Source organism: Sphingobium yanoikuyae, assembly GCF_013001025.1.
GTDB classification, from domain to species: Bacteria; Pseudomonadota; Alphaproteobacteria; order Sphingomonadales; family Sphingomonadaceae; genus Sphingobium; species Sphingobium yanoikuyae_A.
This window is the reverse complement of the sequence record NZ_CP053021.1, coordinates 1-110,011: the sequence shown is the minus strand read 5'-3', so window position 1 is coordinate 110,011 and position 110,011 is coordinate 1. Positions and strand designations below refer to the sequence as shown.

115 protein-coding genes, 1 other RNA gene, 1 pseudogene and 1 riboswitch (1 of these 118 cut by a window edge) are annotated in these 110,011 nt (G+C 65.6%); of the genes and pseudogenes, 49 read left to right on the top strand and 68 right to left on the bottom strand.

The window, feature by feature from the left end; genetic code table 11:
* From metH to HH800_RS00570, 4 genes are all read right to left on the bottom strand, one after another.
* Positions 1-1,292, bottom strand: partial view of a methionine synthase gene (metH, locus tag HH800_RS00585; protein WP_169859835.1) — the start only. 1,312 nt of this gene lie to the left of the window's left edge; the window shows 1,292 of its 2,604 coding nt (coding positions 1-1,292); its start codon is at positions 1,290-1,292; its stop codon lies beyond the left edge, outside the window.
* A gap of 83 nt (positions 1,293-1,375) precedes the next feature.
* Positions 1,376-2,422 carry a homocysteine S-methyltransferase family protein gene (locus HH800_RS00580; RefSeq protein ID WP_097385483.1) on the bottom strand — a complete coding sequence of 349 codons (1,047 nt, stop codon included), beginning with the start codon at positions 2,420-2,422 and terminating at the stop codon, positions 1,376-1,378.
* Positions 2,423-2,520: 98 nt separating this feature from the next.
* The gene (gene metF, locus HH800_RS00575; RefSeq protein ID WP_169859834.1) at positions 2,521-3,465 is read right to left on the bottom strand and encodes a methylenetetrahydrofolate reductase; all 945 of its coding nucleotides are present in this window, start codon (positions 3,463-3,465) and stop codon (positions 2,521-2,523) included.
* Complete coding sequence (locus HH800_RS00570; RefSeq protein ID WP_169859832.1) at positions 3,462-4,433, bottom strand: ArsR/SmtB family transcription factor; 972 nt, start codon at positions 4,431-4,433, stop codon at positions 3,462-3,464. Before HH800_RS00570 ends, metF begins: the two co-directional genes overlap by 4 nt.
* A gap of 213 nt (positions 4,434-4,646) precedes the next feature.
* Here HH800_RS00570 and HH800_RS00565 point away from each other — a divergent pair, with 213 nt between their 5' ends.
* Together HH800_RS00565 and HH800_RS00560 are read left to right on the top strand one after the other, a co-directional pair.
* Complete coding sequence (locus HH800_RS00565; protein WP_004210488.1) at positions 4,647-4,865, top strand: hypothetical protein; 219 nt, start codon at positions 4,647-4,649, stop codon at positions 4,863-4,865.
* Between the two features lie 84 nt (positions 4,866-4,949).
* Entirely contained in the window at positions 4,950-5,183 is a 234-nt protein-coding gene (locus HH800_RS00560) for a hypothetical protein (protein WP_169859830.1), read from the top strand.
* Between the two features lie 58 nt (positions 5,184-5,241).
* Here the strand turns inward: HH800_RS00560 and HH800_RS00555 are convergent, their stop codons facing one another.
* Entirely contained in the window at positions 5,242-5,673 is a 432-nt protein-coding gene (locus HH800_RS00555; RefSeq protein ID WP_169859828.1) for a glycine zipper 2TM domain-containing protein, read from the bottom strand.
* Between the two features lie 183 nt (positions 5,674-5,856).
* Between HH800_RS00555 and HH800_RS00550 the strand changes: the two genes are divergently transcribed.
* Complete coding sequence (locus HH800_RS00550) at positions 5,857-6,840, top strand: esterase-like activity of phytase family protein (protein ID WP_169859826.1); 984 nt, start codon at positions 5,857-5,859, stop codon at positions 6,838-6,840.
* Between the two features lie 103 nt (positions 6,841-6,943).
* Here the strand turns inward: HH800_RS00550 and rpmB are convergent, their stop codons facing one another.
* A complete protein-coding gene (gene rpmB / locus HH800_RS00545; protein ID WP_004210484.1) occupies positions 6,944-7,237 on the bottom strand; it encodes a 50S ribosomal protein L28 in 294 nt (97 codons plus the stop codon).
* A gap of 153 nt (positions 7,238-7,390) precedes the next feature.
* On the opposite strand from rpmB, the gene HH800_RS00540 reads away from it, so the two are divergent.
* Both HH800_RS00540 and HH800_RS00535 read left to right on the top strand, forming a co-directional pair.
* Positions 7,391-7,612, top strand: coding sequence for a hypothetical protein (locus HH800_RS00540; protein ID WP_004210483.1), 222 nt, complete (start codon positions 7,391-7,393; stop codon positions 7,610-7,612).
* Positions 7,613-7,786: 174 nt separating this feature from the next.
* Positions 7,787-8,245 (top strand): nucleoside deaminase, encoded by a 459-nt coding sequence (locus HH800_RS00535; protein WP_169859824.1) that lies wholly within the window; start codon positions 7,787-7,789, stop codon positions 8,243-8,245.
* Here the strand turns inward: HH800_RS00535 and HH800_RS00530 are convergent.
* Positions 8,207-10,120 (bottom strand): hypothetical protein, encoded by a 1,914-nt coding sequence (locus tag HH800_RS00530; protein ID WP_169859822.1) that lies wholly within the window; start codon positions 10,118-10,120, stop codon positions 8,207-8,209. The genes HH800_RS00535 and HH800_RS00530 overlap by 39 nt on opposite strands.
* Before the next feature lie 44 nt (positions 10,121-10,164).
* Between HH800_RS00530 and HH800_RS00525 the strand changes: the two genes are divergently transcribed.
* Positions 10,165-10,581, top strand: coding sequence for a GtrA family protein (locus HH800_RS00525; RefSeq protein ID WP_048938366.1), 417 nt, complete (start codon positions 10,165-10,167; stop codon positions 10,579-10,581).
* Between the two features lie 18 nt (positions 10,582-10,599).
* Here HH800_RS00525 and HH800_RS00520 read toward each other — a convergent pair whose 3' ends face one another.
* Entirely contained in the window at positions 10,600-11,496 is an 897-nt protein-coding gene (locus HH800_RS00520; RefSeq protein ID WP_097385482.1) for an AraC family transcriptional regulator, read from the bottom strand.
* A gap of 189 nt (positions 11,497-11,685) precedes the next feature.
* Between HH800_RS00520 and HH800_RS00515 the strand changes: the two genes are divergently transcribed.
* Complete coding sequence (locus HH800_RS00515; protein WP_169859821.1) at positions 11,686-12,417, top strand: SDR family oxidoreductase; 732 nt, start codon at positions 11,686-11,688, stop codon at positions 12,415-12,417.
* 215 nt (positions 12,418-12,632) lie between these two features.
* On the opposite strand, the gene HH800_RS00510 is transcribed toward HH800_RS00515, so the two are convergent.
* Genes HH800_RS00510 through HH800_RS00500 form a run of 3 tightly spaced genes read right to left on the bottom strand, consistent with a single transcriptional unit; the run spans position 12,633 to position 15,077 of the window.
* Positions 12,633-13,436, bottom strand: a complete 804-nt coding sequence (locus tag HH800_RS00510; protein ID WP_004210477.1) for a LytR/AlgR family response regulator transcription factor — start codon at positions 13,434-13,436, stop codon at positions 12,633-12,635.
* Positions 13,433-14,539 carry a sensor histidine kinase gene (locus HH800_RS00505; protein WP_004210476.1) on the bottom strand — a complete coding sequence of 369 codons (1,107 nt, stop codon included), beginning with the start codon at positions 14,537-14,539 and terminating at the stop codon, positions 13,433-13,435. The genes HH800_RS00510 and HH800_RS00505 overlap by 4 nt, the downstream gene beginning before the upstream one ends.
* 55 nt (positions 14,540-14,594) lie before the next feature.
* Positions 14,595-15,077, bottom strand: a complete 483-nt coding sequence (locus HH800_RS00500) for a winged helix-turn-helix transcriptional regulator (RefSeq protein WP_010336740.1) — start codon at positions 15,075-15,077, stop codon at positions 14,595-14,597.
* Between the two features lie 121 nt (positions 15,078-15,198).
* Here HH800_RS00500 and HH800_RS00495 point away from each other — a divergent pair, with 121 nt between their 5' ends.
* The gene (locus tag HH800_RS00495; protein WP_169859819.1) at positions 15,199-17,304 is read left to right on the top strand and encodes a RelA/SpoT family protein; all 2,106 of its coding nucleotides are present in this window, start codon (positions 15,199-15,201) and stop codon (positions 17,302-17,304) included.
* Positions 17,305-17,371: 67 nt separating this feature from the next.
* On the opposite strand, the gene HH800_RS00490 is transcribed toward HH800_RS00495, so the two are convergent.
* A complete protein-coding gene (locus HH800_RS00490; RefSeq protein WP_169859817.1) occupies positions 17,372-17,761 on the bottom strand; it encodes a hypothetical protein in 390 nt (129 codons plus the stop codon).
* 373 nt (positions 17,762-18,134) lie between these two features.
* Here HH800_RS00490 and rplJ point away from each other — a divergent pair, with 373 nt between their 5' ends.
* From rplJ to HH800_RS00475, 3 genes are all read left to right on the top strand, one after another.
* Positions 18,135-18,650, top strand: a complete 516-nt coding sequence (gene rplJ / locus HH800_RS00485) for a 50S ribosomal protein L10 (RefSeq protein ID WP_169859815.1) — start codon at positions 18,135-18,137, stop codon at positions 18,648-18,650.
* A 72-nt stretch (positions 18,651-18,722) separates the two neighbouring features.
* Positions 18,723-19,097 carry a 50S ribosomal protein L7/L12 gene (gene rplL, locus HH800_RS00480; RefSeq protein WP_004210471.1) on the top strand — a complete coding sequence of 125 codons (375 nt, stop codon included), beginning with the start codon at positions 18,723-18,725 and terminating at the stop codon, positions 19,095-19,097.
* 169 nt (positions 19,098-19,266) lie between these two features.
* A complete protein-coding gene (locus tag HH800_RS00475) occupies positions 19,267-20,688 on the top strand; it encodes a carboxylesterase/lipase family protein (protein ID WP_169859813.1) in 1,422 nt (473 codons plus the stop codon).
* Positions 20,689-20,703: 15 nt separating this feature from the next.
* On the opposite strand, the gene HH800_RS00470 is transcribed toward HH800_RS00475, so the two are convergent.
* Complete coding sequence (locus HH800_RS00470) at positions 20,704-22,143, bottom strand: porin (protein WP_169859811.1); 1,440 nt, start codon at positions 22,141-22,143, stop codon at positions 20,704-20,706.
* A gap of 143 nt (positions 22,144-22,286) precedes the next feature.
* On the opposite strand from HH800_RS00470, the gene HH800_RS00465 reads away from it, so the two are divergent.
* Positions 22,287-23,789, top strand: a complete 1,503-nt coding sequence (locus tag HH800_RS00465; RefSeq protein ID WP_125997154.1) for an ABC transporter substrate-binding protein — start codon at positions 22,287-22,289, stop codon at positions 23,787-23,789.
* 65 nt (positions 23,790-23,854) lie between these two features.
* Positions 23,855-24,277 carry a DUF4112 domain-containing protein gene (locus HH800_RS00460; RefSeq protein WP_010336734.1) on the top strand — a complete coding sequence of 141 codons (423 nt, stop codon included), beginning with the start codon at positions 23,855-23,857 and terminating at the stop codon, positions 24,275-24,277.
* Between the two features lie 20 nt (positions 24,278-24,297).
* Here the strand turns inward: HH800_RS00460 and HH800_RS00455 are convergent, their stop codons facing one another.
* The 7 genes from HH800_RS00455 to HH800_RS00425 are packed head-to-tail and all read right to left on the bottom strand — an operon-like array spanning position 24,298 to position 32,042.
* A complete protein-coding gene (locus HH800_RS00455) occupies positions 24,298-25,005 on the bottom strand; it encodes a ribonuclease T2 family protein (protein ID WP_169859810.1) in 708 nt (235 codons plus the stop codon).
* A complete protein-coding gene (gene nadC, locus HH800_RS00450; RefSeq protein ID WP_169859808.1) occupies positions 24,998-25,852 on the bottom strand; it encodes a carboxylating nicotinate-nucleotide diphosphorylase in 855 nt (284 codons plus the stop codon). Before nadC ends, HH800_RS00455 begins: the two co-directional genes overlap by 8 nt.
* Positions 25,849-27,975: a prolyl oligopeptidase family serine peptidase gene (locus HH800_RS00445; RefSeq protein ID WP_169859806.1), complete on the bottom strand. Its 2,127-nt coding sequence runs from the start codon at positions 27,973-27,975 to the stop codon at positions 25,849-25,851. Before HH800_RS00445 ends, nadC begins: the two co-directional genes overlap by 4 nt.
* 32 nt (positions 27,976-28,007) lie before the next feature.
* Positions 28,008-29,423: a cardiolipin synthase gene (gene cls / locus HH800_RS00440; protein WP_169859804.1), complete on the bottom strand. Its 1,416-nt coding sequence runs from the start codon at positions 29,421-29,423 to the stop codon at positions 28,008-28,010.
* Positions 29,424-29,447: 24 nt separating this feature from the next.
* A complete protein-coding gene (nadA, locus tag HH800_RS00435) occupies positions 29,448-30,434 on the bottom strand; it encodes a quinolinate synthase NadA (protein WP_169859802.1) in 987 nt (328 codons plus the stop codon).
* Positions 30,435-30,465: 31 nt separating this feature from the next.
* Positions 30,466-31,179 (bottom strand): DUF4230 domain-containing protein, encoded by a 714-nt coding sequence (locus HH800_RS00430; RefSeq protein ID WP_169859800.1) that lies wholly within the window; start codon positions 31,177-31,179, stop codon positions 30,466-30,468.
* The gene (locus tag HH800_RS00425; protein ID WP_169859799.1) at positions 31,164-32,042 is read right to left on the bottom strand and encodes an MBL fold metallo-hydrolase; all 879 of its coding nucleotides are present in this window, start codon (positions 32,040-32,042) and stop codon (positions 31,164-31,166) included. The genes HH800_RS00430 and HH800_RS00425 overlap by 16 nt, the downstream gene beginning before the upstream one ends.
* Before the next feature lie 162 nt (positions 32,043-32,204).
* Here HH800_RS00425 and HH800_RS00420 point away from each other — a divergent pair, with 162 nt between their 5' ends.
* The 4 genes from HH800_RS00420 (at position 32,205) to HH800_RS00405 (ending at position 34,452) form a co-directional block, all read left to right on the top strand.
* A complete protein-coding gene (locus tag HH800_RS00420; protein ID WP_169859797.1) occupies positions 32,205-32,615 on the top strand; it encodes a hypothetical protein in 411 nt (136 codons plus the stop codon).
* A 180-nt stretch (positions 32,616-32,795) separates the two neighbouring features.
* Positions 32,796-33,182, top strand: a complete 387-nt coding sequence (locus tag HH800_RS00415; RefSeq protein ID WP_169859795.1) for a hypothetical protein — start codon at positions 32,796-32,798, stop codon at positions 33,180-33,182.
* A complete protein-coding gene (locus HH800_RS00410) occupies positions 33,182-34,084 on the top strand; it encodes a tyrosine recombinase XerC (RefSeq protein ID WP_169859793.1) in 903 nt (300 codons plus the stop codon). The genes HH800_RS00415 and HH800_RS00410 overlap by 1 nt, the downstream gene beginning before the upstream one ends.
* Before the next feature lie 74 nt (positions 34,085-34,158).
* Positions 34,159-34,452 carry a hypothetical protein gene (locus HH800_RS00405; RefSeq protein ID WP_169859791.1) on the top strand — a complete coding sequence of 98 codons (294 nt, stop codon included), beginning with the start codon at positions 34,159-34,161 and terminating at the stop codon, positions 34,450-34,452.
* Between the two features lie 139 nt (positions 34,453-34,591).
* On the opposite strand, the gene HH800_RS00400 is transcribed toward HH800_RS00405, so the two are convergent.
* From HH800_RS00400 to rsmI, 4 genes are all read right to left on the bottom strand, one after another.
* Entirely contained in the window at positions 34,592-35,191 is a 600-nt protein-coding gene (locus HH800_RS00400; protein ID WP_004210450.1) for a DedA family protein, read from the bottom strand.
* A 118-nt stretch (positions 35,192-35,309) separates the two neighbouring features.
* The gene (gshB, locus tag HH800_RS00395; protein ID WP_004210448.1) at positions 35,310-36,284 is read right to left on the bottom strand and encodes a glutathione synthase; all 975 of its coding nucleotides are present in this window, start codon (positions 36,282-36,284) and stop codon (positions 35,310-35,312) included.
* Positions 36,285-36,414: 130 nt separating this feature from the next.
* Complete coding sequence (locus tag HH800_RS00390; RefSeq protein WP_004210447.1) at positions 36,415-36,768, bottom strand: YraN family protein; 354 nt, start codon at positions 36,766-36,768, stop codon at positions 36,415-36,417.
* Positions 36,765-37,622 carry a 16S rRNA (cytidine(1402)-2'-O)-methyltransferase gene (gene rsmI, locus HH800_RS00385; protein ID WP_169859790.1) on the bottom strand — a complete coding sequence of 286 codons (858 nt, stop codon included), beginning with the start codon at positions 37,620-37,622 and terminating at the stop codon, positions 36,765-36,767. The genes HH800_RS00390 and rsmI overlap by 4 nt, the downstream gene beginning before the upstream one ends.
* 11 nt (positions 37,623-37,633) lie before the next feature.
* On the opposite strand from rsmI, the gene HH800_RS00380 reads away from it, so the two are divergent.
* Positions 37,634-38,839: a penicillin-binding protein activator gene (locus HH800_RS00380; RefSeq protein ID WP_374552798.1), complete on the top strand. Its 1,206-nt coding sequence runs from the start codon at positions 37,634-37,636 to the stop codon at positions 38,837-38,839.
* Between the two features lie 37 nt (positions 38,840-38,876).
* On the opposite strand, the gene HH800_RS00375 is transcribed toward HH800_RS00380, so the two are convergent.
* From HH800_RS00375 to HH800_RS00365, 3 genes are read right to left on the bottom strand one after another with little or no spacing between them, the layout of a single operon-like run.
* Positions 38,877-39,650 (bottom strand): ABC transporter ATP-binding protein, encoded by a 774-nt coding sequence (locus HH800_RS00375; protein WP_169859788.1) that lies wholly within the window; start codon positions 39,648-39,650, stop codon positions 38,877-38,879.
* Positions 39,644-40,648, bottom strand: coding sequence for a FecCD family ABC transporter permease (locus tag HH800_RS00370; protein WP_235681982.1), 1,005 nt, complete (start codon positions 40,646-40,648; stop codon positions 39,644-39,646). Before HH800_RS00370 ends, HH800_RS00375 begins: the two co-directional genes overlap by 7 nt.
* Positions 40,635-42,491 carry a TonB-dependent receptor plug domain-containing protein gene (locus HH800_RS00365; RefSeq protein WP_169859786.1) on the bottom strand — a complete coding sequence of 619 codons (1,857 nt, stop codon included), beginning with the start codon at positions 42,489-42,491 and terminating at the stop codon, positions 40,635-40,637. The genes HH800_RS00370 and HH800_RS00365 overlap by 14 nt, the downstream gene beginning before the upstream one ends.
* A 170-nt stretch (positions 42,492-42,661) precedes the next feature.
* Positions 42,662-42,904, bottom strand: a riboswitch (cobalamin riboswitch).
* Positions 42,905-43,043: 139 nt separating this feature from the next.
* Between HH800_RS00365 and HH800_RS00360 the strand changes: the two genes are divergently transcribed.
* The 5 genes from HH800_RS00360 to ispZ are packed head-to-tail and all read left to right on the top strand — an operon-like array spanning position 43,044 to position 47,729.
* Positions 43,044-44,036 carry a threonine ammonia-lyase gene (locus HH800_RS00360; protein WP_169859785.1) on the top strand — a complete coding sequence of 331 codons (993 nt, stop codon included), beginning with the start codon at positions 43,044-43,046 and terminating at the stop codon, positions 44,034-44,036.
* 40 nt (positions 44,037-44,076) lie between these two features.
* Positions 44,077-44,889 (top strand): diaminopimelate epimerase, encoded by an 813-nt coding sequence (gene dapF / locus HH800_RS00355; protein ID WP_069335926.1) that lies wholly within the window; start codon positions 44,077-44,079, stop codon positions 44,887-44,889.
* Between the two features lie 2 nt (positions 44,890-44,891).
* Positions 44,892-46,148, top strand: a complete 1,257-nt coding sequence (gene mtaB, locus HH800_RS00350) for a tRNA (N(6)-L-threonylcarbamoyladenosine(37)-C(2))-methylthiotransferase MtaB (RefSeq protein WP_169859783.1) — start codon at positions 44,892-44,894, stop codon at positions 46,146-46,148.
* Entirely contained in the window at positions 46,148-47,086 is a 939-nt protein-coding gene (gene ftsY / locus HH800_RS00345) for a signal recognition particle-docking protein FtsY (protein ID WP_004210433.1), read from the top strand. Before mtaB ends, ftsY begins: the two co-directional genes overlap by 1 nt.
* Positions 47,076-47,729 carry a septation protein IspZ gene (ispZ, locus tag HH800_RS00340; RefSeq protein WP_004210432.1) on the top strand — a complete coding sequence of 218 codons (654 nt, stop codon included), beginning with the start codon at positions 47,076-47,078 and terminating at the stop codon, positions 47,727-47,729. The genes ftsY and ispZ overlap by 11 nt, the downstream gene beginning before the upstream one ends.
* A 21-nt stretch (positions 47,730-47,750) precedes the next feature.
* On the opposite strand, the gene rnk is transcribed toward ispZ, so the two are convergent.
* Positions 47,751-48,161, bottom strand: coding sequence for a nucleoside diphosphate kinase regulator (gene rnk / locus HH800_RS00335; RefSeq protein WP_169859781.1), 411 nt, complete (start codon positions 48,159-48,161; stop codon positions 47,751-47,753).
* Between the two features lie 420 nt (positions 48,162-48,581).
* On the opposite strand from rnk, the gene HH800_RS00330 reads away from it, so the two are divergent.
* A complete protein-coding gene (locus HH800_RS00330; RefSeq protein WP_010336711.1) occupies positions 48,582-49,196 on the top strand; it encodes a superoxide dismutase in 615 nt (204 codons plus the stop codon).
* 170 nt (positions 49,197-49,366) lie between these two features.
* The gene (locus HH800_RS00325; protein ID WP_169859779.1) at positions 49,367-49,813 is read left to right on the top strand and encodes a hemerythrin domain-containing protein; all 447 of its coding nucleotides are present in this window, start codon (positions 49,367-49,369) and stop codon (positions 49,811-49,813) included.
* A gap of 7 nt (positions 49,814-49,820) precedes the next feature.
* Here the strand turns inward: HH800_RS00325 and HH800_RS00320 are convergent, their stop codons facing one another.
* The 14 genes from HH800_RS00320 to mscL form a co-directional block, all read right to left on the bottom strand.
* Positions 49,821-51,350: a methyl-accepting chemotaxis protein gene (locus tag HH800_RS00320; protein WP_169859777.1), complete on the bottom strand. Its 1,530-nt coding sequence runs from the start codon at positions 51,348-51,350 to the stop codon at positions 49,821-49,823.
* Positions 51,350-51,670: a hypothetical protein gene (locus HH800_RS00315; protein WP_004210423.1), complete on the bottom strand. Its 321-nt coding sequence runs from the start codon at positions 51,668-51,670 to the stop codon at positions 51,350-51,352. Before HH800_RS00315 ends, HH800_RS00320 begins: the two co-directional genes overlap by 1 nt.
* A gap of 72 nt (positions 51,671-51,742) precedes the next feature.
* Positions 51,743-52,093 (bottom strand): (2Fe-2S) ferredoxin domain-containing protein, encoded by a 351-nt coding sequence (locus tag HH800_RS00310; protein ID WP_169863154.1) that lies wholly within the window; start codon positions 52,091-52,093, stop codon positions 51,743-51,745.
* Complete coding sequence (locus HH800_RS00305) at positions 52,066-52,614, bottom strand: J domain-containing protein (RefSeq protein WP_004210421.1); 549 nt, start codon at positions 52,612-52,614, stop codon at positions 52,066-52,068. The genes HH800_RS00310 and HH800_RS00305 overlap by 28 nt, the downstream gene beginning before the upstream one ends.
* 49 nt (positions 52,615-52,663) lie before the next feature.
* On the bottom strand, positions 52,664-54,631 hold the full coding sequence (locus tag HH800_RS00300) for a hypothetical protein (RefSeq protein WP_169863153.1): 1,968 nt from the start codon (positions 54,629-54,631) through the stop codon (positions 52,664-52,666).
* Between the two features lie 82 nt (positions 54,632-54,713).
* Positions 54,714-55,099: RNase P RNA component class A (gene rnpB / locus HH800_RS00295), an RNA gene on the bottom strand.
* A 29-nt stretch (positions 55,100-55,128) separates the two neighbouring features.
* Entirely contained in the window at positions 55,129-55,827 is a 699-nt protein-coding gene (locus HH800_RS00290) for an N-acetylmuramoyl-L-alanine amidase (protein WP_004210419.1), read from the bottom strand.
* Positions 55,828-55,964: 137 nt separating this feature from the next.
* Positions 55,965-56,834: a CheR family methyltransferase gene (locus tag HH800_RS00285; protein WP_169859775.1), complete on the bottom strand. Its 870-nt coding sequence runs from the start codon at positions 56,832-56,834 to the stop codon at positions 55,965-55,967.
* Complete coding sequence (locus HH800_RS00280; RefSeq protein WP_169859773.1) at positions 56,834-57,928, bottom strand: chemotaxis protein CheB; 1,095 nt, start codon at positions 57,926-57,928, stop codon at positions 56,834-56,836. The genes HH800_RS00285 and HH800_RS00280 overlap by 1 nt, the downstream gene beginning before the upstream one ends.
* 64 nt (positions 57,929-57,992) lie before the next feature.
* Positions 57,993-58,358: a response regulator gene (locus HH800_RS00275; protein ID WP_004210416.1), complete on the bottom strand. Its 366-nt coding sequence runs from the start codon at positions 58,356-58,358 to the stop codon at positions 57,993-57,995.
* Between the two features lie 84 nt (positions 58,359-58,442).
* A complete protein-coding gene (locus HH800_RS00270) occupies positions 58,443-58,880 on the bottom strand; it encodes a chemotaxis protein CheW (protein ID WP_017500268.1) in 438 nt (145 codons plus the stop codon).
* Positions 58,881-58,891: 11 nt separating this feature from the next.
* Positions 58,892-61,261: a chemotaxis protein CheA gene (locus HH800_RS00265; RefSeq protein WP_169859771.1), complete on the bottom strand. Its 2,370-nt coding sequence runs from the start codon at positions 61,259-61,261 to the stop codon at positions 58,892-58,894.
* Between the two features lie 136 nt (positions 61,262-61,397).
* Positions 61,398-61,670: a hypothetical protein gene (locus HH800_RS00260; protein WP_004210413.1), complete on the bottom strand. Its 273-nt coding sequence runs from the start codon at positions 61,668-61,670 to the stop codon at positions 61,398-61,400.
* 143 nt (positions 61,671-61,813) lie between these two features.
* Positions 61,814-62,248: a large conductance mechanosensitive channel protein MscL gene (gene mscL, locus HH800_RS00255; RefSeq protein WP_004210412.1), complete on the bottom strand. Its 435-nt coding sequence runs from the start codon at positions 62,246-62,248 to the stop codon at positions 61,814-61,816.
* A gap of 101 nt (positions 62,249-62,349) precedes the next feature.
* On the opposite strand from mscL, the gene HH800_RS00250 reads away from it, so the two are divergent.
* The 5 genes from HH800_RS00250 to HH800_RS00230 are packed head-to-tail and all read left to right on the top strand — an operon-like array spanning position 62,350 to position 65,491.
* Positions 62,350-62,952: a LemA family protein gene (locus HH800_RS00250; RefSeq protein WP_004210411.1), complete on the top strand. Its 603-nt coding sequence runs from the start codon at positions 62,350-62,352 to the stop codon at positions 62,950-62,952.
* A 13-nt stretch (positions 62,953-62,965) separates the two neighbouring features.
* Positions 62,966-63,472 (top strand): TPM domain-containing protein, encoded by a 507-nt coding sequence (locus tag HH800_RS00245; RefSeq protein WP_169859769.1) that lies wholly within the window; start codon positions 62,966-62,968, stop codon positions 63,470-63,472.
* Positions 63,473-63,474: 2 nt separating this feature from the next.
* The gene (locus HH800_RS00240) at positions 63,475-64,275 is read left to right on the top strand and encodes a TPM domain-containing protein (RefSeq protein ID WP_169863149.1); all 801 of its coding nucleotides are present in this window, start codon (positions 63,475-63,477) and stop codon (positions 64,273-64,275) included.
* Positions 64,276-64,325: 50 nt separating this feature from the next.
* Positions 64,326-64,952, top strand: coding sequence for a TPM domain-containing protein (locus HH800_RS00235; RefSeq protein ID WP_169863151.1), 627 nt, complete (start codon positions 64,326-64,328; stop codon positions 64,950-64,952).
* Positions 64,949-65,491, top strand: a complete 543-nt coding sequence (locus HH800_RS00230; RefSeq protein WP_169859767.1) for an NUDIX hydrolase — start codon at positions 64,949-64,951, stop codon at positions 65,489-65,491. The genes HH800_RS00235 and HH800_RS00230 overlap by 4 nt, the downstream gene beginning before the upstream one ends.
* Positions 65,492-65,602: 111 nt before the next feature.
* On the opposite strand, the gene HH800_RS00225 is transcribed toward HH800_RS00230, so the two are convergent.
* Positions 65,603-66,061, bottom strand: coding sequence for a DUF6456 domain-containing protein (locus HH800_RS00225; protein WP_169859765.1), 459 nt, complete (start codon positions 66,059-66,061; stop codon positions 65,603-65,605).
* Between the two features lie 100 nt (positions 66,062-66,161).
* Between HH800_RS00225 and HH800_RS00220 the strand changes: the two genes are divergently transcribed.
* Both HH800_RS00220 and HH800_RS00215 read left to right on the top strand, forming a co-directional pair.
* A complete protein-coding gene (locus HH800_RS00220; RefSeq protein ID WP_004210404.1) occupies positions 66,162-66,725 on the top strand; it encodes a helix-turn-helix domain-containing protein in 564 nt (187 codons plus the stop codon).
* A gap of 57 nt (positions 66,726-66,782) precedes the next feature.
* Positions 66,783-67,952, top strand: a complete 1,170-nt coding sequence (locus tag HH800_RS00215; RefSeq protein WP_099233291.1) for a glycosyltransferase — start codon at positions 66,783-66,785, stop codon at positions 67,950-67,952.
* A 487-nt stretch (positions 67,953-68,439) separates the two neighbouring features.
* On the opposite strand, the gene HH800_RS00210 is transcribed toward HH800_RS00215, so the two are convergent.
* On the bottom strand, positions 68,440-70,077 hold the full coding sequence (locus HH800_RS00210) for a molybdopterin oxidoreductase family protein (RefSeq protein ID WP_169859763.1): 1,638 nt from the start codon (positions 70,075-70,077) through the stop codon (positions 68,440-68,442).
* A 143-nt stretch (positions 70,078-70,220) separates the two neighbouring features.
* On the opposite strand from HH800_RS00210, the gene modA reads away from it, so the two are divergent.
* On the top strand, positions 70,221-71,006 hold the full coding sequence (gene modA, locus HH800_RS00205) for a molybdate ABC transporter substrate-binding protein (RefSeq protein WP_169859761.1): 786 nt from the start codon (positions 70,221-70,223) through the stop codon (positions 71,004-71,006).
* A gap of 39 nt (positions 71,007-71,045) precedes the next feature.
* On the opposite strand, the gene HH800_RS00200 is transcribed toward modA, so the two are convergent.
* From HH800_RS00200 to HH800_RS00155, 10 genes are all read right to left on the bottom strand, one after another.
* Positions 71,046-71,693: an ATP-binding cassette domain-containing protein gene (locus HH800_RS00200; protein WP_169859759.1), complete on the bottom strand. Its 648-nt coding sequence runs from the start codon at positions 71,691-71,693 to the stop codon at positions 71,046-71,048.
* A complete protein-coding gene (gene modB / locus HH800_RS00195; protein ID WP_169859758.1) occupies positions 71,683-72,384 on the bottom strand; it encodes a molybdate ABC transporter permease subunit in 702 nt (233 codons plus the stop codon). The genes HH800_RS00200 and modB overlap by 11 nt, the downstream gene beginning before the upstream one ends.
* A 70-nt stretch (positions 72,385-72,454) precedes the next feature.
* Entirely contained in the window at positions 72,455-73,741 is a 1,287-nt protein-coding gene (locus tag HH800_RS00190; RefSeq protein WP_169859756.1) for a capsule biosynthesis protein, read from the bottom strand.
* Positions 73,734-75,377 (bottom strand): beta-3-deoxy-D-manno-oct-2-ulosonic acid transferase, encoded by a 1,644-nt coding sequence (locus HH800_RS00185; RefSeq protein ID WP_169859754.1) that lies wholly within the window; start codon positions 75,375-75,377, stop codon positions 73,734-73,736. Before HH800_RS00185 ends, HH800_RS00190 begins: the two co-directional genes overlap by 8 nt.
* A 131-nt stretch (positions 75,378-75,508) precedes the next feature.
* Positions 75,509-76,804 (bottom strand): glycosyltransferase family 4 protein, encoded by a 1,296-nt coding sequence (locus tag HH800_RS00180; protein WP_169859752.1) that lies wholly within the window; start codon positions 76,802-76,804, stop codon positions 75,509-75,511.
* A 1-nt stretch (position 76,805) separates the two neighbouring features.
* On the bottom strand, positions 76,806-77,246 hold the full coding sequence (locus HH800_RS00175) for an HIT family protein (RefSeq protein ID WP_169859750.1): 441 nt from the start codon (positions 77,244-77,246) through the stop codon (positions 76,806-76,808).
* A gap of 9 nt (positions 77,247-77,255) precedes the next feature.
* Positions 77,256-77,891 (bottom strand): CoA transferase subunit B, encoded by a 636-nt coding sequence (locus tag HH800_RS00170; RefSeq protein ID WP_169859748.1) that lies wholly within the window; start codon positions 77,889-77,891, stop codon positions 77,256-77,258.
* On the bottom strand, positions 77,891-78,208 hold the full coding sequence (locus HH800_RS00165; protein ID WP_169859746.1) for a DUF5076 domain-containing protein: 318 nt from the start codon (positions 78,206-78,208) through the stop codon (positions 77,891-77,893). Before HH800_RS00165 ends, HH800_RS00170 begins: the two co-directional genes overlap by 1 nt.
* Positions 78,205-79,098, bottom strand: coding sequence for an HAD family acid phosphatase (locus HH800_RS00160; RefSeq protein ID WP_169859744.1), 894 nt, complete (start codon positions 79,096-79,098; stop codon positions 78,205-78,207). Before HH800_RS00160 ends, HH800_RS00165 begins: the two co-directional genes overlap by 4 nt.
* Entirely contained in the window at positions 79,098-79,808 is a 711-nt protein-coding gene (locus HH800_RS00155) for a CoA transferase subunit A (protein WP_169859742.1), read from the bottom strand. The genes HH800_RS00160 and HH800_RS00155 overlap by 1 nt, the downstream gene beginning before the upstream one ends.
* An 89-nt stretch (positions 79,809-79,897) precedes the next feature.
* On the opposite strand from HH800_RS00155, the gene HH800_RS00150 reads away from it, so the two are divergent.
* Positions 79,898-80,782 (top strand): LysR family transcriptional regulator, encoded by an 885-nt coding sequence (locus tag HH800_RS00150; RefSeq protein WP_169859740.1) that lies wholly within the window; start codon positions 79,898-79,900, stop codon positions 80,780-80,782.
* 22 nt (positions 80,783-80,804) lie between these two features.
* Here HH800_RS00150 and HH800_RS00145 read toward each other — a convergent pair whose 3' ends face one another.
* Both HH800_RS00145 and thiS read right to left on the bottom strand, forming a co-directional pair.
* Complete coding sequence (locus HH800_RS00145) at positions 80,805-81,122, bottom strand: hypothetical protein (RefSeq protein ID WP_169859738.1); 318 nt, start codon at positions 81,120-81,122, stop codon at positions 80,805-80,807.
* Between the two features lie 337 nt (positions 81,123-81,459).
* Entirely contained in the window at positions 81,460-82,461 is a 1,002-nt protein-coding gene (gene thiS / locus HH800_RS00140) for a sulfur carrier protein ThiS (protein WP_004210358.1), read from the bottom strand.
* Between the two features lie 131 nt (positions 82,462-82,592).
* On the opposite strand from thiS, the gene aroQ reads away from it, so the two are divergent.
* The 5 genes from aroQ (at position 82,593) to HH800_RS00115 (ending at position 86,145) form a co-directional block, all read left to right on the top strand.
* A complete protein-coding gene (gene aroQ, locus HH800_RS00135) occupies positions 82,593-83,033 on the top strand; it encodes a type II 3-dehydroquinate dehydratase (protein WP_004210356.1) in 441 nt (146 codons plus the stop codon).
* A gap of 83 nt (positions 83,034-83,116) precedes the next feature.
* The gene (gene accB / locus HH800_RS00130) at positions 83,117-83,605 is read left to right on the top strand and encodes an acetyl-CoA carboxylase biotin carboxyl carrier protein (protein ID WP_004210355.1); all 489 of its coding nucleotides are present in this window, start codon (positions 83,117-83,119) and stop codon (positions 83,603-83,605) included.
* 12 nt (positions 83,606-83,617) lie between these two features.
* Positions 83,618-84,970: an acetyl-CoA carboxylase biotin carboxylase subunit gene (accC, locus tag HH800_RS00125; protein ID WP_004210354.1), complete on the top strand. Its 1,353-nt coding sequence runs from the start codon at positions 83,618-83,620 to the stop codon at positions 84,968-84,970.
* Positions 84,967-85,311: an arsenate reductase family protein gene (locus HH800_RS00120; RefSeq protein ID WP_004210353.1), complete on the top strand. Its 345-nt coding sequence runs from the start codon at positions 84,967-84,969 to the stop codon at positions 85,309-85,311. The genes accC and HH800_RS00120 overlap by 4 nt, the downstream gene beginning before the upstream one ends.
* Positions 85,312-85,395: 84 nt before the next feature.
* Positions 85,396-86,145, top strand: coding sequence for a ParA family protein (locus tag HH800_RS00115; RefSeq protein WP_017500882.1), 750 nt, complete (start codon positions 85,396-85,398; stop codon positions 86,143-86,145).
* A gap of 9 nt (positions 86,146-86,154) precedes the next feature.
* Here the strand turns inward: HH800_RS00115 and HH800_RS00110 are convergent, their stop codons facing one another.
* Together HH800_RS00110 and HH800_RS00105 are read right to left on the bottom strand one after the other, a co-directional pair.
* The gene (locus HH800_RS00110) at positions 86,155-88,458 is read right to left on the bottom strand and encodes a putative bifunctional diguanylate cyclase/phosphodiesterase (protein WP_037490941.1); all 2,304 of its coding nucleotides are present in this window, start codon (positions 88,456-88,458) and stop codon (positions 86,155-86,157) included.
* Between the two features lie 108 nt (positions 88,459-88,566).
* Positions 88,567-90,327, bottom strand: coding sequence for a fatty acyl-AMP ligase (locus tag HH800_RS00105; protein WP_169863148.1), 1,761 nt, complete (start codon positions 90,325-90,327; stop codon positions 88,567-88,569).
* A gap of 163 nt (positions 90,328-90,490) precedes the next feature.
* On the opposite strand from HH800_RS00105, the gene HH800_RS00100 reads away from it, so the two are divergent.
* The 4 genes and pseudogenes from HH800_RS00100 to HH800_RS29435 form a co-directional block, all read left to right on the top strand.
* Positions 90,491-91,015, top strand: a complete 525-nt coding sequence (locus HH800_RS00100; RefSeq protein ID WP_169859736.1) for a regulatory protein RecX — start codon at positions 90,491-90,493, stop codon at positions 91,013-91,015.
* 48 nt (positions 91,016-91,063) lie between these two features.
* On the top strand, positions 91,064-91,621 hold the full coding sequence (locus HH800_RS00095; protein WP_010335653.1) for a DUF192 domain-containing protein: 558 nt from the start codon (positions 91,064-91,066) through the stop codon (positions 91,619-91,621).
* Positions 91,622-91,671: 50 nt separating this feature from the next.
* Positions 91,672-92,070 (top strand): NADH:ubiquinone oxidoreductase subunit NDUFA12, encoded by a 399-nt coding sequence (locus HH800_RS00090; protein WP_004210347.1) that lies wholly within the window; start codon positions 91,672-91,674, stop codon positions 92,068-92,070.
* Positions 92,049-92,483: pseudogene (locus HH800_RS29435) on the top strand (DUF2155 domain-containing protein); the annotation flags it as partial. The gene HH800_RS00090 and the pseudogene HH800_RS29435, both read left to right, overlap by 22 nt.
* Before the next feature lie 35 nt (positions 92,484-92,518).
* Here HH800_RS29435 and aat read toward each other — a convergent pair.
* A complete protein-coding gene (gene aat, locus HH800_RS28945) occupies positions 92,519-93,271 on the bottom strand; it encodes a leucyl/phenylalanyl-tRNA--protein transferase (protein ID WP_169859734.1) in 753 nt (250 codons plus the stop codon).
* Between the two features lie 81 nt (positions 93,272-93,352).
* Here aat and HH800_RS00075 point away from each other — a divergent pair, with 81 nt between their 5' ends.
* Positions 93,353-94,654 (top strand): dipeptidase, encoded by a 1,302-nt coding sequence (locus HH800_RS00075; protein ID WP_169859733.1) that lies wholly within the window; start codon positions 93,353-93,355, stop codon positions 94,652-94,654.
* A 58-nt stretch (positions 94,655-94,712) separates the two neighbouring features.
* Here HH800_RS00075 and HH800_RS00070 read toward each other — a convergent pair whose 3' ends face one another.
* Entirely contained in the window at positions 94,713-95,750 is a 1,038-nt protein-coding gene (locus tag HH800_RS00070) for a S66 peptidase family protein (protein WP_004210342.1), read from the bottom strand.
* The gene (locus HH800_RS00065) at positions 95,747-96,193 is read right to left on the bottom strand and encodes a cupin domain-containing protein (RefSeq protein WP_010335647.1); all 447 of its coding nucleotides are present in this window, start codon (positions 96,191-96,193) and stop codon (positions 95,747-95,749) included. Before HH800_RS00065 ends, HH800_RS00070 begins: the two co-directional genes overlap by 4 nt.
* A gap of 53 nt (positions 96,194-96,246) precedes the next feature.
* Between HH800_RS00065 and dapE the strand changes: the two genes are divergently transcribed.
* Positions 96,247-97,389 (top strand): succinyl-diaminopimelate desuccinylase, encoded by a 1,143-nt coding sequence (gene dapE, locus HH800_RS00060; protein WP_169859731.1) that lies wholly within the window; start codon positions 96,247-96,249, stop codon positions 97,387-97,389.
* 484 nt (positions 97,390-97,873) lie between these two features.
* Here the strand turns inward: dapE and HH800_RS00055 are convergent, their stop codons facing one another.
* The 5 genes from HH800_RS00055 to secB form a co-directional block, all read right to left on the bottom strand.
* Positions 97,874-99,148 carry a dicarboxylate/amino acid:cation symporter gene (locus HH800_RS00055; RefSeq protein WP_169859730.1) on the bottom strand — a complete coding sequence of 425 codons (1,275 nt, stop codon included), beginning with the start codon at positions 99,146-99,148 and terminating at the stop codon, positions 97,874-97,876.
* Positions 99,149-99,286: 138 nt separating this feature from the next.
* Positions 99,287-99,934, bottom strand: a complete 648-nt coding sequence (locus HH800_RS00050) for a DUF4136 domain-containing protein (protein WP_004210337.1) — start codon at positions 99,932-99,934, stop codon at positions 99,287-99,289.
* Positions 99,935-100,144: 210 nt separating this feature from the next.
* Complete coding sequence (gene trpS / locus HH800_RS00045) at positions 100,145-101,149, bottom strand: tryptophan--tRNA ligase (RefSeq protein WP_037506191.1); 1,005 nt, start codon at positions 101,147-101,149, stop codon at positions 100,145-100,147.
* A gap of 20 nt (positions 101,150-101,169) precedes the next feature.
* Positions 101,170-102,744, bottom strand: a complete 1,575-nt coding sequence (murJ, locus tag HH800_RS00040; protein ID WP_169859728.1) for a murein biosynthesis integral membrane protein MurJ — start codon at positions 102,742-102,744, stop codon at positions 101,170-101,172.
* A 69-nt stretch (positions 102,745-102,813) separates the two neighbouring features.
* Positions 102,814-103,317: a protein-export chaperone SecB gene (gene secB / locus HH800_RS00035; RefSeq protein WP_004210332.1), complete on the bottom strand. Its 504-nt coding sequence runs from the start codon at positions 103,315-103,317 to the stop codon at positions 102,814-102,816.
* A gap of 221 nt (positions 103,318-103,538) precedes the next feature.
* Between secB and HH800_RS00030 the strand changes: the two genes are divergently transcribed.
* The 4 genes from HH800_RS00030 to HH800_RS00015 all read left to right on the top strand — a co-directional run bounded on the left by HH800_RS00030 (position 103,539) and on the right by HH800_RS00015 (position 107,797).
* Positions 103,539-104,195, top strand: a complete 657-nt coding sequence (locus HH800_RS00030; protein WP_026109117.1) for a Tim44/TimA family putative adaptor protein — start codon at positions 103,539-103,541, stop codon at positions 104,193-104,195.
* The gene (locus HH800_RS00025; protein WP_169859727.1) at positions 104,192-105,457 is read left to right on the top strand and encodes a murein transglycosylase A; all 1,266 of its coding nucleotides are present in this window, start codon (positions 104,192-104,194) and stop codon (positions 105,455-105,457) included. Before HH800_RS00030 ends, HH800_RS00025 begins: the two co-directional genes overlap by 4 nt.
* A gap of 9 nt (positions 105,458-105,466) precedes the next feature.
* Positions 105,467-106,000: a Smr/MutS family protein gene (locus tag HH800_RS00020; protein WP_169859726.1), complete on the top strand. Its 534-nt coding sequence runs from the start codon at positions 105,467-105,469 to the stop codon at positions 105,998-106,000.
* Between the two features lie 102 nt (positions 106,001-106,102).
* Positions 106,103-107,797 (top strand): putative bifunctional diguanylate cyclase/phosphodiesterase, encoded by a 1,695-nt coding sequence (locus tag HH800_RS00015; protein ID WP_169859725.1) that lies wholly within the window; start codon positions 106,103-106,105, stop codon positions 107,795-107,797.
* A 10-nt stretch (positions 107,798-107,807) separates the two neighbouring features.
* On the opposite strand, the gene HH800_RS00010 is transcribed toward HH800_RS00015, so the two are convergent.
* Positions 107,808-108,425 carry a peptidylprolyl isomerase gene (locus HH800_RS00010; RefSeq protein WP_169859724.1) on the bottom strand — a complete coding sequence of 206 codons (618 nt, stop codon included), beginning with the start codon at positions 108,423-108,425 and terminating at the stop codon, positions 107,808-107,810.
* A 67-nt stretch (positions 108,426-108,492) separates the two neighbouring features.
* Complete coding sequence (gene dnaA / locus HH800_RS00005; protein ID WP_169859723.1) at positions 108,493-109,911, bottom strand: chromosomal replication initiator protein DnaA; 1,419 nt, start codon at positions 109,909-109,911, stop codon at positions 108,493-108,495.
* Positions 109,912-110,011 lie beyond the last annotated feature (100 nt).

Genomic DNA, 110,011 nt, shown 5'->3' with positions numbered 1-110,011 from the left:
TCGATCACCTCGAACCCGTTGCACTGGAGCACGACGCCGACGATATTCTTGCCGATATCATGGACGTCGCCCTTCACGGTGGCCATGATGATCTTGCCCTTGCCCTTGGCGCCGGGTTCCTTCGCCGCCTCGATATAGGGCAGCAGATGGGCCACCGCCTTCTTCATGACGCGGGCGGACTTCACCACCTGGGGCAGGAACATCTTGCCCGCGCCGAACAGGTCGCCGACGACGTTCATGCCGTCCATCAGCGGGCCTTCGATCACCTGGATCGGCTTTTCGGCGGCGAGGCGGCATTCCTCGGTGTCTTCCACGACATACATGTCGATGCCCTTGACCAGCGCATGTTCGAGGCGCTTGGCGACCGGCCAGCCGCGCCATTCCTGCGCGGCCTTTTCCGATGCGGCATCCTTGCCCTTGAAGGATTCCGCGAGAGCAACAAGGCGGTCTCCGGCTTCGGGATCGCTGTTGAGCAGCACATCCTCGCACGCCTGGCGCAGCGCCGGGTCGATTGCGTCATAGACGTCGAGCTGCCCGGCATTGACGATCGCCATGTCGAGGCCGGCGGGGATGGCATGATAGAGGAAGACCGAGTGCATCGCCCGGCGCACCGGTTCGTTGCCGCGGAAGGAGAAGGAGAAGTTCGACAGGCCGCCCGAGATATGGACGTGCGGGCAGCGCTTCTTGATCTCGCGGCAGGCTTCGATGAAGTCGACGCCGTAATTATTATGCTCCTCGATTCCCGTCGCCACAGCGAAGATATTGGGATCGAAGATGATGTCTTCCGGCGGGAAGCCGATGGTCATCAGCAGCTTGTAGGCGCGCTCGCAAATCTCGACCTTGCGGGCCTGGGTGTCGGCCTGGCCGGTCTCGTCGAAGGCCATGACCACCACGGCGGCGCCATAGGCCATGCAGAGTTTCGCATGATGCAGGAAGGCTTCCTCGCCCTCCTTCATGCTGATCGAATTGACCACCGGCTTGCCGGAGACGCACTTCAAGCCCGCTTCGATGACTTCCCATTTGGAACTGTCGATCATCACCGGCACGCGGCTGATGTCCGGTTCCGACGTCATGAGCTTGAGGAAAGTGGTCATCGCCTCGACCGCGTCGAGCAGGCCTTCGTCCATGTTCACGTCGACGATCTGCGCGCCATTTTCGACCTGCTCGCGGGCGATGTCGATCGCTGCGGCATAGTCGCCGGCCATGATCAGCTTCTTGAACTTGGCGGAGCCGGTGACGTTGGTGCGCTCGCCGATATTGACGAAGGTGGCGGTGGAGGTCTGCGTGGTCATTCTATCAATCCGTTCGCTTCGAGCCTGTCGAGAAGCGTTGCGCGCCCGGTTCTCGACAAGCTCGAACCGAACGGAGGGTGCTTTTACGCCGCGATATGCATCGGTTCGAGGCCGGCGAGCCGGGTCACGACCGTCAGTTCAGGCACCTGGCGCGGCTTGTGGCCGTCGAGCGCCTTCGCCACCGCGCCGATATGCGCGGGCGTCGTGCCGCAGCAGCCGCCGACCATGTTGACCAGCCCTTCGTCCACCCACTGACGGATCAGCTTCGCGGTGGTTTCCGGCAGCTCGTCATATTGGCCCAGTTCATTGGGCAGGCCGGCATTGGGATAGGCCAGGATCAGCGTGTCGGCATTCTTCGACAGTTCGGCCAGATAAGGCCGCAGCAGGTCGGCGCCGAAGGCGCAGTTCACGCCGATGGTGAGCGGCTTCAGGTGGCGCAGCGAATACCAGAAGGCGTTGATCGTGTGGCCCGACAGGTTCCGGCCCGACATGTCGGTGATGGTGAAGCTGAGCATCACCGGCACCGAGCGACCTGCCGCTTCCTCCGCCTCGCGCGCGGCCATGCCGGCGGCCTTGGCGTTCAACGTATCGAAGCAGGTTTCGATCAGCAGGAAGTCGACGCCGCCAGCGATCAGCGCGTCGCACTGTTCGCGATAATCGGCCTTGAGCGTATCATAATCGACCTCGCGATAGGCGGGATCGTTGACGTCGGGCGAGATCGACAGCGTCTTGTTGGTCGGGCCGATCGAGCCGCAGACGAAGCGGGGCTTGCCGTCCTTGGCCGTCGCCTTCTCGCAGGCGGCACGGGCGATCTTGGCGGCCGCGACATTGATGTCCCACACCAGATGCTCACAGCCATAATCGGCCATCGCGATCTTGGTCGAGCTGAACGTGTTGGTCTCGATCATGTCGGCGCCATTGTCGAGATAGGCGGTATGGATGCCCTCTACGATGTCCGGCCGGGTCAGGCAGAGCAGGTCGTTATTGCCCTTCTGGTCCTTGGCGAGATCCAGAGACCCACGATAATCGGCTTCGGTCAGGCCGTGCTTCTGGATCGACGTGCCATAGCCACCGTCGAAGATCAGGATCTTTTCCGCCGCCAGGGCGCGCAATTTCTGTTCAGCGTTCATCGTCATATCCCCTCGTCCCGTTCGGTTCGAGCTTGTCGAGAACCCTCGCGCATACGGTTCTCGACAAGCTCGAACCGAACGGAGGGGATGGTTTCAGATCAGGCGTCCACCGTCACCTGCGGGCGTTTAAGGCCGTCACTTGCCGGCCTTAAACCCAGCAGATGGCAGATCGCATAGCTTAGTTCCGCCCGGTTGAGCGTATAGAAATGAAAGTCGCGCACGCCGCCCATATAGAGGTTGCGGCACAGTTCGGCCGCCAGCGTGGCGGAGACGAGCTGGCGCGCGGCCGGATGCTGGTCCAGCCCGTCGAACAGGCGGCCCATCCAGGCGGGGACATCGGTGTTGCACATCGCCGACATGCGCTGGACCGCGGCGAAATTGCTGACCGGCATGATGCCGGGAATGACGTCCGCATCGATGCCGGCGGCGGCGACCGTGTCGCGGAAGCGGAAGAAGGTATCCGCCTCGAAGAAGAATTGGGTGATCGCACGGGTCGCGCCGGCGTCGATCTTGCGCTTCAAATTGTCGATGTCGCTCTGCGCGCTCAGCGCATCGGGATGGGTTTCGGGATAGGCGGCGACCGAAATCTCGAAATCATGGCGCTTGCGCAGCCCCTCGACCAGTTCGGCCGCGCCCTTGTAACCATCGGGGTGGGGCTGGAAGGCGGTGCCGGCCTCCGGCGGATCGCCGCGCAGCGCGACGATATGGCGCACGCCCGCTTCCCAATAGGCATCGGCCACTTCGTCGATCTCGGCCTTGCTGGCAGCGACGCAGGTCAGGTGCGCGGCGGCGGCCAGCGGCGTTTCCCTGGCGATGCGCGCGACCGTATTATGGGTGCGCTCGCGGGTCGAGCCGCCCGCGCCATAAGTCACCGACACGAATTTGGGCGCCAGCGGCGTCAGCGTCTCGATCGCCGACCAGAGCTGTTCCTCCATCTTCTCCGTCTTGGGCGGGAAGAATTCGAAGCTCACATTGAGGTCGCCGGCCAGATCCGCATAGAGCGGCCCTTCGGCATCATGGCGGGCGCGGTCAGTCTGGGTCATGCGGAAATCCGTTCTTCGATGGGCAGGATGTCGGCGCCGCGCTGGCGCCCAAGCCATAATTGTACCGTCAGTTCCTGGCCGGGCAGCATGTCCACCCGTTCCAGTTCCAGGCCCGCCTGCGCGAACCAGCCTTCGATCTGCATATCGGAAAAGCCCAGGCGCGCATGCTGGTCGCGGGCGCGCAGCTCCTCGCGTTCATGGGCGGCGAAATCGACGATCAGCACCCGGCCGCCGGGGCGAAGCACCTGCGCCGCCTGCGCGATCACCTGCTCGGGCGCCTGGGCATAATGCAGCACCTGATGCAGCAGCACCGTGTCGACGCTGGCGGGATCGATCGGCAGCGCGGCGAAATCGCCGAGCAGCAGCGCATATTTGTCGCCCGCATCCTCGGGCAGCTTGGCGCGGGCCAGCCGCAACATATCGGGGCTGCGATCAAGCGCCGTCACCTGATCGGCGGCGGGGCCGAACAATTCGATCATCCGCCCGGTGCCGGTGCCGATATCGAGCAGATGGCCGATCGCCTGCCCGTCCAGCATCGCGCGCATCGCCGCTTCCACATCGGCTTCGGCGACATGAAGCGAACGGATCGCATCCCATTCCTCGGCATGTTCGGCGAAATAGGCTTCGGCGGCGCGCGCACGCTCGGCCCGCACGGCGGCAAGGCGCGCGAGATCCGCGCTCTGCCATGCGGCTTCGGCGGCCGACGGCTGCAACTGGTCGAACAGGGTGATGAAGGGTTGGACCGACGCCTTCTGGCCCAGCCGCAGGAAGACCCAATTGCCCTCCTTGCGCCGCTCGACCAGGCCGGATTCCACGAGAATGCGGATATGGCGCGACACGCGCGGCTGGCTCTGGTCGACCACCTGCGCCACTTCGCCCACGGCCAGTTCCATCGCCCGCAACAGGTGGACGATGCGCAGCCGCGTCGGGTCTCCAAGAGACCGGAAAATGTCGAGGGCGCCACTCATCCAGCAATCATATAAAGAAATCTTTATATGCGTCAATGGCCGTCCATTGCGGGCACTTCCGACAAAAACCGCGCCTTATCAGGCCCTCCCGCTCAGGAATGGGATTGCCTTGCTTCGCCCAAAGCATTACGAATCAGCGCGCAGGCGCAATGGGGGGTGAGCTTTTCTCCGAGAGTGGTCTGCATCTTTTTTTTCTCTGAGAGGGGTTTGCCCATGTCCAAGTCGATTGCTCTTTCGCTCGTTCTCGCCGCTTCGCTGGGTCTGGCTGCTTGCGGTGGCCACACCGCCGAAAACGCTGCCAACAACGCCGCCAACGCTGCTGAGAACGCTTCGAACGCTGCCGACAACGCCATGAACGCCGCGATGAACGCTGCCGACAACGCTGCGAACGCCGCTTCGAACGCGACCAACAACGTCGCCAACGCGATGTAATTTCCCTTTCGGGAAGAGTTTCTTGGGAAAGGGCCGCACCGGAAACGGGAGCGGCCCTTTTCTTATGCGCGAAAGGATCGGCAATTGACCAAGCGACCTACCCTGCTGCTCCTGCTGGCGCTTGGCGCCTGCAATTCCGGCCAGGATGATGGCGTCGGTGGCGTCAGCACAGCCGAAGCCAGCGCGCTCAATGCCGCCGCGGCGCAGTTGGATGCGCGCGCCGGTGCAGCATCACCGCAGGAGGCCGGGCTCAACCCCGCCGCCGTCGCGGCCGCCCGCGCCGACCGGCGACAGGCCGGGGGCAATGCCGCCCGATAGCAAGAAGGCCGCCCCCTTCACGGGGACGGCCCTTCATCGTCACCGGATGGGGTGATGCTCAGCAGTTGCGGTCGATCGCGCGGCCAGCCAGCGCACCGACGCCCGCGCCGATGATGGCGCCCGTGGTGCCGTCGCCCCGGCCATAGCGGCCGCTGCCCCGACCAACCTCGTTACCGAGCAGGCCACCGGCGATCGCACCGATGATGGTGCCGCCCGTGCCATTGTCCCGGCAGCGATAGCCGCCACGATAGCCGCGATAGTCATTGCGATAATAATTGCCGCGATAGCCACGGTCGCCGCGATAATAGTCGCCCCGATAACCGCGATAGCCACGGTCACCGCGATAGCCGCGATCACCCCGGTAATAGTCGCCGCGTTCATAGCCGCGGCCCCAGCCATCGCGCGCCATGGCGGGCGTCGCGGTGACGGCGAGGGAGGCAGCGCCCATGGCGAGCGCAGCACCCAGATTGATCAGATACTTCATCTTCATGGCGTTGCTCCTCAGATTGCCATTTCCGCAGTGAACCGGGCGGGCCGATCACCAGGATTGATGCCCTTATGACTGATTCGCGTTGAGTGGAGCCTGAATGGCGGTGACAGCCGCCGTTAAGCTGGCAACGCTTCGCCACTCCCCTGCTGCGTCCCGCCGACATTTCCCCTATGGCAGAGCGCGATGCGTCGAATCCTGATCGTTCTCGCTCTTGCGATCCTGCTGCTGCCTGCCCCGCCGTCCACCAAGCCCGCCGCCGTGCGACCGGGCACCTTGCTGGTGAGGGCGCGCGCCGTGCCGCTCGACAGCAGCGATCCCGATCGCCGCCGGGTCGGCACGCTCACCTATCTGGGCGGCTGGCAGCTTGGCAGCGACAATCCGGGCTTTGGCAGCATATCCTCGCTGTTGGTCGACGGGCCGGGCCAGATATTGGCGCTGAGCGATGCCGGCGTGCTGATGGGCTTCCATGTCGGCCCCGGCCGCGCAAGCCGCCGCCCCTTCATCGCGCCACTGCCGGTGCGGGCGCAGGACAGGGACCGGCCCTGGTGGTCCTGGGATTCGGAATCCATGACCCATGATCCGGCCAGCGATCGCTATTGGGTGGGGTTCGAGCTGTTGCAGGCGATCTGCCGCTACTCCCCCGGCTTCGCGCGGGTGGAGGCGTGCCGGACCTGGCCCGAAATCGTCGCCTGGCCCAAGACCGGATCGATCGAATCCTTCACCCGCCTGCCCGACGGCCGCTTCATCGCGATCGGCGAGATGGGCATGACCGCCGACGGCCATCATGACACCTTGCTCTGGTCGGGCGATCCGGCCGAGCATGACACGGCCGATCCGATCCACCTCCATTATGTCGCGCCGCAGGGCTATCGCCCGACCGACATGGTCGCGCTGGACGATCGCCACCTGCTGGTGCTGAACCGGCGCCTGACCCTGCAGGACCTGTTCACCGCGACGATCGCGATGATCGATCTGCCTGAGAATCCCGCACCGAACACGGAGCTGCGCGCCCGGACGCTGGCTCGGCTGGCGCCGCCCCTGCTGGCCGACAATTTCGAAGGACTGGCGCTCAGCCGGGAACAGGGCCGGACGATCCTGTGGGTCGCATCCGACGACAATCACGAATTCTTCCAGCGCACGTTGCTGCTGAAATTCCGATTGGATTGATCAGGGTCGGGCTGCGGGCCGGTGCGGCGCAGGGAATATCAAGAAACGCAAAAAAGCGGCCTGTTGCCAGGCCGCTTCTTATGCCGAAACGAATCGAAGCGAATCAGGCGGCTGCGGCAGCCTGCTTCTTGACGATGTCGCGCTTCAGGCGACGGGCCTTCAGCGACAGCTTGTCATCGCTGGTCTTGACCAGCCAGTTGTCGAGGCCGCCATTATGCTCGACCGAGCGCAGACCATGGGTCGACACGCGCAGCTTGACGGTGGTTTCCAGCGTTTCGGAGATCAGCGACACGTTCTGCAGGTTCGGCAGGAACACGCGCTTGGTCTTGTTGTTGGCGTGGGAAACATTGTGACCCACCTGGCGACCCTTACCGGTCAGCTCGCAAATGCGCGACATAGTCAATCAACCTTTGAAATTCGGGTTCGTTCGGAAAGCGGCGCCGATAGCGGGATTCCCGCTCGCCGTCAACCTTCCGCTCGGTTCGTGGCACTATCGCAACCATTTCACCGGGCCCCGCGTTCATCCCCCCGTTCAATAGAGGAGAGTGCCATGCGTTTCATCGGCGGATTGCTGCTGATCGCGCTTATCGTCATCGGCGCCGGGATAGCAACCGGATTCATCGACCTGCAGAAGACTCAGGAGGGTCGACTGCCCGAAGTCTCCGTAAAACAGGGCGCCCTGCCCAAATATGAGGCGAGCGTCGCCAAGGTCGAAGTGGGCAGCCGCAACGAAACGGTCGAGGTTCCGACCGTGGACGTGAAGAAGCCCTGAGTCGATTCGCGGCATTTTGATGCGCCTCCTGGCGCATGGACGGCACCAGCCCGCACCCCCACCCGGCCGCCCAACAGCCTATCCTGGAATGGGAGGCCGGGTGGGGGTTCAGCCGAGTCCCGCGCCTTCCGCTGAAGGCTGGTGCGGCTCTCCCTCTCAGACTAAGGCGGGGTCATGACCTCGCCCTTTCCCTTGCCCGAACCCATGCGCCGCGCCTTTGCGCTGGCCCGCTCGGCAGAGGCAGCGGGCGAGGTGCCGATCGGCGCCGTGGTCACGCGCGATGGCGTCATCATCGGCGAGGGCGAGAATCGCAACCGCCGCGACAACGACCCCACTGCCCATGCCGAAATGGTGGCGATTCGCGCCGCCGCCGCCCGGATTGGCGACTTCCGCCTGACCGGCTGCGACCTGTGGGTGACGCTGGAGCCCTGCCCAATGTGCGCGGGCGCGATTTCCCACGCGCGCGTCGCCCGGCTCTATTATGCGGTGTCCGACCCCAAGGGCGGCGCGGTCGAACAGGGACCGCGCCTCTTTGCCCAGCCGCAATGCCTGCACCGCCCGGAAATCTATGGCGGGCTGGCCGAGGCGGAGGGATCAGCGCTGCTGCGCGACTTTTTTGCCGCCCGGCGCTGAATAATCAATCTTGTAGAGCGTGTAGGGCAGCGTCATCGCCGTCTTGAGCGTCACCGGCTGCAACCAGGCCGGAATCGTGCCGCGCATCAGGTCCGCGTAGAAGCCGCGCGGGCTGCGCGACTGATAGATGGTCCCTTCGGGGAAATTGGGACAGACCAGCAAATAGGTCGCATGATGCTTCGCCGCGATCGGACGGAAGGCGTCGGCCGGCCCGTCATAGGCATGATGCATGTCGAGGATCGTCGCGCCATTGCGATGATAGGGGCCGGCCACCGCGCTATGATGCGTCGTGGCGATGATGCGCGGCCCCAGATCGACCATGGTGAAGATGGTCGCCGGCGGCAGCTGGTCCAGCACCTCCAGCGCCGGCAGGGTGCGACAGCGGCCATTGGCCTTCTTGATCGCGTCGGTGCGGGCAATGGCGGACGGGCGCCATGGCTTGGGCTTGGTGCCGGTCGCCTGCTGCCACAGCGCGATCACCTGCGGATAGAGCGGATAGGCACAGGCAATGGCGCCGACCAGCAGTGCGCCGATCCCGGCCAGGATGCGCACCCGGCGCGATCCGGTGAAGATCGCCGTCACCAGCCGCCATCCGGCCCAGGCAGCGGGTGGGATCGCCAGCAACTGCGCCGCCGGCCCCGCACGCAGCTGCCAGAAGAGCAAGGCGGTCGAGAAAAGCATCATCAGGCCGATCGTCGCGAAGGCCCAGAGCCGGTCGCTGTCGCGCCGCAGTTCCCATAGCGCCCAGAGCAGGCCGAGAAGGCCCACCGCCGGCAGCGCCATCAGCGGCACGACCAGGCTCTGCGCCTGCGCGGTGATCGGCTTGGCTTCCCGGATATTGGCGAGCCAGAGCTGCTGCAGCTCAGGCGAGATCTGATAGGGGGTCAGGCATTGCGGCCAATTGAGCAGGAAGAACAGGCCCACCGCGCCGCCGACGATGATGCCGGCGATCAGCCGCTGCCACCAGAGCCGCAGCGGCAGGCGGCCGAGCAGCACCATGCCCGCACCGGCCGCGCCGAACACCGCGACCCAGATGGGCGAGATGGCATCGCACACCATGTGGCGATTGTCGTAGCTGGCGAAGAGGACGTAGCAGAGCGAGGTCGCCCCCGCGAGGCTGACGCCATAGGGCAGCATCCGCCGCCCGGGCCCATCGCGGAACACCCAGCGCAGCGCCACCAGCGCACCGCCGGCGGCGAGATAGACGATCATCTCCATGCCGATCGCCACCGACAGGGCGCTCGACACGCCGGCCACCACGCCGCCGCGCAACCAGTTGCGATCGATAAGCCCCGCCATCATCGTCAGCGCCAGTGCCAGCTGCCAGCCATGATGATCGATCCGCATCGGCGCGAACATGCCCAGGCCCATCTGCGCGGCGAGCGGCGCCAGCACCGCGAACAGCCAGGCCCAGCGCGCGCCGACCGCATCGCCCGCCAGCCGCCGGGCGATCGATCCCAGGCTCAACATCAGCAGGAACAGCGGCAGCAGCGGCGCGATCGCGCAGGCCAGCCGGTCGGCCAGATCCTGTTCGACAAAGGCGCGGAAGAACAGCATCAGCCCGGCAAGCGGGATGTCGACCAGCCGCGACCAGTGGATATTGGCGCCGCCCGGCGGATCGAGCCGATATTGGCGCAAATCATACCAGCCCTGCCCGGCCAGCCAGTCCTTCACCTGAACGAAGCGGATATTGTCGTCCGTATCGCTGAGCGTCAGCCAGTGGATCGCGGGCCAGCGGTCGACCAGCATGCCGACCAAGATCGCGATCCAGATCAGGAAGGTCAGCCACTTCCAGTGGCGATCGGCATAGGCGGTGAGGATCGCGAACCAATGGGACGCGCGGGCGCGAAAAGCAGGCCAGCTTTGCAAATTCATGGCCGGTGGATTAGACGCTCCACACCAAAGCGCAACGGGGCTCCATGAAAATCATCGACCGACTGTCGCCGGCCCATCAGGCCCTGTTCTGGCAGATATTGCGCTATGGCATCAGCGGCCTGTTCATCACCGCCTGCCAGGCGGCGATCTATTGGACGCTGGCGGCACCAGTCGGCCTCCACCCGCAGGTCGCCAACGGCATCGGCTATCTGTGCGCGGTGGCGATCGGCTATGTGCTGCACAATGCCTTCACCTTCCGCGGCCATGGCAGCCAATCGGGCCATGCCGCGCGCGGCTTCCGCTTCGTCGCCGTCTCGCTGATCAGCTATGCGCTCAACGCCCTGTGGGTCTATCTGTGCGTCACCCATATGCGCTGGCCCGAATGGTCGCCGATCCCGGCGATGATCTTCCTCACCCCCGCCGTGGTGTTCGGCCTCAACCGGCAATGGGTGTTCCGCTAAGGGAAATCCCCCGATTCCTCAGATCGCCAGCGCCCGGTTCGGCATGGCGCGCAACCGGCCGACGTCGCGCTGCGGTGGCGCGCCGAACAGGCGGCGATATTCGCGGCTGAACTGGGACGGGCTGTCATAGCCGACCTGATAGCCGGCCTCGGCCGCATCGATCCGCTGTGCCAGCATCATCTGCCGTGCCTGCTGGAGCCGCAGCTGCTTTTGATATTGCAGCGGCGTCATCGCCGTCGCGCGGCGAAAATGATCGTGGAAGCTCGACAGGCTCATGCCGGCAAGATCGGCCAGCACCGGGCCGCTGAACGGTTCGCGATAATGGGCCTTGAGCCAGCGGATCGCGCGCGCAATCTGGCCGGTGCGGCTGTCGCCACTGGCAATCGCACGCAGCAACCCGCCGCTCGGTCCCATCATCAACCGCAGCAGCAATTCCCGCTCGACCAATGGCGCCAGCAGGGCGGCACTGTCCGGCTGGCCGAGCAGGCCGGTGAGCCGGCTCGCCGCGTCCAGCAGTTCGGGCGTGATCGGATGGAGCGAGAGCGCCCGCCCCTCCTCCACCGCCGCAGCAGCAGCCGGCAGAGCCAGCGCGATGTCGGACAGCATCGCCGGGTCGAGATAGAGGCAGAAGCAGAGATAGGGGCTGTCCGCATCCGCCTGCGTCACCGTGCCGGTGATCGGCAGGTCGAGCGAAGCGACCAGATAGCTGGCCGGCCCATAGGCTATGACCGCGTCGCCCATCATCACCTGCTTGGCACCCTGCGCGATGATGCAGAGCGCCGGGCGCTGGAGCATATGCACCGGTTCGCCCGGCTGCGACCAGCGCACCAGCGTCAGGCGCGGGATCAGCGTGTCGCATATGCCGTCCGCGTCCATATGGCGGGCGATCTTCTCGCCCAGATGTTCATGACTCACCCACACCGCCTTCCAGGAATTTCAGGCAATCTAGATAGTCCATAAGCCCGCCAACCACCACGCCCGATCATTCATTCGGAATATCGTGCAATCATGGCGCAGGACCATTCTACCGCTCCGGGGGCAATCGGGCGCATTCCTGCTCCATCGGATCGGATGTCGATCCGCCCCAAGGATGGAGCTTCAATCATGGCTATCGAGAACAAGGTCATCGCGATCACCGGCGCCAGCAGCGGCATTGGCGAGGGCACGGCGCGGCTGCTGGCGGCGCGCGGCGCGAAGCTGATGCTGGGCGCCCGCCGCACCGACCGGCTGGCCGCGCTTGCCGACGAACTGAACGCTGCCGGCGGCACGGTCGCCTTCCGCGCGCTCGACGTCACCGACCGCGCCGATGTCGAGGCGTTCATTGCCGCGACGCAGGCCGAATTTGGCCGCATCGACGTGCTGGTCAGCAATGCCGGGCTGATGCCGCTGTCGCGCTTCGACAGCTTGAAGGTCGAGGAATGGGACCGGATGATCGACGTCAACATCCGCGGCGTGCTGCACGGCATCGCCGCCGCCCTGCCCCGCTTCAAGGCCCAGGGCAGCGGCCATTTCGTCAATATCGCGTCGATCGGCGGCTATCGCGTCTGGCCGACCTGCGGCGTCTATTCGGCGACCAAATATGCGGTGCGCGCCATTTCCGACGGGCTGCGGATGGAGCATGACGATATCCGCGTCACCATTGTGTCGCCCGGCGTGGTCGAATCCGAACTGGCCAGTACCATCACCGAAGCGGGCGCCGCCGCCGCGATGGAGGATTTCCGCGCCATCGCCCTGACGCCCGACGCGATCGCCCGCGCCATCGCCTATGCGGTGGAACAGCCCGACGATGTCGATGTGAATGAATTGATCGTCCGTCCAGTGCGGACGATGGATTGAGGAAGATAGCATTTGAGAAATGGTGGTACCAGCCCGCTCCCCCGCCCAACCACCCGATCCACTGTCATCCTGTCGGGTGGTTGGGCGGGGGAGCGGGCTGGTACCGTACCGAAAAATCGCTCTTTCGCGATTTTTCCAAACAGACTCCGGGATCGGTTCAGGCATCCCGCACCAAACGGCCGGCCGCCCCTGCACGGGCGGCCGGCGCCGTTTCGTCAGTGGACGAAACGCGCGACGACGTCGCGGTAGGAACGGCTGACCTTCACCTGGGCGCCGGATTCCAGCACCAGGAAGCATTCGCCGTTGGTATGGGGCTTCACCTGACGCACCTGGCTCAGGTTGACGATGGTCGAGCGATGGACGCGCTGGAAATTGCGCGGGTCGAGCCGCTTTTCCAGATCCTTCATCGTCTCGCGCAGGATCAGCGAGTTGTCGGCGGTATAGATGCACATATAGTCGCCCGCCGCGTCGATCCGCTCGATCGAATCCACGTCGACGCGGAAAATCTGCCCGCGATCCTTGATGTTGATCAGCTTTTCGAAGCGGTTCGACGCCGGCGCATCCTCGTCGCCATTGGCAAAGTCGTGCATCGCGTCGGGCGCCACTTCGGCCAGCACCTCACGCAGCTTTTCGGCTTCCTGAACCTGCTTCTTCTCGGACAGGCGCAGCCGCACCCGGTCGAGCGCATCGGCCAGGCGGCCTTCGTCCACCGGCTTCATCAGATAATCGACCGCCTGTGCCTCGAAGGCGCGGATCGCATGGTCGCTATAGGCGGTAACGAAGATGAACAACGGTGGTTCGACCTCCATCATCCCCTGGACGACGGAGAAGCCGTCGAAGCCGGGCATCTGGATATCGAGGAACACAAGGTCGGGTTTATGCGTCTTGATGGCACGGATGGCTTCGCGGCCATTGGTGCAGGTCTCGATGATTTCGACATCCTCATGCGCTTGCAGACGGAGCTTAAGGCCTTGGATAGCCAGGCTTTCGTCGTCGACGAGGATTGTTCTGATGGTCATGCGGCCACTTTCGATGTTTCATCCATGTTAAGCGGAATTTCGATGATGACCGAAAATCCGCTTTGCGTGGAACGCGTTTCGAACCGCTGTCGTTCCCCGAAGGCCTGAATTAACCGGTCCCGGATGTTCGGCAGGCCGACGCCCGTCCCCTCGCTGACCGGAATGTGTGGCTTCATTGCGCCATCGTTCAATCCCGGCCCGCTGTCCGACACGACGATCCGGACATTTTCACCGGCGGGTTGCGCCGAGACCGAGATTTCCGCCCCTTCCTCCTTGGGCGTGACCGCATATTTGATCGCATTTTCCACCAGCGGCTGCAGCAGCAGCGACGGCAGGCGTGCATGGGCTACCGAGGGATGGACGTCGAAGGACGGGCGCAGCCGGTCCTCGAAGCGCATCTTCTCGATCTCCAGATAGAGTTTCAGAGTCTCGATCTCCTGCTCGATCGTCACCTGCGCGGTCGGCTCGTTGATCAGCGTGTAGCGCAGGAAGGAGGACAGCCGCGACAGCATCGCATTGGCGCGCGTCGTTTCCTTGAGCAGCACCAGGGTCGAGATGGAATTGAGCGTGTTGAACAGGAAATGCGGATTGAGCTGGTAGCGCAGCATGGCGAGCTGCGCGCTCGACGCCTGATTCTCCAGATGCAGCAACTGGTCCGCCTGCTCCTCCACCGTCAGGTAGAAGTTGATCGCATAATAGAGCGCCGACCAGGCGCCCAGCAGCGTCATCGACAGATAGAAGGCGCCCAGAAACAGCTGCAACCCGGCGGTTTCGCTGCCCTTGTTCTGGGTCGAAAAGACCCAGGCGTCGATGAAGGCGACCATCGCAGCGGCGGCGACCACGGTGACGATCGACGCGCCCCAGGTCAGGATCGGCCGCTGTTTTTGCAGGAAGCGGAAGGCGACCGCGATCAGCAAGGTCGCCGAATAGCCGGTGACGGTGGAGATCAGCACCGGGATCAGGCTGGACAGCGGCTGACCATTGGCGATGGTGGACGACCCGCGCAGCAGGAAGGCCCCGGCCCAGCCAAGCGACTGGAGGTTCCAGAAAGCGCGATTCTTGTCCGCGAAAAAGGGTTTGGGCTGCAGGGGATGGACTGACATTGCCGACAGCCTAGGCGATTTCAGCGCCATGGTGAAGCCGCCCCGTCGTCCGGTATCAGGCCGCCGCAGCCGGCTCTTGCGCCATCGGGGTCACTTCGTCGCGGCACAGCCAGACCAGATCGCTCAGGTCCAGCGTGCGGCCGTCATGCGCCTGGATCGCGATCGCGCGGATCGGCAGGCCATCACGCTTGTCCGCCAGCACTTGGCAGAAGGGCGGCGCGCTGCCCCATTTCTCGCCCCACTGGCGCAGCGCAATCATCGCCGGGGCCAGTTCCTGCCCCTTTTCGGTCAGCCGATATTCGACCTTGCGCCGGTCGCACTGCATCGGCTGGCGCAGCATGATGCCATTTTCGACGAGCCGCGCGAGGCGGTTGGCCAGGATGTTGCGGGCGATGCCCAGCGTCGACTGGAACTCCTCGAAATGGCGAATGCCCGACAGGGCGCCGCGCAGGATCAGGAAGGACCAGCGCTCACCCATCGCCTCCAGCGCGGCGGGAAGGGCGCATTGTTCAAGGTCCTGGGCAAGATTATGTTTCATGATGTCGATCTAATAGCGCAAAGCGGCAACCGTTGCAAAAGTTGCACAAAGGCAACCCAAATCACACAGATCGGGATTTTTTTGTTGCGCTGCAAGGCGCTTCCCACACAATCGGGAAACGATGCTACGTCAATATGAACTTGTCGAACGGGTAAAGCGCTACGATCCGGATGCGGATGAAGCGATGATCAACCGCGCTTATGTCTTCTCCGTCCAGAAGCATGGCAGCCAGAAGCGCGCCAGCGGTGACCCCTATTTCAGCCATCCGATCGAGGTCGCGGGTATCCTGACCGACTTCTATCTGGACGACCAGACGATCGTGACCGCGCTGCTGCATGACACGATCGAGGATACGCTGGTCACCTATGACGAGATCGAGGAGGCGTTCGGCAAGGATGTCGCCCGCATGGTCGACGGCGTGACCAAGCTCTCCAAGATCGAGGCCATGTCCGAAAATGAGCGGGCGGCCGAGAATCTGCGCAAGTTCCTGCTCGCCATGTCGGACGATATCCGCGTGCTGCTGGTGAAGCTGGCCGACCGGCTGCACAATATGCGCACGCTGCACTTCATCAAGAATGAGCAGAAGCGCCGTCGCATCGCCAAGGAGACGATGGACATCTATGCCCCGCTGGCGGAGCGGATCGGCATGTATGACTTCATGCGCGAGATGCAGCTTCTCTCGTTCCGCGTGCTGGAACCCGAAGCCTATGACAGCATCACCAAGCGGCTGGAGCAATTGAAGGAAGGCGGCCATGACAAGGTCGACCGGATCGGCGCCGAACTGCAATTGCTGCTGGGCGGCCATAATCTGTCCGTCACCGTGTCGGGCCGCGAAAAGCATCCCTATTCCATCTGGAAGAAGATGCAGGAACGGCACATCAGCTTCGAACAGCTGACCGACGTCATGGCCTTCCGCGTCATCACCGAGACGACCGAGGATTGCTATCGCGCGCTCGGCGTCATCCACCAGACCTTCAAGATGGTGCCGGGCCGGTTCAAGGATTATATCTCCACCCCCAAGCGCAACGGCTACCGCTCGCTGCACACCACGGTCATCCATCAGGAAAATGCTCGTATCGAGGTGCAGATCCGCAGCCGCGACATGCATAATGACGCCGAACTTGGCCTTGCGGCGCACTGGGCCTACAAGCAGAAGGGCGACGCCACCGACCAGAATGCGGCCTGGCTGCGCGACCTGGTCGAGATCCTGGAACAGAGCCAGGATGCCGACGAGCTGCTCGAACATACCCGCATGGCGATGTACCAGGATCGCATCTTCGCCTTCTCGCCCAAGGGGGAGCTGCACCAGCTGCCCAAGGGGTCGACTCCGGTCGATTTCGCCTATGCCGTCCACACCTCGCTCGGCAACCAGACCGTCGGGGCGAAGGTGAATGGCCGGGTGGTGCCGCTGCGCACCTCTCTTGAAAATGGCGACCAGGTCGAAATCCTGAAATCAGCCGGCCAGGAACCCCAGCCCGGCTGGCTCAGCTTTGCCATCACCGGCAAGGCGCGCGCCGCCATCCGCCGCTTCATCCGCCAGAAGCAGCGCGGCGAGGAAGTGGCGCTGGGCGAAAAACTCTATGAGGAAATCATCGGCCGCTTCTCGCCCGAACTGGCGAGCGAGCTGGGCGACAAGGCGCTCAATGCCGCGCTCAAGCGGCTGAAGCTGGAGGATCGCGCCTCGCTGATGGTGGCGATCGCCACCCATCGCCTGCTCGATTCCGAAGTGATGGAGGCGCTGATCCCCGGCTCCACCAGCGGCGAGGAACTGGTGGAAGCCCATCCGCGCCAGCATGCCCCGGTCTCGATCCGCGGCCTGACGCCGGGCATCGCCTACAAGCTGAGCGAATGCTGCCACCCGGTTCCGGGCGACCGCATCGTCGGCATCCGCCGCACCGGCGAGCCGATCGAGGTCCACACCATCGACTGCCGCACGCTGGAGGCGGGGCAGGACGACGACTGGGTCGACCTCAGCTGGGACAGCAAGTCCAAGGGTGGCACCGCCCGGCTGCAGGTCATCGTCAAGAACCAGCCCGGCGCGCTCGCCGCCGTCGCCAATGTGTTCGGCGCGACCAAGGCGAACATCCTCAACCTGCAACTGGTCAATCGCGAAGGCCCCTTCCACACCGACATCATCGACCTGGAAGTGGCAGACGCCCAGCATCTGAGCCGCATCGTCTCGGCGCTCCGTGCCCTCGATACGGTGGTGCAGGCGGACCGGGTCTAGGACAGAAGAGGCGGTGGGGGACAGCGTCCTCCACCGCCAATCGCCGCATTATGCCGGGATCGATACGCTACAATATGTAGCATTGGCGGAATTCACACCAAAAGCTCTCGGCCAATTCCCGCTCATGCGACAAAATCCGCTGCTCGCGGCTCATAGCAAAATAGCTGGGCGGAACTTGCTCCGCCGACCAATTACGTTCGGACAGCCGCTCTGCCGCAGCACGCAATTCAGCAGGACAGGCATATCCCAGCGCGTTGACCTCACGATCATCAAGCGGACGCCAGTTCTTCACCTTGCGAACGACCGGTGCCATGCAATCATGCCAGGCAATTATAGCGACAAGCGATGCCCGCTCATCCGGCGGCATGTCCGACAAATCCTCGGGTTCGGTATAGCCAGCGCTGCCCAACATCGTGCAGCAGAATGCGCTAAGCGCCACATTTACCCAAAAATGCATGACTTGGTCATGCTATAGCGCGTCCAACGAAGGCACAATGCCGTTGCGCAATCGCAACCGTTCCTCGCTCCAGATTCCGCGTGACAGCATGGCCCAAAATCTGTAAGGGCGCCCCAGCAGACCCGTGGCTCACGCCATTGGTCTTCCGTCCGAGACAGTTGGTGAAGGAAATTTGCCCTTCTTAATCTCCAGCCTAGACGGGGAAAAGTTCTTTACCGGACGGGCCATGCGCCCGATTCGGGTCTGCCTGATTTCCTTTTCGAGGATATGGGCCAGTCGACCTCTCCCCTTCGGACTTAACTGCCCCATGGCTTGCCATGGGTTTTAGCCGTTCGCGTGGCGCAAGCGACGCGGACATGAAGTGGAGAATGGCATGGATCGTAATCAGAAATCTGAGGTCGTCTCCGCGCTGAACGCTCAGCTGGCAGAAGTTGGCGTGGTCGTCGTGACCCGCAACCTCGGCATGACCGTCGCTCAGTCGACCGTCCTGCGCCAGAAGATGCGCGACGCCGGTGCGTCCTACAAGGTTACGAAGAACCGCCTCGTCAAGATCGCCCTCGAAGGCACCGACTATACCGGCATCAGCGAACTGCTGACCGGCCCCGTCGGCCTCGCCTCGTCGGTCGATCCGGTTGCAGCCGCCAAGGTTGCAGTCGATTTCGCGAAGACCAACGACAAGCTTGAGATCGTTGGCGGCGCGATGGGCGAAGTGCTGCTCGATGCGGAGGGCGTCAAGGCCCTGGCATCGATGCCGTCGCTGGATGAACTGCGTGCGAAGCTGGTCGGCCTTCTGGTCGCCCCGGCTACCAAGCTCGCAACCGTCACCCAGGCACCGGCTGCGCAGCTTGCGCGCGTCTTCAACGCCTATGCGGAGAAGGAAGCGGCCTGAGCCGCCCCTCATCCTCATTAACTTTTGAACCTCATTTGTTCGGGGCAATCGCCCCTTAGAAGGAATTGAAAAATGGCAGACATCAACGCTCTGGTCGATCAGCTCTCGGCCCTCACCGTCCTCGAAGCCGCTGAGCTGTCGAAGGCTCTGGAAGAAAAGTGGGGCGTTTCGGCCGCCGCTGCTGTCGCTGTGGCCGCTCCGGCTGCTGGCGGCGCCGCTCCGGCTGCTGAAGAGCAGACCGAATTCGACGTGATCCTGACCGGCGACGGTGGCAAGAAGATCAACGTCATCAAGGAAGTCCGCGCCATCACCGGCCTGGGCCTGACCGAAGCCAAGGCTCTGGTCGAAGGCGCCCCGAAGGCTGTCAAGGAAGGCGCCAGCAAGGACGAAGCTGAAAAGCTGAAGAAGCAGCTGGAAGAAGCCGGCGCGACCGTCGAGCTGAAGTAAGCTGTTGCGGCCTTGCTTCGGCAAGGCCCGGCTTTCCGGTTGCAACCGGAGAAATTTGGGGTGGTGCCTTCGGGCGCCGCCCCTTTTTCTTTGTCCGATCAAGCGGATTGATTTCCGCGCCATATTTGCCTCTATTCCCGCCCACAGAATGGAATGGAGGATGCAGGCGATGCGGCGGACCACTATCATCGGGCTGGGCGCCCTGTTGCTCGGCACCAGCGCCCTTGGCACAGCCCCGCTCGCCGCCCGTTCCCCCACGCCCCAGCCACAGATGGTCCAGACCGAGGCGGGAATCGTCCATGGCGCGCTCGATGCCGGGGTGGAAAGCTGGAAGGGCATTCCCTTCGCTGCGCCGCCGGTCGGCGACCTGCGCTGGCGCATGCCCCAGCCCTCGGCCCGCTGGCAGGGCGTGCGCGAAGCCACCGCCTATCGCAACGACTGCATGCAGCTCCCCTTCCCCAGCGACGCCGCGCCGCTCGGCACCCCGCCGGCCGAGGACTGCCTCTACGCCAATGTCTGGAAGCCCACCGGCGCCACCGCCAAGCTGCCGGTCCTCTTCTGGATCTATGGCGGCGGCTTCGTGAATGGCGGCTCCTCCCCGCCAACCTATGCAGGCGCTGCGCTGGCGAAGCAGGGGCTGATGGTGGTCAGCTTCAACTATCGGCTCGGCCGTTTCGGCACCTTCGCCCACCCCGCCCTTGCCGCCGCCAACGAGGACAAGGGCCTCACCGGCAATTACGGCCTGATGGATCAGGTCGCGGCGTTGCAATGGGTGAAGCGCAACATCGCCCGCTTCGGCGGCGATCCCGCCAACATCACCATCATCGGCGAAAGCGCGGGCGGCATGTCGGTCCACGCGCTGCTGACCTCGCCTTTGTCGCAGGGCCTGTTCCAGCGCGCGGTCATCATGTCGGGCGGCGACGGCCAAATGATGGGGCCAAAGGACGGCAGCGCCGCGACGATCGGCGAAGCCTTCGCCGCGACCAAGGGGATCAAGGGCAGCGACGCCGCCGCGCTCAAGGGGCTGCGCGCCCTCCCCGCCGATCAGGTGATCGACGGCCTCAACCTGGAAGGCATGTTCAAGGGCCAGCTTGGCCCCTACAGCCCGCCCTTCCCCGACGGGAAGATCGCGGTCAATCCCGCCGCAGCCTATGCGGCCGGCAATTTCGCCCATGTGCCGGTGATGGTCGGCGCGACCAGCGCCGATATTGGCGGCCCGACCGGCTTCATGGTCGGCGGTGCCCGCACCGTCGCCGCCACGCTCGCCGCGGCGAAGCTGCCGGTCTACGCCTATCGCTTCGACTATGTCGCAACCTCGGTGGGCAAGCCCGGTGCGGGCCATGCCACCGACATCCCCTATTTCTTCGACACCCAGGCGATCAAATATGGCGCCGCGACCACGCCGCGCGACAATGAGATGGGCCGCACCATCAGCGCCTATATCGTCAATTTCGCGCGCAGCGGCGATCCGAACGGCACCGGCCTTGCCGCCTGGCCGCGCTATGACGCGAGCAAGGATCGGATCATGCTCTTCAACCCTGACGGCAAGGCCGCAGCGCAGAAGGATCCGCTACCGCCGGTCACGCCCTGACAGGGGCATGGCCGGTCAGTAGTTCCACTGCACCTGCGTGCGGATCAGATTGCCTTCCGCCCGGCCGGTGCGGCGTTCGTCGGCTTCGGCGCGCTTCATCCGGGCATAGGCGAAGGTGAATTCCAGCGCCTTCCACGGCTGCCATTCCACACCCAGTTCGAATTCGTCGGTTTCCAGCCGCGGCGCGTTGGTGCCGGCCTTCCATCCGCCGCGATAATGCTGCCAGCGGGCATAGGGCATCAGCGCGCCGATCGTCTCGGTCGGCAGGCGATACATCATCTGGACATAGCCGCCGCTCAGATTCTTGGTCTCGATCGACTGGCTGGCGAGGTCATATTCCGGCCCCTTGCCCCAATTCCATTCGGCCTGGATGCCGAAGGGCTGGGGATAGAGAATGGCGTGCAGGCCGACGCGATCATCGTCATAGGCGATCGTGCTGACGCCGCCGCTACGCAGTTCGGGCTGCACATCGTTCATCATCGCCGATCCGCCGATTTCCAGCACCTGGCCCTCAAAGGCGCCACCCAGCCCGTCCAGTTCGAACGGCCAGGTCGCGAACGCCACCTTCATCAGCCCGCGATTCTGCTCGGTCCGGTTGGTGCCCTGCCCGTTGAAGACGCCCAGGCCAAAGGCGCCATAATTGCCGAACAGCTTCTGCCCGTCATGCCCCAGCCGGTCCCAGATCTGCTGCACCGACGACGGGGTATAATAAGTGACAATGCCCAGATCGCGCTCGCTGGGCACCGCGCTGTTGATCGCGTCGCTGCGGTCCAGCGTCAGTCGGTTGGACGAGGACTGCATATTCTCCCAGCCGAACGGCACTTTCGACTGACCGAAGCGCACACGCCAATTCTTGTCCTTGTCGAGGAAGACATCGGCATAGGCATCGCGCAGCTGGACGAAGCCCTCGCGCCGCTCGCTGCCCGCCTGGTTGTTCACCGCCGACGCGAAATCGGACTGGAGATAGAGCGACACCCGGTCCGACACATCGCCCTGCAGCACCAACCGCGCCCGGCGCAGCGAAAAGCCGCCGCGATCCGAAATCGAACTGTCATGAGGAGAACGCAAACGGGACTGGCCGGCCGGCGCCGTATCGTCGCCCGACAGGAAGCCATTATAGCGCATCTGGGTATAGCCGCGCAGCGACAGCTTCTCGTACCAGGCCTTGGACTTGGGCGCCTCCGCCGACACTGGGACGGCCGCCGACGCGGCCGGTGCAGCGGCAAGGGCGACGGGCGCAGCAGGCGCCGGAGCGGCGTCCACCGCGGGCGCTGGCGCGGCCGCCACCGGCGGCGCGCTCTTGTTGGCGGCCAGTGCGGCGGTCAGCGCCTGCACCTGCGCCTTGAGTTCGTCGATCTGGCGCTGCAAGGCCGCATTATCCTGCGCCTGTGCCGGCGCGGAGATCATCAGCGTCGCCAGCGCGGTGCCGGCGGCCAGTCGCAATCGGAGCGTCATTCCTGTCCATTCCCCTGTTTCGGGGACGCCAGTATGAATCTTATGTTACATTGCAGCGTCTTTCAGATGTCGGTTTTGTGACATTAGCAAAAGCGCCGATCGCGGTTGGCGGCGGCGCCCCGTCCGGCTAAGCCCGTTCCTGCATGTTCGCCGTCTCGCCTCGCCTGCGTCGCCTGTCGCGCCGCGCCGCCCTGATCGCCGGGGCCAGCCTCGCGCTCGGCAGCTGCTCCGACGAAGGCAGCGGCCCGGTGGTGGTCAGCGTCATCGGCAGCCGCACCGAACTTGCCAAGCCCTTGCAGAACCTGCCCAATCCGGCGGCCAAGCTGATCCTGGAGGCGACCGCCCAGGGGCTGGTCGCCTTCGATGCCGGCGGCGACATATTGCCGGCCCTCGCCCAGCGCTGGGTCGTGGAGGATGACGGGCGCAGCTATATTTTCCGCCTGCGCCGCGCCTTTTGGGCCAATGGCGCCCGCGTCACCGCGCCCGATGTCGCCCGCATGCTGATGGCGCGGATCGAAATGCTGCGCCAGCTCGACCCCGACGGGCCCCTCGACGCGGTGCAGGCGGTCGTGCCGATGACCGGCGAGGTGATCGAGATTCGCATGGCCGCCGCCCGCCCCTATGTGCTGCAGATGCTGGCCCAACCGCAAATGGCGGTGCTGTCGCGCGACGGCGGCACCGGCCCCTATCGCAGCGTCTGGCGCAGCGGCGCGGCGATGCTCGCCCCGGTCGATCGCCTCAGCGGCGACGATGCCGACAGCGATGAAGAGGAAGCCGGCGTCCCCGCCTGGCAGACCCGCGTGCTGCGCGCCGAGCGCGCGTCCCTCGCCATCATCCGCTTCCGCGAGAAACAGTCGGCGCTGGTGCTGGGCGGCCGCTATGCCGACCTGCCCCTGCTGGTGCCCGCCGGCATCGATCGCGACGCGGTGCGGATGGACCCGGTGCAGGGGCTGCTGGGCCTTGCCGTCACCGGCAAGGGCGATCTGCTTGACGATGACGGCGTGCGCGCCGCAATCAACATGGCGGTCGATCGCAACCAGCTGCTCCAGATGTTCCCGCTGGGCGGCTGGGCGATCAGCGAGCAGTTGCTGCCCGGCCAGCTCGACCTGCCGGTGGCGCCGCCCACGCCCGCCTGGGTCGGGCAGGCGATGGATGATCGCCGCGCACAGGGCCGCGCCATCATCGACCGCTGGCGTGGCACCCATGGCGATCCGCCGCCGCTGCGCATCGCCCTGCCCGCCGGCCCCGGCTCGACCCTGTTGTTCGGCCTGTTGGCGCGCGATCTGGGCGCCATCGGCCTTGCCGCAGAGCGGGTCGATCTGGCCGACAAGGCGGACCTGTCCCTGATCGACGAGGTCGCCGCCTATGACAGCGCGCTCTGGTATCTCGGCCGCATCGGCTGTGCCCGCAAGATTCACTGCAGCCCGGAGGGCGAAGCCGCGCTGCAGGCCGCCAGCCTCGCCAGCACGGCGGAGGAGCGCGCCGCCCGCGTCGCCCAGGCGGTGGGCCTGATTCAGGGCCATGATGGCTATATCCCGCTCGGCGCACCGATCCGCTGGTCTCTGGTGTCAAAACGGCTCAGCGGCTTTCTGCCCTCGCCGCGTGGCCGCCACCCATTGAACCATCTCTTCCGCAGCACCAATTAAGGGTCTGCGCCCTTTTTGCCGCGCCGGACGTTATCCGGCAGCACGGGGCTTTGGAGAGTGATGGAATGCCCGTTTCGGCCAAGCAGTTCGATGACCTTGTTCGTGACATGCCCGGTTTCGGCCGCGACCCCGCCTCGATCCGTCGCCGGATCGAGATGATGGAGGCCGTGCTGGAGGGACTGTTCGTCATCCCCGGCACGAAGCGCCGGGTCGGCATGGACAGCCTGATCGGTCTCGTCCCCGTCGTCGGCGACATCGCGACCGCCGCCATGGGCGCCTGGATCGTGTGGGAAGCCCGCAATCTCGGTCTGTCGAAATGGCAGCTCACCCGCATGGCCGCCAATGTCGGCGTCGACACGCTGGTCGGCGCCATTCCCTTTGCCGGCGACATCTTCGACTTTCTCTACAAGTCGAACACGAAGAATCTGCGCATCATCCGCAAGCATCTCGATCGCCACCATCCCTCGACAGTGACGATCGACGGCTGATCGGCGACGGCTGACCCAGATCAGCCTCTCGGCTCGATCCGCAGCTGCGCCCGGTCGCGCACGCCACCCTGCTGCGGCGGGCAGGCCATGTAACGAAATTTGCGGTCCATGCAGATCCACACTTCGCTCAGCGCGCCGTCGCGGTTGACGTTCAGGCGGATGCCATCGGCGACCATGCCCTTGTTCTCCGCCGCGAACGCCTTGGCGAAATCCTGCGCCGACAGGGTCGGCCGCGCGGCCAGCGCCGCCATGTCGGGATAGCGCAGCGCCTGATAGAGCTTGCGCGACAGAGCAAAGAATTTGGTCGGCGTGGTCGGCATGCAGGTGCCATGCTTGACCCATTCATGCTGAATCAGTTGCACCGAAGGCGTCGAACAGAGATGCTCGCTGATCACCTTGCGCGGCAACGGCGCGGCCGGTTTGCAATATTGCGGCCATTCCTTGCCATAGCCATCGGGCCACAGGCCATGCAGGGTGAAACCGAAATCATTGCCCGACCCGCACTGGAAGGCATCGCGGGCGCCGCCCCGCGACGTCTTGCAATATTGCGGGCTCCAACTGACGGCCAGCGTGTAATAGCCGATCGGCAGCACCCGCTTGGGCTCGTCGGCGCTCGGCCCCTCCACCTGCGGGCGGGCGATGATCTCGGGCAGGCGGCACTGATTGGCCTGGGCGTGGGCGATGCCGGGCAGCAGCAGGGCGATCAGGGGCAGCAGATATTTACGCATGGGAAAAATCCAGTCCGATGTCGGCGGCAGGGGCAGATTGGGTGAGGCGACCGACGCTGATATAGCTGACGCCGGTCTCCGCCTTGGCGCGGATCGTCTCCAGCGTGACGCCGCCCGATGCTTCGGTCGGCACCCGTCCGCCGACCAGGGTGACGGCGCCGCGCAGCGTGGCTGCATCCATATTGTCGAGCAGCAAATGGGTGGCGCCAGCGGCCAGCGCCGGCTCGATCTGGTCGACCCGGTCGACCTCTACGATGATATTCGCGATGCCGGCGGCAACCGCACGGCGCGCCGCTTCCTCGACCGACCCGGCGACCGCGACATGATTGTCCTTGATCATCGCCGCATCCCACAGGCCCATGCGATGATTGGTCGCGCCGCCCATGCGGGTGGCATATTTCTCCAGCCGGCGCAGGCCGGGGATCGTCTTGCGCGTATCCAGCAAGGTCGCGCCCGTGCCCAGGATCGCATCGACATAGGCGCGCGTCATGGTGGCGATGCCGGTCAGATGCTGCACCGTGTTGAGCGCCGACCGCTCGGCCGTCAGCAGCGCGCGCGCCTTGCCCCGGATGCGCATGATGTCGGTCCCCGCCGCCACCCGGTCGCCATCCTGATGCAGCAGCGCGATCTCGACATCGGGATCGAGCGCGCGGAAGAAGGCAACCGCGATCGGCAGGCCGGCGAGCGTCACCGCGTCGCGGCTGTCCATCACGCCGTCGAAGATCGCATCGGCCGGGATCACCGCCTCGCTGGTGACGTCGCGGCCGTCCGGCCCCAGATCCTCCGCCAGCGTCGAAGCGACAAAGGCGTCAAGGTCGAACCCTTCCAGCGTGAAAGCCGCGCTCACTTTTTCTTCTCCACCAGTTCGCGAGTCAGAAAGGCGTGCAGCAGCGCCGCGCGCACCGCATCCTCGGCATGGTCGGCGCCGACCGAATGGCCGCCCTCGCGATATTCATGATAATAGACCGTGCCGCCGGTCGCCTTCAGCTTCGCCGCCATCTTGCGCGCATGGCCCGGATGCACCCGGTCATCCTTGGTCGACAGGTAGAAGAAGGCGGGCGGATAGTGCACCCCGGTCTTCACATTCTGATAGGGCGACCATTTGGACATGAACGCCCAGTCCGACGGCACATCGGGATCGCCATATTCCGCCACCCACGACGCGCCAGCCGACAGGTGCGAATAGCGCTTCATATCCTCCAGCGGCGATCCCGCGATCACCGCGCCATAGAGGTCGGGCCGCTGCGTCATCGCCGCGCCCACCAGCACGCCGCCGTTGGAGCGGCCGGAAATGCCGATATCGCCCTTGGTCGACACGCCGGTCTTGACCAGATCCTCGGCCACCGCCGCCAGATCGTCGAACGCATTCTGGCGCTTCTCGCGCAGCGCATCCTGATGCCAGGCCGGGCCATATTCGCCGCCGCCCCGGATATTGGCGAGGACATAGGCATTGCCATCCTCGACCCAGAACAGCCCCAGCGGCCCGGCACGATAGGGTTCGGTGGTGAGGTAGGTCGGCGTCTGCGCCGCGCGGAACCCGCCATAGGCATGGATGAACGCCGGGACCGGCCCCGTCACGCCCTTCTTGCGCGCCAGGAAATAGGGCACTTTCGTCCCGTCCTTCGACGTGGCGAAGCGCTGCTCCACTACGAACTGGCTGGCGTCGAAGCGCGCGGGCAGTTGCTGGATCGTTTGCGCGGCTCCCTGCGCCCCTGCCACCATCAGGCTGGGCGGGGTCAGCATTCCCTCGACCGAAGCGAAGACCCGGTCGCCCTTGTCGTCGGTGCCGACCAGATGGACCGTCGCCTTGTCGGCCAGCGGCACCGAACGGCTGGTCCAGCGGCCGGTGGCGGCGTCGCGGGTCATCGCCAGCAGCACACCCGAGACATTGTCGAGCTGCTTCACCCACAGGATATTGTCGGTGGTGCGCACTTCTTCGACCACGGTGGTCGCGGTCGGCTTCAGCACGACCTGCGGCGCGCCCGCCTTGCCCGCCGCCACATCGGCGATCGGCCAGGACACCAGCGATCCGGTCGGAATATCACCCAGCGGTTTGTTCAGCAGCACGATCATCTGCCCGCCGATCAGGCCGCGAAAATCGGCCGTGTCGGGCACCGGCGTGCGGATCAGCTCGCCGTTCGCGCCCTCGATATAGAGGTCGTTGGTGTAGAAGGTCAGCGCCCGGTCGATGAAGACCCAGCGCTTGGTCCCATCCTGCTCGACGCGCGGCCGCACCGAAATGTCGCTGTCCACGCCTTCCTTGACCAAGGTCGCCGACGACAGCGGCGTGCCCCGCTTCCAGCGCTTGACGATGCGCGGATAACCCGACGCGGTCAGCGATCCCGCGCCATAGTCGGTGCCGACCAGCAGCGTGTCCTTGTCCGCCCAGGCGACGTCGCTCTTGGCTTCGGGCAGGGTGAAGCCGCCCTCGACGAACTTGCCGGTGGCGAGGTCATATTCGCGCACCACATCGGCATCGGTGCCGCCCGCGCTCAGCGAGATCAGGCAGCGACTATAATCGGGCGCCAGGCAATCGGCGCCATGCCAGACCCAGCTCTTGCCCTCCGCCTTGCCCAGCGCATCGACGTCGATGATCGTCGTCCAGTTGGGCTTGCCCGCCAGATAGGATGCCAGGTCGCTCGACCGCCACAGGCCGCGCGGATTCTTGGCGTCGCGCCACAAATTGGTGACGCGATCGCCCATCACCTTGTCGGGCACCGCAATCTGGCTTTCATCGTCCAGGATCGCGCGCGCGCGCGCCCGGTCCGCCTCGAACCGCGGGCTGGCCCGCAACAGCTTTTCCGTCTCGCCATTCCACTGCTCGACCTGCGCGATCGCCTTAGCGCCCTCGATATCCTCCAACCAGAGATAGGGATCGTCACCCGTGGCGGGCGCGGCGGCGATCAGGGCAGGAGCGGAAGCGATGGCGATCGCCATCAGGGCGGAACGGAGCGTCAGCTTATGTCTCATGGCCCGATGCGATAGGCGATGATGCGGGGCCGTTACAACAGCGAGCCGACCATCCGCGCGACATTTTCCGCAACCTTGCGATAGAGCGGCCGCGCCCGCCATGTTTCGCGGTCCAGCGTCTCCGCCCGCGCCATGAAACGACGCTGCACCAGCTCCACCGCCGCCACCGTTTCCGCGTCATAGATGAGCAGGCTCGCCTCCTCGTTCAGCTCGAAACTGCGCATGTCGACATTGGAGGAGCCGACCACCGCCAGCCGACCGTCGATGCTGACCGTCTTGGCATGGACGAATTCCGGCCGATGGGCGTGGATGCCGATGCCCGCCGCCATCAGCTCGGCATAATAGGAGGCCTGCGCCGCATGGACCAGCCACTGGTCGACCGGCTTGGACACGATCAGGTCGACCTTCACCCCGCGCACCACCGCCGTGCGCATCGCATCGACCAGATCATCGTCGGGAATGAAATAGGGCGTCACCAGCATCACATGGCTGCGCGCCTGGTGCAACTGCCACACCAGCAGCGTCTTGAACCCTTCCAGCGGATAGTTGGACCCGCTCGGCAGCAATTGCGTCACCGCGTCGCCGGCCGGCTCGGGAATGACCACCGGCCCCTCGGGCAACTGGTGCGTCTCCATATACCAGTCGGCGCGCACCAGCGCCTCCAGCTCCGCCACCACCGGCCCGGCCACCCGCGCCACCAGTTCCTGGTTGACGATGCCGGGCTTGAAGTCGCGCGCGACGATATTCTGCGATCCGACATGGCCGATCACCCCGTCGATCACGAACAGCTTGCGATGGTTGCGCATGTCGCGCCTTGTTCGCCCGCGGATCCAGCGGAACGGCAGCGCAGCGCACAACTCGACGCCCGCCGCGGTCAGCATCGCTTCCATCCCCTTGCGCCAGGGCCGCGATCCGACCGGATCATACATCACCTGCACGGTGACGCCGCGCTTCACCGCCGCGCCCAGCGCATCGGCCACCCGCCGTCCCACCGCATCATCGGCAAAGATATAGACCAGGATGCGCACGCTGTGCCGCGCGGCGTTAATGTCGGCCACCAGCCGGTCGATCGCCACGATATAGTCGAAGATCAGATCGACCCGGTTGCCGCCGGTCGCCGGCATCTTGCCCAGCTTTGCGGCCAGGTCGATGATCGGCGCACGATCAGGATCGGGTGACGGCGCATGGGGCAGCAGCCGCGCCGCAATGCCGCCGAACCAGGGATCAAGCTCGCCGAACCGGTCGCGCCGCCATTCGGGGAAACGCGGGCTGCCGATGATCCAGAACAGGATCAGCCCCGGCACCGGCAGGAAGAAGATCAGCAGCAGCCATGCCCGCGTCGCCGCCGGCGTCCGGCGAAAGGGCACAGCGATCAGCGCGCCGATGCGGATCGCCCATTCGAGGATATAATAGAAAAGGCCGAAGTCGCTGTCGGGGAGGTTGACCATGTGACCGACCTCCCCCGTCTATCCTCAGCGTGCGCCCAGATCGCCCTGGCCGACCGTGCCGCTGGCCATTTCCAGCATCCGGTCCAGGCTCTTCTTGGCGGCGACGCGCAGTGTCTCGTCCATCTCGATGCGCGGGCTCAGGTCGCGCAGCGACAGATAGAGCTTCTCCATCGTGTTGAGCGCCATATAGGGACAGATATTGCAGTTGCAGTTGCCGTCCGCGCCCGGCGCGCCGATGAAATTCTTGGCCGGCACCGCCTTCTGCATCTGGTGGATGATATGCGGTTCGGTGGCGACAATCAGCGTGTCGCCCGGCATCGTCTTGGCAAAGTCCAGGATGCCGCTGGTCGACCCGACATAATCGGCATGGTCGACGATATAGGGCGGGCATTCCGGGTGCGCGGCGACCGGCGCGTCGGGATGCTGCGCCTTCAGCTTCAGCAATTCGGTCTCGCTGAACGCCTCATGCACGATGCACACGCCCGGCCACAGCAGCATGTCGCGGCCCAGCTTGCGCTTGAGATAGCCGCCCAGATGCTTGTCGGGGCCGAAGATGATCTTCTGCTCCTTGGGGATCTGCGCCAGGATCTTCTCGGCCGACGACGATGTCACGATGATGTCGGACAGCGCCTTCACCTCGGCCGAACAGTTGATGTAGCTCAGCGCAATATGATCGGGATGCGCCTCGCGGAACGCCTTGAACTGGGCGGGCGGGCAGCTGTCTTCCAGGCTGCAGCCGGCGTCCATGTCGGGCAGCACGACGATCTTCTGCGGCGACAATATCTTCGCCGTTTCGGCCATGAAGCGCACGCCACAGAAAGCGATGACATCGGCGTCGGTCTCGGCCGCCTTGCGCGACAGTTCCAGGCTGTCACCGACGAAATCGGACAGATCCTGAATCTCGGGCGACTGGTAATAATGGCCCAGGATGACGGCGTTGCGCTCCTTGCGCAGGCGGTCGATTTCCGCGCGCAGGTCCGTCCCCTGCGGAATATCGGTGAAAGCGTTCATACCCTGTGACTCCTCGGTCTTACCGGGCGCCCTAGCGGGCCTGTCTCCGGTTTGCCAGTACCTCGTTAACCGGCGTGGTCACGTCCCAGCGATCGCGATTGGGTCGTTCCGCCGGAAAAGTGACGATCACCCGCGCATCGCCCTGCCCGGCCGCCGTCAGCGGCGCGGCCATCAGCTTCACCAGCGCAGCCCGGCCATATTCGCGCGCCTGCGCCATCCGCTCGGGCGACCCGGCCGATTTGGCGGCCCGCGCCTGCGCGTAAGCAGATGTGCGACGGCTCAGTTCCTCACCCGCCTCGCGCGTCACGAACAGGCCGCTGGTCCGCACTAGAGTGCGCTGGCTCTCGTCCACATTGGGCTTGCCGACGGTGACATCGGGCGCATTGACAATCAGGGTGCGGCGCTCCGCATCCCATTCCAGGTCATCCGCGCCGATCGCGCCGACATTGACGAAATAATCGACCGAAAAGGGCATCTTCACCACCTGGTCGGACTTCAGCCAGCCAAAGCCGCGCACGTCGCGCGCGCTGCTCTGGATCGTGCCGCTGAGTTCCGAAACCTTCAGGCTGCTGGTGCCGGCGATCTTTTCGGCAATGACCTTGGTCACCGCCGTCCCATCATCCTCGACGCTCACCACATAGTCGCGATTATAGCGCTGCCAGCCGACCAGCATCGCCCCGCCGACGATCAGGATCAGCAGCGCGACCGCGACCGGCCCGGCATAGCGCTTCAGCGCATCTGCCATCGCCCATCCTCCAGCGGCGCGGCCATGCCCCGGCCATTCAGGTCGATCAGATGCGCCAGCACCGATCGCCCGGCCGCCCCGTAAAGGCGCGGGTCCACGCCCTTGTACATTTCCGCCACCATGTCGGGGATGGCGCTGTCGCCATTGCGCTCCAGGAAGCGCATGATCTGCCCCTCGCGCTGCTTGCGATGGCCCATCATGCCGCGCACCAGCCGCTGCGGATTGTCGATCGGCTCGCCATGGGCCGGATAATAGACGATATCGTCCCGACCCAGCAGCAACTGCATCGACCGCATATAGGCGGTCATGTCGCCATCGGGCGGGGAAATGACGCTGGTCGACCAGCCCATCACATGGTCGCCGGTGAACAGCGCCTTGTCCTCAGCCAAGGCAAAGCAGAGATGGTTGGACGTATGGCCCGGCGTCGCCACCGCCGCCAGCGTCCAGCCGGTGCCGGCCACCACTTCGCCATCGCCCAGCACCCGATCGGGCCGATAGTCCGCGTCGAAGGCCGCGTCCGCGCGCGGCCCATCGTCGCTCAGCGTCAGCGGCGCACAGCCGATGATCGGCGCGCCGGTCAGCGCGCTCAGCGGCCGTGCCGCCGGGCTATGGTCGCGATGGGTATGGGTGCAGAGGATCGCCACCACCGGCCGCCCGCCGATCGCAGCGATCAGCGCGTCGAGATGCGCGGCCTCGTCCGGCCCGGGATCGATCACCGCCACATCCGCACCGCCGACCAGATAGGTCTGGGTGCCGGTATAGGTGAAGGGCGACGGATTGGGCGCCAGCACGCGCGCCACCAGCGGCGACAGCGTCATCAGGATGCCGGTCGGCAAATCGGCCGGATCGAACGGGGTAGCCATGGCTCCCATGTGCCCATTTCCCGGCGGATTTCAAGGGCACGCTGCCATTCCTCCCCGAGCTTGCTCGGGGAGGGGGACCACCGCCGCAGGCGGTGGTGGAGGGGCTGTAGCAGGATCAACATCCCCCTTCCCCTCCGCACCGATATCGTCCAGCCTGTCCCGATGACGAAAGCGCCGCTGGCTCTGGCCCTAATCCTTCTTGCCGCCATCTCCTGCGCACAGGGGAAGACGATCGATGGCATCGCCTATGGAGAAAAGGCCACGCTCTCGGGCATCTGGTTCACCAATTTCGAAAATAGCCGGTTCCTCGAATGCAGCGACAGCTGCGAGGGCGACAGTCTTTGCGAATGGGCATCGATCGCCTGCGCCGACAAGAACTGCGCGATGCTCGATCAGCCTGCCCGGAGAATCACGGGCGACAAGTCGCAGGAACCACCAGAAGGGGCGTTCCGCATTCGCTTCATCGGGCGACGCGGCCTTGTTCCGCATAAGTCCCGCTATCTGGGTGATGGCGGAAAGGACGTCTGGATCGATCAGGTGCTGGAGATCAGCCAAGCCGATGAACCGCGATAACTGTCCTACATCGCCCCCCTCTGCTAGGCTGCAGCCATGCGCAACGCAGCCCCTCCCCGCATTCCCTGCTCCACGCAACAAGATTTCCAACTCTTGTTTCATACTGTCAAAATGTGCGGGAAATATGCGAAGTTAAGCGCGGCATTTCCAACAACGACCTTAGGCCAACCTCTCACCGCCTTGGCGACAATCGGCCTGATCAGTCTGAGCGGCTGCGACACCTACACGGTGCCCGTCGATGCAAGTTATAGTCGCCCCGCCCAGGCAGGATCGCCAACCGCTCAACAGGATTATCAGCTAAGGCTCTGGGTCTCGCCACTCTATGTGCCCATCATCAGCCGGCACCTGAACAGCAGCAGTGCCACCATCTTCGAATGCCGCTCGGGGGTCCGCTTCGCGACGGTGAACGGCTTCACCCACGATCCGTCGTTAGGCTTTCAGGCGCATGTCCGCGTCAAATATACGATGCCCATGAACCGGATGTGCATCATGATGCGAGGCGGTCGATGGCTGGAACGGTTCGAGACTCTGCCGGCGCAGATCAAACCGATGGATGTCCTGTTTTGATGAGCGACAGCGTGACCCCCTCCCTCCCCGAACGCTGGCGCCAGCATCTCAGCCTCGACCGGCGGCGCTCGACCCACACGGTGCGAGCCTATGTCGCCACGGCCGAGCGGCTGGTCGCCTTCCTTGCCGAGCATCAGGGGCAGGCCGTGACCGCCACCAGCCTTGCCCGGCTGGAGCAGGCGGACCTGCGCGCCTATCTTGCGAGCCGCCGGGTCGACGGCATCGGCAATATCTCCGCCGCGCGCGAATTGTCGGCGGTGCGCGGCTTCCTGAAATTTGTCGGTGGCGCGGAAGCCCGCGTCCCCCAGCTCAAGGGGCCACGGGTCAAGCCCGGCCTGCCCCGCCCCATCTCCCCCGACGAGGCGCTGGCGCTGGCCGGCGACATTGCCGAGGGCGCGCGAGAGGACTGGATCGGCGCGCGCGACTGGGCGGTGCTGCTGCTGCTCTATGGCGCGGGTCTGCGCATTGGCGAGGCGATGGGACTGATGGGCGACGTCATGCCGCTGGGCGACACCCTGCGCGTCACCGGCAAGCGCGGCAAGACGCGGCTGGTGCCGCTGCTCCCGCAGGTCCGTGCCGCGATCGAGGCCTATGCCGACCAATGCCCCTGGTCGCCCGAACGCGACCAGCCGCTGTTCCGGGGTGCGCGCGGCGGTCCGCTTTCGGCCGCGCTCATTCGCCGGTCGGTGCAGGGCGCGCGCGGGCGCCTCGGCCTGTCGGACCGCACCACGCCCCATGCGCTGCGCCACAGTTTCGCGACCCATCTGCTCGGCCGGGGCGCAGACCTGCGCAGCTTGCAGGAACTGCTCGGCCATGCCAGCCTGACCTCGACCCAGGTCTATACGCAGGTCGATGCCGCCCATCTGCTCGACGTCTATCGCGCCGCCCATCCCCGCGCCTGAAACGGCCATGGATTCGCCGTAATCCTGCGTCAGCCTCGCTGGCAGATCCCCGTTGCGACCGGAGGAACCCCAGGATGCTGCGTCTGTTGATGGCCCTGCAAAGCGTTGGCGGCACCGACATCCCGCCCGAATTCGACCTGCAGAAGGTGCAGCCCGCGCCCAATCCCAACGCCATCGTCGTCACCGGCCGCCGCCGCGACGAGCGGGTCGAGCGCGAGGTCGCCGCCACCAGCGACGAGCCCCCGCTCGGCCGCGCCGAAATCACCCTGTTCGGCAAGGTGAAGGGCAATGTCCATGTCGAAAGCCAGACCATGGCGAACGGCACCACCTCGCAACGGGTGATGGTGGGCATCAAGCTGCCCTTCTGAGGCTGTTTGAAAAATCGCGAAAGGGCGATATTTCAGTACGGTACCAGCCCGCTCCCCCTCCCAACCACCCGACAGGATGACACTGGATCGGGCGGTTGGGCGGGGGCGCGGGCTGGTACCGGCTTTCTCAAACAGTCTCTTATCCCTTGGGCCGCCAGGTCGCCAATCGCCAGAGATAGAGCAGCACCGCACCGACCACGCAGGCGGTCGCCACCGGCCCCACATATTTGTCGATATCGCGGAAATTCTGGCCGAGCAGGAAACCGGCATAGGCCAGCACCAGATTCCACACCAGCGCGCCGCCGGCAGTCCAGATCAGGAAACGCACATGCCCCATGCGGAACAGGCCGGCGGGCAGCGAGATCATCGTGCGGAAGGCCGGCATGAAGCGGAACACGAAGACGACGATCTGGCCATATTTGCCGAACAGCCGGTCCAGCGCCTCGACATCGCGCCATTCCAGCGTCGCCCAGCGGCCGAAGCGATCGACCAGCGGCTTCAACCGGCCAAAGCCCAATATATGGCCGACCAGATACCAGAAATAATTGCCGATCGTGGTGCCCAGCGTGCCCGCCAGCAGCAGCCATTCCATCGCCATCCGCCCCTGGCCGACGCGGATGCCGCCAATCCCCATAATCAGTTCGGACGGGATCGGCGGAAACACATTTTCGAGGATCATCAGCAGGAAGATCCCCCAATAGCCCCCCGCATCGATCAACCGCAGCACCCAGTCGGTCATGGGTGCGTCCTGCCTCTTCCGTCATGCCAGCGCAGGCTGGCATCCCACTTATTTCTATTCCGAAGCCAGAAAGAGAGATCCCAGCCTTCGCTGGGATGACGGACAAGGCGCATGCAGGTCAGGCCGCCGCCCGCGCCGCCAGGCGGGCGTCGATCGCGTCCCAGATCATGCCACCGGTGTCGGTGCCGTCGAACGCGTCGATCGACACGATGCCGGTCGGCGACGTCACGTTGATTTCGGTAAGCCATTCGCCGCCGATCACGTCGATGCCGACGAACAACAGGCCGCGGCGCTTCAATTCCGGCCCCATCGCCTCGCAGATTTCCCGCTCGCGATCGGTCAGCACCGTCTTGGCCGCCGATCCGCCGACCGCCAGGTTGGAGCGGATTTCGCCCGCGCCGGGAATGCGGTTGACCGCGCCCGCGACCTCGCCATCGACCAGCACGATGCGCTTGTCGCCCTGCGCGACGCCGGGAATGAAGGCCTGGACCATGAAGGGTTCGACCCACGAAGCCTTGAACAGTTCCACCAGCGACGACAGGTTCGCGCCATTGCTGCCGACATGGAACACCGCGACGCCGCCATTGCCATAAAGCGGCTTCACCACGATCTCGCCATGCTCGGCCAGGAAGCTCTTCACTTCGGCCAGGTCGCGGGTGATCATCGTCGGCGGCATGAAGCGGGCATAATCGAGCACGAACAGCTTTTCGGGCGCATTGCGGACGCTGGCAGGGTCGTTCACCACCAGAGTCTCTTCCTGCACCCGCTCCAGCAAATGGGTGGCGGTGATGTAGCTCAGGTCAAAGGGCGGATCCTGCCGCATCCACACGACATCGACGTCGCGGCCCAGGTCCAGCATCTCCGGCTCGCCCAGCGCATAATGATCGCCCTCGACCTTCTGCACCTTCACCGGCCGCGCCTTGGCCAGTACCCGGCCGTCGCGATAGGTCAGGTCAGGCGCCAGATAATGATAGAGCTTATGCCCCCGCGCCTGCGCCGCCAGCATGATGTGGAAGGTCGAATCGCCGGCGATCCTGATCCCTTCCATCGGGTCCATCTGCATGGCGACGGTCAGGGGGTTGAGTTCGGTCATCTTCATTCCTTTTACCGTTCGCCCTGAGCGAAGTCGAAGGGCTCCGCCGAGCGTTAGCGAGGTGACTTGCCTTCGCTGGCGCTCAGGCGTGGGCTTCGACTTCGCTCAGCCCGAACGGAATAGAGAGCCCTCACCCCCCATGCCAGACATTGGCCAGATGGCGTGGCGGGCGGCCGGGCGCAAGGAGGATGACGTCAATTCGCATGTCGTCTCCGGGTCTTGCCAGCTGATGCCATAATATTTCGGCGCTCGCCGCCACCCGTGCCAGTCGGCGCTGGTCGATCGCGACGTCCAGTTCGGCGTCGGTCGCGCGGCTCTTCACCTCGACAAAGGCCAGCATCGCCCCCTTGCGCGCGACCAGGTCCACCTCGCCCGCGGGCGTGCGCAGGCGCTGGCCGACAATCTGCCAGCCCTTGAGGCGCAGCCACCAGGCGGCGATGCGTTCGGCCTGCCGGCCGCGCTTCTCCGCCTGCTGGCGGTTCACGCCTCGCGTTCTCCCTTGAGTTCGTTCGCCCGGTCATAGAGCGTCCGCCGGTCGAGCCCCAGCTTCTTGGCGACCTCGCCCGCCGCCTTCGATACCGGCAGCCGGGTCAGCGCCTCCCGCAGCGCCGCGTCGGCATCCTCGGCGCTGGCCGGCGGCGCCTCGCCGGGCGGGCCGACGATGACAACGATCTCCCCCTTGGGCGGCGCATCGGCATAGCGGGCGGACAATTCGCTTAGCGTGCCGGTCGCCGTCTCCTCGAAGGTCTTGCTGATCTCGCGACTGACCGCCGCCTCGCGATCGCCCAGCGCCGCCGCCATCGCCGCCAGACTGTCCGACAGCCGCGGCCCGCTTTCGTAGAAAACGAGGGTCGCGCGCAGCGCCACCACCTCGGCCAGCACGTCGCCGCGCGCTTTCGCCTTGTTCGGCAGGAAGCCCATGAACAGGAACCGATCGGTCGGCAGGCCCGACAGGGTCAGCGCCGCGATCGCCGCGCTCGGCCCCGGCAGGGTCGTGATCCTGCGCCCGGCCGCCCGCGCGTCGCGCACCAGCTTGTAGCCCGGATCGGAAATCAGCGGCGTCCCCGCGTCCGACAGCAGCGCCACCGATTCGCTCGCCATCCGCTCGATCAGCCGTTGCCGCACATTTTCGGCGCTATGGTCATGATAGGGAATCATCGGCCGATCCGATCCCGCATGGCGCAGCAGCCTTGCGCTGACCCGTGTATCTTCCACGGCGACCACGTCGGCCAGCCGCAGGACTTCGGCCGCGCGCGGCGTAAGGTCTCCAAGGTTGCCGATCGGCCCCGCCACGATGTAAAGCCCGGGCTCAAGCCCGGATGCCAATATAGTTTCCATAAGGATCCCAGATGACAGAGACGGATGCCCCCCGGCAAGCGAACATGTTCGCGGCGATGAAGCGCAGCGCGCGATTGCTGTTCGTTGCAAGCACCATCATGCTTGCCGCCTGTCAGTCGATCGTGCCCAAGGGCCCCGGCCCAGCCCAGCCCACCGGCCCCGCCAAGCCGACCGGCCCGGAAGTGACCCAGGGCCTGCCGACCGACACTGCGCGCCACCGCGTCGCGCTGCTGGTGCCGACCAGCGGCCCCAATGCCGGCGTCGGCCAGTCGATCGCCAATGCCACCACCCTGGCGCTGATGGACATCAAGACCGACAAGGTCCGCATCACCACCTATGACACCGCCACCGGCGCCGCGGCGGCCGCCAACCGGGCGCTGGCCGACGGCAACCGCCTGATCCTGGGTCCGCTGCTGGCCGATGACGCCCGCATCGTCGGGCCGATCGCGGCCAAGGCCAATGTCCCGGTCATCAGCTTCTCCAACGACACCAGCGTCGCGGGCAGCAACATCTTCCTGATGGGCTATACCCCCAACCAGTCGATCGAGCGGGTGATCGGCTTCGCCCGTCAAAAGGGCCTGTCCAATTTCGGCGCGCTGGTGCCGCGCGGCACCTATGGCGAGCGCGCCGGCAATGCGCTGCTGCGCGCGGTCGAACAGGCTGGCGGCACGGTCGTGTCGATGCAGACCTTCGATCGCACCCCCGCCTCGATCACCGCTGCGGTCAAGAAGCTGCAAGCCTCGTCCAGCTATGACGCGCTGCTGATCGCCGACAGCGGCCGGGTCGCGCTGCAGGTCGCACCGATCGTGCGCAAGAATGGCGGCGCCAATGCCCGCCTGCTCGGCACCGAAATCTGGAATACCGAAGAATCGCTGGCCGCCAGCCCCGTGCTACGCGGCGCCTGGTATGCCAGCGTGTCGGACGGCCTTTATCGCCAGCTCGCGACCAAATATCGCACCCGCTACGGCAGCGCGCCCTTCCGCCTGTCTTCGATGGGCTATGACGCGGTGCTGCTGACGGTGCGGATCGCCCAGGACTGGAAGCCGGGCGCGCCCTTCCCCACCGCGCGCCTGCGCGATCCGGGCGGCTTTGCCGGCATCGACGGCGCCTTCCGCTTCAATCGCAACGGCATCGCCGAACGCGCACTGGAAGTGAGCGAGGTCGGCGCCGGCACGATCAGCGTGGTCGATCCCGCCCCACGCGGCTTCGGCAACTAAGCAAAGGGGGCCGGAAGGCCCCCTTTTTCGTTCCCGATCAGACCCGTGCCGTCGGCACGATCAGCGGCAGGCCGTCGTTGACGTCGATCCGCGCTGCGACGCCATAGACGGATGCCAGCCGCTCCGGCGTCAGCACGTCCATCGGCGCCCCGTCCGCCACCAGCGCGCCGCCATCCATCAGCAGCAGCCGGTCGCAATAGCGCGCCGCCATGGCGAGGTCATGCAGCACGGTGACGACCAGCGCCCCGCCCTGCGCCTGCGCCCGCAACAAGGCCATCACGTCGATCTGGTGGCCGGGGTCGAGCGCGGCGAGTGGCTCGTCGGCGATCAGCGCCGGCGCACCCACCGCCAGCGCCCGCGCCAGCAGCACCCGCGCCCGCTCGCCGCCAGACAGCTCAGTGGCGATCCGCCCCTTGAAGCCGGTGACATCGGCGCGGGCCATCGCATCCTCGATCGCCGCCTCATCGTCGGCGGTCAGGCGCGACAGCGGCCCCAGATGCGGCAAGCGCCCCAGCGCCACCAGCCGCTCGACCGCCAGGGGCCAGTGCAATGTCTGGCCCTGCGGCAGATAGGCGATGGACCGCGCGACCGCCTCGCGCGACAGCCGCTCGATCGGCGTGCCGTCCAGCAGCGCGCGTCCGGCGGCCGGCTTCACCAGCCCCAGCAGCGCCCGCACCAAGGTCGACTTGCCCGCGCCATTGGGGCCGATCACGCCGATCAACTGGCCCGGCGCCATGGTCAGGTCGACGCCGCGCACCGCCAGATGGCGGCTCAGCCGGACGTCCAGTTGCTCGGTCGACAGGGTCACCATAGCCGCCGCTCCCGCATCAGGTGAATGAGGAAGACCGGCACGCCCAGGATCGCGGTCAGCACGCCCAGTTTCAGTTCGCTGCTGGTCGGGATGATGCGCACGCCGATATCGGCCAAGGTCAGCAGCACCGCGCCACCCAGCATGGATGGCAACAGCAGCGCGGAGGGCGACCGATCGGTCAGCGGCCGCACCAGATGCGGCACGATCAGACCGACGAAACCGATCGATCCGGTCACCGCCACCGCGCCGCCGACACCGATCGCCACCCCCGCCATCAGCCGCAGCCGCGCCCGCGACAGGTCGACGCCCAGCGCCCGCGCGCCATCCTCGCCCAAGGTCAGCGCGTCGAGCGCGCGCCCGTCATAGAGCAGCAGCGCCGCGCCGACCGCGATGCAGGGCAGCGCCAGCAACAGATGGTCGATGCTGCGATTTTCCAGGCTGCCCATCAGCCAGCTCATGATCTCCATCGCGGCAAAGGGATTGGGCGACAGGTTGAGCGCCAGGCTGATCCCCGCCCCCGCCAGCGTCGCGACCGCGATCCCTGCCAGGATCAGCGTCAACGGGCTTTCCGATGGTCCCGCCAGCAGAAACAGCGCGCCGATCGCCGCCAGCGCGGTGACGATCGCCAGCAGCGGCAACGCCATCGGGTGCAGTTCGGACAGGCCGAAATAAAGCGCGATCACCGCGCCCAGCGCCGCCGCATTGGACACGCCCAGCACGGCGGGTTCGGCCAGCGGATTGCGCAAATAGCCCTGCAATGCCGCGCCCGACAGGCCCAGCATGGCGCCGACCAGCAGGCCGATCGCCATGCGCGGCAGGCGCAGGTCGATGATGATCGCCCGCGCCACCATGTCGCCGCCGCCGGCCAGCACCGCCAGGATGCGGGCCGGCGCGATCGTCACCGATCCCAGCGCGACCGACGAGATAGCCGCGACGAGCAGCAGGGCGATCAGCCCCGGCAGCAACAGGGGATGCCGCCGCCCCTTAGAAGCGGACACGCACGCCGCCATAGGCCGACCGGCCATAGGTGCCATAGCCATAGGCCGTGGCGTAATCCGCATCGAACAGATTGTCGATCCGGCCATAGACTTCCAGATGGTCGCCCACGGGGAAGGACGCGCGCAGCCCGGCCAGCGCATAGCCGTCGAGCCGGCGGGTGTTGGCCGTGTCGTCATAGCTGTCGCCGACCATGGTCAGCGTCGCGCCGGTCGACAGGCCGAAGGCCCAGAGATAATCGGCCGACACACTGACCGCATTGGCGGCGCGGCGCGGCAGGCGATTGCCGTCGGTGGCCCCGCCCGACCGATCGCGCGCATCGACATAGGAGTAGGAGGCCGCCACCGTCAGGGCCTCGACCGGCTTCAGCGTCAGCGTCGCTTCCACGCCCTTGGCGCGGGTCCGGTCGAGATTGCCATAGGTGTAGGTCGCATAGTCATAATTGATCTGGTTGCGGGTATCGCGCCGGAAGGCGGTCAGCGACAGCACGGCCCGGTCCCCGTCCAGGCTCTGGTCGAAGCCGATATCATAGCTTTTCGACCGCTCCGGCCGCAGCGCGCTGTTGCCGCTATAGGTGTCGTAGAGTTGATAGAGGGACGGCGCCTTGAACCCCTCGCCATAGGAGAGGCGGATATTGGTCGCGCCGGCGTTCGGCGTGTAATTGGCGTTGGCGCCAAAGGTGGTCGCGCCGCCGAACTGGCTATGATCGTCATGGCGCAACCCGCCGGTGACGGCGAGGCCGGTGAGCGGCTTCATCACCGCCAGCGCATAGACGCTGTCGATATTCGCCTTTGCGCTGTCGGTGCTGCCAAAGCCGAAATAATCATAGTCCGGCCGCTCATGCTCATAGCCGAAGATCAGCTTGGCCTGGTCGACCGGGGCATAGACGCCCTCATATTCGAAGCGCAGGTTGGTGCCCGAATAGCCATAGTCCGGGTCGGTGCCGCGCACGAAATAATAGTCGCGATCGTTGCGCAGCCAGGTGACGGCAGCGCGGTTGGTCAGCTTGCCGTCGAGCAGCGCCAGGTTGATCCCGGCATAGCCGACATATTGGTCCAGCTTGCTGACGTCGCTGCTGTCGGCCGGCGCGCCGAAGAAGCTGTCATAGTCGAGATCGGCATGGATATAATAGCCGCGCAGGTCGAGGCTTAGGCTGTCGGTGAAAGCGATCTTCAGCTTGGCGTTAGTGGCGATATTCTCATAGCCATCCTTCTCCACGCCGCCGAACGACCGGCCGACCGAGGAGATGCCGTCGGTGTTGAAATAGGCGACGCCGACGCCGCCCGACACCGCGCCATGCGTGCCCGACACATCGGCCTTGGCGTTCAGCGTATCGCTATAGCCATAGTCGGCCGAGGCGTTAACCTCGAAACCCTCGCTGGGCGCGCCGGTCATCACATTGACCACGCCGCCGATCGCCTGGCTGCCATAGACCACCGAGTTGGAGCCGCGCAGCACTTCGATCCGGCGGATATTGCCGGTCAGCAAATGGCCGAAATCATAGCCGTCGCCGATGCCGCTCGGGTCGTTGACCTTGACCCCGTCGATCAGCACCAGCGTCTGGGTCGTCTCAGCGCCGCGCAGCGACACGCCGGTCACGCCGCCGGTGGAGCCGTTGCGGCTGAAACGGACGCCCGGCGTGGTGGCGAGCAGGTCGACGACATCGACCGCCTGGCGCGTTCTGATCGTGTCGGCATCGATCACCGTGATCGCCTGGCCGACCTCGTCGCGCGGCTGCGCAATGCCCGAAGCGGTGACGACGATATCGTCATCCTGTGCCAGATCCTGGGCCAGTGCCGGCGTAGCGGCCAGCAGCGCGATCAGCGAAATCCCCAACATCTTCATTTTATCGTCCCCCGGCGTCCGTCGATTTGGAACCGGGGCGTCCGCACAAGCGGTCGCTGCGTGAGGATCGGGAAGACGCCAGCGCCCCACCCCACGCACCGATGCGGCCCCGGCCGCCATGGGCGTCGCTCGACGGAAACACCGCGCCATGGCCATCCCCTGGGCCAGGGCAAGAGCGACCAGACGCCGGCAGGTCTCCTGGCTCGCGGGTCAGGGCAGCGATGCGCCAGCCTTCCCGGACCTGTCGGTCCAGTGGCCGGTTCCGGCCCTCCCCTTTTGAAGAGCTTGGGAACCCTGCGCATCGCGCTCACCGCTTACAGTTGCAGGGACAGCCGCGGATTTGGAAGGGCTGCGCCCCCCGCACCGCATTCCCGTTTTCAGCCCTTGCGGGCACCGGCGCGATCATGCGCGTCCGGGGCTTTTGACCGCCCCGGCGCGCGGCCCCCATAAGCCAAAGCACAAGCCCTGCCAAGCGGGCCAGGATCGCCCCGGCGGATCGTTGCGCGGCGCCGGCGGGCGGCTATGCAGGGGCCACTTACCGGGAGACGCCACATGACCGATTCGCTTGCCATCACCGCCGCCGACGTCGCCGATGCCGCGCGGCTGATCGCGCCGGCGGCGGTCCGTACCCCGCTGATCGAGAATGCCGCACTCAACGATCATTGCGGCCGGCGGGTGCTGGTGAAGTTTGAGGGCGCCCAGCATAGCGGATCGTTCAAGTTTCGCGGCGCCTATAACCGCCTCGCCCGCCTCGATGCGGCGGAACGGGCGGCGGGCGTCGTCGCCTGGTCCTCGGGCAACCATGCCCAGGGCGTCGCCTTCGCCGCCCGCCTGCTCGGCATTCCCGCCACGATCGTGATGCCGGCCGATGCCCCGGCGATCAAGACCGCCAACACGCGTGCGATGGGGGCTGAGGTCGTCCCCTATGACCGCTTCACCCAGAGCCGTGAGGAAATCGCCACCGCCCTTGCCACCGAACGCGGCGCGACGCTGGTTCCCTCCTTCGACGATCCCTTCATCATCGCCGGCCAGGGCACGATCGGCCTCGAAATATTGGAGCAGGCGCAGGCCGCTGGCGCCGACCTCACGCAAATCCTCGTCTGTTGCGGTGGCGGCGGGCTGGTCGCAGGCACGGCGACGGCAGTCAAAGCCGCCCGCCCCGACATCAGCGTCTATGCGGTCGAACCCGCAGGCTTTGACGATACCGCCCGCTCGCTCGCCAGCGGCACGCGCGAAAGCGTCTCGCCCGACGCGCGCAGCATCTGCGACGCCCTGCTGGCGCCCAGCCCCGGCGCGCTGACCTTCCCGATCAACCACACCCTGCTCGCGGGCGGCCTCGTCGTCAGCGACGATCAGGTGCGCGACGCGATGCGCTTCGCCTTCACCACGCTCAAGCTGGTGGTCGAACCGGGCGGCGCGGTCGCCCTCGCCGCCATGCTCGCCGGCCTCGCCCCGCCCACCAACGGCGCCACCGCCCTCGTCATCTCCGGTGCCAATGTCGATCCGCAGGATTATGCAGCCATCATCGGCGGCCAGAACGCCTGACCGCTGGTCTTTTGCCCCGTCCCGCACTAAATGCGGCGCCATGATGAGCCGCTTTTCCAAGATGCATGGTCTGGGCAATGATTTCGTCGTGATCGACGCGCGCCAGGCGCCGGTCGCGATGACGGAAGCGCGCGCCCGCGCCATTGCCGATCGCCATGCCGGCATCGGCTGTGACCAGTTGATCGTCATCGGCGATGCCGAGACCGGCGACCAGGCCGACGTGTCGATGCTGATCTTCAATTCCGACGGTTCGGAAGTGGAAGCCTGCGGCAATGCCACCCGCTGCGTGCCACTGTTCGTCGGCAAGGACGTGCTGATCCGGACCAGGGCCGGGCTGCTCGACGCCAAGGGCGTGGACGGCGGCGCCAGCGTCGACATGGGCGCGCCCCGCTTCGACTGGGACGCGATCCCGCTCGCTTATCCGATGGACACGCTGACCATGAGCGCGAGTTGGGAAGACCTGCCCGCGCCGGCCGCCGTCAATGTCGGCAACCCGCATGTGATCTTCTTCGTCGAGGATCTGGACGCGGTGGATTTCGAGCGCCTCGGCCCGCTGATCGAGCATGACCCGCTCTTCCCCGCCCGCGTGAACGTCAATTTCGCGCAGGTCGTCGGCCCGCAGCATCTGCGCCTGATCGTCTGGGAACGCGGCGCCGGCCTGACCCGCGCCTGCGGCACCGGCGCCTGCGCCACCGCCGTCGCGGCGATCCGCCGCAAGCTGATGGCCGGGCCAGTGACCGTCAGCCTGCCGGGCGGCGACCTGGAGATCGACTGGGCACCGGGCGGCACGATCCGCATGACCGGCCCCGCCACCCATGTGTTCGACGGCGAGGCGGACTGGGACCGCTTCTGACCGTGCCCGGTCCCGACATCATCACCCTGGGCTGCCGGCTCAACATCGCGGAAAGCGAAGCTATTCGTGAGATAGTTGGCCGGGAGATGGCCGGCGCACAGGACGACCTGATCGTCGTCAACAGCTGCGCCGTGACCGCCGAGGCCGTGCGCCAGACCCGGCAGGCGATCCGCCGCGCCAGGCGAGACCGCCCCGACGCCCGCATCCTGGTCACCGGCTGCGCTGCCCAGACCGAACCCCAGACCTTCGCCGCCATGGCGGAAGTGGACGGCGTGATCGGCAACCGGGAGAAGCTGGAGGCCGCCGCCTTCGTTCCGGTAGCGGATAAGGTCAACGTCTCCGACATCATGGCCGTGCGCGACACCGCGCCGCACATGGCCAGCGCCTTTGCCGAACATGCCCGCGCCTTCCTGGAGGTGCAGAATGGCTGCGATCACCGCTGCACCTTCTGCATCATCCCCTATGGCCGGGGGAACAGCCGCTCCGTGCCCGCCGGCGCGGTGATCGACAAGGCGAAGCAGCTGGTCGATGCGGGCTATGGCGAGATCGTGCTGACCGGCGTCGACGTCACCAGCTATGGCCCCGACCTGCCGGGCAGCCCCTCGCTCGGCCAGCTTGTCGAACGGCTGCTGCGCCATGTCCCGGACCTGCCCCGGCTGCGCCTCTCCTCGATCGACAGTGTCGAGATTGACGAGCGGCTGTTCGACCTCATCGCCCATGAGCCGCGCATGATGCCGCATCTGCATCTCTCGCTACAGGCCGGCGACGACATGATCCTCAAGCGCATGAAGCGCCGCCATGCCCGCGCCGATGCCGTGCGGATCGTCGAGCGGGTGAAGGCCGCCCGCCCGGACATCAGCATAGGCGCCGACATCATCGCCGGCTTCCCGACCGAGGATGAGGCCATGTTCGCCAACAGCCTGGCGCTGGTAGCCGATTGCGACATCGTCCATGGCCATATCTTCCCCTATTCGCCGCGCACCGGCACGCCGGCCGCGCGCATGCCCCAGCTGGATCGCGCCACCATCAAGGCGCGCGCCGCGCTGCTGCGCGACGCCTGCGCGGCGCAGCGCGACGCCTGGCTTGCCCGCCTGGTCGGCACCCGCCAGTCGGTGCTGGTCGAACGCAATGGCCTGTCGGGCCATGCGGAAAATTTCGCGCCGGTGCGCTTCACCACGCCCCAGCCCCCCTCCACGATCGTCGCGGCCCGCATCAGCGGCCTTGAGAATGGCGCGCTGATCGCGCAAGAGGCGCAATAATGACTGACACCGGCACCAGCTGGCGCGACCGCCTCTTCGGCGGCCTCAAGCGCACATCCGACAAGCTCGGCGAGAATCTGACCGGCCTTTTCACCAAGGCCGCACTCGACGACCAAACCCTCGACGAGATTGAGGAAGCCCTGATCATGTCCGATCTCGGCCCGGCCATGGCCGGCCGGGTTCGTGATCGCCTGGCCGAAGGGCGCTACAACAAGGAACTGACCGAGGAATATCTGCGCGAGATCATCGCGGAGGAGATCGAGAAGGTGCTGGCCCCGGTCGCCCGCCCGCTGGAGATCGAAGCCTTTCCGCGCCCGCAGGTGATCCTGGTGATCGGCGTCAACGGATCGGGCAAGACCACCACCATCGCCAAGCTCGCCAATAATTTCCTGGAACAGGATTATGGCGTGATGCTGGCGGCGGGCGACACGTTCCGCGCGGCCGCGATCGGCCAGTTGAAGGTCTGGGCAGAACGCCTCGGCGTGCCCATCGTCGCTGGCAAGGAAGGCGGCGACGCGGCTGGCATCGTGTTCGACGCGGTCAAGCAGGCGACGGCCACCGGCATCGACGTGCTGATCGTCGACACCGCCGGCCGCCTGCAGAACAAGACCGAACTGATGGACGAACTGGCCAAGGTGCGCCGCGTGCTCGGCCGATTGAACCCGGCCGCCCCGCACGACGTTGTCCTGGTCCTTGATGCCACCACGGGACAGAATGCGTTGAACCAGATCGAAGTCTTCAAGGAAACCGCACAGGTCACCGGCCTGGTCATGACCAAGCTCGACGGCACCGCGCGCGGCGGCGTGCTGGTCGCGGCGGCGGAGAAATATCGCCTGCCGATCCACGCCATCGGCGTGGGCGAAAAGATCGAGGATCTGCGCCCGTTCGATGCCGGCGACATGGCACGCGCGATCGCGGGGACGGCCTATGCCCGCTGACGCCAAGAAGCCCGCCCATGGCGGCAGCCTCAGCCTCGCGCTCGATTTCGGGCCGCTGCTGGTCTTTTTCCTGAGCTACAAGGGCGCGGGCTGGTTCTGGGGTGCGGGCAACCCGATCACCGCCATGAGCTTCGGCACCGCCGCCTTCATGGCCGCGATCGTCATCGCCGTCATCATCTCCAAGGTGAAGCTCGGCCGGGTCTCGCCGATGCTGTGGCTCTCGGCGCTGCTGATCCTCTTCTTCGGCGGCCTCACCATCTATTTCCACGACCAGCGCTTCATCCAGCTGAAGCCGACCATCATCTACGCCTTCTTCGCGCTGATGCTGTTCGCCGGGCTGCTACGCGGCAAGCCGCTGCTCAAATATCTGCTCCAGGCCGCCTATGACGGGCTGACCGAGGAAGGCTGGCGCAAGCTGTCGCGCAACTGGGCCCTCTTCTTCGTCGCCATGGCGGTCGCCAACGAACTCATGCGCCGGTCGATGAGCTTCGACACCTGGCTCGCGGTCAAGGTCTGGGGCGTCACCATCGTCTCGGTCGTGTTCGCCGGCGCCAACATCCCGATGCTGCTGCGCCACGGCCTGACCCTGGACGATGGCCTCGACAGCGACGAGGTGGGCGAAACCACCCCGCCGCAGGGCTGACACGGCACTGACCTGCGTGGTTCAGGCCTGCGCCTGGACCACCGCATCCACCAGGATGTCGCGCAGATGGCCGTCGCGGTCCGGCCACAATATCGCATTGCCCGCCCGCATCCCGATCAGCGCGGCGCCGACCGGCGTCAGGATCGATATCCGGCCCAGCGCCACATCGGCATGGCTGGGATAGACCAGTTCCACCCGGCGCGGCGCCCCACGCGCACCATCGCGATAGAGGATGGTCGATCCCATCGCCGCGACATCGGCCGGCAGCGCCGCCCGGCTGCATAACTGCGCCCGGCCGACCTCCTCCAGCAACAACTGACTGACGTCGGGGAAGCGGTCGCGCGCCGCCCAGGCGAGGTCGGAAATCATGTCGGCTTCGGATTCGACAATATGGATCGGCGGCACGGCCGCCCATTTCTGTTGCAGAGTCATGGGAAAACTTCCTGATAGGGGTGCGCGCCCAGTGCTCGGGCGCAAGGCGTCAAGAAGGGTGCCCCGGACCTGCCGGCAGCGCGCCTGTCAGGTCCGGGGCGGATGGCCCGCGAGAAGCTGTCCCCCATGATGGCGGAAGCGCGCAAAGATGATCTTGAACGGCATGGCCGCGATCATGTTCGGCCCCGTCCCGCCTGTCAAGCAAGCCGCCCCGGCCCTGCCCCGCCCATCACCGCCCGAAAGCCCCGCCAACCGCCTGTTTCTGCGATCGTTTCGCAATAGGCACATATTGGTTTTCTTGGGCGTTGGGTGCGCATATGGGAAGCGACGGAGGCGTCAACGCCCCGCCCGGACCATAGAATCAACCGGCCGCGCCAGCCATTGCCCGGCCGCCCCATAACGAACCCGAGGAGTTCCGCCATGGCCTTTGTTCTGCCCGACCTTCCCTATGCCAAGGACGCCTTTGGCGACATCCTGTCGGTCGAAACCTTCGACTTCCACCACGGCAAGCATCACAATGCCTATGTCGTGAAGGCCAATGAACTGGTCGCCGCCGACGAGAGCCTGCAGGGCAAGTCGCTGGTCGAATTGATCAAGTCGTCGAAGGGCGGCCTGTTCAACCAGGTCGGCCAGATCTGGAACCACACCTTCTACTGGAACTCGCTGTCGCCGGTGAAGACCGCCCCGACCGGCGACCTGCTCGCCAAGATCGAGGAAGCCTTCGGTTCGGTCGACGCGCTGATCGAAAAGCTCAAGGCAGAGGCCGTCGGCCACTTCGCCAGCGGCTGGGCCGCGCTGATCCTGAAGGACGGCAAGCTGGAAGTGACCAGCTATCATGACGCCGACACCCCCGTCGCGCATGAAGGCCATGCGCCGCTGCTGATCCTCGATGTGTGGGAACATGCTTACTACATCGACTATCGCAACCTGCGCCCGGCCTATGCCGAAAAGCTGCTGAAGGAAGCGATCAACTGGGACTTCGCGGCCCTCAATCTCGACGGCCAGGGCGCCAGCCGCGCCGACCAGCCGGCCTGATCGCGACAGGCTCCGATGGAGCCTGATCCACAGGATCGATGACAGAAGGACCGTCCGGTGCGCAGGCGCCGGGCGGTCTTTCTTTTTTACAGGCTTTGCGCGCTTTGCCCGCCCTGCGCTCCAATCCCCTCTTAACGCCGGCCAACGCATGATCGCACGCGGCAGGGAGGATGATCGCGATGAACATGGACGAGTTGGGCACGCAGCATGAGGAGATCGCCCTGATCGCCGCGCACCTGCGCCAGGCGATCGCCGATCCCGACCAGCCCCAGGCGGTGAGCGCATTGCGCTGGCAACTGGCGCGCAAGCTGATGGCCCATCTCGCGCTGGAGGATCGCATCCTCTACCCCGCGCTCCAGCGCCAGGGCGACGATCGCGTCCGCACCACCGCCGCGCGCATCCAGGCCGAGATCGGCGCGCTGGCCGAGAGCTTCGCCCGCTACATGGCCGCCTGGACCGACGAGCGGATCACCCGCGACTGGCGCGGCTTCTGCGCCGACAGCGGCCGGATATTGGATGCCCTTGCCCGGCGGATCGATCGGGAAGAGCGCGTCCTCTATCCGCTGGCACGCTCTATCGATGACCAGGCAACCGGCCAGATAGCCCGCGCCGGCTGACCGGCGATCAAGCCGCTTCCAACTGCGCCACGAACAGGTCGGTCGCGCGCTGCAACTCCTGCGCGGTGCGCGACAGGCCGGCCGCCGCGCTCGACACGCGATCGGACAGATTTTCGGTATTGCGCGCGACATCGGCCACGGTCGCCATGCGCTGCGCCATATGATCGGCATCGCGGGCGGTATCGCGCGCCGACTGGCCGATCGCCGCCGTCGCATCGCGCTGGTCGGCTACCGCACGCTGGATCGCCTGCGCCGCCTGCGCCAGTTCCTCGACGCTGCCGGCGACCTCGGACAGGGCTTCCTGCGCCACCCCGGCCCCCTGCCGCGCGGACGAGGCCAGCGACTGGATTTCGCCGGTCGCACTCGCCGTCTGATTGGCCAGCTGCTTCACCTCGCCGGCCACCACCGCAAAGCCGCGCCCGACCTCGCCGGCCCGTGCCGCCTCGATCGTGGCATTGAGCGCCAGCAAATTGGTGCGGGCGGCAATCTCGGTAATCGAATCGGCGAAGCTGGTGATCGACGCGGTGCGCCCTTCCATCGCCTGCATCGCTTCATGCCCCGCCACCGACACGCGCTGCGCCTCGCCGCCCAGGCTCGCCTGCTGGCTGGCCGCCGCTGCAATCGCACTGATCGATTCGGATAATTGCTCGATCCGCCGCGCCAGTACCGCCGCGCTGGCCGAGGATTGGCCCGCCGCCGCCATCGTCTCGTCCGTGCCCACGCTCGCCCGGCGCGCCAGATCATGCAGCAGCCCGGCCGATTCCTTGAGTTCGCCCGTTGCCGCGCTGACCGCGCTCACCACGCCCGCCACCGACTGGCGGAAGGCGCCGACCAGCGCCAGCGTCTCGCTGCGCCGGTCCTGCGCCATCCGTGTCTTTTCGGCGTCCCGCTCGATCCGCAGATGCGCCTCGCGCGCGTCGGACTGGCGCTGGGCATCCATCGCCGATTCCGCCGCATTGCGCCCGGCCTGCGCTTCCCGCGCCAGCCGGGCGGTGTCCGCCACATGCGCGTCCTGCGCCAGCAGCAGCCCATGCAATTTGATGCTGAGATAGCCCAGGATCGTGCCCTGCAGCACCACCGCAAAGCCGTGGATGATGACCCGGCCGATCTCCGCCTGCCCCGAGAACACCCAATTGGGCGCGACATAGGTCAGCACCAGATGATGCGACGCGATCAACACCGACGCCAGCAGGATCGGCCGCCAGTCGTAGAGCACCGCCAGCGAGGCGAGCGCCACGAAGAAATACATGTGCGCGTCCATCTGCCAGACATGGCCGCTCAGCAGGAACAGGGTGATCGCCGGCTGCACCGCCGCCAGCGTCCCCATCACCAGCCGCACCTCCAGGTCGTTGCGACGCCGCATCACCATCCAGGTCGGCAGGATGTTGGCCAGCGCCGACAGCAGCATGGCGGGCGCCGCCCGCTCATTGCCGATCATCATGCCGCCAATGCCGATCAGCACGGTCCAGATCAGGCTGCACAGCAACAGGATGCGCAGGCCATGCAGGCGCAGGCTTTCGAGACTATTGAACGCCATCAGGCCAATCCTCCCACCGGTTCGCCACAGGCCGCGGCAAAGGCGCGCAGCGGCAAGATACCGCCCCGCAACAAGGGCAGCAGCGCGTCGCGCTGCCCCTCCACCACCATCGATCCGGGCAGGCGTCCGCTCGCCACCAGCCGGGCGCCATGCGCCACCGCATCGGGCACCAGATGCGCGCGCGCACCGGCCGTCATCGGGATCAGCAGGATGCGCCCCTGCGCCGGCGGATTGCCGTAGAGCAGGGCGAGACCCAGGAGGATGATCGCGAGCTGGGCCAGCAGCACCGCACCGCGCGAGGAAGGAAGCCATATCCGCATGCCATCCCCCCTAGGAAATGTTGGTAAGGATAGGCTTAACAGGCCCGTCCGGATTTACGCATTTTGCGTAAGTCAGCCCGGATTCTGCGTTTCCGCCTGCGCCGGCAGGTCCAGCGCCGTCGCCAGTGCGTCCAGATCCGCCCCAGGCCGCACCAACAGCCAGTCGCGGCTCGCGGCGCCATTGACCACCGTGATCGCGCCCTTGGGACAGACGCCCAGGCAATTCACCTCTATGATGCCGGCCGCCGCCTTGCGCCCCTTCTTCAGCGACAAATGCCGCCGCAGCGCCTTGGCCAGCCGCTCCTCGCCATCCTTGCCGAAGCCGCCGTCCAGCTTCTTCGAGCATTTGCGGCAGACCAGCACGGCATTTTGCCAGTTGGACCGGACATGATCCTTCAATCGCTGGCGCCCCGCGGCTTCCAGGTGCGCCGTTCCTCGGCCGCGCGCAGCACCTCATAGGCGGCCTGGATCGTCTGGAACTGCACCGCCGCCTCGGCATCGCCCGGCTTCACGTCAGGATGATATTCCTTGGCCAGGCTGCGCCAGCTCTTGCGCACCGCCTCGAAATCGGCGTCATCCTCCAGCCCCAGCGCCTGCAGCGCGTGCATCTCGTCGCGCGACCGGCTGCCGTCGCCGGGACCGCCCCAGCCATGATGGGCGCTCGACTGATAGCCGCCGGCATCGCGCCGTTCGGTGCGCTCGCGTTCGGCCCGCTCTTCCTCGTCCAGTCCCTGAAAATAGTCCCAGTTGCGGTTATATTCGGCCGCATGCTCGCTGCAGAAATACCAGCGGTCCGGGCTGTTGGGCGATTTGGGCGCGGGGCAGTTACCCGGCTGGTCACAGCCGAAACGGTCGCAGATGCGCACGCGCTGCGCTTCCCGCGTCGCGCCATAGGCACGCCAGCGGGGAAAACCCCAGTCATTTGATCGGCTCTGTCTTGCCATCGGACCAAATTAGGGAAGCCGCGCCCGGAAAGCCAGCCCTGCGCCGGGATTAGCGACGGAAAGTCACCCCCTGCATGTTGCCGCCGCAGCCAAGGCCACCATCGGGGCGATAGCTTTGCTCATATTTGGCCCGCGTCACGATCTTCGTGCCGTTGGTGCCAAAGATCATCGGCGGATAGGTGATGACGGCCCGCTGGTTGCGGGTCGTGCCGTCCGCCGCGATGTCGAACTGGACCCGCGTCCATCCCTCGACACCCACGGACACCATGTCCGTGGGATAATCGGCGGAGGATACTGGCGCGCTGCGCAGGCTGGGCTTGGCATCGACGATCGAACATTGCTGCGCCGACAATCCGGTCGCGGCATAATCGGCCCGTGCCGCTTCCAGATTGCCGCCGGTCGCCTGCAGGCTCGCCCGTCGCACCAGCGCTGCCACGCGCAGCGGATCATTGGCCGGCAAGGCGCCATCGTCGATCACCGCGTTGAGCAGCGCCTGCGACCCGGCCTTTTCCCTGGGCCTCAGATCATCATAGGCCAGGATCGCGAAGGTCGCCCGTGCATCGGCATCGGCCTGATAGTCGGCGGCGCGCAACGCATAGGGGGAATCGGCCCGGATACGGATATCCACATGCTCGGCCGCATCATGGACCAGGCGGTCGACCAGCAATTGCGCCAGCGGCGGGGCATCCGCCGTCCGCACCACCCGGCGCAGCAACGGGCCATAGGTCTCGACATCCTCGCGCGCGGCCATCGATCCGGCGAGCAGCGGGATCAACACCGGCACCAGTTCCACCGTCGTATCGCCCTTCTGGCTGCGGATCAGCTGCGCCTGCTGCAACAGCAGGGTGCGCTGCCGGGTCATCGGCACATTGTCCAGCACCGGGCCGGGAACGCGTCTGGCCTCGAGCCAGTCGCCCAAAGCCTTGGTCGGCCCCGCCAGCATCGACGGACCGCCTTCCGCGGTCGAACAACGCAGTTCCAGCCGCGTGACGAACCGGAACAGCGCCGGGATATTCTTCACGTCATCGGGCCGCCACGACCAGTCCCGCACCGCCCGCGCAAACGCCAGCGCCGACGGGCCGGGGCGCGATCCATAGACTGGCCGGGCATAGGAAACGGCGCCGCTGTCGCTGATGCCGAATTCCACCACGGCATAATCCTCGGGCTGGACGCCATCCTCGCCACAGCGCGGCAGCGCCATGTCCGCGCCCTGGGTGAAGTCCTGCTGCGGCATGCGCCCGGCACCGGTATAGACCAGATAATTGCGCGCCGTGTCGCGATGGCCGGCCAGCATGGCCGCGATCGACGCATCCGACCGGGTCACCAGATCATTGAAATCGACCCTGGTGGTCAGCCCGCCCTGCTGCTTCACCGCCCGCGCGAACAGTTTTTCCGCAGGATCGAACTGGCCCAGATTGAGCAGCGCCCGCCCCCGGATCAGGTCGATATGCGCCAGCGACGCCTTGTCGAACATCTTGGGGTCCGCGACCGCGATGGCATTGGCCGCTTCGGCGGCCTTCAGCGCTTCGGCCGGATCGACGAACGTGCCGGCCTGCGCCTGCCCCAGCAGCGCCTGGATGCGCGCCGCCGGCCTCTCCGCTTCGGCCAGCGCCGCGCTGAAATGGGCCAGCGCACCGACATAGTCGAGGTCGCCCATCGACACGCGGCCCAGCGTGTAGGCGGCACGATAACGGTCGGTCGACAGGCTGGCATCATCCCTGGGCAGGGCCGGCGCCGTCTGGTTCAGCAGGTCGCGCGCCTCGGCCCAGCGCGACAGTTCCGCCAGCACCATGGCCTTGCGCACCCGCACGATCGCCAGGCTACGCGGGTTGCGCACCACCCGGCCTTCCAGCGCGGTGAGGATTTCAAGCGCGCGGGGATAATCCGCCGCCTCGGTGGCTTGCGTCGATTGCTCGAACAATTGCTGGATCGTGCCAGTTGCGGGCGCGGGGGCCGGCGCTGCCGGCGCCGCATCCTGCATCGCATGGCCGATAGCGGGCATGGCGGCCATCGCCATCAGCAAGGCCAAATATCTGTTACGCAAACCATATCCCCCCAAGACCACGGACCGGTTATTGCGATAACCTCGCAACAGGGGAAATGCCAGAGGGCCTGTAAGCCGGGTTCTGTCCACCCCCAAAGGGGGATAGGCGACCATTCCTCTAGGAGACGGATTGCTCCGTCCCTCAAGCAACCAACCCGAGCGGTCTCAGTCGAAACAGACCTAGCAGTCAAGCTGCGCGCCGCCCCTATTCGGTCTTGCTCCCGGTGGGGTTTACCGTGCCGTCTTGCGTTGCCGCAGACGCGGTGCGCTCTTACCGCACCCTTTCAATTTCACTGGGCCGAAGCCTTAGTGACCTGCTTTCTGTTGCACTGTCCCTTGGATCACTCCAGCCGGCCGTTAGCCGGCACCGTCATTTCGTGGAGCCCGGACTTTCCTCGCCGTGGAAGTTACCCGCCACGCCGCGGTCGCCCGACCCTCTGGCACGGGCGCCTATAGGCGCAAAAATCGGGTCAGTCATCCCCTGTCGGCTTGGGCAGCAGCAAGGCGAGCAAAATCGCCCGGCATTCGCCATCGATGACGCCGTCGATCAGTTCCGGGCGGAAGCGCCGCTGGAAGGCGACGACCGCCGGCTCCGGTTCGGCAATGTCATAGCCGAAACGTTCGAGCGCCAGCATGAAGCCGCTGTCGGTCCAGTGCGGGTCCATCAGATTCTTGGTCGGTCGCGGCAGCGCCAGCCGCAGCCGCGCCAGTTGCCCCCAGGGGAATAGTTCGCCCGGATCCTGCTTGCGCGCGGGCGCGATGTCGCTGTGCCCGACGATATTGCCGCGCGTGATCCGGTGACGCTGGACGATGTCGTGGACCAGCGGGATCAGCGATCCCATCTGCGCCTCGGGAAAAGGCCGATAGCCCCATTCATGCCCCGGATTGACGATCTCGATGCCGATGCTGGCGCTGTTCACATCGTCGATGCCGCGCCAGTGCGACCGGCCGGCATGCCAGGCGCGCTTGTCCTCGGCCACCATGCGGATGATCTGGCCATCCTCGGTCACGACATAATGGGCCGACACCTTGGATTCGGCATTGGCCAGCCAGTTGATGGCGCTCGCCGCGTCCGGCATGCCGGTATAATGGAGCACCAGCATGGTGATCGGCAGGCTGCGCTCGTCATAATTGGGCGACGGCGTCTCGATCATGGGGATGTCGGTCATCGCAAAGGGCCCGTCACCACGAAAAGTCCAGTCTCACGCCCTGTTCCGCCCTGCGTCGCGCCGCGTCATGCAGCCACGAACGGAATCATGGCCGAGACCGGCGCGGCAATCAAGCGTGGTAAATGATCGGCGGACGATTAGCCCGCGCGCCGGGCCGAATTGCCGGCATCTGCCGAATAGCCTCGCCGCGCATAGCTACCGCGAAATTCGGGATGCGGCACGAATTCCTCGCTCTGGCCGATCACCGTCTCGCCCGCGCCCAGCAGCAGAACCGACCGGTCATGGCTGTGCCGTGCCAGCAGGTCGAACACGCTCTGGCGCCTTTCGGGCGAGAAATAGAGCAGCACATTGCGGCAGAGCAGCAGGTCATAGGCGCCGGTCGGCACCCGCGCGGCGAACAGATTATCCTGACGGAAATCGATCATCCGCCGCAGCTCCGGGTTCGCCCGCCAGTCATCGCCCGCCGGCTCGAACCATTTGATCAGGTCGCCGATCGGCAGGCCGCGCTGCACGTCCATCTGCGAAAAGACGCCGCTGCGCGCCTGGTCGATCGCCGCGCTGGAAATATCGGTCGCCAATATCTCGATCCGCCAGCCCGCCCAGCGCGCCGCCTCGTTACAGAAGCGGATCGCCAGCGAATAGGCTTCCTGCCCGGTCGAACAGCCCGCGCTCCAGATCCGCAGCACCCGGTCGCCCCGCGCCTCCTGGATGCGCGGCAATATCTGCCGGTGGATGAGGTCGAATATCTGCAGATCGCGGAAGAAGCTGCTTTCGTTGTTCAGCAGTGCGTTCACCACATCCTCGTCCAGCCGCGGATTGCGGCTGCGCAGCAGCTTGCCGGCCAGTTCATCGATATCCTGCAACCCATGATCGCGCAGCACCGGCTTCAGCGCCGTCTCCATGCGCCAGGCCCGCCCCTCGGACAGAACCTGGCCGGTCCGCGCTTCCAGCAGACCCGTCAAAATCCGGGCAGCGCCCGATCCCATCCTGGAAGGGGGCAAGGCCATCAGTCGTTCATCTTTCCGCGTCGTGCGACAAAATCCATGATCGCATGGGGTTCCATCAGCGCACAGGTCAGCCCTGCCCCCGCGACCGATCCCGGCATCCCCCATACCACGCTGCTTGGCTCATCCTGGGCGACGATCCAGCCGCCCGCTGCCACGATATCCCGCGCCCCGGCCGTGCCGTCGCGGCCCATGCCGGTGAGCACGATCCCCGCCGCGCCCGCGCCATAGACATCCGCCATGGCGGCGAACATCGGATCGACGCCCGGCAGATTGCCCGACGGCGTCCGTTCCGGGTCCAGCACCACGCTCACCCGGCCATGCAGCCCGCGCCGCAGCAGCAGATTGGCATCGCCCGGCGCGACATAGACGGTGTCGGGCGCCAACTGGTCGCCGGCCTCCGCCACCTTGACCCGCAGGCTGGTCATGCGCGCCAGTTGCTGCGCGAAATAGACGGTGAAACTGACCGGCAGATGCTGGGTCAGCAGGATCGGCACGCCCAGCGGCGCGGTCAGGCCGCTGAACAACTGGCTGAGCGCATGGATGCCCCCGGTCGAGGCCCCGATGCCCAGGCAGGCCAGGGGTTCGACCGCAGCGCCGGTCGCATGGGCGGGCGGAACCATGGTTGATCGCTGCGCCGGTGCCGTTGGCGCTTCGCCGCCGAACAGCCGGCCAAGCCGATCGATCAATGCCTGTGGGAATTGTTCGCCAAAGCTGCCGCTGCCCGGCTTGGACAGGATATCGCTCGCGCCCAGCGCCAGCGCCTCGATCGCCGCCGCGCTGCCCTCCTCGCAGCGGCCGGACAGGATCGCCACCTTGCCCTGCGGGTTCGATCGCAGGATCGCGGGCAGCGCCGCCAGGCCGCTCTGGCCCGGCAGTTCGATGTCGAGCAGCACCAGGTCGACACTATGTTCGGCCAGATAGCGCAGCGCATTTTCCGCGCTGTTGGTCTTGTGGACGACGGTAAAGCCGGGATCGGCGTTCAGGATGCGCTCGATCACCGTGCGCACCACCACCGAATCGTCAACCACCAGCGTGCGCACCGCGGGAGCGGTGTGGCTGTCGAGGCTGACCATGGTCGGCACGAAGACGGTCATTGACGGGCTTTCAGAACGAAGAGGCTGGGAAAGACGGCGATATCCTCGAAGGGAGGGACCGGGCCTAGATGACCCCGACGATCGCCAGCTTGCTCTCCAGCGTCTCGCGGTCGAACGGCTTCATCACATATTCGTCGGCACCGGCCTCGACCGCCGCCTTGATATGGCTGATGCCGTTTTCCGTGGTGCAGAAGATGATCTTGGGCCGGGCCTCCATCTTGGTGGCCGACAGCGCCTGCAGGAATTCCATGCCGCTCATCACCGGCATGTTCCAGTCGAGCAGCACCACATCGGGCAGGCTGGCCTCGCACTGGGTCAGGGCATCCTGCCCGTCCACCGCTTCGGTCACGGTCAGGTCCAGCGATTCCAATATGTGGCGTGCCACTTTGCGGATGACCTTGGAATCATCGACGACCAGGCAGTTCTTCATGAAGCGTCCCTTTGATTTTTACGTGCCGGGAGGAGAGGCGTAAACGCGAAAGGCGAGCAAATGGTAAACGATGCGGCCAAGCGATCAGGCCGCCTGTGCCTGGGCACCGGCCTCGATGAAGCCGGCCAGCGACACCAGCAGATGGGGCACGCCCTCATGCTCCACCACGCCCCGCGCAAAGGGCATCCAGGCCGGGTCGAGCTGTCCGCGCAGCGGCAATTCGCCCTCCGGCACGCGACAGATATCCGACACGCCATCGACCATCAGGCCATAGCTATGACCGCTGATATTGGCGATGATCGCCAGGTCGCGCTGGTCGGCCGGGGTCGCGCGCCCATGAATCAGGGCGGCGACATCGATGATCGTCAGCACCCGGCTGCGCAGCGCGGAAAGACCCGCAACATGCACGCCCATGCCGGGCACGGGCGATATCTCGGTCAGCTTGACCACCGCCTCGACCTCACTGGCGTCGACCGCGATGCGGGCGCCGGCCAGCGTCGCCAACAGATAGAGTTGCTCCATCGCTCTTCCCCTTATCCGCGCGCGCCGGACAGCGCCGCCATCAGCGCGTCCTGGTCATAGCGGTAGATGCTGGCATCCATCGGCCCGGTCGCCCGTGGCGTGGCGCGCAGATGCACCACCCGGCATCCCATGATCTCGGCCACCTGCCCGACATCGCCGGCCGAATAGAGCACGATATCCTGCGCATCGACGGCATCGCCCGGCAGGCCCAGCACCACTTCATGCCCGGCCTGACGCAGCAGCGGCGCCAATATCTCGCGGGTCCAGCCATCCTCCGCATCGGCCAGCAGGCAACGGCCCCGGCTGTGCGGCGCGATCGGCTCCTGCGGCAGCGCGGCGAACAGGGCGAAGGGGTTGATGACCTCCAGATGCTCGCCATCGACCACCGCGACACCGCTCAGCATGCCGTGCATCGCCACCATGTCCGGCACCAGCGGCATCTGGACGATGTCCAGCACCGCCGCAACCGGGTAACAGGCTTCCAGGCTGCCATCGCGCAGGCGCAGCGCGCAGACCTTGTCCTCGGCAAAGGCATGGCGGCCGTTCACCACCGGCACCAGCCGCTCGTCCAGCCGGACGAAGGCCTGGCCGCCGGACCGGCCGAACAGGCTGGCGTCGATATCCTCGACCCGCTCGATCAGCGACAGGCGCAGCAGGCGCCGTTCGCCCGACAATTCCTCGAAGCGCAGCGCCGCCACCATTTCGACGCCCGCCTCCTGCGCGGCGGCATCCGCCACTGCGCCATGGGCGCGATCGTCGATCAGGTTCGGCAGGCGCGCCGCATTGGCCAGGCCCGCCGCATCCAGCAGCAGCATCGGCTTGCCATTGTCGGGCAAGGTCATGCCGGCATAGACGCCGCTCGCCATCACCAGCGGCGATGCGGGACGGATCACCAGTTCCTCATGATTCTCGACCGCGGACACGCCCATGGCAAAGGGCACGCCGGTCGCCGATCGCACCACCATCACGGCGCGCGGTCCGATCTGCTGTGGCTTGTCCATGCCAAGCACATCTTCCAGGTCGATCATCGAATGGCGGATCGACCGGATCGTCGCGATCTTGGCGCCGCCGACATCGGCAATCTGCATCATCTCGTTATTGTCGTGCAGTATCTCGACCACCGCCGCGCGCGGGATCGCGAAATGCAGTCCGCCGGCGCGCACGATCAGCCCCGGAATGATGGTCAGCGTCAGCGGCACGCGCAGCGTGATGCGCAGCCCCTGCCCCGGATGATTGTCCAGCGCGATGACGCCGCCGATCCGTTCGATATTGGCCCGCACCACGTCCATACCGACGCCACGGCCCGACACCGCCGTCACCTTGGCGGCCGTCGTCAGCCCCGGCTGGAAGATCAGGTCCAGCTTGTCCTGCTCGGTCATCCGCGCCGCCGCATCGGGCGTCAGCCGCCCGGCGGCGATCGCCTTTTCCACCAGCCGCGCGGTGTTGATGCCGGCGCCGTCATCGCTGATCTCGATCACGATCTGGTTGCCCGACTGGCGCGCCTCCAGCCGCAACCGGCCAGCCTCCGGCTTGCCCGCCGCGCGACGCCGCTCGGGCGTCTCGATACCATGGTCGATGCTGTTGCGCACGATATGGGTGAGCGGGTCGACGACCATCTCCACCATCTCGCGGTCCATCTCGACATCGCCGCCTTCCAGGCTCAGCTCGATCCGCTTGTCGAGATCGCGGCTCAGGTCGCGCACCATGCGCGGCATCGCCGCGAACAGGCGCTCGACCCGCTGCATGCGGGTCTTGGAAATCACGTCGCGCATGTCCGCGACACAGGTGGACAGCCGCTCGAACGCGCTGTCCAGTTCGGGGTCGGCCGACCGGTCGCGCAGCTTGCGCGACAATTCGTTGCGCGCCAGCACCATGTCCGACACGCCGTTCATCAGTTGATCGATCAGCGACAGCGGCAGGCGGATGGTGCGCAGCGCCTGGCCCTGGCGCACCGCCGCGACCGGCGCCGCGGGCTCTTCGGGCTCCGCTTCCTCGGCGGGCGCGACCGGCGCCTCCACCTGCGTCAGCGCGCCGATCAGATATTCGTCATTCTCGTTGGGCAAGGCCGCGCCGCGCGCCACCGCCTCGGCCAGTTCGCCGATCCGGTCCATGATCGCCAGCACTGCGCTGACGGTCGCGGGATCGGGCTTGCGGTTGCCGGCGCGAATCTCCGACAACACATCCTCGGCCACATGGCTCAATTTCTCGAAGCGCGGCAGATTGAGGAAGCCGCAGCTCCCCTTCACCGTATGGAAGAAGCGGAAAATGGCGTCCAGCCGCTGGCTATCGCCCGGATTGGCCTCCCAGGCGACGACCTCGCCCGCCAGAGCCTCCAGCGTTTCCTGCGTTTCGGATATGAATTCCTGAAGTAACTCGTCCATTCCCACGACCTTTGGATGCGCGCGAGGGCACCATGGCCGGCCGTGGTTAAGGGGCCGTTAAAGGCGCGGGCGGGCAAAGAAAAAGGGCGCCGCAAGCGCGACGCCCCTTTGGCCCGATGGTCGGTGCCGCAGCGGATCAGTGCTGCTTCTTCTCCACCGCGTCGGCGGCAGCCTCGCCCGCTTCGCGGGTGGCGTCGGCCTTGTTCTCCAGCGCGTCGGCCGCATTTTCGGCTGCATTCTCGGCGTTGCCCGACAGGTTGTCGGCCATCGCTTCCATGTTCGCGGCCTGGTTGTCGAGAGCGTCCGCCTGATTCTCGTAGGCATTCTCGACCTTGTTTTCCTGCTTGGAATCGCACGCAGCGAGCGAGACCATGCTGGCAAGGCCAAGGATTGCGACGAAGCTTTTCACAGCGTTTTCTCCTGTTACGCCCCCTCAGGGCTGACATATTCGACACGAGGTTCGGAACGGTCCTTGCCATCCCGAACCCTGACGCCGATCAACCGGCCGCGCCCCCAATGGTTCCCATCAGGGCATCGGTTCGTCGCAATCGCTTATTTTTTCAGCGAGTCGCGAATCTCGCGCAGCAGCACGATATCCTCCGGCGTGACCGCTGGTGCCGGCGCTTCCTCGGGCTTGGCCAGAACCTTGTTCACCAGCTTCACCAGCAGGAAGATGATGAAGGCCAGGATGATGAAATTGACCAGCACGGTCAGGAACTGGCCCCAGCCGAACATGGCGACACCGGCTGCCTTCAGGTCGGCATAGCTGTTGGGATTGCCCTTGAACCCCTCGGGCAGGTCGCCCAGGCGCAGGAAGTAGCCCGAAAAGTCAGCGCCACCGAAAAGATAGCCGACCACCGGCATGATCAGGTCATCGGTCAGCGACTTGGTGATGGTGGCGAACGCGCCACCGATGATGACACCAACCGCCAGGTCCATGACATTGCCGCGATTGATGAACGTCTTGAATTCCGAAATCAGCCCCATGATGAACCTCTTGTCTCGCCTTCGATAAACTCTGCATGGCCCGTTGCACGCCATCCGACAACGCCCTATTTCCGTCAGCGAAACAGAGCCGAGGATGTTCCATGCTTTTCCCGCGTCGCCTCTCCCGCCTTTTGCTGCCGGTCATGGGCGCGCTCGCGCTGTCCGCCTGCGGCATCAACAGCGTCCCCACTGCCGAGGAAAATGCCAAGGCCAAATGGGCTGACGTCCAGGCGCAATATCAGCGCCGCGCCAACCTCACCGGCAATCTCGTCGCCACGGTCAAGGCCGCCGGCAAGCAGGAACAGGCGACGCTGACCGCCGTGACCGAAGCCCGCGCCAAGGCGACCTCGATCCAGATCAACGCCGCCGACCTGTCCGATCCGGCCAAGGTCGCGCAATATCAGGCCGCCCAGGCACAGCTGAGCCAGGGCCTTGGCCGCCTGCTCGCCTCGGTCGAGGCCTATCCCGACCTCAAGACCAACGAGAATTTCCTCCAGCTCCAGTCGCAGCTGGAAGGCACGGAAAACCGCATCGCCGTCTCGATCCGCGACTATAATGAAGCGGTGCAGGCCTATAATACCCGCATCCGCACCTTCCCCGACGCGATCGGCGCCAAGCTGATCCATGGCGCAAAGCCCATGGCCCCGTTCCAGGCGGTCACGCCCGGCGCGGAAGAAGCGCCCAAGGTCGACTTCGGCAACTGAGCCGATCGCGATGATGCGGCGCCTGCTGCTGGTCCTGCTGCCCCTGCTTGCTGCCTGCAGCGGGGCTGCAGCCGATGCGCCCAAGCCGGCCTTGGAGCTGACGGGTCGCGTGGTGGATAAGGCAGGCTTGCTTGATAGCGCGACCGCGACGGCCCTGACCGCCCGCCTTGCCCGGCTGGAACGACAGACCGGCGTACAGATGGTGATCGCCACGACACCCACTCTCGGCGGCGAGGCGATCAACGATTATTCGCTGCGGCTTGCACGCAGTTGGGCGCTCGGCAGTAAGGAACGTAATGACGGTCTTTTGCTTCTCGTTGCGCCGACCGAGCGCAAGGTCCGCATCGAAGTGGGCAAGGGTCTGGAGACGGTGATGAAGGACGAGGTCTGCGACCAGATCATCCGCCGCATGATGATGCCGCATTTCACGGCCGGCGATCCGCAATCCGCGATTCTCGCCGGATCGGGCGCTATGATCGAGGTGCTGGAACATCGCCCCGCTCGGAAGGTGGCGGCATGAAGATGCTTCGCTCTATACTGCTGGTCCTTGCGCTGCTGGTCTTCATGCCGGCGGCGCAGGCGCAGACCTTTCCCAAGCTGACCGGCCAAGTGGTCGATGCCGCCAACCTGCTCTCGCCGCAGCAGGAGCAGGCGCTGACCGCCAAGCTGGCCGCGCTCGACAAGCAGAGCGGGCGGCAGGTAGTGGTCGCCACCGTCCCCGATCTCCAAGGCTATGAGATTGGCGACTATGCCTATCAGCTCGGCCGCAGCTGGGGCATCGGCAGCAAGGAAAAGGACGACGGCACGATCCTGCTGGTCGCCCCGAACGAGCGCAAGGTGTGGATCGCTACCGGCTATGGTGTCGAGGGTATCGTCACCGACGCGCTTGCCTCGCGCATCTATCGCACCGCCATCATACCGCGTTTCAAGGCCGGCGACTTTCCCGGCGGCATCGACGCAGGTGTCAACGAACTCGCCACCCTGCTGACCCTGCCGCCCGAGGAGGCGAAGGCACGCGCCGCCGCAGCCGAGGCGGAGCAGCGCAAGGGCGACAGCGGCGGCGGCGCCGTGATGCTGGTCTTCTGGGTCATCGTGATCGTCATCGTCGGCATATCGATGTTCGCCAGCCGCGGCGGTCGCGGTCGCCGCTATCGCGGCGGCGCCGGCCCGGTCATCATCTGGGGCCCGTCCGACAGCGGCTGGGGCAGCGGTGGTGGTTCGGGCTGGGGCAGTGGCGGCGGTGGCTGGGGCGGCGGCGATGGCGGCGGCTTTTCCGGCGGTGGCGGCAGCTTTGGCGGCGGCGGTGCGGGAGGCAGTTGGTGAAGCCGGTACAGTTCAGCGAACGCGATCATGACCTTGTCTCGGCCGCCGTGATGGAGGCCGAAAAGCAGACATCGGGCGAGATCGTGCCGATCGTCGCGCGTCGGTCCGACGCCTATCATGATGTCGGCCTGCACTGGGCGATCGGCACCGTGTTCGTCGCCCTCGCCTTCTTCGCCTTCTTCCCGGACTATCTGCGCGACCTGGCCGGCCGGCTGCTGGGCGATTGGGACCATCAGGTCGCCGACTGGAAGATGCTGACCCTATTGCTCGGCGACCTGATCCTCGACTTTCTGGTGGTGCGCTACCTGCTCGCGATCATGCCGCTGCGCATGGCGCTCACCCCGCGCGCGACCAAGGCGCGCCGGGTGCGCCGCCGCGCCATATTGCTGTTCCGCGCCGCTGCCGAGGCCCGCACCGCCGGCCGCACCGGCGTCCTCATCTATCTCTCGCTCGACGAGCATCGCGCCGAAATCGTCGCCGACAAGGCGATCAACGATCGCGTCACGCCCGAAGCTTGGGGCGAGGCGATGGCGCTGCTGATCGATGCGGTGCGCGACGACCGGCCGGGCGAAGGGCTAGCCCTCGCCGTCGGCCGGGTCGGCGCGATTCTGGCGCCGCACTTCCCCCGCGCCGCCGACGACATCAACGAACTGCCGGACAGACTGATCGAATTATGAGCGATAATGACTGGAATGCGCCCGAGGAAGTCATGTGGACCGGGCGCTTCATCACCGCGAAGAAGCGCGGCAAATGGGAATATGTCGGCCGCGCCCGCGGCATCCGTGCCGCCGTCATCCTGGCGATCGACGAGGATGCGGACGGCCGCCATGTCCTGCTGGTCGACCAGTATCGCGTACCGCTCGGCAAGCGCTGCATCGAACTGCCCGCAGGCCTCGTCGGCGATCATGACGCTGGCGAGGACGCCAGCCTTGCCGCCAGCCGCGAACTGGAGGAGGAGACCGGCTATCTCCCCGGTCGCCTCGAATCGCTCGGCGAATTTTTCAGCTCGCCCGGCATGGTCTCGGAAAGCTTCACCCTGTTCCGCGCCCATGATCTGGTAAAGACCGGCGAGGGCGGCGGCGTCGACAGCGAGGATATCCGCGTCCACCGCGTCCCCCTCGCCACCCTGCCGGACCAGATCGCCGCCTGGCGCGAACAGGGCTTCGCCATGGACGTGAAGCTGCTCCTGCTCCTCGGCGCAGGGTTCATCGCCTGAATGCAAACATACCTCGCCCCTCCCTTCCAGGGAGGGGTTGGGGTGGGTAGCGAGCGCAGCGAGCTTCTGCCCCATCGACGTAGACCGCCGCTTGCGCGGCACACCCACCCCTCACCCCACCCGATACCAGTCCGCCACCCGGTCGAGCGCCAGCCCCAGCACCAGCTTGCCCGCGCGGCTGGGCCAGCCCAGCGCCCGCTCCGCCGGCCCCAGCCCCTCGCCCGCGCACACCACCCGCCACAAGATATCGGCCAGTCCCGGCCCCGCCGCCCGCACCGCACCATCGAACCGCTCGCGCGCCGAGAGTTGCGCAGCGCTCGGATCGGGCATCGCCGCTGCGCCGCCCCGTCGCCGCTCCGCCGGCGCCCCGTCCCAGCGCATCGTCACCCGCGCGCCCAGCCCCGCCTGCTCCCAGTCGCGCCGCAGCCTCTCGCCCGCCGCCAGTTGCCGATCGCTCACATGGCCCCGCGCATGCAGCCAGCCGATCGGCGATTCCCCCAGATGCAGCTTCACTGCCTGCATCTTGCCGGCAGGGTCTTCGATCATACGGTCGATAAACTGGGCGGCCATGGCGGCATCTCCTGACAGGGTGGGAAAGGCCAGGGGCTTGCCACGGCGGATAATCTGTAGGAAAGAGAAAACCAAATAGGTTATCAACCCGAGGACAGCCATGATCACCCGCATCCGCGAGGTCCGCAAGGCCAAGGGCCTGACGCTGGAACAGGTGGGCCTGCTCTGCCTGCCGCCTACCACCGCCCAGACCATCGGCCGGCTCGAAACCGGCACCCGCACCGTCTCGGTCAAATGGCTGAACCGGATTGCCGATGCGCTCGGCGTCACCAGCGCGGAACTGGTCGCCCTGCCCGGCCAGAGCGAAGTGCCCGTCGCCGCCCTGCTCGGGCCGGAGGGCGCGCGCGCACCGGTCCGCGCCCTGTCCTTCCCGCCGCCCGTGCCCGCCGACGGCATGATCGGCATCCAGGTCAATGCCAGCATCGGCGACTATCGCAGCGGCGACGCCATCTGGTGCCGCCGCATCGCCCCGGCCGATTTCGCCAGCGCCTTGAACCGCGACGTCCTCTTCCCCCGCCCCGCCGGCCGCTTCCTGTTCGGCCGCCTCATCGGCCGCGAGGGCGACCGGCTCCAGATATTGCCGCTCGGCCATGGCGCCCGGCAACAGGTGCTGACCGACCCACCCTGGGGCGCAGTGGCGGTGCAACTCGTCCGACGGCTATAGCCAAGCGCCCCCGCCACGCCTAAGCCTCGCTTAACCGACATGCAGTAGGGAGGGCCCATGACACTCAACGTCCTCACGCTTTCCACGCTCTTCCCGGACATGAGCCGGCCCAATTTCGGTGTCTTCGTGGAGCGACAGGCCCGCGAACTGGCGAGCCGCCCCGACGTCAGCGTCACCGTTGTCGCCCCGATCGGCATGCCGCCCTGGCCGCTGTCGCGCGCCGGCCGCTATGCCCCGCTGCGCGCCCTGCCGCCCAAGGAAAGGTGGAAGGATCTGACCGTCTATCGGCCGACCTTCCCGATCATCCCCAAATTCGGCGGCCGCACCAATGTCCTCACCATGACCCGCGCCATCCTGCCGCTGGTCAAGCGGCTGCACGCCCAGACCCCGTTCGACGTCATCGACGCCAGCTTCTTCTTCCCCGATGGTCCGGTGGCCCAGCGCCTGTCGAAGGCGCTCGGCATCCCCTATTCGGTCAAGGCGCGCGGCGCCGACATTCATCATTGGGGCACGCAGCGCGGCACGAAGAAGATGGTGAAGCGCGCCGCCGACGGCGCCGCCGGCCTGCTCGCCGTGTCGGCCGCGATGCGCCGTTCCATGGGCCGGATGGGCATCGATGCCGACAAGATCCGGGTCCATTATACCGGCGTCGATCTCGACCGCTTCGAAATCGCCGACCGCGATCAGGCCAAGGCCGCGCTCGGCTTCGAAGGGCCGCTGATCCTCTGCGTCGGCGCGCTCATCCCGCGCAAGGGGCAGGATATTCTGGTCCGCGCCCTGCCCCAGCTGCCCGGCACCACCCTGCTGCTCGCGGGGCAGGGCCAATATCGCCGGATGCTCGAAAATCTCGCGCAGGAACTGGGCGTCGAACGGCGCATCGGCTTCCTCGGCTCGGTGCCGCACGACCGCTTGCCGCGCCTCTATGCCGCCGCCGACGTAATGGCGCTGCCGTCGGAATCCGAAGGGCTCGCCAATGCCTGGGTGGAATCGCTCGCCTGCGGCACGCCGATCGTCATCACCGATGTCGGCGGCGCGCGCGAACTGCTCGACCGCCCCGAAGCCGGCAAGATCGTCGATCGCGAACCCGAAGCCCTGGCCGAAGCGATCGCCGACATATTGGCAGACCCGCCCGAACGCGACGCCGTTCGCGCCGCCGCCCTTCGCTTCACCTGGACCGCCAATGGCGACGCCCTGCTCGATCATCTCACGGGCATAACGCGAGGCTGAAGCTATCCAGAATATAGCCCTAGCCCTCCGCTGGGATGGCAATGTTGGGTGGCTTACGGCCATCCCACCGACGTCATGCTGAACTTGTTTCAGCATCCATCAAGCCTAACAAACCATTGGTCTATTGGGAGGAATGGACCCTGAAACAAGTTCAGGGTGACGATGATGGGATGGGCGGTTCTTGGTCGGTAGCAGCCCCATCGCTTTCCTACTCTCGCCCTTTCTGTTCCACATGCTTCGATGGAACGCCGCGCCCTTTCCCGCCCCCCACTGCCGCCGCCCAAGCGACACTGTCGCGTCGCTGTCCTTTCCCTGTCGCCTCGCTGTCGCGTCGCAGGCGCGGCACCGGCGCCCGATCGGCGCGCGGCCATTACCCCGCGCCGACCGACCTGACGCAAATCCGCCAAAAGACGCGCCACCATAGGCCGCACAACGGTGTGAACTTTCTACTGTCGCGTCGGCGCCCCGTCGCCCGGCGATCTACCGCCTAGGACAGAGGCAGCAGGCGGGCCTTGCCATCCGGCGTCGGGAAGCGCCCCTCGTCGAACGGCAGCTCGCCCCAGCGCCAGGGGGTCAGTTCCTCATAGGCGGGGTTGGAAATCGGGGCATGGCGGCGCAGGTTGAGCAGCCGCGCGCCGTCATTGCCATAGGCGGTCAGGCGCACATGCTCGCGATAGATTTCCGCCGCCCATTCATAATGGAAGGCCGCCTGCCAGCCCATCGCGCGCGCGACCTGGGTGACGATCCACCAGTCGGGCTTGGCTTCGCCGGGCAGCGGGAACAGCCGGCGCTGGCGGCTGATCAGCCGGTCCGCGCCGGTCAGCGTGCCGTCCTTCTCGACCCAGCTGGCCGATGGCAGCGCGATGCCGCGCCCGTCCCGCTCGGGATCGGCCCAGGGGGTGGAGCGGATCGCCAGCGGCACCGCGTCCAGCGCCGCGCGCAGCCAGGCCGGATCGATGCCGTCGCCGCTTATGCTCCACAACGCGCGGATGCGCCCGCTCCGCACCGCGTCGGCCAGTTCCGCGCCGTCCAACCCCGGCCCGGTCGCCATCGCCTCGGCCGACCAGAAACGGGTTATTTCGGCCATCGCTTCCGCCGTGAAGCCACGATGCGCCGCAAGCCCCGTCGCATTGCAGCCGACCTCGCGCCCGCCCATGCCATTGGCCGCGGCTGTCATGGCAAAGGGCGCCGCCCCTGGCCTGCCGATCCGTCCCGTCGCCAGATGGAAATCGATCACTGCCCGCGCCAGCCCCTCGTCCGCGCCGCCAAACAGCGTCACGATCCGCGGCACGGCGGCGATCCGGTCATAGAGCGCACGAAGCTCCACCGGCGACAGGCCGCACCCCCGCGCCACCGACCACAGATCATGGCGGGTCCGCAGTTGCGCCCAGAAATCGTCGGGCACGCTGACATTGCGCGCCAGATAGTCGGCATCGGTCGCGCCGACATCATGGCAATGGCGCAGCAGTCCGGCGATCCAGGACGCCATGCGGTCGCGCGGCACTTCGATGCGCAGGTCGGCCTCGATGCTCGTCCCCTCGCCCGGCGGCGCCAGCAACAGCAGTTCGACGCCCTGATCGGCCCGCGCCGCCGCGATCCGCGCATTCAGCACCGGATGATCCTGCGCCAGATCCGCGCCGATCATCAGGATCAGTTCGGCCCGCTCGATATCCTCATAGGCGGCGGGCATCACATCCTCGCCATAGGCCGCGCGCTGCGCCAGCGCCGCGCCGTCATTCGCCGCCCAGCCCGCATCGACATGGGCCGAACCGATGAAGCCCTTCATCAGCTTGTTGGCGACATAATAATCCTCGGTCAGCAGGCCGCCGCCGACATGCAGCGCCACACTGTCCGGGCCATGCTGGGCGATCACCGCCGACAGCCGCCGCGCGACCTGCGCAATCGCCTTCTCCCAGCGTTGCGGCCGACCGTCGATCATCGGCTGGAGCAATCGCCCTTCCAGCCCGACCTCTTCCGCGACCTCCAGCCCGCGCCCGCACAGCCGCCCGGCATTGGCCGGATGCATCCGGTCGCCCTCGACCATCAGGTCGCGATCCTCGCCGGTAATAGCGCGCAGGCCACAGCCGACGCCGCACCGGCCGCAAAGCGTGCGTATCACTGCCATGTCAAAGGGCTGCGCGGGTCCGGCCGGAACGGACGAAGGGGGGAAGGATCGGCGTCACCAGCGCCTGCTTAGCGGATCGCACGCGGCGACAAAAGCATGTGCCGACAATTGCATGGCCCCGGCGCTGGGCGCACAAGGCGGTCATGCGCTTCTTCTCTCCGATTCCGCTCCTGCTGCGCGCGCTCGCGCTCCTGTCACTTTTGCTGTCGCCATCCTGGGCCGCCGCGCAGGACAAGCGCGGGCCACTGGTGCTTGCCGCCGCCAGCCTGCAGGAATCGATGAACGCTGCCGCCGATGCCTGGGCGCGGCAGGGCCATGCCCGCCCGGTCCTGTCCTTCGCCGCCTCCTCGGCGCTGGCCCGGCAGATCAAGGCCGGCGCCCCCGCCGACCTGTTCGCCTCCGCCGACGAAGATTGGATGGACGATATCCAGAAGGCCGGCTTCGTCGCGCGCGGCAGCCGCGCTGACATGGCCGGCAACCGGCTGGTGCTGGTCGCCCCGGCCGGCAAACCGGTGCGACTGCGCATCGGCCGCAACATGCCGCTGGCCGCAACGCTGAACGGCGGCCGCCTCGCCATGGCCGATCCCGACGCCGTGCCGGCGGGCAAATATGGCAAGGCGGCGCTCACCGCGCTCAATGTCTGGCCCTCGGTCGCGGACAAGGTCGCGCGCGGCGACAGCGTGCGCGCCGCCCTCGCCCTGGTCGAGCGCGGTGCCACCCCGTTCGGCATCGTCTATGCGACCGATGCCCGCGCCTCGAAATCGGTGCAGACGGTCGGGACTTTCCCGACCGGCAGCCATCCGTCGATCCGCTATCCGGTAGCGCGGCTGACCGCCAGTCGCCATCGTGACGCGGAAGGCTTCCGCCGCTTCCTGCTGTCGGCGCAGGGCCGGACGATCCTTGGCCGTTACGGCTTCAGCGCGCCCTGATCGCCGATTGTTTTTCTACGGATCGCGCACACCATCATCTCAAAGCCCCGCCCCATCTCCGGTTTTCGACGGACGGATCGAGACAAGGTCGGCTCCCAGCGCCTCCAATTCTGCGCGATCGTGACTGACATAAAGAATCGGGATCGATGTGGCCGCGTGCAACTTGCGTATAAGCTCCAGTATCTGGTCCTTCAGGCCCTGGTCCAGGCCCGTCAATGGCTCATCCATCAACAAAAAATGAGGATTGGCTAGCAAGGCACGCCCAATCGCCACGCGCTGCGCCTCCCCCCCGGAGAGAGAATGTGGCCGGCGCTCAAGCAGATCGCCGATGCCTAACATGTCGACGACAGCTGGCATATCAAGCGCGCTTCTTCCACTATGCCTTCGGCCATAAATAAGGTTCCGGCGCACGCTCATGTGCGGAAAGAGGCGCAGATCCTGAAAAATATAGCCGCAATGCCTCTGCGCGATGGGCAGGTCTACGCCGACGGCGCTGTCAAACAACGTGCCCCCGGCAATCGCGACACGACCTTCATCGGGACGTAATAGACCGGCCACCATGTTGAGCAGGCTGCTCTTACCTGCCCCAGATGGACCAAATAGGCCGACGATCGCACTGGAACTGGCAATGTCTATGGCCAGATGATTGGCTCCCAGTCGGCGACGGACATGGATGTCAAAGGACATGGTCGCCCCTGCCCATGCGTCTCGCGAGCCATTCGGATGCCATCAGCGCGCCGAGCGACAGCGCAATCGAAATCAGTGCCAGCCGCAATACCGCATTTTCGCTGTCCGGCAGTTGCAGCGCGGAATAGATGGCGATCGGCAGTGTTCGGGTCTCCCCTGGTATATCGGATACAAAGGTAATGGTGGCGCCAAATTCCCCGATCGATCGAGCAAAACCCAGGATCATGCCAGCCAATATGCCCGGAACCGCGAGTGGCAACGAGATGGTGCAGAAGACCCGGATACGGCCGGCTCCGAGCGTCTGGGCGACAGCCTCCAATCGTCGATCGATTGTCTCAATAGACAGCCGAATAGCGCGCACCATCAGCGGCATCGCCATGATTGCTGCCGCGAGCGTTGCGCCCGTCCAGCGAAACAACAGACTGATGCCAAACCAGCTTTCCAGCCAATAACCAAAAACACCCTGCCGACCAAACAGAAGCAGCAGTAGCCAGCCGGTGACTACCGGTGGCACCACCAACGGCAAATGCACCAGTGCATCAAGCATCAATTGGCCAGGAAAACGATAGCGCGCGAGCAACCATGCCAGGGCAAAAGCTATCGGCAGCATCGCGAAGACCGCTGTCAGACTGACCCGGAGCGAAAGCCCGATGATCGCCCATTCTTCAGCACTGATCGATGACAATAGCATGTAGTCACCGATTCACTTCGGCAAGATTGCGCATTCGCCGATCAATGGCGATGGTCACCAAAATTGTCCTTTAGCGTATTCCACGTAACACCGGGCCCTTTTGCATTGTCCATCGTGGTGCCCGACCTCGGTCTGGCCGGATAATCTGCGCAGGCGCCCGCAACAGCCGATCAACCGCGTTGCTGACGAGCATCTGCAGCCCTTCCTCGCTCAGAAGCCCTCCGCGAATGAGGCAGCGATCGACCAGAACTCGCCGAAACGCTGAATAGAGCGTCATGTCCGGCTGGCGCGGCGCCGACCAGAAATCATCAAGGCTCGACTGATGCACCACTCCTGGCACCTTGTAGACTGCGTGCCCCAGAACCACGACAGGCTTGCCGGCATTGAGCGCCAGCGTGCCTACAGTGCTGTTCACCGTCACCACGCCCAACGACTTGCCCACCACTTCGGCAATGTCCCAATCGGCCAGATAGACGACACGGTCCTTTACGCCATAATACGCGGCCAGCCGGCGAGTCAGTCGGTCCCAGGCGACAAGACCGGGGTCCAGCGGATGGCGTTTCACCACAAGAGAGACATGATCAGGCGCATGCTGAGCAAAGCTCTTGATAGCGAAACGCAGCGCAGCGCGCATGTTGCCGAAGGGCGAATGAACGCGAATCTGATAATCGGAGTTGAGTTGCAACGGGAGCGCGAAATAGGGTTTATCCTTGACCGTATCCCACGCCTTGAAAGACCGGCGCCCGTCACCGCGACGCATGACCAGCTTGCGACACCAGGCGACCGATTCCATCAGGAAACTATGCGGCCGGTGGGTTCGGTAGAATGGGAAATAGGGCCGCATGAATGCAGCGGCCAGACCATTGCGCATCGTGTTGCGCGCACGGGCATTGAAGGTCGAGGGCACGGGCGGCAGATTATCGATATAGTCCGGCAAGCCCCGGACCTGGTCTAGATACCATTGCGGATCCAGCGGCAGAGTCGAATTGCCGTTCACGCCATCGTCCTGCAAGGTCAGGAAATCGGGGCGAATATACCCTTCCTCCACGACATGAACATGCAAGTTGCGCAGCCGTGCCATGCCATGTGCCGAGGTATGGTAGGGACGGCAATCACCATAGAGAATCAGGTCCGTAACGCCATGATTGACGATAAAATCGTCAAAGAAGAGTGGCCAGTTACGAAATGTTCCACGATAATCGGTGGCATCTCCTGGCCAATCGACCTTGTCGCCACCATTGATGTTGATCCGCAGAGCGGAATGCCCGCGCTTGCGCAACGCATCCGCAAGCATCGAGAAATAGGGACCATGCGGCCCCTGCAGGAACAAGAATATTTTCGACGTTGGTTCAGCCATGAAGGAACTCAGCGGACAATGTCATAAATCTTCGTAGCTTCCCCTGTAGCGCGCGGAGCCGAATGAGCCATGTCATCGGCGGCGTCGATCCACTGGCCATGCGGTCCACCATCAGTTCGGGGCCACAGGGCAAGCGCGTCACCGGATCGAGATAGCGAGGATAGAGAATGAGTGCGCCCGCGACAAGCTGATCCACATCCAGCAAACGCCCTCTTCGGGATGACGGCTTGGCCAGGTCGCGGGTCAGCCCCCAGCCGGCATAGAAGGGCATGCCATGCACCGTGACGGAGCGACCGCGCATCAGCGCCTCGAAGCCTGTCAGCGAGGAAAGCACATGGACTTCGTCTACCCGCTGCACCAGTTCCATCAATGGTGCCCCGCTGTCGATCGCGTCGGCATGTTCCAGCACGACCGCATCGCTCAGATGGCCCTTGCGATGTCCGGCCTGGACGTCGGGATGGGGGCGGTAAACGATCCAGGCGTCCGGCTCCGCCTTGCGCACGCGGGCTAGGAAATCCAGATTGCCGCCAACGCCCGCGCCGCCCAGCTGGACGGACATGTCGTCATCGACCTGTCCCACGGCCAGGACGGTCCGCCGGTCGGCCGGCAGATCGATCATCTGCCCAGCCTCCAGTCCATATTTGGTAACGCCCGCCGCGCAGACCCGATTGCGCAAGCGGCGCGCTCGGTCGACCAGGGCAGGCGTAAATATCTGGGTTGCGAGCAATGTCTCCAGATCGCTGGGCCTTCGGGCATTATAATAGATGCCGCTGCGATCAATCACCACGGACCCGGGCGGATGCAAGCCTGCCCCCAATCCGCGCGATCGCAGGAAACCATCTTCCACCCGCGCGATCGAAACGCCCTTGGCCGCTGCCTCGCTAACCGTATCGGACGGCACACGGGACGGCCAGATCGCCAGCGCCGCGCCACGCTGACGCGCCCGAGCCAAGCCTCGGGCAGCTGACAGGAAGGGCGGGCTATCAAGCCCATCCCAGAGAAAATGCCGGATCGCCTCCCGTTTCCAGAAGGCCATGCCGCTGGCAGCGGCGATACCACGATTGCCGTCGATATGGCGGCGCCAGTCGGCCAGTTGCGCAACGACATGCGCGGCATCGACCGGCGCACCGGTAAAACAATCCCGATAGATCGCCGCCGCCAGCCTGTCCCGTGCTGCCGCGCGCAATCGCTCCGGCGCAAACCGATCACCATTCGCGCCAAAGACCGCCACGCCGAGCAGGCCCCCGATGATCGCCAGATCATCGTCCGGCTGGGCATAGATGGCACGCGCCTGCGCCACCAATGTCCATGGGTCGCAACCGACCGGCAGAAAATGACCAATCTTTGCGCTGACGGCCGCACCACCCCGTCGCGCCAGCGGCAGGATGCCAATCTGTCCAGCGACCAGACCGACACAGGCCTCTGCGGGAATCGCGATCCCGGCCCGCGCCACGACCTGCACACCCCGTGGCCGATGCCCCCAGAAATCGCCCCCGACACGCGCAGCCACAATCATGTCGAACAATGTGTCGGAAATAGCCGCGACCGACGCGCCGGCTACCGGATGGCTGATCGCCGCCACATCCGGATCAATGCCCGGAAAGGGGGGAGAACGCAGGAATGGCATCATGGTCACGGAGCGTCGCGCTCCACCTGAGACATAGGTCCCATTCGCCTTTTCCACCAACCCCCGGTCACATATCCCCCTGATCCGGCACGCGGTCATCTTCTCGACCGGATCAGTCATGATCGCCGGGCGATGACAGGTCAAGGAACAGTCGCTGTCACATCTTCCAATAGCTGCGCCACTATGTCGAAATAGTCACGCCAGGTCGGCGCATGCCATCCACCGATCCGTGCAAGCTGCGCCGCCCTCTCGGGCGAATCCGCTGCGGCATAGGCATGGATCATCCGCATCCAGCCCATGCCATCGAGCGGATCGATATAGTCGGGTGCATCGCCGCCGACTTCGCGATGCGCCGAAATGTCGCTGCAGATCACCGGGACGCCAGCGCACAGTGCCTCGACCACCGGCATGCCGAATCCTTCGGCAAAGGACGGCATCAGCATCGCCCGCGCGCCCGCGACCAGATCCTGCATCTGGTTGTCGGGCAGCTCGCCCGCCTCGACCACATGGCCGCGCAGCGCCTCGCCCCGCTCCAGCATGTCGATGACATTCTCATTTTCCCAGCCGCGCCGGCCGATCAGTACCAGCATCGGCGCCGCATCGCCCAGTTCGTCCACCATCCGCCGCCAGATATTGAGCAGCAGCAGATGATTCTTCCGCGGCTCGATGGTCGACAGATAGACGAAATAGGGCCGCTGCGGGATCGCCGTGCCCGACCCGCCAAACACATCGGGCGGATCGGCGCCGAAATGGGCGACGCATGTCTGGCGATCGGCCAGGCCGTTCGACAGATGCGGTTCCAGCGCGTCCAGCGTCGCCTGGCTGTTGCCGATGATGCCGGCGGCATAGAGGTCGATGCTGCGCAGCCGGCGGCGATGCTCGTCCGCGCCCTGCGGCCGGGCAAATTCGGGATGACTCAGCGGAATGACGTCATGCACCAGCGTGACGAACTTCGCCCCCTCGGCGCGTAGGATCGCGCCCACCTGCGCCGCATCGTCGAGATGATGGGGCGATGCCTGCAGATAGATGCGCGGCCCCTTGGCCCTGGGCACCGGGCGCGGGCGCGTGGCAAACATGTGGCGGATCACCGCCGCCCGCTCCTTGCGCTCGTCGGGCGAATCCACATTGCGCCATTTCGCCGCGGTGAAGGCCAGGAACTGGCGCACGGCGGATATGTTCAGGCGGCCATAATAGCCGCCAGCGGGGTGAACGGCGGCGAAGGCCAGCCGGTCCGGCATCCGCTCCAGCAATTCGCGGGCATAGACATATTCGACCCGGTCGATACCGGTCGGCGTCGGGTGGAAAGCACGCGAGAGCAGACGCGAAATGTCGAGGATCACCTCGGCCCCGCCCCGGTCGCCAGTCAGATAGCTGTTCGCCGCCTTGGACCGCAGCGCCAGCCGCGCGCCCGGCGCCTTGAAGGGTTTGAGTGCCACGTCAGAACTGCGCGCGAATCTCTTCGGCCAGCGCCGCCAGCGCATCCTTGTCCGCCTGCGTGCCGGCGCCATGGGCGGCGAAGCCCTTGGGGTCGCCTTCCCAGCGCGGCAGGATATGGACGTGCAGGTGGAAGATGGTCTGGCCCGCCGGCGCGCCGTTGAACTGGGCGATCTGGATGCCGTCGGGGTTCAGCGCCTTGCGGATGGCGGTGGCGACCTTCTTGGTAGTCGCCATCACCTGGCCCAGCGCCTCATCCTCCATCTCCAGCAGGTTGCGGGCCTTGGACCATTTGGAAATGACCAGCGCATGGCCCCGCGTCTGCGGCATGATGTCGAGGAAAGCGAAGGTATTCTCGTCCTCGTACAGCTTGGTCGACGGGATCTTGCCCTGCAGGATCAGGGCAAAGATATTGGCTTCGTCATAGGTGCCGTCGAGGCTCATGAAACGCCCTTAGCTGATATAATGGGCGGTCGTCTTAGCAGCGACTTCCTCGGCGGTCACGCCCGGTGCCAGCTCGACAAGCTTGAACGGGCTATCATGGTCGGGACGCTGGAACACGCACAGGTCGGTGACGATCATGTCGACCACATTCTTGCCGGTCAGCGGCAGGGTACAGGCCGGAATGAACTTGGGATCGCCATTCTTGGACGTATGCTCCATCACCACGATGATCTTCTTGACGCCGGCGACCAGGTCCATCGCGCCGCCCATGCCCTTGATCATCTTGCCGGGGATCATCCAGTTGGCGATGTCGCCATTCTCGGCCACTTCCATCGCGCCAAGGACGGTGAGGTCGATATGCCCGCCGCGGATCATCGCGAAGCTGTCGGACGAACTGAAATAGGCCGATTGCGGCAGTTCGCTGATCGTCTGCTTGCCGGCATTGATCAGGTCCGCATCCTCATTCCCCTCATAGGGGAAGGGGCCGATGCCCAGCATGCCATTTTCCGACTGCAACGTCACTTCCACGCCATCGGGAATATGGTTCGCCACCAGGGTCGGGATGCCGATGCCCAGATTCACATAGAAGCCGTCCTCGAGCTCCTTCGCCGCACGCGCGGCCATCTCGTCACGGGTCCAGGGCATCACTCACTCTCCTTCGCAGGCTCGGCGTTCAGCCTCGCGCGTTCCTCATCAAGCCCCTGCCAAATACGACGCAAGGCCTCTTCCTCGGACATTTGCGCTGTCTGGGCGTAAGCCTTTGCAGCCGTATGCACGCTTTCCACCAACAGCGAACCCAGCAACTCCAGACGCCACTGATCAGGAAAGCCAATAACCACGTGCGACCGCCCCTCATCGGGGCTTATCCAGAAACGCGCCAACTCGAACGCGTTTTTCGCCGGCGCCAGCCCTCCCTTGAGCGCAATCGCCCCCGGATGCTCTGCCGTCCGAAAGCCGATCATGGCTTCGCGCCTCCCGGCGCCCACCTCTTGTCGGCAGGGAAAACATCGTCGAAGCCGCCCTTGAGGCCGCTGCCATAAACGGGGTTGGGCAGGACGAACCAGCCTGCGCCCCAGAGTTTCGCGATCGCCGGGCCTTCGGTCGCGGCGCGCCGCGCCGGCACGCTCTGCCCGACATTGAACAGGTCGGTGAAATCGCCGAGCTGGTCGCCGCCCAGCGCGATCACGCAATAGCTGCGCGAGATCGTCCAGCGCCGACCGTCCTTGCGCGATCCCATCGCGTCGTCGCCGGCCAGATACAGCGTCCGGCCATGCACCGCCTCGCCCAGCCCCGCCGCCTTGATCGCGCGCGCGGTCGCATCAGCATTGGCGGCCGAACGGTTGGTGTTGAAGATCACGGTCACGCCCATCGCTCGCAGCGCGTCGAGGCCGCTGTCCGCACCCGGCACCGGGCCGACCGCGCCCTCGCCGGTCTTTTCCCACGCGTCCCAGTCGGCCGCGTCATAGCCCTTGCCGGTCTTCGCATCATGATATTCGAAGCCGGTGTTCAGCATCACCGTCTCGTCGACGTCGAACACGGCGGCAAACGGCCGGTTGCCGCACGGCACATATTTGGGCGCGTCCAGGCTCGCGCCTTCGGCCAGCACGACAGAATCGGCCGGCCGTGCCTTCACGACGGCAGCGGCATGAGCGACCAAAGCGGTCCAGGCCTGGCGCGACAGCGCCGCCGCCTCGCCCGATCCGTAGAGATATTGCATGCCAGCCGGCGGCACCGCCGGTCCGGTCGGCGTCACCGGCGCCGCGCCAGTCGCACTAGTCGTCGCGGTGGTGGTCGCACAGGCCGCCAGCGGCGCCAGCAACAGCGCCGGCGCAAGCCGCATCATCGTCGCCATCAGACCGCGTCCCTCTGGCGCACAGTGCGGAACTCGATCTTCTTGTCATAGGGCGCGCCGACGATCATCCGCTTGACGTAGATGCCGGGCAGATGGATCGCATCGGGGTCCAGGCTGCCCACCGGCACCACTTCCTCCACCTCGGCGACGCAGATCTTCGCCGCCGTCGCCATCGGCGCGTTGAAATTGCGCGCGGTCTTGCGGAAGATCAGGTTGCCACTCTCGTCCGCCTTCCAGCCCTTGATGATCGCGACGTCGGCGAAGATGCCGCGCTCCAATATATAATCCTGGCCGTCGAAATTCTTCACTTCCTTGCCCTCGGCCACCGCGGTGCCGACGCCGGTCTTGGTGTAGAAGCCGGGAATGCCCGCCCCGCCCGCGCGGCAGCGCTCGGCCAGCGTCCCCTGCGGACAGAATTCCACCTCCAGCTCGCCGGCCAGATATTGCCGCTCGAACTCCTTGTTCTCGCCGACATAGGAGGAGATCATCTTCCTGACCTGGCGCGTGCGCAGCAGCTTGCCCAACCCCTCGCCGTCGATGCCGGCATTGTTGCTGGCGATGGTCAGATCCTTGACCCCCGAATCGCGGATCGCATCGATCAGCCGCTCGGGAATGCCGCACAGGCCAAATCCGCCCGCACACAGATGCATGCCGTCGAACAGCAGCCCTTCCAGCGCAGCGGCAGCATCGGGGTAGAGCTTCTTGGCCATCGGCATCCATCCTTCATACAATTTCGGCGCAGACTAGGCAGGCAAACCGATCAATACCAATGATTTGTTTTTTCAGTTAAACCCAAACAATGTCTATCAATCGCATCGCCTTCTACCATCTCGAAACCCTGCTCTGGATCGCGCGGCTGGGCACCTTCGCGGCAGCGGCGGCGCGGCTCAACACGACCCAGCCGGCGATTTCCGCGCGGGTGCGCGAACTGGAAAGCCATCTGGGCACCGCGCTCTTCCGGCGCGAGGGGCGGACGATGGCCCTCACCCCCGCCGGGCGCGAGCTGGTGCGCGAGAGCGAACCGCTCTGGGCGCGCTTCCAGGGCGTGCTGATGGGCTGCAGCGACATATCCGGCGCGACCGGGATCATCCGCATCGGCGCGGGGGAAATTGCGGCGGCCAGCTGCCTGCCCGGCTTCGTCGCCCGGCTCGGCCGCGACCTGCCCCATGTCAGCCTGGAGGTCGACATCGCGCTTACCGCCGACCTCATCCAGCAGCTCGCCTCGGGCCATGCCGACCTTGCCTTCGCCGCCGGGCGGATCGCCCATCCGATGCTGCGCACCGCGCCGATCGGCAGCGTCGACCTGCTCTGGCTCGCCAGTCCCGCGACCGTCGCGACCATGGCAGACGTGGGCCCGCCGATCTGGTCGCTCACCAACCTGTCGCCGCTCTACCGCATCATGAAGGACGCGATTGCCGCGTCGGACCTGGCCGACTGCCCGCTCAACCTGTGCAACAATGTCCGCACCATGATCGACATCGTGCTGGAAGGCGGCGGCATCGGCATCTTCCCCCGGCCGATGGCGCGCCAGCAACTGGCCGAAGGCCGACTGGTCCCGGTGCCCGGCGCCCCGCTCATGCCCCCGGTCGATTTCCACGTCGCCGTCCGCGCCGCCGAGGCCGACCCGCTGGTGCTCGCGATCTTCTACCGCGCCAGCCGCCTGAAATTGCGGGGTGAAGAGTGAAGAACGAGGAATAGGCTTACGGTCAATTTCCGAAAAAGCGCATCATTCCCCAGGCAAGAACGTAGCTCATGACAGCTATGACAGCCATTGCCAGAGCTATCGCAATGGAACGCCTGTCCGCATTCCTCGCAGACGGCCAACTATATATCAGCCCCGTAAAAATCGCGCCGGGCGCGCAAACCAGTATCAGCGCACCGAAAACATAGGCCGACACATCCACATGCGGTCCGCCAAGCAGCATGAATGCTGGCAAGGTCAGAACAGCGGCGGGGGCAGCGGCCAGCAGGAAGGTAGCAAACAGGGCGTAGCGCCCAATCAGGATCAGCGATTGTCGGCTCATGCAACGCATCTAAATATGAATGGATGTGGACGGTCTAGACGCCATGCAAGCCCCCCTGTCCTATACGAGCCTCTTCTGATCTACATTTGAAGATGGAATATCCGCCACCACGCAACCGGCCAAGTGTCATTCAGGCGTCGCTTCACTGTCGCCCCAATGTCGCCTGCGTGTCGCGTCACTGTCGCGTCGAACGCGCGCGATCGTGACCCGATTGTCGCGCGACTGTCGCTTCGCTGTCGCGTCGCGGGCGCGTTCCTGGCGCATTGGCCCGGAATCAGCCCCACGACACTGTGAACTTCGACTGTCGCGTCGAATCCCGCGCCGCGACGCCCTGGAATCAGATCAGGCCGGCCAGCGGGCTCGACGGGTCGGCATACATGCGCTTGCCCATGCGGCCGGCACGATAGGCCATGCGGCCGGCCTCGACGCCCGCCTTCATCGCCGCCGCCATCAGCACCGGGTCCTTCGCCTCGGCAATGGCGGTGTTCATCAGCACGCCGGTGCAGCCCAGCTCCATCGCCTGCGCCGCTTCCGACGCGGTGCCCACGCCCGCATCGACCAGCACCGGCAGCTTGGTGCCTTCCACGATCAGGCGGATCGTGACCTTATTCTGGATGCCCAGACCCGACCCGATCGGCGCGCCCAGCGGCATGATCGCCACCGCGCCGGCATCCTCCAGCCGCTTGGCGGCGATCGGATCGTCGACGCAATAGACCATCGGCTTGAAGCCTTCCTTGGCCAGCACCTCGGTCGCGCGCAGCGTTTCGACCATGTCCGGATAGAGCGTTCGCGCTTCGCCCAGTACTTCCAGCTTCACCAGTTCCCAGCCGCCCGCCTCGCGCGCCAGGCGCAAGGTGCGGATCGCCTCCTCGCCGGTGAAGCAGCCCGCCGTGTTGGGCAGATAGGTGACTTTCTTCGGGTCGATATAGTCGGTCAGCATCGGGGCGTTGGGATCGGACACGTTGACGCGGCGCACCGCCACGGTGACGATTTCCGCGCCCGACGCGACCAGCGCGGCGGCGTTCTGCTCGAAATTCTTGTATTTGCCGGTGCCCACGATCAGGCGCGAACGGAAGGTCTTGCCCGCCACCGTCCAGCTATCGTCATCCACCGGGGACACATCGCCGCCGCCCACAAAATGCACGATCTCCAGTTCGTCACCGTCTTCGACCTTCACATCGGCCAGGGTCGAACGCGGCACCACTTCCAGATTGCGCTCCACCGCCACCTTCTCCGGCGCGAAGCCCAGCTCGCTCGCCAGCTCGGCCAGGGTCAGGCCGTCGCGGATGCGGCGATGCTCGCCATTGATATGGATGGAGATGGTGCCGTCGATGCTCACTACATTATCCCGTTCGTGGCTGGAAACGTGTCTCGACTTGGCGCGACACGAAGGGCTAAAGATCAGCGCGCATATAGGGGCGGCGACGCCGCGCCCGCAACAGACAAGTCTCGACCGAATGGGGGATCGCCATGGCGGACACACGCAAAATCTATGTTCTGAACGGCCCGAACCTTAACATGCTCGGCACCCGCGAACCGGAAATCTATGGCTATGACACGCTGGACGACATTGCCGAGCGGATGGAGGACGCCGCCCACCGCGCCCATGTCGAGATCGATTTCCGCCAGTCCAATCATGAAGGCCATCTGGTCGACTGGGTGCAGGAGGCGCATCGCGAGGGCGCCCATGCCATCATCATGAATCCCGGCGCCTATACCCACACGTCGATCGCGCTGCATGATGCGATCAAGAGCATCACCGTGCCGGTGATTGAGATCCACCTGTCCAACCCGCACACGCGCGAGGCCTTCCGCCACAAATCCTATGTCGGCATGGCCGCCAAGGGCACGATCGCGGGCTTTGGCGCCATGTCCTACATGCTGGCGCTCGAAGCAGCCCTGGAACTGTAGAACGCACAAAAGTTGCGCTTTGGCGCAAATGAGCATAGGCGCTGGCCGCCAGAACGCATTTTGAAAGACGACAAGGGTCAAGCATGAACGACAAGCATGACAAGGGCGCGATGCAGGTGGACGTCACCCTGGTGCGCGAACTGGCAGCTTTGCTGGACGACACCAACCTGACCGAGATCGAGGTCGAGGACGGCGATCGCAAGATTCGCGTGGCGCGCAAGATCGGTGGCGGCGCCCCCATCTTCGCAGCGCCCGCTGCCGTAGCGGCACCTGTCGCTGCCCCGGCTGCGGCACCGGCCGCTGCCCCCGCCGCGGCGGCCGAACCCGCCCTGCCGGCCGGCAATGTGGTGAAGTCGCCGATCGTCGGCACCGCCTATCTTTCGGCCGAGCCGGGCGCCGCGCCCTTCGCGCGTGTCGGTGCGCAGGTGAAGGCCGGTGAAACCGTGCTGATCGTCGAGGCCATGAAGGTGATGAACGCGATTACCGCGCCCGTCGCCGGCACCGTCAAGGCCGTGCTGGTCGATAACGGCCAGCCGGTCGAATATGACCAGCCGCTGATCGTCATCGAATAAGGCCGCGATCCCATGGCCATCGAAAAACTGCTGATCGCCAACCGGGGCGAAATCGCGCTGCGCATCCACCGCGCCTGCCATGAAATGGGTATCAAGACGGTGGCGGTCCATTCGACCGCCGACGCCGACGCCATGCATGTGCGCCTCGCCGACGAGGCGATCTGCATCGGGCCGCCCGCCGCCAAGGACAGCTATCTCAACATCGCCGCGATCATCTCGGCGGCCGAGATCAGCGGCGCCGACGCGATCCATCCGGGCTATGGCTTCCTCAGCGAAAACGCCAAGTTCGCCGAAATCGTCGAGGCCCATGGCCTCGCCTTTGTCGGTCCCAAGCCTGAACATATCCGCACCATGGGCGACAAGATCGAGGCGAAGCGTACCGCTGGCGCGCTCGGCCTGCCGCTGGTGCCGGGGTCAGACGGCGCGGTCAGCGATGTCGAGGAAGCGCGCGCGATTGCCGATGCTGCCGGCTATCCGGTGATCATCAAGGCCGCGTCCGGCGGCGGCGGCCGCGGCATGAAGGTCTGCACCTCGCCCGACCAGCTCGAGACGCTGATGCAGCAGGCCGGTTCGGAAGCGAAGGCCGCGTTCGGCGACGCCACCGTCTATATCGAGAAATATCTCGGCAATCCGCGCCACATCGAAATCCAGGTGTTCGGCGACGGCAATGGCAACGCCATCCATCTTGGCGAACGCGATTGCTCGCTGCAGCGTCGCCACCAGAAGGTGCTGGAAGAAGCGCCCTCGCCCGTCCTGAGCCAGGCCGAGCGTGAACGGATCGGCGGCATCTGTGCCAAGGCGATGGCCGACATGGGCTATCGCGGCGCGGGCACCATCGAGTTCCTGTGGGAAAATGGCGAATTCTACTTCATCGAGATGAACACCCGCCTGCAGGTGGAGCATCCGGTGACCGAGATGATCACCGGCCTCGATCTGGTGCGCGAACAGATCCGCGTTGCCGAAGGCAAGCCGCTGTCGGTGAACCAGGAAGATATCCGCTTCACCGGCCATGCGATCGAATGCCGCATCAACGCGGAAGATCCCAAGACCTTCGCGCCCTCGCCGGGCACCGTCACCAGCTATCATGTTCCGGGCGGCATGCATGTCCGCGTCGATAGCGGCCTGTATCAGGGCTATAAGGTGCCGCCTTACTACGACTCCATGATCGGCAAGCTGATCGTCTATGGCCGCACCCGCGAGGGCGCGATCATGCGCCTGCGCCGCGCGCTGGAGGAATATGTGATCGAAGGGATGAAGACCACCATCCCGCTGCACCAGGCGCTGCTGAAGGATCCCGAATTCCTCAACGGCGACTATACGATCAAGTGGCTCGAAGAGTGGCTTGCCCGTGAGGATGGCCAGTGAAGGCCACCATCTGGCACAATCCCAAATGCGGCACGTCGCGCAAGACGCTGGCGATCCTTGAGGAAACGCCAGGCGTCGAGGTGGAGGTGGTCGAATATCTCAAGACCCCCTTCACCCGCGACAAGCTGGCCCAGCTGTTCGCCGACGCCGGGATGACTCCGGCCGAAGCGGTCCGCAAGATGGGCACCGATGCCGAGGAACGCGGCCTGTCGGACATGACGGCGGATGCGATCCTGGACGAGATGGCGGCCAATCCGGCCTATGTGAACCGCCCCTTCGTCGAAACCGAAAAGGGCGTGCGCTTCTGCCGCCCCCAGGACAAGGTTCTGGAAATCCTCTGAATATCAGCCGCTTGTCACGCCCATGTAACAAGCGGCTGATTTGAGCCCTTGCTTTGACGGGGGGAAGCCGTAGCTTCCTCTCCCATGGCAAAGGAACCGGCATTGGCGACCATCGCCGTCTACAGCCTCAAGGGAGGCGTTGGCAAAACCACCTTTTCGGTTAACCTCGCCTGGGCGTCGGCGAGCATATCGAAACGGCGGACCCTGCTCTGGGACCTCGACCCGCAGGCGGCGTCGAGCTGGCTCCTCTCCACCGATCTTGAAAGCCGCGATGCGGCCCAGGCCATCTTCAGCAAGGATGTCGAAGTCCGCAAGCTGATCCAGCCCACCACCGTGCCGGGTCTGGACCTGATCGCCGCCGACACCTCACTGCGCAGCCTCGACCATCTATTCCGCGAGATGGACAAGAAGAAACGGCTGGCCAAGCTGATCGACAGCCTGGGCAAGGATTATGACCGCATCATCCTCGATTGCCCGCCGGGCCTCACCGAAACCAGCGAGCAGGTGCTGCGCGCCGCCGACCTGATCGTCATCCCGGTCATCCCCTCCCCCCTGTCGCAGCGCGCTATGGGCGAGGTGGCACGCTATCTGGTGCAGCGCGGCGGCAATCATGCGCCGATCCTGCCGGTCTATTCGATGGTCGACCGCCGCCGCAGCCTGCATCGCAAGGCACTGGACGAACAGCCCGGCTGGGGCGCGATCCCGATGGCCAGCACGATCGAGCAGATGACGGTCCGCCGCAAGCCGCTGGGTGCCTTCGCCCCCGCCTCGCCCCCGGCCCAGGCCTTCGGCGCGCTATGGACGATGGTCGAGCGGCAGGTTCAGCAGGGCTGAAGCCCTGCCTCAGCCAACGGCGCAGGCCTGCGCCGGCGGATCGGGGAACAGGCGCGCCGCATCTTGCGGCAGCATCGGACGGCCATAATAATAGCCCTGTACCTTCTTGCAGCCCAGCCGGCGCACCATGTCCAGTTCGGTCGCGGTTTCCACCCCTTCCGCCGTGGTCGACATGCCCAGGCTTTCCGCCAGCGTCACCACTGCCCGGATGATCGCCAGATTTTCCGGTGTGTTATGCGCCGCGCCGACGACGAAGCTGCGATCGATCTTGATCGTGTTGAAACGGGTGCGGCTAAGATAGCCGAGCGAGGAATAGCCGGTGCCGAAATCGTCGAGCGACAATTGTATGCCCATCGCCTGCAATTGATCCAGTACGCGCAGCGCGCCGTCATCCTCATGCATGAACACGCTTTCGGTGACCTCCAACTCCAGCCGCCGCGCATCGAGCCCGCTCTGGGCCAGCGCATTGATCACCGCGGAGATGAAGTTGGACTGGTGCAGTTGCTCCGCCGACACGTTGACGGCAACCCTTATATGCGCGGGCCAGCGCATCGCCTCGCGGCAGGCGGTGCGCAGCACCCATTCGCCGATCGGCCCGATCAGCCGAGCCTCCTCGGCCACCGGCACAAATTTCGACGGCGGGATCGGCCCCAGTTCAGGATGGGTCCAGCGCGCAAGCGCCTCGAACCCCGTGATCACGCCAGAGGTGGCATCCACGACCGGCTGATAGAGAAGATGGAGCTGATCCTTCTCCAGCGCCTCGCGCAGTGCCTGTTCCAGCCGCTGCCGTTCCTCGGCCTTGGCATGCAGCTGCGGCTCATAGGGGCAATGGACGCCGCCGCCTTCATCCTTGGCGCGATAGAGCGCCAAATCGGCGCTGCGGATGATCGATTCGGACTGATGCCCGTCGATAGGCGAGACGGCCGAGCCGACCGACGCCCCGACATGCAGCACATGCTGATCGATTTGATAGGGGGCCGACAGGGCGTCGATGATCGCGATCGACAGGCGCGCCACCGCCCGGTCGTCGTCGATCCGCGCAATCACCACGCCAAATTCGTCGCCACCGATACGACCGCAAAATCCGGCACCGCCACAGACATGGCGCAGACGCTGCGCCACCTGGCTGAGCAGCTGGTCGCCGACCTGATGGCCCAGGCTGTCATTGATCGCCTTGAACCGGTCGAGATCGAGCATCAGGAACGCGCAGCCGGGCCGGCGATTGCCGGTGTCTGCCATCGCCTGATCCAGCGCATCGCGCAGATGGGCGCGGTTGGGCAGGCCGGTAAGCGTGTCGAACCGCGCCAACTGGGCGATCTTGTCGGCCGATTCCCGCTGGATGGTGATGTCCGACCCGACACCGCGAAAGCCCTGGAAATTGCCATTGTCATCATAGCGGGGCGAGGCCGACAGTTCGAGCCAGCGCGTGCGCCCCTGCACATCGACGGGCAACGCCAGATTGCTGAAGCTTTCCCGCCGCTTGAGATGATCCGCCAGGCTATGCAGGCTGGAGGCGAAGCGGCCGCTTTCCCATCCGGCGCCGGCCAGAACCTGGACCAGCGGCGCCCCTTCCAGCGCCTGCGGCGTCATGCCGACGCTTTCGGCGAAACGCTGGGATACGCCGCTGATCCGGCGCAGCGCATCGGTCTGCCACAGCCAGTCGGATGCGCCCTGCTCATATTCGCGCAGCAACAGGCTGACGACTTCGGTCTGCTCGGCCAGCTGGACCGTGGTGCTGTGCTGGCGCGCGAAGGTGCGGGCATAGATGAGGCAGCCGACCAGCAGCGACAGTGCATAGCTGGTAGCGAGCGCCCGCAGCGGCAACAGGGTTTCGCCATCGAACATCGCCGACAGGCCGACGATGCAGGGAACCAGGAAAGCGATGGCGGCCAGCGGCGTCGCCGCATAGCTGATTGCGCCGCACACCATGATGCAACTGATAAGGGTCCAGAGCGCCACGAGATGCTCGGCCCCCTCTCCCCTCGAAAAAAGCGTCATGCAGGCCGCCCAGACCAGGCCGTGCAGCAGGCCGGTCAGGGCATGACGGCGCAGGTCGCGCGCCTGCGGCACGCCGCCGGCGCCGATCTTCCGGCGATGGATCAACAGGGCACTGATGGCGACGGCACCGATCAGCGCGACGCTCCAGCCGATCATGACGGTCGCCGAAACATGGCTGCCGAACACGCGCCAGAGGAACAGCAGGCCGAACACGTTCATCGCCAGACGCAGCAGCGCGACGCTGTCTGCCGACTGCAACTGGGCAGTCAGGACGCGCATATCGGCTTCATCGACGAGGCGTGCGAGCCCCATCATCGCCCTTAGCGAGCCCCGTCCCTGTCGGTCGGTTTCGGATTGCCCTTGCTCGATACCCACATGCCCGGCCTAGCAGGCAATGGTTATCAATCGGTATGCGTCGCCTGATCAGGCAGCGATATCGTAAGGACGGATCTCGCCGGTCAGATAGAGGTTGCGTGCCTTGGATCGACTGAGCTTGCCGGAACTGGTGCGCGGCAGGGTGCGCGGCGGCACCAGTTCGACGACGCAGTTCATGCCGGTGATGGCGCGAACCCGCTCGCGAATCTGGTCGCGCAGACGCGAACGCTCCTCATTGTCGGAGGTGCGGCAATGGACCAGCACCGCCGGCGCTTCCTCGCCGCCCGGCGTGGTGATCGCGAAGGCGGCAATGTCGCCCTGCTTGAAGCCCGGCAGCTGTTCCACGGCCCATTCGATATCCTGGGGCCAGTGATTCTTGCCGTTGATGATGATCATGTCCTTGGCGCGGCCGACAATGTAGAGATAGCCATCGGACAGATAGCCCATGTCGCCCGTGTCCAACCAGCCATCCGCCATGCAGGCCTCGGTCGCTTCGGGATCGCGGAAATAGCCGACCATCAGCGAGGGGCCGGTGGTCCAAACCTTGCCGATCTGGCGCTCGTTCATCAGGCCGCCATCCTCGTCGCGGATCTCGACAATCATGTCCTTGGCGGGCTTGCCGCAATTGACGATCGAGCGGAAACGCTGCGGACGGCCTTCCGGTGCGGCACCGCCCGACAGGTCGGTTTCCTCGACCAGTTCGACGATGATGCCTTCGCCCGGCGGCATGATGGTCACCGCCAGGGTGGCTTCGGCCAGGCCATAGCTCGGCAGGAACGCCTTGGGGCTGAAGCCGGCATCGCCGAACGCATCGACGAAGCTCTGCATCACGTCGGGGCGAATCATGTCGGCACCGTTGCCGGCCAGTCGCCAGCGCGACAGGTCGAAACGGTCGGCCGCCTTGGTCTGGCTCGACATGCGACGCGCGCAGATGTCGTAGCCGAAGGTCGGCGAATAGCTGATCGAGGTGCCTTCATTGCGGCTGATGAGATCCAGCCAGGCCAGCGGGCGGCGGGCGAAATCCTCGGTCTTCATATAGTCGGTCGACACCTGATTGGCGACGACCGACAGGAAGCAGCCGACCAGGCCCATGTCATGATACCAGGGCAGCCAGCTGATGCAGCGATCGCTTTCCTGCACTTCCATGCCATGGCTGTGCGCCGACAGGTTGGACAGCAGCGCATGGTGCGTCACGGCGACGCCATGGGGGAAGCGGGTCGAACCGCTCGAATATTGCAGATAGGCGATTTCCTCGCCCTTGGCCTGCGGCAGGTCGCAGGGGACCGCCTCGCGGGCGATGAAATCCTCGAAGGCGATGCTCTCGACCGACTTCTGGCGACCGGATTCGCCCGCCATGTCCTCCAGTTCCTTGGGGTAGAGGAACAGCATCGGGTCACAGCTCGACAACTGGACATTGAGCTGGTCGATATAGCTTTCCTTGCCGCCAAAGCTGGTCGGCAGCGGCAGCGGCACCGGCCAGGCGCCGGCATAGACGATGCCGAAGAACAGCATGGCGAAGTCGGCGCCGGTTTCGGCGACCAGGGCGACGCGGTCCTCGGGCTTCACGCCATGGGCGATCAGGCGATGGGCACAGGCGATCGCGTCCGCGCGCAGTTCGCTGAACGGATAGGGCCGCGCCAGATTGCCGCGCGCATCATGGAAATTGAGACCGCGCTTGCCCTGCGCCGCATAATCCAACGCTTCGCCCAACGTCTCGAAATCGGAGAATCGGCGCGGAAGAACATCGTTGGTCGGCGTAGGTGCCATCATAATCTGCGAACCCGTCATATTGGTGTCACCCAATGTCATATCTGTCATATTCCGGCGGCCGCTATCAGTTTTGACGTCGACTTGCACCGGATAGTTTCAATCCAGCCTGTGCTTCTAGACCATAAGGCGCGGTAAAATTCCGGCCCGACTGTGGCATAAAGATGGCGCTTAGCGCATGATGGCGCACAATGCACGACCGGTCATGACCAGCAAACGCCCGCCCCCACCCCTGGACGAAGACGCATTGCGCGAATTGGCGCTGCGCTATGCCGGCCGGTTCGCGACCAGCCGCGGCAAGCTGCTCGCCTATCTTGCGCGCAAATTGCGCGAGCGCGGATGGGGCGGGGAAGCGCCAGCCGATCCCGAAGCGCTGGTCGCCCGCTTTGCAGAACTGGGCTATGTCGACGACAGCAGCTTTGCCCTGATGAAGAGCGCCGCCCTTAGCCGGCGCGGCTATGGCGCCCGCCGCATCACCGAAACGCTGCGCGCCGCCGGCATAGAGGAGGCCGATCGTGGCGCCGCCGATGCCCAGGCACAGGCCGATCGCTGGGCGGCAGCCGACCGATTCGCCCGACGCAAGCGGATCGGCCCCTATGCAATGCAGGCGCCCGATCCCAAGGGACGGGAAAAGGCGATCGCCGCCTTCCTGCGCGCCGGCCATGATTATGCCTTGGCCCGGCGCTGGGTCGATGCAGCACCCGGCGACTTCCCCGAAGCGGAGGATTGAGGGTTAATTCTCTCCCGCACCTCCCCGAAACCCGCTAGGCAGGATTGCATGATCCTTACCCGACTGCTTTTCGCCGCCGCCCTGCCCGCGCTGCTCCTGGCCTGCTCTGCCAAGCCCGATGCCGGCGCCGATGCTGCAAATGACAGCGGCAATGTCCAAGCCGCCGCACCGCAGGGCGCGCTGCTCCCCCTCGTCATCCACACGGCGAAGGGGGTACATCGCTTCGACGTGGAAGTCGCCCGGACCGAGGCGGAGCAGGAACAGGGGTTGATGTTCCGCAAGGCGCTGGATGCCGACAAGGGCATGCTGTTCCCGATGGAGCCGCCGCGCACCGCCAGCTTCTGGATGAAGAACACGATCATCCCGCTCGACATGCTGTTCATCCATACGGACGGCACGATCGCCTTCATCGGCGCCAATGTCGCCCCATATTCGCGCGAGCCGGTGTCCGCCGGCGTGCCGGTGGTGGCGGTGCTGGAACTGCGCGGCGGCCGCGCCGCGGAACTGGGGATCAAGGAAGGCGACCGCCTATCCTGGGGCAAATGCGCAACAACCGATGGCAAGAGCGCGATCGACCTCGATTTCTGCCCGACAACCGCCCGTTAGGGCCATATCGTCCTTGCCCACGTCAATCCCAGCGGCTAAGCGCATCGGCCATGGGTATCCTGGCAAACATCTTCACCTGGTGGAATGGCGCCACCTTCGGCACCTGGCTCTTCACGGCTCGCAAGGGTACGAAAGTGGGCGAGGACCATCAGGGCAATGTCTATTATGAAGGCGGCGTTGATCCGAACGGCCTGACGCGCCGCTGGGTGATGTATAACGGCGCCAATGATTCGAGCCGCGTGCCGGCCGAATGGCATGGCTGGCTGCACCACTCGATCGAGGGCACGCCCGAAAGCTTCCTGCCGCCGCCGCGCATCTGGGAAAAGGAATTCACCCCCAACGCGACCGGCACCGCCAACGCCTATCGTCCCTCGGGTGCGCTCGAAAAGGGCGGCCAGCGCCAGAAGGCGACAGGCGATTACGAGGCATGGAGCCCCGACGCGGCATGATTCGGCGTCCGGCGGGGGGATTCCCGCCGATCCTGCTTGGCGCGCCGCTTCTGGGGTGCGCGCTGCTGGCGGCCTGCGGTCGCAATGATGCGCCAGAAGCGAATCAGAGCGGGCCGGTAAAGATCGAAGGCCAGCCTATCCGCAACGCGGACGAGGCCAGCCTGTCCGGCACGCCGATGGCCGAGCGCACCGCCGTGATCGGCCTGCTCAACAAGCGCAACGGCCTGACCCGCGACCTGACGATGAAGCCCGGCGAGGCGCTGCGCGTCGGCGACGCCATCGTCCGCCTGCAGGCGTGCGAGACCACGGCTCCGTGGGAAAATGTGCAGGAAACCGGCGCCTTCGTGCAGCTGGACGTGCGCAGCAGTTCCGACGGCAAGTGGCGCCGCAATTTTTCCGGCTGGCTGTTCCGCGAACGGCCCGACCGCAATGTCGTCCAGCACCCGGTCTATGACGTCTGGGTCAAGAGCTGCACGATGGAATGGCCCGAAAGCGGTCCTGCCACGGTCAAGCTGGGCGACAAGGGCAAGGTGCCTGCTGCCGCATCGCCGGCCAGCGGTGCAAACGCCAGTTCGGCCGCCGCGCCCGAACCGGCCGACAGCACCGCGTCGCCCGCTCCCAGCGGCACGTCGCCGACGGCAACGCCCAACAACTGAAGATAGTCGCGCTGGCTGATTTCCTGCGCGCCCATGCTGCGCAGATGATCGGTCATGAACTGGCAGTCGAGCAGGCTGAAGCCGCCAAAGCGCATCCGCGCCATCAGCCAGGCCAGCGCCACCTTTGACGCGTCGGTGCGGCGCGACACCATGGACTCGCCGAAAAAGGCGCCACCCAGCGCCACGCCATAGAGGCCGCCGACCAGTTCATCCCCGTCCCAGCATTCGATCGAATGGGCAAAGCCCAGTTCGTGGAGATGGCGATAGGCGCGCTCGATCGGGCCATTGATCCAGGTCGACGGACGATCGGGCGCGGCTTCCGCACATAGGGCGACGATGCCGGCAAAGGCGCGGTTGGCGGTGACGCGAAACCTGTCCTGCCGGATCGTCTTTGACAGCGAACGTGACAGGTGAAGGCCATGGAGCGGCAGGATCGCCCGCCTTTTGGGCTCGACCCAATAGACATCGTCGGCCTGCCGGTCATCGGACATCGGGAACACGCCGATGGCATAGGCCTGAAGCAGCAACAGCGGATCGATCGTCATCGATTCAAGGGTCTAGCCAATGTCGTACCCGCCCGCCAGCCGCGATTGACTTGATCCGTCGCCCCCCTAGTCTCCCGCGCCATGATATCCCTCCGCCTCGCAGCCCTGCCGCTGCTCCTCGCCCCCGTCGCCCTCCCCTTCGCCGCCTCGGCCGCGCCCGCATCCGATCCCTATGCCGCGCGAATCGCCAAGGTGCTGAAGGCCACCCCGCTGATCGACGGCCATAATGACTGGCCCGAAGCGATGGCCGGCAAGGCCGGGGACGCCCGCTGGACCATGCCGCTCGACCGGCTCGATCCCAGCCAATATCATACCGACATCACCCGCCTGCGGGCCGGACAGATGGGCGGGCAATTCTGGTCCGTCTGGGTGTCGGCCGACCTGCCCGAACTGCAGCAGGTGAAGGATACGGTCGAGCAGATCGAACTGGTCCACAGCCTCGCCCGCCGCTACCCGCAGGACTTCACCCTCGCCACCACCGCTGCCGAGGTCCGCGCCGCGCACAAGGCCGGACGGATCGCGTCGATGATCGGGGTCGAAGGCGGCGGCCAGATCGACGGCAGCCTGGCCGTGCTGCGCGCCTATCACGACCTTGGCGCCGGCTATCTGACGCTGACCCACAGCCGGACCATCGCCTGGGCCGACAGCGCCACCGACAATCCCCAGCATGACGGCCTCACCCCGTTCGGCGAGGCGGTGGTGCATGAACTCAACCGCCTGGGCATGCTGGTCGACCTCGCCCATGTCAGCGAAGGCGTGATGCTGGACGCACTGAAGATCAGCAAGGCACCAGTCATCTTCTCCCATTCCAGCGCGCGCGCCCTGTGCAACACACCGCGCAACGTGTCCGACGCGATCCTGCAGCAGGTCGCGGCCAATGGCGGCGTGGTCATGGTCAATTTCGCGCCGCAATATGTGTCGGAGGCCCGCCGGGTCTGGAGCGCGGCGCGCAGCGCGGAAATGGCCCGCTATAACGCCCCGCCCTTTGGCGGCCTTTATATCGGTGATCCCGAGGGCGCGAAGAAGGCGCTGGCGGAATGGGAAAAGGCCAATCCCGAACCGGTCGTCACCCTGTCGATGGTCGCCGACCATATCGACCATATCGCCAAGGTTGCGGGCGTCGACCATGTCGGCATCGGCAGCGATTTCGACGGCGTGGGATCGCTGCCCCAGGGGCTGGGCAGCGTCGCCACCTATCCCGCGCTGCTGGCCGAACTGATGCGCCGCGGCTGGAGCGATGCCGACATCGCCAAGCTGGCCGGCGAGAATGTGCTGCGCGTCATGGCGGCGGCCGAGAAGGTTGCAGAGGGGATGAAAGGCGAGCCGATCGGCAATGGCACCGTCGCCTCGCTGGACGGCGCCAAGCCCGCAACAAAGGAATAGAGCCTGATTCACGCCATCGCTGGAAGCGCGGAGCGCTTCCAGCTCAAACGATCAGGCTCTAACTGACAGCCGGCTCCAACAACCGGATCGTACCCGCGTCCGCGTCGATTTCGGCGCGGGCGCCGACCGGCAGGCTGAACTGGTTGGCGATATGGCCGAACAGCGCGCCCTGGAAAGCGGGGATGCCGAGCGGCGCCAGATGCTGCTCCAGCACTTCCGACAGGGTGAAGCCGCCATAGGACACGCCGGTGGCCGTGCAACTGGTGCATTGGCCGAAGACGAATCCGGCGAGCTTTGGCAATATGCCCGCCAGCGACAATTGGGTCAGCATCCGGTCGATGCGATATTCCGCCTCGTTGGTTTCCTCCACGAACAGGATCGCGCCGGTGAAATCGGGCAACCAGGGCGTGCCCATCAGCGCCGTCAGCACTGTGAGATTGCCACCCAGCAGCCGCCCGCTCGCCTTGCCGCTGCCAAAGGTGCGGATGCGGCCGCTGCGCGGCACCAGCCTATCCTCCGTCCCCACCGGATTGACATAGGTCGGTGTCGCCCCGTCGAACGCCACCGCGCGAAAACTGTCCCAGCTGAGCTTGCCCCAGCCGCTGGCGGCATTGGGGCCATGGATGGTGGTGAAGCCGGCGCGGGCCGCAAAGGCGAGATGCAGCGCCGTGATATCGGAAAAGCCGGTCAACAGCTTGGGATTGGCGCGGATCGTCTTGAAATCGAGATAGGGTAGCATGCGCGCGCAGCCCCAGCCGCCGCGCACCGCGAACACCGCCTTCACCTCCGGATCGGCATACATGGCGTTGACGTCGGCGGCGCGGTCGGCATCCTTGCCCGCCAGATAGCCATAGCGCTCGACCAGATGCGGCGCGGCCTTGGGCTTGAGCCCCATCGCCCGGATCGTCTCCTTGACCAGGTCCAGATCGAAGGCGTCATCGGTGAAACCCGCCGGCTCGACCAGGCCGACCACATCCCCTTCGCGCAGGCGCGGCGGCCGGATCAGCCCGGCGGGCGCCGCTGCCGAAACCGAGGGCACGCCCGCCGCGACCACAGCACCACTTATTCCGGCCAGCAACCCACGACGATCCATCATGCAAAAACGCTCCCATCCTTGTGGCGATAGACCCCACCGGACAGGTGCAGATCGATATCGGGATAATGGCAATCACTGACAGACGGACGGCCAAAGGCAAGCAACACGCAGTCCTCATCGCTTTCGTTAAGCAGATGATGGCCATCCGCCACACCCTTGGGAAAGGCCGCCATGTCGCCCGGTGCCATCGGCGTGCGCCCGCCCTCCTCGACCAGCACCGCCTCGCCCGACAGCAGGACGACAAATTCGTCCTCGCCCTCATGCCAGTGGCGTTGCGATGAGGCTGCGCCGGGTTTCAGCACGACGTGGCTGACGCCGAAATCGCCAAGACCCGTCGCCGGGGCCAGCCGGCGATAGTAGCGACCGGCCACCGCCAGCGCATGATCGCCCGGATAGCCGGTGGCATTGCTTTGTGGAATGGCGGCGAGATCGATCTTCGGCATGGCCCCTCTCCTCTGCGCTGGTCAAGAAAGACGGCTTTCGCTAACGCTGCCCCATGACCAAGACCAGCACCAATCATGACGCCCTGGCCCTGGCCGAGCGTCTGCTCGCCTGCCCCTCCGTCACCCCGGCCGTCGGCGATGTGTTCGCCGAACTGGAAGCGATGCTGGTCCCGCTGGGCTTCACCGTAGACCGTTTCGTCAGCGGCGTCGCGCCCGACGGCCCGGTCGAAAATCTGCTCGCCTGGCGCACCACCGGCGCCGGCCCGCATTTCGCCTTTGCCGGCCATCTCGACGTCGTCCCGCCCGGCCATGGCTGGGCCAGCGATCCTTTCACCCCGGTGGTGCGCGGCGACCTGCTCTACGGCCGCGGCGCGGTCGACATGAAGGGCGCGATCGCTGCCTTCGTCGCGGCGCTGCACGAATTGCCCGACGGCCTGCCTGGCACGATCAGCCTGATCATCACCGGTGACGAGGAAGGCCCGGCCACCTATGGCACGCTCGCGCTGATGGACCGGATGGTCGCCCATGGCCTGCACCCCGACATGTGCCTGGTCGGCGAACCCACCTCCTCGGCCCGGCTGGGCGACGTGGTGAAGATCGGCCGGCGCGGCTCGGTCAACATGTGGATCAAGGTGGCGGGCACGCAGGGCCATGTCGCCTATCCGCACCTGGCCGACAATCCGATCCCGGCGCTGGTCCGCATCCTGGCCAAAGTGGATGCCGAAGTGCTGGACGAGGGCACCGACTGGTTCCAGCCCAGCAATATCGAGATCACCGACCTGGAAGTCGGCAACCCGGCGCATAATGTCATCCCGGCCGCGGCGACGGCGCGCATCTCGATCCGCTTCAACGACCAGCATAGCGGCGCATCGCTGATCGATCGGATCAGCGCGATCGCGGCGAGCGAGGGCGGCACGGTGGACGCCAAGATCAGCGGTGAGCCGTTCCTGACCCAGCCGGGCACGCTCTCCACCCTGATCAGCGATGCGATCCGCGACGTGACGGGCCTCGACACCGAATTGTCGACCACCGGCGGCACGTCCGACGCGCGCTTCCTCTCGCGCCTCTGCCCGGTCGCCGAATTCGGCCTCAACAATGCGACGATGCACAAGCTGGACGAGGCCGTCGCGGTCGCCGACCTGCATGACCTAACCCGCATCTACACGCTGATCACGGAACGGGCGCTGCGGGGCTAGATTAACCGTCTGCCTGGAAGCAATTCGTCCAGAGCGGGCGCCCAAGCCCGGCATGACCGGTGAGAATGATCACATCCTGAACGGGGGAGCAGTTGCCCTCTGCTCCGCGATCATTCCTCTTCGGGATATCCGCATGCGCATTTCGCAGGCTCACGCCAATCGGCCGTAAGTTCCTCGACCTTTGCGATCTGCGTGGAGCAGGACGGGCACCAGACCCCGAATTCATCAACATAAGACCAGCTAGTATCGGGCCAGCAGACTTTCTGATTCATCAAATTTCTCCGTGGCGCACCGTTTGGAGCGATCCACGAAGAGACACCAGTTAAAGAAAGGTAATCTTGCTACGTGGCGGCCTGTAGCTTGGCCTTACTTGACGAAGGCCGGACCGATGGCTCGCTCCTACTCCTTAGCTTCTGCTCGCGATGCCTCGGACAGCAGGCAAGAACAATATCATGAAAAATCATGATAAAAATTGCTGCAGCAATCAATTGGCATCATCTTTCCCCGTATCTTCACGTAAATTGAAGCCAACAGGCGTCGCGCCTAGTCGATCGATGATGCGAGTTACGCCCATGTCGGCGGTGACATTGCCGACGGTGCGGAAAATGTCCGGCACGGTTTCGACGGCGAGCAGCAGCGGTAGCGCCTCGACCGGGACGCCCATGGCGAGGCAAATGGGACCGGTGGTGGTGAAGAAGGTGATCTGGCTGGGCAGGCCGACCGCCGCCAGGCTGACGATCGCGGCGACCGCGACGCCCAGCATGATCTGCACCGGGCCGAGCGCTACTCCGTTCATCGCCGCCACATAGAGGGCGACGCCCAGATTGGCGGGCGGACTGGTGATGCGGAACAGCGAGATGGCGAGCGGCAGCACGATCGAGCGCGTGCTTTCTCGCACCGCCAGCGGGCCGTCGCTCGCCGCGATCATCGCCGGCAGCGAGGCGATCGAGCTTTGCGTCGAAAAGGCGATGAGCTGCGCCGGCAAGGCCGCACGGGCGAAGCGACCCGGCCCAATCCGGCCCAGCAGGCTCACCAGCGGATAGACCAGCGCCGTCACGGCCAGGCAAATGAGGACGATGAAAGCGATATAGTGGAGCAGCGCCCCGGCGGTGGCGAGGCCGGAGCGGCTACCGGCGACCAGTGCCAGGGCGAACACCCCGATCGGGGCGAGCCACAGCACCCAGCCGACCACGATCAGCAACGTATCGACCAGCGCTGCGAGGAAGCCCGTCAGCGCGGCGCGCCGCTCCTCCGCCACGCGCGTCACGGCAAAGCCAAAGACGAGGGCGAAGAGGACGACCGCGACGACCTGCCCCTCGGCCGCGCTGTGGATCGGGTTGGCCGGAATGAAACCCAGCAACCATTCGGCCGATGGGCGCACGCCGGGCACCTCGCTGGCCGGCCCCGCCCCGGTGAGCGCCCCCGCAGCGCCAGCCGGCACTGGCCAGAATTGCAGCAGCAACGGGCCCAGCAACGCGGCGACAGCAGCCGAGGCCGTGAGCAGCAGCGCAAACAGGATCAGCGTGCGTGCCGCCGTGCCGCTGGTCCGCGCGGTGGTTGCTGCGGATGCGACGCCGGTGACCAGCAGCGCGAAGATCAGCGGAATGAGCGGCATCTGGAGCCCGTTGAGCCAGGCCTTGCCGACCGGCTGGGCAATATCGACGATGCGCGCATCCAGCGCGCCGCCAAATTCCGATAGCGCAATGCCGCACGCCAGCCCCGCGACCAGCGCTATCATGATCCTGACCGTCAACGACATGTGCATTCCCCCTGATGCATGACGGCATCGCTCCCCTGCCGATCAGCCTAAAAGCTTGCAGGCAAAAAGAAAGCCCGGCGATCGTTACGATCGCCGGGCCAATTTGGTCTGGCTGGGAGCCGACCGTATCTTGACTGCTCAGCCCTTCTTTTCGGGCGGCAGGGTGATCTTCACATCCTCGCCATTCTGACCGGGGAAATTGGTGAACATCGCGTCGATCAGGTTCGGCACCAGATATGTGAGCTTGTTGGACAGCGACTGGGCGCTGGCCTTGCCCTCGAACAGGCGCAGATTGTCGGCTGCACGATCGATCTTCATGCTGAGATCGCTGGTGTAGACGGTGTAGCTCGACACGTCGTTGAAGCCGGCGCCGCCGAACAGCCAGGGATCATAGAAGCCATAGCCCCAGGGACGGCCCCAACGGCCATAGCCCCAGCCGCCGCCGAAATAGGGGCTCGGTCCGAAGCCGCCGGTGGAGCGCACACGCTCCCGGCCATTGTCGACATCATAGGCGACACGCACGATGAGGTCGGCCTTGGCCGGATCGCCTGCGGCGACATAGCCGGTCTGGGTCAGGCGTTGCCCGACCATCTGGGCATAATGGGAAAATTCGAGCCCACCGGCGAGCTTGGGATCGTCGGCGACGATCGTGTAGCTCTGCCCTGCGGGTGCGGGGAGCTGCTGGAAACGGGCGACGTCCGCCTTGAACGACGTGGCGCAGCCGGACAGGGCCACCAACGCCAGCGCGGGCGCTGCGAAAAGGCCGATCTTGCTGAAAGCTTTCATTTTTTCGCGTCCTGAATCAGGCGGATGCCTGTTAGTCTTCTTGCGCCCTGCTCTAGCAAAACGCAACTGAACATCGTTTGAACGCACCAACCCGTCGATTGGACGCAAGCCATGTCCGGTCAATGAAGGGACGGAGTGGCGGCGCCCATTCCGTATGCCTGCCACAGGGGATGGACTCTTTCCCCGCCCCCTGTGGCATCAGGGCATCACTCAGCGCATCAGGCCCATGGCGTCATAGGCCGCGCGCAGGGTCGGTTCGGCAGCAGCAGCAGCCTTGGCCGCGCCCTTGTCGAGGATCGCGTCGAGCGCGGCATCGTCGGTGCGCAGTTCCACGAAACGCTCGCGCATCGGCCGCAGCGTTTCGACCAGCAACTCGCCCAGCGCCGGCTTGAACGCACCAAAGCCCTTGCCCGCGAACTGGGCACAGACCGCGTCAGGCGTGCTGTTCGACAGGGTGGCGTAGATGCCGATCAGGTTGGTCGCTTCCGGACGACCGGCCAGACCTTCCGCCGTTTCGGGCAGCGGTTCGGGATCGGTCTTGGCCTTCTTCACCTTGGTCATGATCGCATCATCCTCGTCGGTAAGGTTGATGCGGCTCATGTCCGAAGGATCGGACTTGGACATTTTCGCCGTGCCGTCACGCAGCGACATGATGCGTGCCGATTCCTTGGGGATGATCGGAGCCGGCAGGGTGAAGACATCGACGCCGAAATCGGTGTTGAACTTGGTGGCGATGTCGCGCGACAGCTCGAGATGCTGCTTCTGGTCCTCGCCCACGGGAACATGCGTCGCCTGATAGAGCAGGATGTCGGCCGCCTGCAGCACCGGATAGACGAACAGGCCGACCGACGCGCCCTCGCGGTCCTTGCCTGCCTTGTCCTTGAACTGGGTCATGCGATTGAGCCAGCCGATACGGGCGGTGCCATTCAAGAGCCAGGCGAGTTCGGCATGGGCCGGCACGCGCGCCTGGTTGAAGAGGACCGAGCGATCGGGATCGATGCCCGAGGCAACCAGGGCGGCGGCCATGTCGCGCACGTTGCGGATGCGCTGTTCGCGCCCTTCATGCACGGTGATCGAGTGCATGTCGGCGAGGAAGAAGAAGCACTGGCTGCCTTCATCCATCTCGTCCTGCATCTTCACCCAGTTGCGGATCGCGCCAAGGTAATTGCCAAGGTGCAGATTGCCGGTGGGCTGGATGCCGGAAAGGACGCGCATACTCTAATCCATTCTGTTGATTATGTGGTGCCTCGCCGCCGCATCAGCGCCTTGAGGTCGGATAGGCGATAGGCGCCGGTGACGAAGCATGCCAGCCCGTACAGCGCGACGCCCGCGCCGACAAGCAGGGCAAGCCCGATATAGCGGCCGACCATCGGGCCCGAGAGCATCGAGTCGAGCAGATCCTCGCCCGCCCAGAGCGCAACGCCCATGACGACCGCCGCCACGGCAAGGCGCGGGATGCGGCGTCGCAGTTGTGGATCGGCAGTGAAATGACCACGCGCGACCAGGGTGCGATAGAGCATCGCGACATTGACGGTGGAGGAGAGCGCGGTGGCGAGCGGCGGCCCGATATGACCGAGCGTCGGGATCATCACGAGATTGCCGACGATATTGATGGCGATCGACAGCATCGCATAGCGCACCGGCGTCTTCGTATCGCCGCGCGCATAATAGCCCGGCGTCAGCACCTTCACGAGGACATAGCTGGGCAGGCCGATCGAGAAGGCGGAGAGCGCCCAGCCGCAGCGCATCGCATCCTCCGCGCTGAAGCGGCCATATTGGAAAAGGCCACGCACGATCGGTTCGGCCACGGTGATGAAGGCGACGGTCGCCGGCAGGGTCAGGAATAGGGCCAGTTCGATGCCCCGGTTCTGCGTCTCCATCGCCGCCTTATCCTCGCCCTTCGAGAGCATGCGCGAGATGGTGGGAAGCAGGATGGTGCCAAGGCCGATGCCGATCAGGCCGAGCGGCAACTGATTCAACCGATCGGCATAATAGATATAGGTGATCGAGCCCGAGGCGAGCAGCCAGCCCGACAGCGCGGTGGAGATCAGGAGGTTGATCTGCGACGCGCCGGCGCCGGCCGCAGCGGGCACGATCAGGCGCAGGAGCTCGCGCACATCGGCGTCGAGGCGCGGACGCTTCAATTTCATCGAGACGCCAGCCCGCTTGCAGGCCCAGATCAGCCAGAGCAGTTGCAGCGCGCCGCCGACGGTGACCGACATCGCCTGTACCCGTGCGGTCTCATATTCGTCGGCGCCGTGGAAGAACCACAGGCCCGCGATCATCGCGACGTTGAGCAGGATCGGCGCGGCCGCATTGACCCAGAATTTGTCGAGCGAGTTCAATATGCCGCCCAGCAGCGAGGCGAGGCTGATCAGCGCCAGATAGGGAATGGTGATGCGCGACAGAGTGACGGCGAAGGCGAACTGATCCGGTGTCGGATTCTGGCGCGAAAAACCGCCCGACAGCGCCCAGGTGATCGGCCAGGCCGCCGCCAGCAGGGCGATCGTGAACAGGATCAGCACTGGCAGCAGCACGGCCAGCGCCCGCTCGGCGAAATGATAGCCGTCCGCCATGCCGCCCGGCCCGGCCGCCTTCTTGTTAAACAGCGGGATGAAGGCGGCGGAGAAGGCGCCCTCGGCAAAGAGCGCGCGGAACATATTGGGCAGGCGGAAGGCGACGCCGTTGAAGGCGTCCGACGCAAAGCCTGCACCGACATAACGGGCCGCGAGCGAATCGCGGATCAGCGCCAGCACCCGGCTGGCGAGCGTCAGCCCGCCGACCGAGCCAAGGGCCTTCACCAGTTTCATGCGCCTGCCCTCCATGCCGTTCGGGCTTCGACAGGCTCAGCCCGAACGGGAATCAGGAGCATGATGCAATCAGGCGTGGCCGGCGGGTTCGCCTGCGGTCTGCTGCATCTGTTCGGCCTGCTGCAGGTAGAGCGCACCGAAATCGATCGGATCGAGCAGCAGCGGCGGGAAGCCTCCGTCGCGGATCGCGTCGGCCAGCACACGGCGGGCAAAGGGGAAGACGAGGCGCGGCGCTTCGGCCAGCATGAAGGGCTGGATCTGGTCCTCGGGCACGTTGCGCATGCCGAACAGCGCCGCATAGACCAGTTCGACGGCAAAGGCGGTGCCCTGCGGCGCGACGGCCTTCACTTCGATCTTCAGCGCGATTTCCAGCACTTCGTCACCGACGCGGTCGGCACCGATGTTGAACTGGACGTCGATCTGCGGCTGGTCCTGCCACTGATAGACGGCCGGGGCGTTCGGATTTTCGAACGACAGATCCTTCACATATTGGCTGATCAGCGCGATCTGCGGCGCGGTATCAGCGCCATTGCCGGTCACGTTGGTCTGGATGGTGTCGGCTTCGTCGGCCATTGTCCTCAAATCCTTGCTGATCGTTCGTTGCTCGAAGGGCCGGAACGGCCCGCGATATCGATCCGCGCGCTTAGCAGTGGCGAAAGATCAGGGCAATGCCGCCCGACAGGAAGCAGCGTCGGCCAATTGCTGCGCTTTACAGGGCAAGCCGATATTTGAAGTATCGTGCAAACATGCCTATGTTGATGGAACATCATCCCGAACAAAGGGTATTTGCCTCCGTGTACGTGATCGTCATCCTCGCCATGATTGCCGGCTTCCTGGCACTGCGGCTCTATTCCGTTCTTGGAAAGCGGACGGGCCATGAGCAGGAGCCTGCGCTGCGTCCGGCGGAGGAACGCGCCAAGGTGGGCGGCTTGCAGCCCCGCCCGATGCCGGAAGCGACGGGCGATTCGGTTCGTCTGGCCGAAGGCCTCATTACCCCGACTGGCGAAGCCGGCGTGCGCGCGCTGATCAGTGCCGATCGCAGCTTTGACGTGCCGCAATTCGTCGAAGGCGCCAAGAGCGCCTACAAGATGGTGCTGGAAGCCTTCTGGCGCGGTGATCGCGACGAACTGGCCTGGCTGTGCGACGCCGATGTTCTCGGTTCCTTCGAGGAAGCGATCGCGGCGCGCGAAGCGGAGGGCCATGTGCTCGACAATCGCCTGGTGCGGATCGAGAAGGCACAGATCGTCGATGCCAGCGTCAATGGCCGTATCGCCGAAGTCTCGCTGCGGTTCGAGGCGGACATTGCTGCCGTCACCCGCGACAAGGACGGCAATGTCATCGCCGGGTCGCTGACCGACGCTGTCGGCACCAATGACATCTGGACCTTCACCCGCGACATCCGCAGCGCGGATCCCAACTGGAAGCTCAGCGAAACCGACGAGGCGGCGTGAGCCTGCATCATTCGGGGGGAGCGCTGCTTGCAGCGCTGATGCTGTCCGCCTGCGCGGGCGGCGTCATTCCGCCATCGGCCGGCGGCCCTGCGCCAAGCCGGCCGAGCGGTAGCGGCGAAGGCGCGACCCGGCCGGTTCCGGCCACGCCCCGCCCCACCCTGCCGCCGAAATTGCCGACCGTATCGCCGGGCGACCTGTCGACGGATCAAGCCAATGCCGCCGGCTTGGGCGTCACGCCCGGCCCCGACATTGCCAGCCTGATCCCGTCCGGTGAGCGCGCCCGCGCCGCCCTGCAGGCCTTCCGCATTTCCTGTCCGACGCTGATGAAGCGCACCGACCAGAGCGGCCTGACGCGCGGATCGGACTGGAACAGCGCCTGCAGCGCGGCGTCGAGCTGGCCCGAAGCCACCGCCACCGAGTTTTTCTCCCGCTATTTCGAGGCGGTGCAGGTGGGCGAGGGCAAGGCCTTCGTCACCGGCTATTATGAGCCGGAAATCGCCGGATCGCGCACCCGCCAGCCCGGCTATCAGGTGCCGATCTATCGCCGCCCGGCGGAACTGATCGACGTCAACCTCGGCCTGTTCAGCGACAGCCTGAAGGGCCGCACCATTCGCGGCAAGGTGCAGGGCAGTAATTTCGTGCCGTTCGACGAGCGATCGCAGATCGTCGACGGATCTCTGGCGGGGCGCGGGCTGGAACTGGCCTGGGCGGCCGACCCGGTCGAATTCTTCTTCCTGCAGGTCCAGGGCAGTGGTCGGCTGACCCTGCCCGACGGCGGCGTGATGCGCATCGGCTATGATGGGCAGAATGGGCGCGACTATACCGGCATCGGCAAGCTGATGAAGGATCGTGGCCTGATCCAGGCCGGATCGATGCAGGACATCATGCAATATCTGCGCGCCCACCCCGCCGAGGGCGCGGCGATCATGAACGAGAATAAGAGCTTCGTCTTCTTCCGTGAATTGACCGGCGCGGGACCGATCGGCGCGCTGGGCGTACCGGTGACGGCCGAGGCAACGGTGGCGGCCGATCCCAAATATATTCCGCTGGGCGCCCCCGTCCTGCTGTCGCTCGACCGGGCCGAACCCAATGGCATCTGGATCGCCCAGGATACCGGCGGCGCGATCAAGGGCGCCAACCGGTTCGACAGCTTCTGGGGGGCAGGCGACCGCGCGCGCGGCATTGCCGGCGGCATGTCCGCTCGGGGAAGCGCGCTGATATTGCTGCCGATCGGGTCCGCCGCACGGCTGGCGCGCCCGTGATCGCGCGCCATGCGACGCCGGACCCTATCTTCTGAAGAGCAGGCGCTCTGGGGCGCATTAACGCGTTCGGTCCGGCCGCTGCGGCCGGGGCTGATCCGTCCGCCCCTGCCCGTTGTCGCTCCGGGACCGATCCCAGAAACAAGGTTAACGCCGCAGCCTGCCAAGGCGGTGCCGATCACCCCCGCCCGCACGCCAGCGGCCGTGCTCGACACTGGCTGGGAAAAGCGAATCCGTAGCGGCAACATCGCCCCCGACATGTCGATCGACCTGCACGGCCATAATCTGGCCGGCGCCCATGTCAGGCTTAATCAGGCGCTGGCAGCGGCGGTTGCCCGTGATGTGCGGGTGCTGCTGGTCGTAACCGGCAAGCCGCCAAAAACCAGCAGCCACGGGGATTCGAGCCGACGCGGCGCGATCCGGGGCGAGATCGGCCACTGGCTGGAGACCAGCCCCTATGCCGATCGCATCGCCAGCGTGCGCATCGCCCATCCCCGCCATGGCGGCGACGGCGCCATCTACCTGATCCTGCGCCGCAAAAAATGACGCAATTTGCGCAGCCACTGACCTTTTCTTAACCACTGCCCTTCATATCCGCCTGATCCAGCAGCACCGATTATCGGGGGCTTTGAGCAGGCAGGGAGGCACATGCAGGGCGTGACAGTGAAAAGCCGCGCTGCTGCCTTTGCCTGTGCGGCCGGCGCGCTCGTCTTCATCCTGTCGCTGCTATTGGGCCATGGCGCGGCCGACGATCTGGTCGATGTCGGCCGATCCCTGATCATCGCGATCCTGTGCGGCACGATGAGTTGGGCATCGGCCCAGCGCACCATCGCCGCCACCGCAAGCGCCATCGATACCGCGACGGAGCGGCTGCTGGCCGCCGCTCATGGCGATCTTCATTCCCATGTCCCCGCCGAGATCGGACTGGAACTGCCCGACCTGTCGGTGGCGATGGAAAGCCTGTTCAGCCAGGTCCGCACCAATCTGGACCATGTCCAGACGCTGGCGCTGTTCGACCAGGTGACCGGCCTTGCCAACCGCACCAGCTTCTGTCGGCAGGTCGAACGCCTACTCGTCGAACGCAGCAGCACGGGACCGGCCGCCTTGTTCTTCATCGACCTGGACGGATTCAAGGCGGTCAACGACACGCTGGGCCATGCAGCCGGCGACCAGTTGCTCGCGCGGGTGGCGGGCCGCCTGCGCGAAGTGGTGATGGCGCAGGTCAGCGCTGGCCTGGGCGACGCCGTGATCGGCCGCCTGGCCGGCGACGAGTTCACCATGTTCTTCCCCACCCTGCCCAGCCGCGAGGCAGCCACGCGCATCGCGCGGGCCATCCAGTTCGCGCTGGGCGAGCGATTCGAACTGGGCAGCCAGCATGTCGACCTGGGCGCGTCGATCGGCATCGCCTGCTACCCCGACCATGGCGACAGCCTGTCCGCGCTGCTGCGATCGGCTGACATCGCCATGTATCATGCCAAGCATGAAGGGCGGGGCCGCGCCGAGATGTTCACCGCCGAACTGGCACTGGAGGCGGCGGACCGCGCCGAACTGGAACGCGACCTGTTGCTGGGGCTGGAGCGCGACGAATTCCTGCTGGAATTTCAGCCACAGATCGAAATGAGCCATGGCGGCGTGGCCCATGCGGTCACGGCCGAGGCGCTGGTGCGCTGGGTCCATCCCGAACGCGCGCTCATCATGCCCGGCGCGTTCGTGCCAGCTGCGGAGGAAAGCGGCATGATCGTCGCGCTGGGCGACTGGGTCATGAGCCGGGTATGCGAGACCGCTGCGCGCTGGGCGCGATCAGGCGTGCATCAGCGAATCGCGATCAATATTTCGACTCGCGAACTGGCGCAGGCCGATTTCTTCCTGCGCCTGCGCCATGCCATGGCGACGCACCAGACCCCGCCGGCCATGCTGGAGCTGGAAATCACCGAATCGCTGGCGATGGACATGGATGAGCGCGTGCTGGGACAGCTCAGCGCGCTGCGACAGGATGGCGTGCGAATCGCCATCGACGATTTCGGCACCGGCTATTCCAACCTGGCCCGGTTGCGCGAATTGCCGGTCGACCGGGTAAAGATAGACCGCAGCCTGGTGCGCGACATCGCGACCTCTGCAGAGGCGCGGACGATCTGCAGCGCGGTCGTCGGCCTTATTCAGGGTCTTGGCATGGAAGTGGTGATCGAAGGGGTCGAGACGCAGGCGCAGATGGACATGCTGCGTGTCATCGGCTGCACCCTGTTTCAGGGCTATCACCTCGCCCGGCCGATGGGCGAAGCGCAATATCTGGATCGATATGCCGCCGCGCCCACCGTCGAACCAACGGAACGACGCAGCCTTTAAGCTGGATGATTCAGGGCAGGCGCCGGGCAGACAGGATCTTCACCACCGGCTCCAGCATCTGCCCCTTCATCACGCCATTGCCGGCGGTGGGCGATTTCGGACCGGCCTGGATGGCCTTCACGATATCCAGCCCCTCGACCACATGGGCGAAGACGGCAAAGCCCTGATTGTCGCCGGCCGATTCGGGATGCGCGTCCATGGCCGGCATCTTGCCCAGCACGATGAAGAAATCCCCGGTCGCGCTGCCCGGCGCATAACGCGCCATCGACAGCGCACCGTCATCATGGGTGAGGCCCGTCTGGCTCGTGGGCTCATGCTTGATCGGCGGCAGGACGCGCTTGGGGTCATTCTGTGTCCCGCCCTGGATGAAGCCGTAATCCGGACCGCCGACGGCGCGGTAGAAGACGGTGCCGTCGAACCGCTTCTGATCGACATAGCGCAGGAAATTGCCGGCCGTGACCGGTGCCTTATCGGGATGCAGTGCCACCACGATGCGCCCGGCACTCGTATCGAGCGCCACCCGCACATCGCTTGAAGCGACAGGCGGCGGAACCGGGGTTGAAGACTGGGCCAGCAGCGGGCCGGAGGCCAGCGCGGCAAGGAGGAACAGGGCCAGGGTGCGGATCATGGCGTCAAGCCTAGTCCAACCACCCTGCCCTGTCAGCCCATGGAGTCAGCCATGGTTGGGGCTGCTGTCAGCCTTCCAGCTGGCGCATCAGGGCGCGGACGTCGGCATCCATGTCCGGATGGCTTTCGCGCAGCTTCTCGATCGTGCGCACCGCGTGGATCACCGTGCTATGATCGCGACCGCCAAAGGTGCGGCCGATTTCCGGCAGCGAGCGCGGCGTCATCTTCTTCGAGATATACATCGCCACCTGACGCGGACGCGCGACGGCGCGCGCACGGCGCTTCGACTTCATTTCCGACAGGTCGATCTTGAAATGCGCGGCACAGGCCTTCTGAATCTCGTCGATGGTCAGGCGACGCACATTGGCGCGCACCGCATCGGCAAGCATGGTCTGGGCAAATTCCAGATCGATCGAGCGACCGGTCAGCTGGCCATAGGCAACCAGCTTGTTGAACGCGCCTTCCAGTTCGCGCACGTTCGAGCGGATCGAACGGGCAAGGAAGTCGATCACCGCATCGGGCACCGGCGGATCGCCGGCATGGGCGCGGCGCGCTTCCAGAATCGCCAGGCGCAGGTCGAGACCCGCCGGACGAATATCGGCCACCAGGCCGCCCGCCAGACGCGACAGGATGCGCGGATCAATGCCATCCAGCATCTGCGGCGCCCGGTCGGCGGTCACGACGATGCGGGCACCGGTATCGATCAGGTCGTTGATCGTGTGGAGGAACTCTTCCTGGGTCGAGCCCTTGCCGGCGATGAACTGGATATCGTCGATCAGCAGCAGGCGCGCGGCGCGCAGGCGGGCCTTGAAGGCCATCGTCTCGTTCGAGCGCATCGCATTGACGAACTCGACCATGAAGCGTTCGGCCGACATGTAGAGCACCGGTGCGCTCGGCGAATGGGCCGAGAAGGCCCGCGCGATCGAGTGCAGCAGGTGCGTCTTGCCCTGGCCGGTGCCGCCATGGATGAAGAGCGGCGTGAAGCGGGGCTCTGCCTCGCCCGCCATTGCCAGCGCCGCCGAATAGGCGAGCTGGTTGGTTTCACCCGGAACGAACTGGTCGAAGGCGTGGCGCGGCTGGAAGTTGCAGGCCACGGTCGGCGCAGCGGCAACGATCGCCGGCACCGTCACGGCTGCGGCCACGTCGCGCTTCACCTCCAGCAGGCGCGGACCCGACGAATCGGGCGCACGGCGCAGGCGCACTTCACGCACGCCGGCGCCCGAACAACGCCAGGCCATGCGCAGGCGATCGCCAAACTGGCCGGAAACGAAATTCGCGCTGAAATCCGACGCAAAATGGAGATCCAGCGTCTGCGAATCGGGGCAATAGTCACCCAGGCGCGCAGGCTTCAACCATTGGTCGAACATGCGCGCGCCGATGTCGCGGCGCAGACCGGTGCGGATGGTCGTCCAGGCGGATTCCAGGCGGGCCATATCTGCCGCTGCCTCTCCGTCCTGAATTCCAAGCACCGCCGCATTATCCTTCATTGAATGCTGCCCCCAAAATACCAACAAAAATGCCCCTGAGGGCACGACTATCGGACGCAACAAGATGGTTCGGAAAAGCGCCCCCGCTCTTCCGAGTCTG

What these genes read in the sequence shown, in the direction of transcription:
- HH800_RS00580 (WP_097385483.1), bottom strand. Translation starts at nt 2,422, where the DNA reads ATGAACGCTGAACAGAAATTGCGCGCCCTGGCGGCGGAAAAGATCCTG.
- metF (WP_169859834.1), bottom strand. Translation starts at nt 3,465, where the DNA reads ATGACCCAGACTGACCGCGCCCGCCATGATGCCGAAGGGCCGCTCTAT.
- HH800_RS00570 (WP_169859832.1), bottom strand. Translation starts at nt 4,433, where the DNA reads ATGAGTGGCGCCCTCGACATTTTCCGGTCTCTTGGAGACCCGACGCGG.
- HH800_RS00565 (WP_004210488.1), top strand. Translation starts at nt 4,647, where the DNA reads ATGTCCAAGTCGATTGCTCTTTCGCTCGTTCTCGCCGCTTCGCTGGGT.
- HH800_RS00555 (WP_169859828.1), bottom strand. Translation starts at nt 5,673, where the DNA reads ATGAAGATGAAGTATCTGATCAATCTGGGTGCTGCGCTCGCCATGGGC.
- HH800_RS00550 (WP_169859826.1), top strand. Translation starts at nt 5,857, where the DNA reads ATGCGTCGAATCCTGATCGTTCTCGCTCTTGCGATCCTGCTGCTGCCT.
- rpmB (WP_004210484.1), bottom strand. Translation starts at nt 7,237, where the DNA reads ATGTCGCGCATTTGCGAGCTGACCGGTAAGGGTCGCCAGGTGGGTCAC.
- HH800_RS00540 (WP_004210483.1), top strand. Translation starts at nt 7,391, where the DNA reads ATGCGTTTCATCGGCGGATTGCTGCTGATCGCGCTTATCGTCATCGGC.
- HH800_RS00535 (WP_169859824.1), top strand. Translation starts at nt 7,787, where the DNA reads ATGACCTCGCCCTTTCCCTTGCCCGAACCCATGCGCCGCGCCTTTGCG.
- HH800_RS00530 (WP_169859822.1), bottom strand. Translation starts at nt 10,120, where the DNA reads ATGAATTTGCAAAGCTGGCCTGCTTTTCGCGCCCGCGCGTCCCATTGG.
- HH800_RS00525 (WP_048938366.1), top strand. Translation starts at nt 10,165, where the DNA reads ATGAAAATCATCGACCGACTGTCGCCGGCCCATCAGGCCCTGTTCTGG.
- HH800_RS00515 (WP_169859821.1), top strand. Translation starts at nt 11,686, where the DNA reads ATGGCTATCGAGAACAAGGTCATCGCGATCACCGGCGCCAGCAGCGGC.
- HH800_RS00510 (WP_004210477.1), bottom strand. Translation starts at nt 13,436, where the DNA reads ATGACCATCAGAACAATCCTCGTCGACGACGAAAGCCTGGCTATCCAA.
- HH800_RS00505 (WP_004210476.1), bottom strand. Translation starts at nt 14,539, where the DNA reads ATGTCAGTCCATCCCCTGCAGCCCAAACCCTTTTTCGCGGACAAGAAT.
- HH800_RS00500 (WP_010336740.1), bottom strand. Translation starts at nt 15,077, where the DNA reads ATGAAACATAATCTTGCCCAGGACCTTGAACAATGCGCCCTTCCCGCC.
- HH800_RS00495 (WP_169859819.1), top strand. Translation starts at nt 15,199, where the DNA reads ATGCTACGTCAATATGAACTTGTCGAACGGGTAAAGCGCTACGATCCG.
- HH800_RS00490 (WP_169859817.1), bottom strand. Translation starts at nt 17,761, where the DNA reads ATGCATTTTTGGGTAAATGTGGCGCTTAGCGCATTCTGCTGCACGATG.
- rplJ (WP_169859815.1), top strand. Translation starts at nt 18,135, where the DNA reads ATGGATCGTAATCAGAAATCTGAGGTCGTCTCCGCGCTGAACGCTCAG.
- rplL (WP_004210471.1), top strand. Translation starts at nt 18,723, where the DNA reads ATGGCAGACATCAACGCTCTGGTCGATCAGCTCTCGGCCCTCACCGTC.
- HH800_RS00475 (WP_169859813.1), top strand. Translation starts at nt 19,267, where the DNA reads ATGCGGCGGACCACTATCATCGGGCTGGGCGCCCTGTTGCTCGGCACC.
- HH800_RS00470 (WP_169859811.1), bottom strand. Translation starts at nt 22,143, where the DNA reads ATGACGCTCCGATTGCGACTGGCCGCCGGCACCGCGCTGGCGACGCTG.
- HH800_RS00465 (WP_125997154.1), top strand. Translation starts at nt 22,287, where the DNA reads ATGTTCGCCGTCTCGCCTCGCCTGCGTCGCCTGTCGCGCCGCGCCGCC.
- HH800_RS00460 (WP_010336734.1), top strand. Translation starts at nt 23,855, where the DNA reads ATGCCCGTTTCGGCCAAGCAGTTCGATGACCTTGTTCGTGACATGCCC.
- HH800_RS00455 (WP_169859810.1), bottom strand. Translation starts at nt 25,005, where the DNA reads ATGCGTAAATATCTGCTGCCCCTGATCGCCCTGCTGCTGCCCGGCATC.
- HH800_RS00445 (WP_169859806.1), bottom strand. Translation starts at nt 27,975, where the DNA reads ATGAGACATAAGCTGACGCTCCGTTCCGCCCTGATGGCGATCGCCATC.
- cls (WP_169859804.1), bottom strand. Translation starts at nt 29,423, where the DNA reads ATGGTCAACCTCCCCGACAGCGACTTCGGCCTTTTCTATTATATCCTC.
- nadA (WP_169859802.1), bottom strand. Translation starts at nt 30,434, where the DNA reads ATGAACGCTTTCACCGATATTCCGCAGGGGACGGACCTGCGCGCGGAA.
- HH800_RS00430 (WP_169859800.1), bottom strand. Translation starts at nt 31,179, where the DNA reads ATGGCAGATGCGCTGAAGCGCTATGCCGGGCCGGTCGCGGTCGCGCTG.
- HH800_RS00425 (WP_169859799.1), bottom strand. Translation starts at nt 32,042, where the DNA reads ATGGCTACCCCGTTCGATCCGGCCGATTTGCCGACCGGCATCCTGATG.
- HH800_RS00420 (WP_169859797.1), top strand. Translation starts at nt 32,205, where the DNA reads ATGACGAAAGCGCCGCTGGCTCTGGCCCTAATCCTTCTTGCCGCCATC.
- HH800_RS00410 (WP_169859793.1), top strand. Translation starts at nt 33,182, where the DNA reads ATGAGCGACAGCGTGACCCCCTCCCTCCCCGAACGCTGGCGCCAGCAT.
- HH800_RS00405 (WP_169859791.1), top strand. Translation starts at nt 34,159, where the DNA reads ATGCTGCGTCTGTTGATGGCCCTGCAAAGCGTTGGCGGCACCGACATC.
- HH800_RS00400 (WP_004210450.1), bottom strand. Translation starts at nt 35,191, where the DNA reads ATGACCGACTGGGTGCTGCGGTTGATCGATGCGGGGGGCTATTGGGGG.
- gshB (WP_004210448.1), bottom strand. Translation starts at nt 36,284, where the DNA reads ATGACCGAACTCAACCCCCTGACCGTCGCCATGCAGATGGACCCGATG.
- rsmI (WP_169859790.1), bottom strand. Translation starts at nt 37,622, where the DNA reads ATGGAAACTATATTGGCATCCGGGCTTGAGCCCGGGCTTTACATCGTG.
- HH800_RS00380 (WP_374552798.1), top strand. Translation starts at nt 37,634, where the DNA reads ATGACAGAGACGGATGCCCCCCGGCAAGCGAACATGTTCGCGGCGATG.
- HH800_RS00375 (WP_169859788.1), bottom strand. Translation starts at nt 39,650, where the DNA reads ATGGTGACCCTGTCGACCGAGCAACTGGACGTCCGGCTGAGCCGCCAT.
- HH800_RS00365 (WP_169859786.1), bottom strand. Translation starts at nt 42,491, where the DNA reads ATGAAGATGTTGGGGATTTCGCTGATCGCGCTGCTGGCCGCTACGCCG.
- HH800_RS00360 (WP_169859785.1), top strand. Translation starts at nt 43,044, where the DNA reads ATGACCGATTCGCTTGCCATCACCGCCGCCGACGTCGCCGATGCCGCG.
- dapF (WP_069335926.1), top strand. Translation starts at nt 44,077, where the DNA reads ATGATGAGCCGCTTTTCCAAGATGCATGGTCTGGGCAATGATTTCGTC.
- ftsY (WP_004210433.1), top strand. Translation starts at nt 46,148, where the DNA reads ATGACTGACACCGGCACCAGCTGGCGCGACCGCCTCTTCGGCGGCCTC.
- ispZ (WP_004210432.1), top strand. Translation starts at nt 47,076, where the DNA reads ATGCCCGCTGACGCCAAGAAGCCCGCCCATGGCGGCAGCCTCAGCCTC.
- rnk (WP_169859781.1), bottom strand. Translation starts at nt 48,161, where the DNA reads ATGACTCTGCAACAGAAATGGGCGGCCGTGCCGCCGATCCATATTGTC.
- HH800_RS00330 (WP_010336711.1), top strand. Translation starts at nt 48,582, where the DNA reads ATGGCCTTTGTTCTGCCCGACCTTCCCTATGCCAAGGACGCCTTTGGC.
- HH800_RS00325 (WP_169859779.1), top strand. Translation starts at nt 49,367, where the DNA reads ATGATCGCGATGAACATGGACGAGTTGGGCACGCAGCATGAGGAGATC.
- HH800_RS00320 (WP_169859777.1), bottom strand. Translation starts at nt 51,350, where the DNA reads ATGGCGTTCAATAGTCTCGAAAGCCTGCGCCTGCATGGCCTGCGCATC.
- HH800_RS00315 (WP_004210423.1), bottom strand. Translation starts at nt 51,670, where the DNA reads ATGCGGATATGGCTTCCTTCCTCGCGCGGTGCGGTGCTGCTGGCCCAG.
- HH800_RS00305 (WP_004210421.1), bottom strand. Translation starts at nt 52,614, where the DNA reads ATGGCAAGACAGAGCCGATCAAATGACTGGGGTTTTCCCCGCTGGCGT.
- HH800_RS00300 (WP_169863153.1), bottom strand. Translation starts at nt 54,631, where the DNA reads ATGGCGATGGCCGCCATGCCCGCTATCGGCCATGCGATGCAGGATGCG.
- HH800_RS00290 (WP_004210419.1), bottom strand. Translation starts at nt 55,827, where the DNA reads ATGACCGACATCCCCATGATCGAGACGCCGTCGCCCAATTATGACGAG.
- HH800_RS00285 (WP_169859775.1), bottom strand. Translation starts at nt 56,834, where the DNA reads ATGGCCTTGCCCCCTTCCAGGATGGGATCGGGCGCTGCCCGGATTTTG.
- HH800_RS00280 (WP_169859773.1), bottom strand. Translation starts at nt 57,928, where the DNA reads ATGACCGTCTTCGTGCCGACCATGGTCAGCCTCGACAGCCACACCGCT.
- HH800_RS00275 (WP_004210416.1), bottom strand. Translation starts at nt 58,358, where the DNA reads ATGAAGAACTGCCTGGTCGTCGATGATTCCAAGGTCATCCGCAAAGTG.
- HH800_RS00270 (WP_017500268.1), bottom strand. Translation starts at nt 58,880, where the DNA reads ATGGAGCAACTCTATCTGTTGGCGACGCTGGCCGGCGCCCGCATCGCG.
- HH800_RS00265 (WP_169859771.1), bottom strand. Translation starts at nt 61,261, where the DNA reads ATGGACGAGTTACTTCAGGAATTCATATCCGAAACGCAGGAAACGCTG.
- mscL (WP_004210412.1), bottom strand. Translation starts at nt 62,248, where the DNA reads ATGGGGCTGATTTCGGAATTCAAGACGTTCATCAATCGCGGCAATGTC.
- HH800_RS00250 (WP_004210411.1), top strand. Translation starts at nt 62,350, where the DNA reads ATGCTTTTCCCGCGTCGCCTCTCCCGCCTTTTGCTGCCGGTCATGGGC.
- HH800_RS00245 (WP_169859769.1), top strand. Translation starts at nt 62,966, where the DNA reads ATGCGGCGCCTGCTGCTGGTCCTGCTGCCCCTGCTTGCTGCCTGCAGC.
- HH800_RS00240 (WP_169863149.1), top strand. Translation starts at nt 63,475, where the DNA reads ATGCTTCGCTCTATACTGCTGGTCCTTGCGCTGCTGGTCTTCATGCCG.
- HH800_RS00235 (WP_169863151.1), top strand. Translation starts at nt 64,326, where the DNA reads ATGGAGGCCGAAAAGCAGACATCGGGCGAGATCGTGCCGATCGTCGCG.
- HH800_RS00230 (WP_169859767.1), top strand. Translation starts at nt 64,949, where the DNA reads ATGAGCGATAATGACTGGAATGCGCCCGAGGAAGTCATGTGGACCGGG.
- HH800_RS00225 (WP_169859765.1), bottom strand. Translation starts at nt 66,061, where the DNA reads ATGGCCGCCCAGTTTATCGACCGTATGATCGAAGACCCTGCCGGCAAG.
- HH800_RS00220 (WP_004210404.1), top strand. Translation starts at nt 66,162, where the DNA reads ATGATCACCCGCATCCGCGAGGTCCGCAAGGCCAAGGGCCTGACGCTG.
- HH800_RS00215 (WP_099233291.1), top strand. Translation starts at nt 66,783, where the DNA reads ATGACACTCAACGTCCTCACGCTTTCCACGCTCTTCCCGGACATGAGC.
- HH800_RS00210 (WP_169859763.1), bottom strand. Translation starts at nt 70,077, where the DNA reads ATGGCAGTGATACGCACGCTTTGCGGCCGGTGCGGCGTCGGCTGTGGC.
- modA (WP_169859761.1), top strand. Translation starts at nt 70,221, where the DNA reads ATGCGCTTCTTCTCTCCGATTCCGCTCCTGCTGCGCGCGCTCGCGCTC.
- HH800_RS00200 (WP_169859759.1), bottom strand. Translation starts at nt 71,693, where the DNA reads ATGTCCTTTGACATCCATGTCCGTCGCCGACTGGGAGCCAATCATCTG.
- modB (WP_169859758.1), bottom strand. Translation starts at nt 72,384, where the DNA reads ATGCTATTGTCATCGATCAGTGCTGAAGAATGGGCGATCATCGGGCTT.
- HH800_RS00190 (WP_169859756.1), bottom strand. Translation starts at nt 73,741, where the DNA reads ATGGCTGAACCAACGTCGAAAATATTCTTGTTCCTGCAGGGGCCGCAT.
- HH800_RS00175 (WP_169859750.1), bottom strand. Translation starts at nt 77,246, where the DNA reads ATGAGCCTCGACGGCACCTATGACGAAGCCAATATCTTTGCCCTGATC.
- HH800_RS00170 (WP_169859748.1), bottom strand. Translation starts at nt 77,891, where the DNA reads ATGCCCTGGACCCGTGACGAGATGGCCGCGCGTGCGGCGAAGGAGCTC.
- HH800_RS00165 (WP_169859746.1), bottom strand. Translation starts at nt 78,208, where the DNA reads ATGATCGGCTTTCGGACGGCAGAGCATCCGGGGGCGATTGCGCTCAAG.
- HH800_RS00160 (WP_169859744.1), bottom strand. Translation starts at nt 79,098, where the DNA reads ATGGCGACGATGATGCGGCTTGCGCCGGCGCTGTTGCTGGCGCCGCTG.
- HH800_RS00155 (WP_169859742.1), bottom strand. Translation starts at nt 79,808, where the DNA reads ATGGCCAAGAAGCTCTACCCCGATGCTGCCGCTGCGCTGGAAGGGCTG.
- HH800_RS00150 (WP_169859740.1), top strand. Translation starts at nt 79,898, where the DNA reads ATGTCTATCAATCGCATCGCCTTCTACCATCTCGAAACCCTGCTCTGG.
- HH800_RS00145 (WP_169859738.1), bottom strand. Translation starts at nt 81,122, where the DNA reads ATGAGCCGACAATCGCTGATCCTGATTGGGCGCTACGCCCTGTTTGCT.
- aroQ (WP_004210356.1), top strand. Translation starts at nt 82,593, where the DNA reads ATGGCGGACACACGCAAAATCTATGTTCTGAACGGCCCGAACCTTAAC.
- accB (WP_004210355.1), top strand. Translation starts at nt 83,117, where the DNA reads ATGAACGACAAGCATGACAAGGGCGCGATGCAGGTGGACGTCACCCTG.
- accC (WP_004210354.1), top strand. Translation starts at nt 83,618, where the DNA reads ATGGCCATCGAAAAACTGCTGATCGCCAACCGGGGCGAAATCGCGCTG.
- HH800_RS00115 (WP_017500882.1), top strand. Translation starts at nt 85,396, where the DNA reads ATGGCAAAGGAACCGGCATTGGCGACCATCGCCGTCTACAGCCTCAAG.
- HH800_RS00110 (WP_037490941.1), bottom strand. Translation starts at nt 88,458, where the DNA reads ATGATGGGGCTCGCACGCCTCGTCGATGAAGCCGATATGCGCGTCCTG.
- HH800_RS00105 (WP_169863148.1), bottom strand. Translation starts at nt 90,327, where the DNA reads ATGACATTGGGTGACACCAATATGACGGGTTCGCAGATTATGATGGCA.
- HH800_RS00100 (WP_169859736.1), top strand. Translation starts at nt 90,491, where the DNA reads ATGACCAGCAAACGCCCGCCCCCACCCCTGGACGAAGACGCATTGCGC.
- HH800_RS00095 (WP_010335653.1), top strand. Translation starts at nt 91,064, where the DNA reads ATGATCCTTACCCGACTGCTTTTCGCCGCCGCCCTGCCCGCGCTGCTC.
- HH800_RS00090 (WP_004210347.1), top strand. Translation starts at nt 91,672, where the DNA reads ATGGGTATCCTGGCAAACATCTTCACCTGGTGGAATGGCGCCACCTTC.
- aat (WP_169859734.1), bottom strand. Translation starts at nt 93,271, where the DNA reads ATGACGATCGATCCGCTGTTGCTGCTTCAGGCCTATGCCATCGGCGTG.
- HH800_RS00075 (WP_169859733.1), top strand. Translation starts at nt 93,353, where the DNA reads ATGATATCCCTCCGCCTCGCAGCCCTGCCGCTGCTCCTCGCCCCCGTC.
- HH800_RS00070 (WP_004210342.1), bottom strand. Translation starts at nt 95,750, where the DNA reads ATGATGGATCGTCGTGGGTTGCTGGCCGGAATAAGTGGTGCTGTGGTC.
- HH800_RS00065 (WP_010335647.1), bottom strand. Translation starts at nt 96,193, where the DNA reads ATGCCGAAGATCGATCTCGCCGCCATTCCACAAAGCAATGCCACCGGC.
- dapE (WP_169859731.1), top strand. Translation starts at nt 96,247, where the DNA reads ATGACCAAGACCAGCACCAATCATGACGCCCTGGCCCTGGCCGAGCGT.
- HH800_RS00055 (WP_169859730.1), bottom strand. Translation starts at nt 99,148, where the DNA reads ATGTCGTTGACGGTCAGGATCATGATAGCGCTGGTCGCGGGGCTGGCG.
- HH800_RS00050 (WP_004210337.1), bottom strand. Translation starts at nt 99,934, where the DNA reads ATGAAAGCTTTCAGCAAGATCGGCCTTTTCGCAGCGCCCGCGCTGGCG.
- trpS (WP_037506191.1), bottom strand. Translation starts at nt 101,149, where the DNA reads ATGCGCGTCCTTTCCGGCATCCAGCCCACCGGCAATCTGCACCTTGGC.
- murJ (WP_169859728.1), bottom strand. Translation starts at nt 102,744, where the DNA reads ATGAAACTGGTGAAGGCCCTTGGCTCGGTCGGCGGGCTGACGCTCGCC.
- secB (WP_004210332.1), bottom strand. Translation starts at nt 103,317, where the DNA reads ATGGCCGACGAAGCCGACACCATCCAGACCAACGTGACCGGCAATGGC.
- HH800_RS00020 (WP_169859726.1), top strand. Translation starts at nt 105,467, where the DNA reads ATGCGACGCCGGACCCTATCTTCTGAAGAGCAGGCGCTCTGGGGCGCA.
- HH800_RS00015 (WP_169859725.1), top strand. Translation starts at nt 106,103, where the DNA reads ATGCAGGGCGTGACAGTGAAAAGCCGCGCTGCTGCCTTTGCCTGTGCG.
- HH800_RS00010 (WP_169859724.1), bottom strand. Translation starts at nt 108,425, where the DNA reads ATGATCCGCACCCTGGCCCTGTTCCTCCTTGCCGCGCTGGCCTCCGGC.
- dnaA (WP_169859723.1), bottom strand. Translation starts at nt 109,911, where the DNA reads ATGAAGGATAATGCGGCGGTGCTTGGAATTCAGGACGGAGAGGCAGCG.